This window comes from Ruegeria sp. BF7 (assembly GCF_056538605.1).
Genome location: NZ_JBQFTM010000002.1, coordinates 111,184 through 223,656, shown reverse-complemented (window position 1 = coordinate 223,656; position 112,473 = coordinate 111,184). Strand labels below are relative to the sequence as shown.

109 protein-coding genes and 3 tRNA genes (2 of these 112 cut by a window edge) are annotated in these 112,473 nt (G+C 59.3%); 61 read left to right on the top strand and 51 right to left on the bottom strand.

Translation table 11 applies throughout. The features are described 5' to 3' along the window. From ACR0IK_RS06965 to ACR0IK_RS06945, 5 genes are all read right to left on the bottom strand, one after another. Window positions 1-443 carry the beginning of a Ppx/GppA family phosphatase gene (locus ACR0IK_RS06965; protein WP_480641146.1) on the bottom strand. The gene continues 1,102 nt to the left of window position 1, outside the view, so the window shows 443 of its 1,545 coding nt (coding positions 1-443); it begins with the start codon at window positions 441-443; its stop codon lies beyond the left edge, outside the window. Between the two features lie 49 nt (window positions 444-492). After that, complete coding sequence (locus ACR0IK_RS06960) at window positions 493-1,182, bottom strand: HdaA/DnaA family protein (protein WP_480640936.1); 690 nt, start codon at window positions 1,180-1,182, stop codon at window positions 493-495. Then, a complete protein-coding gene (locus ACR0IK_RS06955) occupies window positions 1,183-2,256 on the bottom strand; it encodes an AI-2E family transporter (protein WP_480640935.1) in 1,074 nt (357 codons plus the stop codon). A 90-nt stretch (window positions 2,257-2,346) separates the two neighbouring features. Continuing rightward, window positions 2,347-3,321 (bottom strand): isopenicillin N synthase family dioxygenase, encoded by a 975-nt coding sequence (locus ACR0IK_RS06950; RefSeq protein ID WP_480640934.1) that lies wholly within the window; start codon window positions 3,319-3,321, stop codon window positions 2,347-2,349. Beyond that, complete coding sequence (locus ACR0IK_RS06945; RefSeq protein ID WP_480640933.1) at window positions 3,321-4,685, bottom strand: FAD-dependent oxidoreductase; 1,365 nt, start codon at window positions 4,683-4,685, stop codon at window positions 3,321-3,323. The genes ACR0IK_RS06950 and ACR0IK_RS06945 overlap by 1 nt, the downstream gene beginning before the upstream one ends. Before the next feature lie 169 nt (window positions 4,686-4,854). Between ACR0IK_RS06945 and proS the strand changes: the two genes are divergently transcribed. Beyond that, on the top strand, window positions 4,855-6,201 hold the full coding sequence (gene proS / locus ACR0IK_RS06940) for a proline--tRNA ligase (RefSeq protein ID WP_480640932.1): 1,347 nt from the start codon (window positions 4,855-4,857) through the stop codon (window positions 6,199-6,201). Window position 6,202: 1 nt separating this feature from the next. Continuing rightward, complete coding sequence (locus ACR0IK_RS06935; protein WP_480640931.1) at window positions 6,203-7,123, top strand: glycosyltransferase family 2 protein; 921 nt, start codon at window positions 6,203-6,205, stop codon at window positions 7,121-7,123. Between the two features lie 110 nt (window positions 7,124-7,233). Here the strand turns inward: ACR0IK_RS06935 and ACR0IK_RS06930 are convergent, their stop codons facing one another. Further along, window positions 7,234-7,593, bottom strand: a complete 360-nt coding sequence (locus ACR0IK_RS06930) for a hypothetical protein (RefSeq protein ID WP_480640930.1) — start codon at window positions 7,591-7,593, stop codon at window positions 7,234-7,236. 386 nt (window positions 7,594-7,979) lie between these two features. On the opposite strand from ACR0IK_RS06930, the gene ACR0IK_RS06925 reads away from it, so the two are divergent. After that, window positions 7,980-9,275 carry a lipoprotein-releasing ABC transporter permease subunit gene (locus ACR0IK_RS06925; RefSeq protein WP_480589974.1) on the top strand — a complete coding sequence of 432 codons (1,296 nt, stop codon included), beginning with the start codon at window positions 7,980-7,982 and terminating at the stop codon, window positions 9,273-9,275. After that, window positions 9,268-9,954 (top strand): ABC transporter ATP-binding protein, encoded by a 687-nt coding sequence (locus tag ACR0IK_RS06920; RefSeq protein WP_480589972.1) that lies wholly within the window; start codon window positions 9,268-9,270, stop codon window positions 9,952-9,954. The genes ACR0IK_RS06925 and ACR0IK_RS06920 overlap by 8 nt, the downstream gene beginning before the upstream one ends. Here ACR0IK_RS06920 and ACR0IK_RS06915 read toward each other — a convergent pair. Then, entirely contained in the window at window positions 9,938-10,375 is a 438-nt protein-coding gene (locus ACR0IK_RS06915) for a DMT family transporter (RefSeq protein ID WP_480589970.1), read from the bottom strand. The genes ACR0IK_RS06920 and ACR0IK_RS06915 overlap by 17 nt on opposite strands. 92 nt (window positions 10,376-10,467) lie before the next feature. Between ACR0IK_RS06915 and ACR0IK_RS06910 the strand changes: the two genes are divergently transcribed. Beyond that, window positions 10,468-10,872 (top strand): c-type cytochrome, encoded by a 405-nt coding sequence (locus ACR0IK_RS06910; protein WP_480589968.1) that lies wholly within the window; start codon window positions 10,468-10,470, stop codon window positions 10,870-10,872. Between the two features lie 3 nt (window positions 10,873-10,875). Here ACR0IK_RS06910 and ACR0IK_RS06905 read toward each other — a convergent pair whose 3' ends face one another. Next, complete coding sequence (locus ACR0IK_RS06905; RefSeq protein ID WP_480640929.1) at window positions 10,876-11,544, bottom strand: hypothetical protein; 669 nt, start codon at window positions 11,542-11,544, stop codon at window positions 10,876-10,878. A gap of 59 nt (window positions 11,545-11,603) precedes the next feature. Next, window positions 11,604-12,266 (bottom strand): DNA-3-methyladenine glycosylase I, encoded by a 663-nt coding sequence (locus ACR0IK_RS06900; RefSeq protein WP_480640928.1) that lies wholly within the window; start codon window positions 12,264-12,266, stop codon window positions 11,604-11,606. A gap of 150 nt (window positions 12,267-12,416) precedes the next feature. Between ACR0IK_RS06900 and ACR0IK_RS06895 the strand changes: the two genes are divergently transcribed. The 4 genes from ACR0IK_RS06895 to ACR0IK_RS06880 all read left to right on the top strand — a co-directional run bounded on the left by ACR0IK_RS06895 (window position 12,417) and on the right by ACR0IK_RS06880 (window position 16,125). Further along, the gene (locus ACR0IK_RS06895; RefSeq protein WP_480640927.1) at window positions 12,417-13,082 is read left to right on the top strand and encodes an NnrU family protein; all 666 of its coding nucleotides are present in this window, start codon (window positions 12,417-12,419) and stop codon (window positions 13,080-13,082) included. A 71-nt stretch (window positions 13,083-13,153) separates the two neighbouring features. Beyond that, window positions 13,154-13,675, top strand: coding sequence for a DUF2478 domain-containing protein (locus tag ACR0IK_RS06890; RefSeq protein WP_480589960.1), 522 nt, complete (start codon window positions 13,154-13,156; stop codon window positions 13,673-13,675). Window positions 13,676-13,762: 87 nt separating this feature from the next. Beyond that, complete coding sequence (locus ACR0IK_RS06885; protein WP_480640926.1) at window positions 13,763-15,010, top strand: D-arabinono-1,4-lactone oxidase; 1,248 nt, start codon at window positions 13,763-13,765, stop codon at window positions 15,008-15,010. Beyond that, on the top strand, window positions 15,007-16,125 hold the full coding sequence (locus ACR0IK_RS06880) for an alanine racemase (RefSeq protein WP_480640924.1): 1,119 nt from the start codon (window positions 15,007-15,009) through the stop codon (window positions 16,123-16,125). Before ACR0IK_RS06885 ends, ACR0IK_RS06880 begins: the two co-directional genes overlap by 4 nt. 34 nt (window positions 16,126-16,159) lie before the next feature. Here the strand turns inward: ACR0IK_RS06880 and ACR0IK_RS06875 are convergent. Further along, window positions 16,160-16,243 (bottom strand) — tRNA-Tyr (locus tag ACR0IK_RS06875). A gap of 116 nt (window positions 16,244-16,359) precedes the next feature. On the opposite strand from ACR0IK_RS06875, the gene rlmB reads away from it, so the two are divergent. From rlmB to ACR0IK_RS06855, 4 genes are all read left to right on the top strand, one after another. Then, window positions 16,360-17,133 carry a 23S rRNA (guanosine(2251)-2'-O)-methyltransferase RlmB gene (rlmB, locus tag ACR0IK_RS06870; RefSeq protein WP_480640923.1) on the top strand — a complete coding sequence of 258 codons (774 nt, stop codon included), beginning with the start codon at window positions 16,360-16,362 and terminating at the stop codon, window positions 17,131-17,133. Further along, complete coding sequence (locus tag ACR0IK_RS06865) at window positions 17,114-17,428, top strand: hypothetical protein (protein WP_480640921.1); 315 nt, start codon at window positions 17,114-17,116, stop codon at window positions 17,426-17,428. Before rlmB ends, ACR0IK_RS06865 begins: the two co-directional genes overlap by 20 nt. Before the next feature lie 178 nt (window positions 17,429-17,606). Beyond that, window positions 17,607-17,987, top strand: a complete 381-nt coding sequence (locus ACR0IK_RS06860; protein WP_480640920.1) for a YHS domain-containing (seleno)protein — start codon at window positions 17,607-17,609, stop codon at window positions 17,985-17,987. A gap of 198 nt (window positions 17,988-18,185) precedes the next feature. Next, window positions 18,186-18,656 (top strand): CoA-binding protein, encoded by a 471-nt coding sequence (locus ACR0IK_RS06855; RefSeq protein WP_480640919.1) that lies wholly within the window; start codon window positions 18,186-18,188, stop codon window positions 18,654-18,656. Here ACR0IK_RS06855 and ACR0IK_RS06850 read toward each other — a convergent pair. The 4 genes from ACR0IK_RS06850 to ACR0IK_RS06835 all read right to left on the bottom strand — a co-directional run bounded on the left by ACR0IK_RS06850 (window position 18,653) and on the right by ACR0IK_RS06835 (window position 22,502). Continuing rightward, on the bottom strand, window positions 18,653-19,219 hold the full coding sequence (locus tag ACR0IK_RS06850; protein ID WP_480589946.1) for a hypothetical protein: 567 nt from the start codon (window positions 19,217-19,219) through the stop codon (window positions 18,653-18,655). The two genes, ACR0IK_RS06855 and ACR0IK_RS06850, sit on opposite strands and share 4 nt — an antisense overlap. Before the next feature lie 72 nt (window positions 19,220-19,291). After that, entirely contained in the window at window positions 19,292-19,609 is a 318-nt protein-coding gene (locus tag ACR0IK_RS06845) for a phosphoribosyl-ATP diphosphatase (protein ID WP_480640918.1), read from the bottom strand. Further along, window positions 19,606-20,367 carry an imidazole glycerol phosphate synthase subunit HisF gene (gene hisF, locus ACR0IK_RS06840; RefSeq protein WP_480641145.1) on the bottom strand — a complete coding sequence of 254 codons (762 nt, stop codon included), beginning with the start codon at window positions 20,365-20,367 and terminating at the stop codon, window positions 19,606-19,608. The genes ACR0IK_RS06845 and hisF overlap by 4 nt, the downstream gene beginning before the upstream one ends. A 92-nt stretch (window positions 20,368-20,459) precedes the next feature. Then, entirely contained in the window at window positions 20,460-22,502 is a 2,043-nt protein-coding gene (locus ACR0IK_RS06835; protein WP_480640917.1) for a fused MFS/spermidine synthase, read from the bottom strand. A 475-nt stretch (window positions 22,503-22,977) separates the two neighbouring features. Between ACR0IK_RS06835 and ACR0IK_RS06830 the strand changes: the two genes are divergently transcribed. Both ACR0IK_RS06830 and ACR0IK_RS06825 read left to right on the top strand, forming a co-directional pair. Next, window positions 22,978-23,370: a DUF302 domain-containing protein gene (locus ACR0IK_RS06830; RefSeq protein WP_480640916.1), complete on the top strand. Its 393-nt coding sequence runs from the start codon at window positions 22,978-22,980 to the stop codon at window positions 23,368-23,370. Between the two features lie 118 nt (window positions 23,371-23,488). Beyond that, window positions 23,489-23,860: a hypothetical protein gene (locus ACR0IK_RS06825; protein ID WP_480640915.1), complete on the top strand. Its 372-nt coding sequence runs from the start codon at window positions 23,489-23,491 to the stop codon at window positions 23,858-23,860. Between the two features lie 17 nt (window positions 23,861-23,877). On the opposite strand, the gene hisA is transcribed toward ACR0IK_RS06825, so the two are convergent. Next, the gene (gene hisA, locus ACR0IK_RS06820) at window positions 23,878-24,600 is read right to left on the bottom strand and encodes a 1-(5-phosphoribosyl)-5-[(5-phosphoribosylamino)methylideneamino]imidazole-4-carboxamide isomerase (RefSeq protein ID WP_480640914.1); all 723 of its coding nucleotides are present in this window, start codon (window positions 24,598-24,600) and stop codon (window positions 23,878-23,880) included. A 134-nt stretch (window positions 24,601-24,734) separates the two neighbouring features. Here hisA and ACR0IK_RS06815 point away from each other — a divergent pair, with 134 nt between their 5' ends. Beyond that, on the top strand, window positions 24,735-25,136 hold the full coding sequence (locus ACR0IK_RS06815) for a DUF2147 domain-containing protein (protein ID WP_480589929.1): 402 nt from the start codon (window positions 24,735-24,737) through the stop codon (window positions 25,134-25,136). A 3-nt stretch (window positions 25,137-25,139) separates the two neighbouring features. Here the strand turns inward: ACR0IK_RS06815 and hisH are convergent, their stop codons facing one another. After that, the gene (hisH, locus tag ACR0IK_RS06810) at window positions 25,140-25,778 is read right to left on the bottom strand and encodes an imidazole glycerol phosphate synthase subunit HisH (RefSeq protein ID WP_480640913.1); all 639 of its coding nucleotides are present in this window, start codon (window positions 25,776-25,778) and stop codon (window positions 25,140-25,142) included. Next, window positions 25,779-26,366 carry an imidazoleglycerol-phosphate dehydratase HisB gene (gene hisB / locus ACR0IK_RS06805; protein WP_480589924.1) on the bottom strand — a complete coding sequence of 196 codons (588 nt, stop codon included), beginning with the start codon at window positions 26,364-26,366 and terminating at the stop codon, window positions 25,779-25,781. It abuts the gene before it with no gap. Between the two features lie 154 nt (window positions 26,367-26,520). Between hisB and ACR0IK_RS06800 the strand changes: the two genes are divergently transcribed. Continuing rightward, window positions 26,521-26,760 carry an Lrp/AsnC family transcriptional regulator gene (locus ACR0IK_RS06800; RefSeq protein ID WP_480640912.1) on the top strand — a complete coding sequence of 80 codons (240 nt, stop codon included), beginning with the start codon at window positions 26,521-26,523 and terminating at the stop codon, window positions 26,758-26,760. Here the strand turns inward: ACR0IK_RS06800 and ACR0IK_RS06795 are convergent. From ACR0IK_RS06795 to ACR0IK_RS06785, 3 genes are all read right to left on the bottom strand, one after another. Continuing rightward, on the bottom strand, window positions 26,757-27,617 hold the full coding sequence (locus ACR0IK_RS06795; RefSeq protein WP_480589922.1) for a GNAT family N-acetyltransferase: 861 nt from the start codon (window positions 27,615-27,617) through the stop codon (window positions 26,757-26,759). The genes ACR0IK_RS06800 and ACR0IK_RS06795 overlap by 4 nt on opposite strands. Window positions 27,618-27,698: 81 nt before the next feature. Next, window positions 27,699-27,773 (bottom strand) — tRNA-Gly (locus tag ACR0IK_RS06790). Window positions 27,774-27,806: 33 nt separating this feature from the next. Next, window positions 27,807-27,881, bottom strand: a tRNA-Gly gene (locus ACR0IK_RS06785). Window positions 27,882-28,029: 148 nt separating this feature from the next. On the opposite strand from ACR0IK_RS06785, the gene ACR0IK_RS06780 reads away from it, so the two are divergent. Beyond that, the gene (locus ACR0IK_RS06780) at window positions 28,030-28,182 is read left to right on the top strand and encodes a hypothetical protein (protein ID WP_480589919.1); all 153 of its coding nucleotides are present in this window, start codon (window positions 28,030-28,032) and stop codon (window positions 28,180-28,182) included. A 15-nt stretch (window positions 28,183-28,197) separates the two neighbouring features. Here the strand turns inward: ACR0IK_RS06780 and ACR0IK_RS06775 are convergent, their stop codons facing one another. The 5 genes from ACR0IK_RS06775 to ACR0IK_RS06755 form a co-directional block, all read right to left on the bottom strand. Continuing rightward, window positions 28,198-28,581 carry an MAPEG family protein gene (locus ACR0IK_RS06775; protein WP_480640911.1) on the bottom strand — a complete coding sequence of 128 codons (384 nt, stop codon included), beginning with the start codon at window positions 28,579-28,581 and terminating at the stop codon, window positions 28,198-28,200. Window positions 28,582-28,659: 78 nt separating this feature from the next. Then, on the bottom strand, window positions 28,660-32,097 hold the full coding sequence (locus tag ACR0IK_RS06770; protein WP_480640910.1) for a pyruvate carboxylase: 3,438 nt from the start codon (window positions 32,095-32,097) through the stop codon (window positions 28,660-28,662). A gap of 124 nt (window positions 32,098-32,221) precedes the next feature. Then, on the bottom strand, window positions 32,222-33,379 hold the full coding sequence (locus ACR0IK_RS06765; protein ID WP_480640908.1) for an alpha-hydroxy acid oxidase: 1,158 nt from the start codon (window positions 33,377-33,379) through the stop codon (window positions 32,222-32,224). Window positions 33,380-33,418: 39 nt separating this feature from the next. Further along, a complete protein-coding gene (locus ACR0IK_RS06760) occupies window positions 33,419-34,783 on the bottom strand; it encodes a sensor domain-containing diguanylate cyclase (RefSeq protein WP_480640907.1) in 1,365 nt (454 codons plus the stop codon). Between the two features lie 146 nt (window positions 34,784-34,929). Then, on the bottom strand, window positions 34,930-35,082 hold the full coding sequence (locus tag ACR0IK_RS06755) for a hypothetical protein (RefSeq protein ID WP_480589908.1): 153 nt from the start codon (window positions 35,080-35,082) through the stop codon (window positions 34,930-34,932). A gap of 309 nt (window positions 35,083-35,391) precedes the next feature. Here ACR0IK_RS06755 and ACR0IK_RS06750 point away from each other — a divergent pair, with 309 nt between their 5' ends. After that, a complete protein-coding gene (locus ACR0IK_RS06750; protein WP_480640906.1) occupies window positions 35,392-37,785 on the top strand; it encodes an ATP-dependent helicase in 2,394 nt (797 codons plus the stop codon). Here the strand turns inward: ACR0IK_RS06750 and ACR0IK_RS06745 are convergent. Both ACR0IK_RS06745 and ACR0IK_RS06740 read right to left on the bottom strand, forming a co-directional pair. Further along, entirely contained in the window at window positions 37,782-38,072 is a 291-nt protein-coding gene (locus ACR0IK_RS06745; protein WP_480640905.1) for a DUF1330 domain-containing protein, read from the bottom strand. The genes ACR0IK_RS06750 and ACR0IK_RS06745 overlap by 4 nt on opposite strands. Before the next feature lie 376 nt (window positions 38,073-38,448). Next, entirely contained in the window at window positions 38,449-38,673 is a 225-nt protein-coding gene (locus tag ACR0IK_RS06740) for a DUF1127 domain-containing protein (protein WP_480640904.1), read from the bottom strand. Between the two features lie 906 nt (window positions 38,674-39,579). On the opposite strand from ACR0IK_RS06740, the gene mraZ reads away from it, so the two are divergent. The 9 genes from mraZ to ACR0IK_RS06695 all read left to right on the top strand — a co-directional run bounded on the left by mraZ (window position 39,580) and on the right by ACR0IK_RS06695 (window position 49,262). Beyond that, a complete protein-coding gene (mraZ, locus tag ACR0IK_RS06735) occupies window positions 39,580-40,083 on the top strand; it encodes a division/cell wall cluster transcriptional repressor MraZ (RefSeq protein ID WP_480589898.1) in 504 nt (167 codons plus the stop codon). A 4-nt stretch (window positions 40,084-40,087) separates the two neighbouring features. After that, a complete protein-coding gene (gene rsmH, locus ACR0IK_RS06730; protein WP_480640903.1) occupies window positions 40,088-41,080 on the top strand; it encodes a 16S rRNA (cytosine(1402)-N(4))-methyltransferase RsmH in 993 nt (330 codons plus the stop codon). Continuing rightward, complete coding sequence (ftsL, locus tag ACR0IK_RS06725; RefSeq protein WP_480589894.1) at window positions 41,077-41,445, top strand: cell division protein FtsL; 369 nt, start codon at window positions 41,077-41,079, stop codon at window positions 41,443-41,445. The genes rsmH and ftsL overlap by 4 nt, the downstream gene beginning before the upstream one ends. Next, the gene (locus tag ACR0IK_RS06720) at window positions 41,442-43,229 is read left to right on the top strand and encodes a peptidoglycan D,D-transpeptidase FtsI family protein (RefSeq protein ID WP_480640902.1); all 1,788 of its coding nucleotides are present in this window, start codon (window positions 41,442-41,444) and stop codon (window positions 43,227-43,229) included. The genes ftsL and ACR0IK_RS06720 overlap by 4 nt, the downstream gene beginning before the upstream one ends. Window positions 43,230-43,251: 22 nt before the next feature. Continuing rightward, on the top strand, window positions 43,252-44,733 hold the full coding sequence (locus ACR0IK_RS06715) for a UDP-N-acetylmuramoyl-L-alanyl-D-glutamate--2,6-diaminopimelate ligase (RefSeq protein ID WP_480640901.1): 1,482 nt from the start codon (window positions 43,252-43,254) through the stop codon (window positions 44,731-44,733). Next, complete coding sequence (locus ACR0IK_RS06710) at window positions 44,730-46,124, top strand: UDP-N-acetylmuramoyl-tripeptide--D-alanyl-D-alanine ligase (protein WP_480640900.1); 1,395 nt, start codon at window positions 44,730-44,732, stop codon at window positions 46,122-46,124. Before ACR0IK_RS06715 ends, ACR0IK_RS06710 begins: the two co-directional genes overlap by 4 nt. Window positions 46,125-46,148: 24 nt before the next feature. Next, window positions 46,149-47,231, top strand: a complete 1,083-nt coding sequence (mraY, locus tag ACR0IK_RS06705) for a phospho-N-acetylmuramoyl-pentapeptide-transferase (protein ID WP_480589885.1) — start codon at window positions 46,149-46,151, stop codon at window positions 47,229-47,231. Window positions 47,232-47,381: 150 nt separating this feature from the next. Beyond that, window positions 47,382-48,782 carry a UDP-N-acetylmuramoyl-L-alanine--D-glutamate ligase gene (gene murD, locus ACR0IK_RS06700; protein WP_480640899.1) on the top strand — a complete coding sequence of 467 codons (1,401 nt, stop codon included), beginning with the start codon at window positions 47,382-47,384 and terminating at the stop codon, window positions 48,780-48,782. Between the two features lie 105 nt (window positions 48,783-48,887). Beyond that, window positions 48,888-49,262: a glycine zipper family protein gene (locus ACR0IK_RS06695; RefSeq protein ID WP_480589880.1), complete on the top strand. Its 375-nt coding sequence runs from the start codon at window positions 48,888-48,890 to the stop codon at window positions 49,260-49,262. Here the strand turns inward: ACR0IK_RS06695 and ACR0IK_RS06690 are convergent. Beyond that, on the bottom strand, window positions 49,259-50,437 hold the full coding sequence (locus ACR0IK_RS06690; RefSeq protein WP_480640898.1) for a BaiN/RdsA family NAD(P)/FAD-dependent oxidoreductase: 1,179 nt from the start codon (window positions 50,435-50,437) through the stop codon (window positions 49,259-49,261). The genes ACR0IK_RS06695 and ACR0IK_RS06690 overlap by 4 nt on opposite strands. Window positions 50,438-50,562: 125 nt before the next feature. On the opposite strand from ACR0IK_RS06690, the gene ACR0IK_RS06685 reads away from it, so the two are divergent. From ACR0IK_RS06685 to ACR0IK_RS06605, 17 genes are all read left to right on the top strand, one after another. Further along, a complete protein-coding gene (locus ACR0IK_RS06685; RefSeq protein WP_480641144.1) occupies window positions 50,563-50,856 on the top strand; it encodes an antibiotic biosynthesis monooxygenase family protein in 294 nt (97 codons plus the stop codon). Window positions 50,857-51,024: 168 nt separating this feature from the next. After that, a complete protein-coding gene (ftsW, locus tag ACR0IK_RS06680) occupies window positions 51,025-52,188 on the top strand; it encodes a putative lipid II flippase FtsW (protein WP_170400396.1) in 1,164 nt (387 codons plus the stop codon). Continuing rightward, window positions 52,188-53,285: a UDP-N-acetylglucosamine--N-acetylmuramyl-(pentapeptide) pyrophosphoryl-undecaprenol N-acetylglucosamine transferase gene (locus tag ACR0IK_RS06675; protein WP_480640897.1), complete on the top strand. Its 1,098-nt coding sequence runs from the start codon at window positions 52,188-52,190 to the stop codon at window positions 53,283-53,285. The genes ftsW and ACR0IK_RS06675 overlap by 1 nt, the downstream gene beginning before the upstream one ends. Further along, a complete protein-coding gene (murC, locus tag ACR0IK_RS06670; protein WP_480592955.1) occupies window positions 53,282-54,691 on the top strand; it encodes a UDP-N-acetylmuramate--L-alanine ligase in 1,410 nt (469 codons plus the stop codon). The genes ACR0IK_RS06675 and murC overlap by 4 nt, the downstream gene beginning before the upstream one ends. A gap of 66 nt (window positions 54,692-54,757) precedes the next feature. Then, window positions 54,758-55,003: a DUF2484 family protein gene (locus ACR0IK_RS06665; protein WP_480592957.1), complete on the top strand. Its 246-nt coding sequence runs from the start codon at window positions 54,758-54,760 to the stop codon at window positions 55,001-55,003. Then, window positions 55,000-55,266 carry a DUF2484 family protein gene (locus tag ACR0IK_RS06660; RefSeq protein WP_480592959.1) on the top strand — a complete coding sequence of 89 codons (267 nt, stop codon included), beginning with the start codon at window positions 55,000-55,002 and terminating at the stop codon, window positions 55,264-55,266. The genes ACR0IK_RS06665 and ACR0IK_RS06660 overlap by 4 nt, the downstream gene beginning before the upstream one ends. Before the next feature lie 22 nt (window positions 55,267-55,288). Continuing rightward, window positions 55,289-55,582, top strand: a complete 294-nt coding sequence (locus ACR0IK_RS06655; RefSeq protein ID WP_480592961.1) for a hypothetical protein — start codon at window positions 55,289-55,291, stop codon at window positions 55,580-55,582. Next, entirely contained in the window at window positions 55,579-56,505 is a 927-nt protein-coding gene (gene murB / locus ACR0IK_RS06650; RefSeq protein ID WP_480592962.1) for a UDP-N-acetylmuramate dehydrogenase, read from the top strand. The genes ACR0IK_RS06655 and murB overlap by 4 nt, the downstream gene beginning before the upstream one ends. 103 nt (window positions 56,506-56,608) lie before the next feature. Further along, a complete protein-coding gene (locus ACR0IK_RS06645; RefSeq protein WP_480640895.1) occupies window positions 56,609-57,532 on the top strand; it encodes a D-alanine--D-alanine ligase in 924 nt (307 codons plus the stop codon). Beyond that, window positions 57,520-58,521, top strand: coding sequence for a cell division protein FtsQ/DivIB (locus tag ACR0IK_RS06640; protein WP_480592965.1), 1,002 nt, complete (start codon window positions 57,520-57,522; stop codon window positions 58,519-58,521). The genes ACR0IK_RS06645 and ACR0IK_RS06640 overlap by 13 nt, the downstream gene beginning before the upstream one ends. Before the next feature lie 8 nt (window positions 58,522-58,529). Further along, on the top strand, window positions 58,530-59,864 hold the full coding sequence (gene ftsA, locus ACR0IK_RS06635; protein WP_480593272.1) for a cell division protein FtsA: 1,335 nt from the start codon (window positions 58,530-58,532) through the stop codon (window positions 59,862-59,864). Beyond that, on the top strand, window positions 59,851-60,267 hold the full coding sequence (locus tag ACR0IK_RS06630) for a hypothetical protein (RefSeq protein ID WP_480592967.1): 417 nt from the start codon (window positions 59,851-59,853) through the stop codon (window positions 60,265-60,267). Before ftsA ends, ACR0IK_RS06630 begins: the two co-directional genes overlap by 14 nt. Window positions 60,268-60,616: 349 nt before the next feature. Continuing rightward, window positions 60,617-62,239, top strand: a complete 1,623-nt coding sequence (ftsZ, locus tag ACR0IK_RS06625) for a cell division protein FtsZ (RefSeq protein WP_480640894.1) — start codon at window positions 60,617-60,619, stop codon at window positions 62,237-62,239. A gap of 213 nt (window positions 62,240-62,452) precedes the next feature. After that, window positions 62,453-63,373 (top strand): UDP-3-O-acyl-N-acetylglucosamine deacetylase, encoded by a 921-nt coding sequence (gene lpxC / locus ACR0IK_RS06620; RefSeq protein ID WP_480592971.1) that lies wholly within the window; start codon window positions 62,453-62,455, stop codon window positions 63,371-63,373. 127 nt (window positions 63,374-63,500) lie between these two features. Then, a complete protein-coding gene (locus ACR0IK_RS06615; RefSeq protein ID WP_480592973.1) occupies window positions 63,501-64,343 on the top strand; it encodes an outer membrane protein assembly factor BamD in 843 nt (280 codons plus the stop codon). Between the two features lie 35 nt (window positions 64,344-64,378). After that, a complete protein-coding gene (recN, locus tag ACR0IK_RS06610) occupies window positions 64,379-66,028 on the top strand; it encodes a DNA repair protein RecN (protein WP_480640893.1) in 1,650 nt (549 codons plus the stop codon). Between the two features lie 100 nt (window positions 66,029-66,128). Continuing rightward, window positions 66,129-67,814 (top strand): chloride channel protein, encoded by a 1,686-nt coding sequence (locus tag ACR0IK_RS06605; protein ID WP_480640892.1) that lies wholly within the window; start codon window positions 66,129-66,131, stop codon window positions 67,812-67,814. Here ACR0IK_RS06605 and ACR0IK_RS06600 read toward each other — a convergent pair. Further along, entirely contained in the window at window positions 67,811-69,175 is a 1,365-nt protein-coding gene (locus tag ACR0IK_RS06600) for a DUF3179 domain-containing protein (protein WP_480640891.1), read from the bottom strand. The two genes, ACR0IK_RS06605 and ACR0IK_RS06600, sit on opposite strands and share 4 nt — an antisense overlap. A 248-nt stretch (window positions 69,176-69,423) precedes the next feature. Here ACR0IK_RS06600 and ACR0IK_RS06595 point away from each other — a divergent pair, with 248 nt between their 5' ends. Continuing rightward, window positions 69,424-71,049, top strand: coding sequence for a PQQ-dependent sugar dehydrogenase (locus ACR0IK_RS06595; RefSeq protein ID WP_480640890.1), 1,626 nt, complete (start codon window positions 69,424-69,426; stop codon window positions 71,047-71,049). A 107-nt stretch (window positions 71,050-71,156) separates the two neighbouring features. Here ACR0IK_RS06595 and ACR0IK_RS06590 read toward each other — a convergent pair whose 3' ends face one another. The 6 genes from ACR0IK_RS06590 to ACR0IK_RS06565 form a co-directional block, all read right to left on the bottom strand. Then, a complete protein-coding gene (locus tag ACR0IK_RS06590; RefSeq protein ID WP_480640889.1) occupies window positions 71,157-71,498 on the bottom strand; it encodes a DUF427 domain-containing protein in 342 nt (113 codons plus the stop codon). 59 nt (window positions 71,499-71,557) lie between these two features. Continuing rightward, entirely contained in the window at window positions 71,558-73,339 is a 1,782-nt protein-coding gene (locus ACR0IK_RS06585) for an aminopeptidase P family protein (protein ID WP_480640888.1), read from the bottom strand. 69 nt (window positions 73,340-73,408) lie between these two features. Further along, window positions 73,409-75,286, bottom strand: coding sequence for a cobaltochelatase subunit CobT (gene cobT / locus ACR0IK_RS06580; RefSeq protein ID WP_480592987.1), 1,878 nt, complete (start codon window positions 75,284-75,286; stop codon window positions 73,409-73,411). 624 nt (window positions 75,287-75,910) lie between these two features. Then, on the bottom strand, window positions 75,911-76,615 hold the full coding sequence (locus tag ACR0IK_RS06575) for a sulfotransferase family 2 domain-containing protein (protein ID WP_480592989.1): 705 nt from the start codon (window positions 76,613-76,615) through the stop codon (window positions 75,911-75,913). A 27-nt stretch (window positions 76,616-76,642) separates the two neighbouring features. Further along, window positions 76,643-77,629 (bottom strand): cobaltochelatase subunit CobS, encoded by a 987-nt coding sequence (gene cobS, locus ACR0IK_RS06570; RefSeq protein WP_480640887.1) that lies wholly within the window; start codon window positions 77,627-77,629, stop codon window positions 76,643-76,645. Window positions 77,630-77,775: 146 nt separating this feature from the next. After that, window positions 77,776-78,150, bottom strand: coding sequence for a methyltransferase family protein (locus ACR0IK_RS06565; protein ID WP_480640886.1), 375 nt, complete (start codon window positions 78,148-78,150; stop codon window positions 77,776-77,778). Between the two features lie 373 nt (window positions 78,151-78,523). Between ACR0IK_RS06565 and ACR0IK_RS06560 the strand changes: the two genes are divergently transcribed. Next, complete coding sequence (locus ACR0IK_RS06560) at window positions 78,524-79,429, top strand: Hint domain-containing protein (RefSeq protein ID WP_480640885.1); 906 nt, start codon at window positions 78,524-78,526, stop codon at window positions 79,427-79,429. A gap of 5 nt (window positions 79,430-79,434) precedes the next feature. Here ACR0IK_RS06560 and ACR0IK_RS06555 read toward each other — a convergent pair whose 3' ends face one another. Beyond that, window positions 79,435-80,061: a J domain-containing protein gene (locus ACR0IK_RS06555; protein ID WP_480592997.1), complete on the bottom strand. Its 627-nt coding sequence runs from the start codon at window positions 80,059-80,061 to the stop codon at window positions 79,435-79,437. A gap of 107 nt (window positions 80,062-80,168) precedes the next feature. Between ACR0IK_RS06555 and ACR0IK_RS06550 the strand changes: the two genes are divergently transcribed. Continuing rightward, window positions 80,169-80,423, top strand: a complete 255-nt coding sequence (locus ACR0IK_RS06550; RefSeq protein WP_480592999.1) for a BolA family protein — start codon at window positions 80,169-80,171, stop codon at window positions 80,421-80,423. Window positions 80,424-80,440: 17 nt separating this feature from the next. Here ACR0IK_RS06550 and ACR0IK_RS06545 read toward each other — a convergent pair whose 3' ends face one another. From ACR0IK_RS06545 to pepN, 6 genes are all read right to left on the bottom strand, one after another. Then, window positions 80,441-81,745: a hypothetical protein gene (locus tag ACR0IK_RS06545; RefSeq protein WP_480640884.1), complete on the bottom strand. Its 1,305-nt coding sequence runs from the start codon at window positions 81,743-81,745 to the stop codon at window positions 80,441-80,443. Between the two features lie 89 nt (window positions 81,746-81,834). Further along, entirely contained in the window at window positions 81,835-82,242 is a 408-nt protein-coding gene (locus ACR0IK_RS06540) for a DUF4177 domain-containing protein (RefSeq protein WP_480640883.1), read from the bottom strand. A 142-nt stretch (window positions 82,243-82,384) separates the two neighbouring features. Then, complete coding sequence (gene gatB, locus ACR0IK_RS06535; protein ID WP_480640882.1) at window positions 82,385-83,896, bottom strand: Asp-tRNA(Asn)/Glu-tRNA(Gln) amidotransferase subunit GatB; 1,512 nt, start codon at window positions 83,894-83,896, stop codon at window positions 82,385-82,387. A 70-nt stretch (window positions 83,897-83,966) separates the two neighbouring features. Further along, the gene (locus tag ACR0IK_RS06530; RefSeq protein ID WP_480640881.1) at window positions 83,967-85,226 is read right to left on the bottom strand and encodes a hypothetical protein; all 1,260 of its coding nucleotides are present in this window, start codon (window positions 85,224-85,226) and stop codon (window positions 83,967-83,969) included. A 131-nt stretch (window positions 85,227-85,357) separates the two neighbouring features. After that, window positions 85,358-85,786 carry a hypothetical protein gene (locus ACR0IK_RS06525; protein ID WP_480640880.1) on the bottom strand — a complete coding sequence of 143 codons (429 nt, stop codon included), beginning with the start codon at window positions 85,784-85,786 and terminating at the stop codon, window positions 85,358-85,360. Beyond that, entirely contained in the window at window positions 85,783-88,335 is a 2,553-nt protein-coding gene (gene pepN, locus ACR0IK_RS06520) for an aminopeptidase N (protein ID WP_480640878.1), read from the bottom strand. The genes ACR0IK_RS06525 and pepN overlap by 4 nt, the downstream gene beginning before the upstream one ends. Window positions 88,336-88,555: 220 nt before the next feature. Here pepN and ACR0IK_RS06515 point away from each other — a divergent pair, with 220 nt between their 5' ends. The 3 genes from ACR0IK_RS06515 to ACR0IK_RS06505 all read left to right on the top strand — a co-directional run bounded on the left by ACR0IK_RS06515 (window position 88,556) and on the right by ACR0IK_RS06505 (window position 92,136). After that, the gene (locus tag ACR0IK_RS06515) at window positions 88,556-90,688 is read left to right on the top strand and encodes a malate synthase G (protein WP_480640876.1); all 2,133 of its coding nucleotides are present in this window, start codon (window positions 88,556-88,558) and stop codon (window positions 90,686-90,688) included. A gap of 22 nt (window positions 90,689-90,710) precedes the next feature. Then, window positions 90,711-91,136: a GlcG/HbpS family heme-binding protein gene (locus ACR0IK_RS06510; RefSeq protein ID WP_480640875.1), complete on the top strand. Its 426-nt coding sequence runs from the start codon at window positions 90,711-90,713 to the stop codon at window positions 91,134-91,136. Window positions 91,137-91,356: 220 nt separating this feature from the next. Then, entirely contained in the window at window positions 91,357-92,136 is a 780-nt protein-coding gene (locus ACR0IK_RS06505; RefSeq protein ID WP_480640874.1) for a gamma-glutamyl-gamma-aminobutyrate hydrolase family protein, read from the top strand. Between the two features lie 46 nt (window positions 92,137-92,182). On the opposite strand, the gene ACR0IK_RS06500 is transcribed toward ACR0IK_RS06505, so the two are convergent. Together ACR0IK_RS06500 and ACR0IK_RS06495 are read right to left on the bottom strand one after the other, a co-directional pair. Beyond that, window positions 92,183-94,423: a xanthine dehydrogenase family protein molybdopterin-binding subunit gene (locus ACR0IK_RS06500; RefSeq protein WP_480640873.1), complete on the bottom strand. Its 2,241-nt coding sequence runs from the start codon at window positions 94,421-94,423 to the stop codon at window positions 92,183-92,185. A gap of 3 nt (window positions 94,424-94,426) precedes the next feature. Beyond that, window positions 94,427-94,891, bottom strand: a complete 465-nt coding sequence (locus ACR0IK_RS06495) for a (2Fe-2S)-binding protein (RefSeq protein WP_480640871.1) — start codon at window positions 94,889-94,891, stop codon at window positions 94,427-94,429. Between the two features lie 99 nt (window positions 94,892-94,990). Here ACR0IK_RS06495 and ACR0IK_RS06490 point away from each other — a divergent pair, with 99 nt between their 5' ends. Beyond that, window positions 94,991-95,569, top strand: coding sequence for a TetR/AcrR family transcriptional regulator (locus ACR0IK_RS06490; RefSeq protein ID WP_480640870.1), 579 nt, complete (start codon window positions 94,991-94,993; stop codon window positions 95,567-95,569). Here the strand turns inward: ACR0IK_RS06490 and kynU are convergent. After that, window positions 95,562-96,755, bottom strand: coding sequence for a kynureninase (gene kynU / locus ACR0IK_RS06485; RefSeq protein WP_480640869.1), 1,194 nt, complete (start codon window positions 96,753-96,755; stop codon window positions 95,562-95,564). The two genes, ACR0IK_RS06490 and kynU, sit on opposite strands and share 8 nt — an antisense overlap. A 172-nt stretch (window positions 96,756-96,927) precedes the next feature. Here kynU and ACR0IK_RS06480 point away from each other — a divergent pair, with 172 nt between their 5' ends. The 7 genes from ACR0IK_RS06480 (at window position 96,928) to ACR0IK_RS06450 (ending at window position 104,871) form a co-directional block, all read left to right on the top strand. After that, complete coding sequence (locus ACR0IK_RS06480) at window positions 96,928-97,377, top strand: methyltransferase family protein (RefSeq protein ID WP_480640868.1); 450 nt, start codon at window positions 96,928-96,930, stop codon at window positions 97,375-97,377. Window positions 97,378-97,506: 129 nt separating this feature from the next. Next, complete coding sequence (locus ACR0IK_RS06475; protein ID WP_480640867.1) at window positions 97,507-99,078, top strand: Re/Si-specific NAD(P)(+) transhydrogenase subunit alpha; 1,572 nt, start codon at window positions 97,507-97,509, stop codon at window positions 99,076-99,078. Between the two features lie 13 nt (window positions 99,079-99,091). Further along, window positions 99,092-100,546: an NAD(P)(+) transhydrogenase (Re/Si-specific) subunit beta gene (locus tag ACR0IK_RS06470; protein WP_170400356.1), complete on the top strand. Its 1,455-nt coding sequence runs from the start codon at window positions 99,092-99,094 to the stop codon at window positions 100,544-100,546. A gap of 288 nt (window positions 100,547-100,834) precedes the next feature. Continuing rightward, window positions 100,835-101,056: a VOC family protein gene (locus ACR0IK_RS06465; RefSeq protein WP_480640865.1), complete on the top strand. Its 222-nt coding sequence runs from the start codon at window positions 100,835-100,837 to the stop codon at window positions 101,054-101,056. A 106-nt stretch (window positions 101,057-101,162) separates the two neighbouring features. Continuing rightward, on the top strand, window positions 101,163-102,440 hold the full coding sequence (locus ACR0IK_RS06460) for a DUF3422 family protein (RefSeq protein WP_480640864.1): 1,278 nt from the start codon (window positions 101,163-101,165) through the stop codon (window positions 102,438-102,440). A gap of 69 nt (window positions 102,441-102,509) precedes the next feature. Next, window positions 102,510-103,652 carry an MFS transporter gene (locus ACR0IK_RS06455; protein ID WP_480593047.1) on the top strand — a complete coding sequence of 381 codons (1,143 nt, stop codon included), beginning with the start codon at window positions 102,510-102,512 and terminating at the stop codon, window positions 103,650-103,652. Window positions 103,653-103,707: 55 nt separating this feature from the next. Then, window positions 103,708-104,871, top strand: a complete 1,164-nt coding sequence (locus ACR0IK_RS06450; RefSeq protein WP_480593050.1) for a M20 aminoacylase family protein — start codon at window positions 103,708-103,710, stop codon at window positions 104,869-104,871. A 39-nt stretch (window positions 104,872-104,910) separates the two neighbouring features. Here ACR0IK_RS06450 and ACR0IK_RS06445 read toward each other — a convergent pair whose 3' ends face one another. Next, window positions 104,911-106,236 (bottom strand): 3-deoxy-D-manno-octulosonic acid transferase, encoded by a 1,326-nt coding sequence (locus ACR0IK_RS06445; RefSeq protein ID WP_480640863.1) that lies wholly within the window; start codon window positions 106,234-106,236, stop codon window positions 104,911-104,913. Between the two features lies 1 nt (window position 106,237). Then, window positions 106,238-107,245, bottom strand: a complete 1,008-nt coding sequence (gene moaA / locus ACR0IK_RS06440) for a GTP 3',8-cyclase MoaA (RefSeq protein ID WP_480640862.1) — start codon at window positions 107,243-107,245, stop codon at window positions 106,238-106,240. 90 nt (window positions 107,246-107,335) lie between these two features. Between moaA and ACR0IK_RS06435 the strand changes: the two genes are divergently transcribed. Continuing rightward, the gene (locus tag ACR0IK_RS06435) at window positions 107,336-107,752 is read left to right on the top strand and encodes a hypothetical protein (RefSeq protein WP_480593062.1); all 417 of its coding nucleotides are present in this window, start codon (window positions 107,336-107,338) and stop codon (window positions 107,750-107,752) included. Here ACR0IK_RS06435 and ACR0IK_RS06430 read toward each other — a convergent pair. Genes ACR0IK_RS06430 through glmU form a run of 4 tightly spaced genes read right to left on the bottom strand, consistent with a single transcriptional unit; the run spans window position 107,740 to window position 112,150 of the window. After that, window positions 107,740-108,426 (bottom strand): DNA alkylation repair protein, encoded by a 687-nt coding sequence (locus ACR0IK_RS06430; RefSeq protein ID WP_480640861.1) that lies wholly within the window; start codon window positions 108,424-108,426, stop codon window positions 107,740-107,742. The genes ACR0IK_RS06435 and ACR0IK_RS06430 overlap by 13 nt on opposite strands. A gap of 4 nt (window positions 108,427-108,430) precedes the next feature. Continuing rightward, window positions 108,431-108,970, bottom strand: coding sequence for a pyridoxamine 5'-phosphate oxidase family protein (locus ACR0IK_RS06425; protein ID WP_480593070.1), 540 nt, complete (start codon window positions 108,968-108,970; stop codon window positions 108,431-108,433). A gap of 3 nt (window positions 108,971-108,973) precedes the next feature. Beyond that, the gene (gene glmS, locus ACR0IK_RS06420; RefSeq protein ID WP_480593074.1) at window positions 108,974-110,794 is read right to left on the bottom strand and encodes a glutamine--fructose-6-phosphate transaminase (isomerizing); all 1,821 of its coding nucleotides are present in this window, start codon (window positions 110,792-110,794) and stop codon (window positions 108,974-108,976) included. Window positions 110,795-110,797: 3 nt separating this feature from the next. Further along, on the bottom strand, window positions 110,798-112,150 hold the full coding sequence (glmU, locus tag ACR0IK_RS06415) for a bifunctional UDP-N-acetylglucosamine diphosphorylase/glucosamine-1-phosphate N-acetyltransferase GlmU (protein ID WP_480593076.1): 1,353 nt from the start codon (window positions 112,148-112,150) through the stop codon (window positions 110,798-110,800). Between the two features lie 134 nt (window positions 112,151-112,284). On the opposite strand from glmU, the gene ACR0IK_RS06410 reads away from it, so the two are divergent. After that, window positions 112,285-112,473 carry the start of an HAD-IA family hydrolase gene (locus ACR0IK_RS06410; protein ID WP_480640860.1) on the top strand. 483 nt of this gene lie beyond the right edge of the window, so only the first 189 of its 672 coding nucleotides appear in the window; it begins with the start codon at window positions 112,285-112,287; its stop codon lies off the right edge, out of view.

Sequence of the window (112,473 nt, the reverse complement as noted above, 5' to 3'; positions counted from 1 at the left end):
AGCACGCCCTGCGCTGACAGCCGCGCCTCTTCCCCACCATCAATGATCGAGACAGTCAGGCCCGTTTCTGATCTGACTTCATCGCAGAAGTCCGGCCCGTCTTTTGCCTCGCGCACGGCGGCGGTGGCGACAACATGTAGACCTGGAAGGCCCAGATCGTCGGACAGACGCCGGAACCGGCGCAGCGCGGCCAGTGCGCGCACCCGTCCGCGGGGATTCAGGCGGCCGGTCTCAGACAGACCCGCGCCCAGTTCGCACATGACTTTTTCGTTGTAGAAATAGGCCGGTGATCGCGCAGCGCCGTCAAAAATCACCATCCGGACAGAGTTTGAACCAACGTCGACCACACCCACACGCGACAGGGCGCGGGCTTCGGGGTTGTCAAACAATGGCTTACCGAAAGACCCCCAGTCTGGAATTTTGGTTTCGACGGTCTGATCCATGTCTTTTCCAAGTGTTCCGGTCACAGTTTGCGAAATCACCGGGTGTGGGTCAATTGTCTGGTTCGACATCGTTTCCGTCCGAATTCAATACTCTGACTGCCAGCGTGCGCGTTATTTCGCGCTTTTCCGAGAGGGCAATTTGATCCAGTCGCGCCACGACCTCGGCGGCGGTTTCAAAGCGACGGTCCATGTGCTTGACCAGATAGGCAATGACCTCGGGCCCCGGGTTAAGCTGTCGGTCGATGAACAGCTTGGCCAGAACAGCCCCCAGCAGCGCGTCGTCGGGCGGGTCGAGCGCCACGTGATGCGCGCCTTCGATACGGCTTTGCAGGTCGGGCAGCGGCAGTTGCCATAGCTTTGGGGTCAGTCGCCCGGTCATCAGCAGGGCGTGCCCCTCGGCCAAAACCAGGTTGTGCAGGTGGAACAGGGTTTTTTGTTGCTCGGGATCGTCCGCGATCATCGGCACGTCTTCGACCGCAACCGGGGTTTGGGCCAAGGCTGGCACGTCGTCATATCGCAGGTCGTGGGCCTGAATGATGCGCCCTCCGGTATCGGCCGCCCAGACATGAGCCAGATGCGTCTTGCCAGCTCCGGCCGGGCCGCTGAGCACCAGTTTGTTGCCTGGCCACGAGGTTGCTGAAATCATCGCAACGGCGAGTGCATTGGCAGGCGAGACAAAGAAATCTTCACGGCCCAGAGCGGTTTTGGCCGGCAGATCAAAGCTCAGTTGTCGGGGCATTTATTCGTCTTCCTGATTCAGCCCTTCAAGGCCGGTGTACAAACGGCTTTCCAGATAGAGCGAGGTCAGGAACCGGGCCACGACACCCAGCGCCGCAGCAACAGGCACAGCAACCAGCATACCCACAAAGCCGAACAATGCGCCGAACACCGACAATGCCAACAGCAGCCAGACAGGGTGCAGACCCACCGAGCTGCCGACCAGTTTGGGGGTCAGGAAATTGCCCTCGGTCACCTGACCCAAGGCAAAAATACCGGCGACCAGCCCGATATGAACCCAATCCCCCCAGAACTGGAAAAGCGCGAGACCAATCGCCAGCGTGCCGCCGATCAGGGCGCCCAGATAAGGGATGAAGGTGACCAATCCGGCAATGAACCCGACGATCAGGCCGAATTGCAGACCAACGATCATCAGCGCTACTGCGTAGTAAGTTCCAAGGATCAGACAGACTGTCCCCATGCCGCGCACGAACGAGGCCAGAACGTCATCGATCTCACCTGCCAGACGTTTGATCGTGGGGGCGTGGTCGCGGGGCAGAAGCTCTCCGATGCGGGCGATCATGCGGTCCCAGTCCATCAACAGGTAAACCGCCACGACAGGCGCGATCACCAGCAGAACGGCTACGTTGATGGCAGAGCCAAGCGATGCGACGACCGATTGCAGCAAATCGCCGGTTTTCGATTGCAGGGTTTCGCCGATTGAGACCAAAGCCTGATGCGAACTGGAATTGCTGTCCAGCAGCGACGGGAATCGTTTCTCGATAAAGCCGCGCAGCTCTTTGAACAGGCTGGGCAGGACCTCGACCAGATCGATCAGCTGGGTGATCAATGCCGGTACCACCATCAGAATCATCAGGACAAAGCCCAAAACGCCGACAATGGTGATGATCCCGGTTGCCGCCATGCGCGACAGACCCAGATTTTCCAGACGGTCTGCAACTGGATCAAGGAAATAGGCGATCGCTCCGCCGATGACGAAGGGCAGCAAAACGTCACCAAGTGCCCACATCAGCAGCACAAATACCGCAGCGGCAACCCCCCAGTACCTGAGCTGATCCTTCACCGGCAAAGCCATGGCTGTCCCCTTGTTGTCGGCTCTTGCAGGTGTTCTTCGCTTATGCAGCGCCTTGATGCAAGCGCTTCATGCCCCTTGGATTTCGGCGTTTCAGTCGCTGAGCGTGCCCAGTTCAGGGGTCGCCTCGTCTGCTTTTTCATCCGGCCAGTTGGTGCGCCAGATTTCCGCCGACCAGTGACCGCAATGCACGGAAGGACGGTCGAAGCCGGGCAGGGAGGACAGCAATGGCGCGACCACCACATCATGACGGGGCACCGCGAAATAGGAAAACGAGTAGCGTTCGTGGCCCGAGCGATTGACGACGCGGTGCGGTGTGGATTTCAGACGACCGCCCGACCACAGCTCCAACATGTCGCCAATGTTGACGACGAAGCCGCCCGGCGGGCAGCTGGGGGTGATCCAGCCACCGTCGCGGGTCTGAACCTCAAGCCCGCCCACGGGATCGGGGGCGATGATGGTCAGCGCGTCGGTGTCCTTGTGCGGGTGGATGCCAAAGCCGCCCTCATCCGGCGCTTGAGGAGGGTAGTGCAGCAGCGTCATGTTGGTCATCGGTTCGTGGAATGCGTCGCGCAGGTGGCGTTCGGGCAAACCCAGCCCCATCTCAAGTGCGCCAAGCAACATGTCCGCCACGCGATCCAGTTGCGTCCAATAGCCAAGGATGACCGGGCCTGCCTCGGGCACTTCGGGCGGCCAGATATTCGGGCCGTAGAGCGTGCATCCCTTGCGAATGGGCGCGTCCGGCGCGGTCTCGTAGTGCAGCTTGTAGCCTTCGTACTTGTCGGCCTTGCCGGACCCGTCGTTGGGCGTGAAGAACCCCATCGGAATAAACCCGCGATAGTTCTCGCGGGTGATCGCCTGATCCCATTTGGCGCTTTCGTCGATGGCAAAGATGGCCTGAACGCAGCTGCGGACCTCGGCGATCGTTTGCTGGGCAATACCTGTACCGGTGATCGACAGAAATCCAATCTCGGTACAGGCGTCCATCACCTGCCGCACGGTTCGATCATAGTCGGCATGGGCGGGATCATGCAGCGGGATGATGTCGATTGTGGGGATATGGTCCATCAATGAATCCTCACACCCTGACGGTCCAGCTCGGCATGGACCGGAGCAAGGTTCAACTCGTGCACATCCTGATTGCTTTTCAGAGACAGTGCCGCAGCGATCCCTGCGCCTTGTCCCATAACGGCGCAGCACGCCATGTTACGGGTGGCGGCATGGGCCACCTTGTCTGCACCGTGCGACCGGCCCGCGACCAGTAGGCCTTTTATCCCCTTGGGAAGCATTGAGCGATAGGGGACCTGCATATACCGCCCAGTGGTCGGCAGGATCAGGATGCCATAGCCGTCGATGAATTCGGGGTAGATGCCGATGGTGTCCTCAAACCGGCCCTGATGGCGGGCGTCGTTCTCGGTCATGTTGTAAACGGCGTCGATCTTGCGGGTGTCGCGGATGCCGATGGTCATACCGAAATTCCGTAACCGCGCATTTTCGCAGCCGGGCATGTATCGACGCAGCGCTTCGATGGCCAGCATTGACTGACGGCGGCCTTCCATCTCACCACGGGTCAAGCTGTCGGGGTCGGTGCCGTCAATCTCGGCCAGATGGATGAGGTTCATATAGGTCAGTTCACCCGTGTCATGCATTGCCCCCCATGTGCCCGCGATGGTGTTCAGATGCGGCGGGATCAGACCCTCTTTGATGGCCTGCTGGAACGGCTTCTTGACGAAGGGCGAGAACATGTCGTCCTCCTTGCCACTGGTTTCGATGTTCCATTCTCCACCGCCGCCCCAGTCTTTGTAGGTCTGTGGATCGGCCTTGACGCCCTCCATGAAGGCGCGCTTGTCGACTCCGGCCAAGTGGAACATGACAGAGGCGGCCATCATCTCTTCACGAGGGGTCTTGAGCGTGGGTGCACCGGCACGATGGGCCACATCGGCATCACCAGTGGCGTCGATCACGACCTTGGCCAGGATCGCCTCGCGTCCGGCCTTGGATTCGGTGATGATGCCGGTGATCTGGTCACCATCCATAATGGGCGCGACGAACTGGCGATGCAGCATCGGGTGCACACCTGCTTCTTCGACCAGCTTGTCGGCAACCAGTTTGAAACCTTCACTGTCTAGCTCATAGCTGAGCGATTGGCTTTCCGGCACTGCCGCGCCCATGTCCTTGGCGCGAGCTTCGAACTCCATACCGATCCCACCGGCCTCAACTGTCTGTTCGTGGCGATACCAGGCGAAGCCCTCGACACCCACGGCGGTGATGTTACCGCCCATGCAGCCGAAGCGGTCGACCAGAGACACCTCGGCCCCGGCACGCGCTGCGGCCAACGCGGCGGCCAGACCAGCGGGGCCGGAGCCAACGACCAGAACATTGGATTGGTGGACTACAGGGATTTGACGGGCGGGTTCCTGAATGGTCTGCATCGGCGCCTCTTGAGTTTTGCATTCCTGTCACAATTGAAAACCCCAACTGGCGGGTCAATCAGAAAACCGACTGACCTCAGGTCGCAAAATCGCCAATGGCCGATTGCCCCTGGCGGGGCTTTGGAATAAGGACCTTTGAAGTCGAATTCACACCTTTAAAGGTTCATCAATGCGCCTCAGCCGTTACTTTCTGCCCGTTCTCAAGGAAAACCCCTCCGAGGCCCAGATCGTCAGCCACCGGCTGATGCTGCGCGCGGGGATGATCAAGCAAGCATCCGCTGGAATTTACTCTTGGTTGCCGCTGGGCTTCAAAGTGCTGCGCAAGCTGGAAAACATCATCCACGAAGAACAGGCGCGCGCGGGCCACATCGCGATCCAGATGCCCATTATCCAATCGGCAGACCTTTGGCGCGAGTCCGGTCGTTACGACGATTACGGTCAGGAAATGCTGCGTATGAAGGACCGCCACGATCGTGACATGCTGTTTACGCCGACTGCCGAAGAACTGGTGACCGATATCTTCCGCGGCCACGTCAACAGCTACAAAGATCTGCCGCTGACGCTCTACCAGATCCAGTGGAAGTTCCGTGACGAGATCCGCCCACGTTTCGGTGTGATGCGGGGCCGCGAGTTCTACATGAAGGACGGCTACAATTTCGACCTGACCAAAGAAGACGCGCTGCACGCTTATAACCGCCATCTGGTCAGCTACCTGCGCACTTACGAACGTATGGGCCTGCAAGCCATCCCGATGCGCGCCGATTCCGGGCCCATCGGCGGTGACGATACGCATGAATTCCTCGTACTGGCCGACACTGGTGAATCCGAGGTCTTTTATGACAGCGCCGTCACCGACCTGACCTTTGGCGACCGTCAGATCGATTTTGACAACCGTGAACAGTGCCAGGCCATTCTGGAAGAGTTCACTTCGAAATACGCCCGCACGGATGAAACCCATGACGAAGCGCTGTTCAACCAAGTGCCCGAAGAGCGTCGCCGCGTGGCCCGCGGGATCGAGGTCGGCCAGATCTTCTATTTCGGCACCAAGTATTCCGAGGCGATGGGCGCGACTGTGCAAGGCCCCGATGGCAAACCGACGCCAGTCCACATGGGAAGCCACGGCATCGGAGTCAGCCGCCTGATCGGTGCGATCATTGAGGCCAGCCATGACGAAAAGGGTATCATCTGGCCCGAAGGCGTGACTCCGTTCCATTGCGGTATCGTCAATCTCAAACAAGGCGACGAAGAAGCGGATGGAGCGTGTGAGAAGCTATACGGTGCCCTGACCGCGCTGGGGCTGGAGCCGCTGTATGACGACCGCAACGAACGGGCAGGGGGCAAGTTCGCCACCATGGACCTGATCGGCCTGCCGTGGCGCATCACCGTCGGTCCGCGCGGCCTGAAGAACGGCGTGGTCGAACTGACCAGCCGCCGCACCGGCGAAAGCGAAGAGCTGAGCCCCGAAGCCGCAGTGACCAAGATCGCTGAAATTTACCAGCTTGCAAACAGCGCCTGATATGGCTGGATCGGACATAGCTCTGCCTACGGTTTCCATCATTACCGTAACGCGCAACCTCATTGATGAGGGACGTGTCGATGCGATACGGGCGGCACTGGAGGCCGCCCAAGATCAAGGCGACGCGATTGTCGAGCATGTCATTTGGGATGGTGCGTCCACCGACGGAACAGTTGCGCTTCTGAAAGAACTGATCGCCGAGATTGAGGCGCGCCCAAGCTTTGTCCCGATCCGCTTTCAAAGTTTGCCGGACAAAAGTCTTTATGACGCCATGAACCGGGGGGTTGAGATTTCCCAGGGCGAGTACGTGGTCTTCCTCAATTCGGATGATCAGCTGGCGTCGCCGGATTGTCTGCAAAAGGCACGTGAAGAGATTGGTTCGGGCCGTCCCGATTTCTGCTTTGGACGAACCATCTTTGTTGAAAAGGATGGAAGCAAGCGGTTGTCGCGAGAGCGCAAGGTCCATTCGATTTTGCAACGCATTCCGTTTTGCCACAATTCCATGCTGATCCGGCGCGACGTGTTTGACCGTTTTGGAGGTCACGATCTGGATCTTCGCATTGTAGCTGACTATGACCTTGTGCTGCGCATGTTGTTTGCAGGATGCGAATACCAGATGCTGTCGGTTCCGATTGCGGTTTTCCATCCCGGAGGCGTCTCGGCGGATCAGATGAAAACGGCGCTGGAAATGACGAAGAGCTGGCGCAAGAACTACGCTCCGTTCTTCGGTGGGCGGACGTATTCCGAAGACGAAATGCTGAATTGGTTCCGGATAGGTCAGTTGCCGCTTGGGTTCTGCGTAAATCTGCTGCGCCAGTCCCGGAACCGGCCGCAATTGCGCAAAGCCGCCCTGCATAGTTTGAAAGTGACTTTGAGGCGCACGCTTCAGCCGTGGCGAACCTGGGATTACTTTTCAGACTGACCACCAGAACTCTGCGTCAATGGCTGCGCGCTAGGCATCAACCTCAATACCGCTTAGCACCCGGGGTTGCTAAAACCCTTGTAACGCTTACTCAAGGTCTGGCCGGGCTTCTATGTTCTTTTCGGTTCAGGGCGTTCGGCCAGAACGTCTCCATCCGCGCTGTTGCCGCGTGGCACAACGATCGGACGACCCAGACGCCTTACCAGTTCCCTGAATTCAAATCCCAGAAAATGCAATCCGCAGACCCTTGCGTCAGTTGCGCGATCCGTGATGCACAACCGCCCCTGACGGAACGCGAGGCGATAACCTTTGTCTTTCAGGATATCGGTCAAACTTGCCCAACTTGCCGCAGTGTCGAAAAGTGGGCGCATCGTAGCGCGCAACAGCGCCGCGGTTTCACAATCCAATTCTGAAGATGCGTTTCGGACCAAAATAGGGTCCAACAATTCCGTATTACTCTTTACAAACATGAGCGACCCCCGCTCTTTAAAATGGTTAATTACTTTCCCCCTAATGCTAGGGTGACAAAGTTTCGCAAAATAAGCAAAGGACGAAATAATATTGCTTAACGAATGTTGCATTTTGAGTTCAGTACCTCACGCAACTGCCGTATTGAATTCATAACTGAAACAATCAGGGTTTGTCTGTGAACGGTATCACAACCAAAGGTGTAGCCCTCGGTTTTACCATCTCCTAATACCAGTGCGGGAGCTTCGGATTCGGAGGTGATTCGTCCCATATCGCACCCCGAACTGATCGCAAGGCCGCTCATCCCAGGGCAGGGCGCGCATAACCAGCTTGACCATCCGGTGAAATGCCGAAAGGGTCGCGCCGAACAAAAAAGCCCGGAGCAGACATGGCCAAGACGCCCCCGCCCTTTGCCCCATTCGAATGGAAAATCGCCTGGCGATACCTGCGCGCGCGCAAGGCCGAAGGCGGCGTCAGCGTGATGACGTGGATTTCGCTGATCGGGATCACACTGGCCGTGTTCGCTCTTATTGCCACGCTGGCCGTGCGGTCGGGTTTCCGGTCAGAGTTCGTGGGCACCATTCTGGGGGCCAATGCGCATGTCACGGTCTACTCGGCAGGAAGCTTGGATGCGCAGGGGCGTCTGGACCGCACAATCGAGGATTTTGACGGTGTGGCCGACCGGGTCGCGCAGGTGCCGGGTGTGGTGCGCGCGGCACCTTTGGTCAAGGGTCAAGTGTTGATCACCAATCGCGAGCGCAGCAGCGGTGTCGAGGTGTTCGGCATTCAGCCTGACGATCTGCTTGACCTGCCGGGTATTGCTGAAAGTGAACAGGCGGCGGGTGATCTCTCCGAGTTTCGCAATGACGAGTTCGTTATCGCCATCGGCTCAGGCGTGGCACGCAGCATTGGGGCCACGGTTGGCGATACGGTCAAGCTGACCTCACCCAACGGGGTGAAGACAGCCTTTGGCACTTCACCGCGCGTCAGTGCCTATCGGGTGGTTTATGTATTTTCGGCTGGACGCTATGACATTGACCGCACGCGCGTCTACATGCCGTTCGAACAGGCGCAGAGCTTTTTCAACCGCGAGGGTGTGGCAGACGAGATCGAAGTGATGGTCGAGCGTCCCGAGGAGCTGACCCCGATCCTGATCCCGATCCTCGAAGCCGCGGGTGAACGCAGCCAGATATGGACATGGCAGGACGCCTCGGGCGGGTTCCTGCGCGCGCTTGAGGTCGAAGACAACGTGATGTTCATCATCCTGTCGATCCTCGTTCTGATCGCAGCTATGAACATCGTCTCGGGTCTGATCATGTTGGTCAAAAACAAAGGCCGGGATATTGGCATCCTGCGTACCATCGGCCTGAGCGAAGGGTCGGTCCTGCGGGTGTTCTTCATCTGCGGTGCGTTCACCGGCATCATAGGCACGGTGATGGGCGTCGTTCTGGGCTGCGTGTTTGCGATCTATATCGATCCGATCTTTTCGTTTGTGAACTTCGTCATGGGCGGCGGCGTCTGGGATCCGTCCATTCGTGGCATCTATGCCCTGCCGGCGGAACTGCACCTGTCGGACGTACTCAAAGCAATTGGATTGTCGCTGGGTCTGTCCTTTTTTGTCACCTATTTTCCCGCCCGCCGCGCGGCGCGGCTAAACCCGGTCGAGGCGCTGCGCTATGAATGATGTGACGTTGCGGTTGAACGGTCTGACCAAGACCTATCTGAAAGACACGCCAGGCGAGGTTCAGGTGCTGCGCGGTGCCGATCTGGACTTGCGCGCGGGTGAGGCGGTGGCGCTGGTTGCGCCGTCCGGCGCGGGCAAGTCGACCTTGTTGCACATAGCTGGTCTGCTGGACACGCCTGATGAGGGCTCGGTCGAGATCGCAGGCCAGAGTGTGACGGGCAAAGGCGACCGTACCCGCACCGCTCTGCGGCGGCGGGATGTGGGGTTTGTTTATCAGTTCCACCATCTGCTGCCTGAATTCACCGCGCTGGAGAATATCACCCTACCGCAACTGGCCAATGGCGTGTCCGAAAAGGCGGCACAAGAAAGGGCGATGGCTCTGCTGGACCGCGTCGGGGTAGCGCCGCGCGCGGATCACCGCCCAGCGGCCTTGTCGGGGGGCGAGCAACAGCGTGTGGCCTTCTGCCGGGCCTTGGCCAATAAACCGCGCGTCCTGCTTGCGGATGAGCCGACAGGCAATCTGGACCCCGAGACCTCGGATCAGGTGTTTGATGCGTTGATGGCACTGGTTCGGGACGAGGGACTCTCGGCGCTGATCGCCACGCACAACATGGACCTTGCAGCGCGGATGGATCGAAAACTGCGGTTGGACGGGGGCGTGCTTAGGCCAGTTGAGTAATGGCAACCCCTGCGGCCATCACGGCGATCCCGCCTGCGCGTACCCATGTGAGCGGGGTCACCTGCGCCCCAAACAGGCCAAAATGGTCGATCGCTGCTGTGCTGATCAGCTGACCCAGAAGAACAAAGAACACCGCGTTTCCGACGCCGAAATGCGGGGCGACATGGGTGATCGACAGCACGTAGAAGGCGATCAGGACGCCAGCCAGCAACAGATGTTTTGGTGCCTGCGCGACTTTGGATAGCGCTCCGAACCCCGGAAACAGCATCATCACGAGAGCGGATGCGCCGAAGGCGATGGCAAACAGGACAACGGCGGCAGTGGTCGGAGAGCCAATCAGCCGACCCAGGGCCGCGTTCAGCGCCGCAAGGATCGGCACGCCAATCCCGGCGGCCAACATGATGGCTACATATTGTGTCATTGCCCGTATCCTCTCGCTGCGTTGATCTGGATCATTGCGGCAAGCTGGCCCTCGGGCAAGCCTGTAAATGTCAATCAGGGCAGGAGGATGCGATGATCGGACCGATACGGAATGCAGTTTCAATAGGCTTGGTGGCACTGGCATCACAAGCTGTCGCTCAAGACGTTGAGACGGGCGCAGAGTTGTATCAGCATTACTGCGCGACGTGTCACGGGATCGACGCAACCGGTCATGGACCGATGGCCGGCGTGCTGGTCATTCAACCGGTCGACCTGACCAAATTGGCCGGGGAAGATGGCGTGTTTCCGACCGCTCGAGTCGTGGCGCGAATTGACGGGCGCGACCCGCTGGTCAGCCATGGTAGTCCGATGCCCGTCTATGGGCCTTATTTCGACGGTCAGGACACATCGATGAAAACGCCCGAGGGTCAACCGATCCTGACCAGCCAGCCGATTGTGGATCTGGTCGCATATCTGCAGACATTGCAGGGGCAGTAGGCGTTAGCGGCAGATTCCGTCGATTTCGGCGCCGCTCCAGGGGATCACGATGTCGCGCTCGCGCGGCTGGCCCGGCAAGGGCGACAGATCGAAATGCGCACCCAGCATGTCGTGCAGGCGCTGGGTGCGGGGGGCCTTTGGGTCCAGCGCCCTGCAGCAGACATATTCTTCGACAATCGCGCCCTGCTGTTCGAACCCGTAAGTCAGAAAATCGGACGAGGTCTCGATATCGAACAGATACGGGTCTTTATTGCCGCCGTGTTCGGCCGCGGCCCGCAGCGGGTGATAGCCGGTGGTTTCCCGGTTCTGCCATTGCCAGACATGAGTCAGTTCATGCGCCAGCAGCATCGCCGCGATCAGATTCATCTGCTCGGGGAAGTCGGACATATAGTCGTCAAGATACCAGTCGCGCGTGAAATAGACTTTGTTGAACAAGGCAACGGCGGCGGGTTTTGCGGTCACGACACCCTCGACCGGTGGTGGAAGGATACGTTCACGGCAGGCGAGACGCGGGCGTTCCTTGCGGTAAAAGGTGATCGGCGCGACAGGGGCACCTTCGACCAGACGCACGTGGTCCAGGTTCAAGGTCTCGCCCTGAACGGTACCGGCAAAGGCGCGCTCCTGATCCGTCAGCGGACGACCGCAGGAGGCGAGCAGGAATAGTAACGTCATCAAAATGCGCCAGGCCATGCTCAAAGCCTAATGTGAAGCGCCTTCGCTGCAACCGGTTTTCACAGGCTCATCGCTAATACGCGGCTTATTTCCGTCAGTGATCGCCCGGATTGGTCCATCCATGTGTTAAAGGCCTGTTGTACAGCCGAGATCGCCTTTTTCGAACTGGGGGCTTTGTCGACCACGCCCTCGGCAATCAACCGTGCGGTAACATCGCGCGACAGGATGAAACTGTCCCGCCCGGCAAAGCGCATGGCGTATTGGGCCGAGGCCCCGCCCAGACGCGACCCGCGTTTGCCCAACATCGCCAGCAGACCCACATAATCGGTCGAGGGCCAGCCGCCCAGAATCTGACCGACCCCGCCTTCCTGCCGCAGTTCCAGCAGAAACGCGGCATTGTCCCGGACGGTAGCGATCTTGGTGCCATTGCGCACAATGCGCGTATCCTGCAGCAGCGAGTCGAATTTCTCGTCATCCATGAAGGCACAGCGGCCAATATCGAACCCGTCAAAAGCGGTCTCGAACCCGTCCCACTTGTTTTCGATGACCTTCCAGTTGAATCCGGCCTGAAAGACGCATTTGGTGATGATCGAAAGCCATCGATCATCCGGCATGGCCGTCAATTCGGCCACGCTTTTGGGTTTGCTCAGCTTGGCCTCCAAGGCGTCGGGCCCGCCGTGGCGGTCGGCGGCCATGGTAAAGATGTCGTCGAAATGGTGCATCAGAGTCCTCCGACGGCAAGGTCGCGTGTTCGCCGCCGGGTTGCAAGTATTGGTTCCGAGCCGAATAGTGCTTGTGCGTTCGACTTGACTTCGGACAAAGACCACCCCTCATTCGGCGCCTAAACCGGGCCGACACTCACGGAGACCACTATGCTGGGCTGGAGCCTTTTCCTTGCTGCGCTGATTACATTCCTGCTGACCCACGCCATACCGGCGCGGCCGGCGATGCGCGGGCGGTTGATCGAGGTGATGGGGCGCAGAGGCTATTTTGTCGCCTATTCTGTTTTATCCCTGCTTGTTCTCGGCTGGCTGATCGTCGCCGCCGCGCAGGCGCCTTACGTCGAGGTGATCCCGCCCCTTGCCGTTCTGCGCTGGGTGCCGCTGCTGGTGATGCCGGTCGTGTGCTGGTTAGCCTTGGCGGGGATGTCGATTCAGAATCCGTTTTCGTTCGGCGGGCTGGGGCACCGCCGGTTCGAGCCGGAAAATCCCGGCATCCTGCGCACAACGCGCCACCCTTTGCTGGCGGCGCTGATGCTGTGGGCGCTGGCGCATCTGCTGGCCAATGGCAGCCTGTCGCATGTCATCCTGTTTGGTTTGTTCGCGGGCTTTGCCGTGCTGGGCATGTCTCTGATCGACCGCCGCAAGGCGCGTGAGATGGGGATCGAATGGACACGCCTGTCCCGCAATACCGCGCGGTTTTCCCTGCGGGCTCCGCGCCCTTGGCCCGGCATTTGGATTGGGTTGGTTTCACTTGCCGTATTTGCGGCACTGCTTCATCTGCACGCACCTGCGATCGGCCTGTCTCCGTTACCGTAACGCGAGGGAGTGGTCGGGCAGGGTCATGCGTGCTATCTGGAATGTCACAGTTTTAATTCGAGGGTCTTTCAATGTACCTGGCCTATGTCACCACCACCGAACGCGGCGCCACCGACCGCCTGCTGAGCGCCGTTGCCGAGCATCTGCAGGCCAAGGGTGCCCATCTTGCCGGTGTGGTTCAAACCAACAGCGAATGCGCGGACAGCAGCAAATGCGACATGGACGTACGTGTCCTGCCGGACGGAGAGGTCATACGAATCTCGCAGTCCTTGGGTGAACACGCGCGCGGCTGCCGGTTGGACCCGGCGGCGCTGGAACAGGCGGTGGGATATGTCACCAACTCGCTTGAAGACGCGCCGCAACTGCTGATCATCAACAAGTTCGGCAAGCACGAGGCTGATGGGCGCGGTTTCCGCCCGGTGATCGCCGAGGCGCTGGCGCAGGATATCCCGGTTTTGGTCGGCGTGAACGGTCTGAACACTGAAAAGTTCCAGGAGTTCACCGGCGACGCGGCTGAACAAATTGAGCCAAGCGTCGAGGCCGTTACTGAATGGTTTGACCGTGTCACAGCGCAACGCGCGGCTGCGGCCTGACGTAAGTTTCGTTGGGTAACGCACTGTAAACCTGACTTGTTTCAACATTCATGTGCTGCAATCCTCTGACCGCGGAGGAGGCAGCACATGTGGACCAACTGGGCCGGAAACCAGAGAGCCGAAACAGCGGTCAGACGCCCTGTCTCGATTGCCGAATTGCGGCAGGCAATAGCGGAAACACCCAGCCTGCGCGTTGTGGGGTCAGGGCATTCATTCACGCCGATCGTTGCGGGCGGGAACCGGATTCTGGACCTGTCTGAACTGGATCTACCGACGCTGGGCGACCGGGACGGTGACCGGATTTGGGTCAACGCAAATGCACGGCTGCGGGATCTGTCACCGGCGCTGGCCGCGCGGGGGCTGGCTTTTCGCAACCTCGGCGATATCAACGCACAATCTCTGGCCGGGGCGGCTTCGACCGCGACACATGGCACCGGGCGGACGCTGCCGTGTCTTGCCGCCGAAATCACCGCCGCGAAACTGGTCAGCGCGGGCGGAGATATCCTGTCCACCGAAGTTATTCCGCTTGAGATGGCGCAAGTCACGCTTGGGATGCTGGGCGTGCTGACCGAAGCGCAAATCTCGGTCGTGCCAAAATACAACCTGCGCCGCCGGGTGCGATTGGCCGATTTGCAGGATAGTCTCGCCGACATGCACCAAAACTGGGCGCAGAACCGGAATTTCGAGTTCTTCTACATTCCCTTCACGGGCAAGGCTGTCGAAATCCGTCACGACCTGACTGACGCGCCCGAGGAGGCGGCGCCGCGTGATCTGGACATGATCGCCGTCAAGGTGCTGAAGCTCGCGCGCAACGCAGGCCGGCTTAGTGGCGGGTTGCGCAGTATGCTGCTGAAGTTGCTGATCTTGGCCCACTCGAACGAAGATTATGTCGGTGAAAGTTGGCGAGTACTGTGCAGCGACCGGCATGTTCGGTTCAACGAGATGGAGTACCACTTACCGCCCGACGTGGCCGGAGACGTGATGAAAGAAGTCATCACTCGTCTGCATCGCGATCACAAGGATATCTACTTCCCGATCGAGGTGCGCCAGACTGCGGGCGACACGGCCTGGCTGTCTCCGTTCCAGGGCGGTCCTCGGATATCGATTGCCGTGCACACGGATGCGAATGAAGGCCATCGCCGATACTTCGACGCGCTGGAGCCTTTGTTTGTCGAGGCAGGCGGACGTCCGCACTGGGGAAAGATACACAGTCTGACCTACAAGGAGCTGTCAGGTATTTACCCGGATTTCGACCGCTTCTGCGCGTTGCGGGAACAATTCGATCCCGGCGGCAAATTCCTGACACCCGCTTTGACCAAACTGTTTCGGCCATGACTGAGTATCTGAAGAATCTGTCCGACACGTTGCGCGCGTATGGTGTCGACAAACCGGTCACGGTGGTCGATCTGGATCGGCTGGAGACGAATTGTACACTTGCCGTCAGAGGTACGGATGCCGTGTTGGACTGCCGTCTGGTCGCTAAGTCTCTGCCCTGTTTGCCACTTCTCGACCACATCCGCGGGCGGATTTCGACCTCGGGCCTGATGACCTTTTCCGAGCCGATGCTGCTGGCGCTGTTGCAAGCCGAGCCCAAGACGGATCATCTGATCGGCAAACCGCTTCCGGTCAGTTCGGCCGCTCGGGTTCTAGCCGCGTGCCCTGACGCCGCGGCGCGCGTTCAGTGGCTGATCGACACGCCGGAACGGTTGCAGGACTATCTGGCGCTTGCAACGGACAAACAATCCGCCTTCCGGTTGTCGCTGGAGGTGGATATCGGTCTGCACCGCGGAGGTTTTCAACCTGAACACATCGCGGATATCGCACAGGAAATCGATGCCAGCCCCAACGCGCGCCCGTCGGGCCTGATGGGGTATGAGGCACATCTGGCCAAACTGCCGGGGTTTTTGAGAAAACGCGCCACCCTTATGAGTGCAGTTGCCTATCGGCAGGCTGTTTCCGGTTTGCCCAATGGCGGAAAAGGGCTGTGCCTGAATACCGGCGGCAGCCTGACCTTTCAGTCCTATGGGGCCGACGGCGATGCGACCGAAGTTGCCGTCGGATCGGTTCTGGTCAAGCCAGGCGATTTCGACCACTCTTCGACGCAAGAGTTTCAGCCTGCGGCGTTCATCGCCACGCCGATTCTCAAGGCGATGCCTGGTAATTCTCTGCCCGGGTTGGATTTTCTAAGGCGAACCAAAACGGATATCGCAGTGTTCGGCGGGCATTTTCTGGCACAACCCGTCTTTCCCAAGGGGTTTCACTATTCCACGATCTTTGGTCGCTCCAGCAATCAGGAGGTCTGGACAGGGCCACGCGCGGCCATGGTTGCGCCCGGAGATATCGCCATACTGCGCCCAACCCAAAGCGAGGCCGTGCTGAACCAGTTCGGAACCATGCTGGCAGTACGGGATAATCAGGTGGTCGCAGAATGGGAATGCCTGTCGAATTAGCAGCCCGTTGCACTTTGTCATCATCTAAGGAAGATGGTGGGCGACCCTGGAATCGAACCAGGCGTGCGTCTCCGCGAGGGAGTTACAGTCCCCTGCCACACCTTGCGGCCTGTCGCCCACTGTCAGGCGTTGCACCTGACGTGGAGGCGTGATTACTAGCGCACCAAAGGAGCGTCAACAGGAAAATACCGCTTTGACGCAGGAAACCGAATTCCCGGCCCGGAGGCCCAAGAAATGAAGAAACCCAAGTGGGTCGTTGAAAAGGAACAGGCGCGCAAAGCGGCTGCTGCGGAAACTGTTTGGCTGTTCGGTCTGCACGCAGTTCGCGATGCGCTGATGAACCCCAAGCGGCAGAAACTGCGCCTGATCGTGACGCGAAATGCGCGTGATAAACTGGCCGAAGCGATTGAATTTGCGGGGATCGAGTCCGAAATGGTTGATCCGCGCAAGTTCTCGGCGCCGATTGATCCGGGGTCTGTTCATCAGGGCGCCGCACTGGAGGTCAAGCCGCTGGACTGGGGCAGTCTGGCCGAGAATTGTATCGGGCGCGAACACCCCCGCGTGATTCTGCTGGATCGAGTGACCGACCCGCACAATGTCGGGGCGATTCTGCGCTCGGCTGAGGTTCTGGGAGCTAGTGCGGTGATCGGCACGCGACACCATTCAGCTCCGGAAACTGGTGCGCTGGCCAAAACGGCAAGCGGCGCGCTGGAACGGCAACCTTATCTGCGGGTTCGCAATCTGGCGGACGCGATCATGGAATTGCAGAACATGGGCTTTTTGGTGCTGGGTCTGGATGGAGAAGCCGGCGACACTGTCGAGTCGGCTCTGGGCGGAAAGCTGGACCAGCCTGTTGCGTTGGTGCTGGGGGCCGAAGGGCCGGGATTGCGACAGAAAACCAAGGAAACCGTGGACCGGCTGGTGAAAATCGACGCAGCTGGCGGATTTGGCTCGCTTAACGTCTCAAATGCTGCCGCAATCGCATTATATGCCTCAAGGCACAGATAAACAGGAGAGACCCATTCCCAGCCCGTCAAAAATCGCCACCTGCTGCTATTGCGGAACCCGCGCTGCGCTGGTTTTGAAAGGAAAGCAACGTCAAGAGCTGAGTTGTTCAAGCTGCGGTGCGCCATTGCATGACCTGAAGATGGTGCCAAAACGCAAATTGAACGAGAACAAGGCAAGACGGGACGCCGTGAACGCAGCCGGTAAAAACAGGAAAAAGAAACAGAAAAAGAAGAATGGTGTCTTTTCACGTGTTCTGGATGAAGCATGGGACGTCATCGAAGATATCTTCGACTGAAATGACGTCTGGGCGACACAGTCGATCACAACCCCGTTAAATGGGGTTCCACTGGGCCGCAAAAATTGCATCTTGAGACCCTGATGTCTGAAGATCTAACACCGTTATGCTAACCCGACGTTTCCTTTTTGGCGTGATAGCCGCCGCTTTGATTGCTCCTGCCGCGACGGCGCAAGAGATGCCCGTATACTATGAGGCCGATGGCGCGGCCCTCGCAGGGTATGATCCGGTTTCTTATTTTGAAAGCGACGCACCCGTGCTGGGTCAGCCGGAATACGCAGTCATGTGGAAAGGGGTGGAATGGCACTTTGCCTCAGATGAAAACCGTGAAGCGTTCGAACGTGATCCGCGCGCCTTTGCGCCTCAGTTCGGTGGGTATTGTGCCTATGCCATGGCCAAGGGGATTCTGGTCGGCACAGACCCAATGGCATGGCAGGTGGTCGACGGTCGTTTGTATCTGACCCACTCACTTGAGATAGAGGAAATGTGGCGCGAAGCGACGGCCGAGTACATCCGCATGGCCGAGGCGCACTGGCCCGTTGTCCTGTACGAGCAATAGGCGGCGGTCCGCTTTTTGTGATATGTCATCACAAAAATGCGCACCCCCTCTTTTTTTCTCTAAACTTATGCCTAAATGTCACAGTGACCGCGGAACGGAACTGCCGCGGGTCATTTCACTGTCCCTCGTTCCAACAACTGGCGCTCAGGTTCGACCTGGGCGCTTTTTTCTTTTTTGCAGCCAGATTAGGGTGGCCGCATGAGCGAGTATTCCGATGCGTTTCTGAAAGACATCCTACAGCGCACCAAGGTGATTGCTGTGGTCGGCGTTTCAATGAATCCGGTCAGGCCCAGTTATTACGTGGCGAGATATCTGTCGTTGAAGGGGTTTACGGTCATTCCAGTCAACCCGGGCCATGCCGGGACTGAGCTGTTTGGTCAGACCGTCCGGGCCTCATTGACCGAGATACCCGAGTCTGTGGATATGGTCGATATCTTCCGCCGGTCCGAGGCCGTACCGCCAATCGTCGATGAGGCGCTGGCCGCCTTCCCGAACCTACGCACGGTCTGGATGCAAATCGGTGTCGAGAACGCAGATGCGGCCGCCAAAGCACAGGCGCGCGGCGTGGATGTGATCATGAACCGCTGTCCTAAGATTGAATATCAGCGCCTGTTTGGAGAGCTGCGCATGGGTGGGTTCGCCACCGGTGTAATCTCGTCCAAAATCTAGCCGCCGACATAGGGCAGCAATTCACCGTATTGTTCCACCCGGCGCTTTTCCAAGACAACGTCGCGCGGCACCCATTCGTATTTCGTGTCTTCGATCAGTGGCGACCAGAACAGCACACCGCCATAGCGCCAAGGGTCCAGCACCACGCCTTCAAACATCGACTCACCCTTGCGGCTGATGATGGCGGTGCTGTGGTCGATTCGGAATGGGTTGTCGGCATTGGCAATGGCGCGGTGCAGCTCAAGCGTCTGGAAGTTCTCTTGCTTCAACCGGCGTTCGATATCTTCGGCCCAGTGCCAGCACAGCCCGCGCGGGCGCAGGCCCTTGTTGACCTTGGCGTTATGGACCAGAGGAGGGTCGGTGATTTCATATTCCTGCACCAGTTGCGCGGTATAGGAATAGGCGACACGGGCGGCGCGGTCGGCCTCTTCCGGGTCGATATCCGGGCCTAGGCTGCGGATTTCGGTCGCCAGCCGCTGCACCTCGTTCCCCGTGGATGGCGGAGGGGCAGAACACGCGCCCAGTGTCACAAGGGCCAGAACAATGGCCAAAGCTCTGATCATTATTTGCCCTTCGATCTGTGGACCGTGAGGTCCGATCATAATGGGTAGGGCGGGGGGATGAAACCCCGCCGATTAGCCCTTGGGGCGGGCGGCTTTTTCAACGATACCACTGGTGCCCTGGCGCCGCGCCAACTCGGCCAGCACGTCATCCAGCGCCACGTCCCGCGAGGCCAGCATTACCAGCAGATGATAGAGCACATCCGCAGCCTCAGCCGTCAGCCCGGCTTTGTCGTTCTTGACGGCTTCGATGATGGCTTCAACGGCCTCTTCTCCGAATTTCTCGGCGCATTTCTCCGGGCCTTTGGCCAGCAGCTTGGCGGTCCAGCTGGAATCGGGATTGGCGTCCTTGCGGGCCTCGATAGTAGCGGCCAGATCGTGCAGAATGCTCATGTCAGCCTCATGGGGATGCCTGCGGCGGCCATGTGTTCCTTGGCCTCGCGGATGGTGTATTCACCAAAATGGAAGATCGAGGCGGCAAGCACCGCGCTGGCCCCGCCCTCGGTCACGCCTTCGACAAGGTGATCGAGATTGCCGACGCCGCCTGAGGCGATCACCGGCACGTCCACCGCGTCCGAGATAGCGCGAGTCAGGGGCAGGTTGAACCCAGCCTTGGTGCCGTCGCGGTCCATAGACGTTAACAGGATTTCTCCGGCGCCTTTGGCGACGACGGTCTTGGCGAATTCCACCGCGTCGATGCCGGTGGGTTTGCGACCGCCATGGGTGAAAATCTCCCACTTTCCGGGGCTGACGGTCTTGGCGTCGATGGCGCAGACGATGCACTGACTGCCGAACTGATCCGCCGATTCCGCGATCACATCCGGGTTCGCCACCGCGGCCGAGTTGAAGCTAACCTTGTCAGCGCCCGCCAGCAACAGGGCACGCACGTCATCCTTGGTGCGAACGCCGCCGCCCACGGTCAGGGGGACAAAACACTGTTCTGCCGTGCGCTGGACGACATCGAACATGGTGCCGCGGTTTTCATGGGTGGCGTGAATGTCCAAAAAACAGATTTCGTCCGCGCCGGCGGCGTCATAGGCCTTTGCCGATTCCACCGGGTCACCTGCATCGCGCAGGCCAATGAAATTCACGCCCTTGACCACGCGGCCATCGGCGACATCCAGACAGGGAATGATGCGGGTTTTCAGCATGTCGGCGTCCTTTGTTGCCGCACCTCTACCGGCAAAGCTCTGCCGATGCCAGACCTGAGAGTTTTGAAGATACCGCGCCGCGAGGCGTTGCATTAATGCGGCCTCAGTATTCTTAGTGCTGACAGAAGGTTACCCTTGTTGTCTGTCCACGGAACCCGACCATCTGTGGTCAGCTTCGTCCACCTGCCGGTGTCGACAAACGTTGCGATGCGGTTTTCGTCACGGCTCAGGATAACGACATGCGTATCTGACGCGCCCTGACTTTTGGCCTGCTCGTCGGCGTTGTACTTCTGGAGCGCGGCATGCAGGTCAAGCGTTGCAGCAGAACGCGCCAATTGCGGAGCAAGGTCATAGTACTGGTTCGAGATGTGAAAGACCAAAGTGCCGCCCTGGTTCAACTGGCTTAGATAGGTCTCGATCGCTTCGCGTGTAATCAGGTGCAGTGGAATTGCATCCGAGCTGTAAGCGTCGAGCACCAAGATATCAAACACGAACTTCTGGTGTTCCAGCACGACTCGCGCATCACCCATATGAGTTTCCGAATCCGGGGCGCATTCGGACATATACGTGAACAGGTTCGGATTGCGGGCAATACGATCGACAGTTTCATCGATTTCAAAGAACTCCCACGTTTGATGGGGTTGCCCGTAGCAGGCCAGCGCACCAGTCCCGAGGCCGACAATGCCAATGCTATCAGTGCTCAAACCGTATTCGGATGTCAGGACTTCCGCCATCGGCCCGTTAGGGTGGTAATACGAAGAAGCAACTGGTCGAGTGCCGGGGTCGGTTGGCGTTTGCCAGCCATGCATGGTGGTGCCGTTCTGGTAGACACGGAAACCGCCGCTATCAAAAACAGCATGGGTTCCAAAAAAGCTTCGGTCGCGGTAGAGCATCTCGTATTTCGGGAGCACGGTTGGCACCAGCAACACTACTAGCACCGTTGCAACGCGGGTCGGCGCGTTCCGGAAGGTCAGCAATACCACGGCGACCAATGCGGCAGTTACGATCGTAGTGAAGGCGTTTGCATCCGCTGCGCGTCCTTCGTTCAATACGCTGATCGCGACTGAAATCGGGGCGGCAACGGCAACCCCGATCAGGGCATGGCGAAGACTGAATGTTCCAGCCTGAAGCAGAAACAAACCTCCTGCTGCAAGAAGTGTCAGGCCAAACTCAATTTCCCGGTTAAACATCGCAGGCGCGATGATCGAGTTGAACAGCCCGCCGCAGGCACCTCCGACCGACAGTGCAAGGTAGAATATTGTGAGATGTTCTGCCGGTGGTCGGAATTCATAGAGAAGCCTGTGAGCGAACAGGGCGACCAAAAACAGCAGCGGAATATACACCAGCATAGCGGCCAAAGGCTGTTGCGAAGAACCGATTTTGGACAACATTGCAATGCCGATCGCTATGACAAGCAAAACCGAAGTCCTTAGGCCGTCCAGAGTATGTCGGCGCCATTTTGCGAAAGCAAGAATGAACGTCAGGATGTAGGTCGCAAGCGGCACGACCCAGATCAGTGGGATGGCGCCAAGGTCGGTGCTGAGCTTGGTTGTCGTGGCCAGCATCAGGGACGAGGGGATGAAGGCAATAAACACCCACGAGGCAATCGTTTTCGCGCTTAACGCTTTACCCACCTTGCGGGGTTCTTCCGGGTTCGCCGTTTCGGCAGGTCCGCGCAAGGCAATCAGGCCGCTGAGTGCCAGAAGGACGCCAAAGACGACAAATCCGGCAGACCAGAACAGGCTGATTTCCCGCGCGCCAAAGAAGGGATCGGCAAGCAGCGGAAAAGACAATAAGGCCATAAGCGATCCAACATTGCTGGCCGCATAGAGGAAATAGGGATCATTGGCCGACGGACCGCCCGATCGCGAATACCAGGCCTGCAGCAATGGCGCGTTGGCAGACAGAACGGCAAATGGAACTCCCACGCCGGCCGCAAATAACAAAAGTGTTTGCAGGGCGATGGATTGCGAGGCCTCGAACCTCCAGCCTTCCTGCGTGGCCAAAGGCAGAAAACTAAGCGCCACCAGCCACAAGGCCAGATGTGTTGCAAGTTGCCAGCGCAGGGTTAACCAGCGGGTCAACATGTGGGCATACAGGTATCCCAGGATCAGCATCAGCTGGAAAAACAGCATGGCGGTGGTCCAGACTGCTGGGGTGCCGCCGATTTTGGGCAATACGAGTTTGGCAAACAGCGGTTGAACAAAGAACAGTAGGCTAGCGCTGACGAAAATTGACGCACAAAAACTGATGACCGGAGCGTAACTGTGCCAATTTGCCGTTGGCTGTGATGCGTTCGAAAAAGACAAGGTGAAACTCCGGCATAAGCTAGCGGTCCAGCCGTATTGGCGAATCTTGACCTTTTTGCGGCTTATCAGTGCAAATTCACTGCGTTTGTGCGGAATTGTTTACGTTTCGAGATCGAAAGGCGCGCTTGGATGGTCTTCAGGTAAGTGTTCCCCGCAACCGGCAAAGCCCCGCCGATGCCGGACTTGTGATTGCCACATCCCTCAAACCTGTGAACACTGTCCCCAAATTCATCAGGAGATCAATGAGATGCGTAAACTCTTTTTGGCAACCGCTTTCGTAATTGGAGGAGCTGTCACAGCAATGGCAGACGATATCGTCAAGGTGAACACCGACAAATCCGTGTCCGAGGCGTTGGATGCGCTTGAGGCGGCTGTTGGCAACGCGGGCGCGACGGTGTTCGCTCGTATTGATCACGCAGCGGGGGCCGAAAAGGTCGGGCTGACCATTCCGGCCAATCAGGTTCTGATTTTCGGCAACCCGGCGCTGGGCACGCCCGCCATGCAGATCGATCCGCGTGCCGGACTTTTTTTGCCGCTGAAAGTGCAGGCCTACGAAGATGAAAACGGCCAAGTCTGGTTGGCTTATGAAGACCCGAAAGAGACCATGGACGAGCTGGACGCTGTCGAAAAATCCCCCGTCATTGAAAAGATGCGCGGTGCGTTGGCTAAGTTGACTGCAGTCGCGGCGCAATAACAAAAAACGGATGTGCCGGAAGAATTGACTGCTGGCACATCTTCCCCTCGGCAATTTGTTTGATTGCCGGGATTATGGTAAATTCCTCCCATTTCAGAAATTTAGGGAGGAGTTTTCCATGAAACTATCATTGCATATGATGTGGATTGCTGGAGCGTTTTTTGTGGCTGTATCAGGTGCCGCGCAGGCCCAGGACTTCATGACACAAAAAGAAATTTTGGCGACCATTCCGGGCTCGACGATTTACGGTATTTCGAACCAGGATAACAAAACCCAATGGGCGCAGGCCTACAGCAAAGGCCGCAAAAAGGGAAAGCTTGCCGGTAACTCTGGTGGCAATAAGTATGAAGGCAAATGGTATGTCGATGGCGACATGTGGTGTGAAGAGACCGGCGATTGGGTGGGGTGCTTTCAATTCGTTCGCATAAGCGAAAAGGAACTGCAGCCGTACAAAGACGGGCAGCCCAGGAACAAATGGAAAATACAGTAACCCGCTGCTGAGCGGCTCTATTTACTCAGAGTGGACAAGGCTTCTTCCAGGTCAATCGCACCGTCATAAAGCGCGCGGCCGGAAATCGCGCCGTTCAGGTCCACACCGCAATCGCGCAGCGCTATCAGGTCGTCCAGTGAGCTGACACCGCCCGAAGCAATCACCGGGATCGACACGGCGCGGGCCAAGTCGGCGGTGGCTTCGATGTTCGGTCCTTGCATCGCGCCGTCGCGATTGATGTCGGTATAGATGATTGCGGCGACGCCAGCGTCTTCGAAACTGCGAGCCAGATCGGTGACCTGCACGTCAGTTTCCTCGGCCCAACCTTTGGTGGCGACCATGCCATTGCGGGCGTCGATACCCACCGCGACCTTGCCGGGGAACTCCCTCGCGGCGTTGCGCACCAGATCAGGGTTTTCGACTGCGACCGTGCCCAGAATCACTCGGGCTAATCCTTTGCCGATCCAGGTCTCGATGGTTGCCATATCGCGAATGCCGCCGCCCAGCTGGGCAGGCACATCACAGGCCTTCAGAATGGCTTCGACCGGGGCTGCGTTGACCGGTTCACCCGCGAAGGCGCCGTTCAGGTCCACAAGGTGCAGCCATTCGCAACCAGCCTCGACAAAGGCACGTGCCTGTGCGGCCGGGTCTTCGTTGAACACGGTTGCCTTGTCCATTTCTCCGCGCAGTAGGCGCACGGCCTGGCCGTCTTTGAGGTCGATGGCGGGGTAAAGGATCATGATCGGCGGCCCTATATCAATGTTACACGCGCGGGATATCGCACAGGCGGGGCAGGGGATGCAACGCGACGCTAAGTCATTCTTGCCCCGGCTGGCGCGGCTCGTCAGACTGGCGGCAAAACAGGGAGGATATGATGAAGAAACTTCTACTCGCAGCAGGATTGGCAGGGCTGGCGACCTCTGCATTTGCCGCCGATCCGGTTGATGGGCTGTGGAAGACCCAGCCGGGCGATACCGGGGGCTATTTGCACGTTTCTATTGGAGAATGCGGCAGCGCGATTTGCGGGACCATCGACAGCGCGTTTGACGGCGAGGGCAACCAGCAACTGGAATATGAAAATCTCGGCAAACAGATCATTTGGGACATGCTGCCCGAGGGCGGTGGCCAATATGACAGTGGCAAGATCTGGGCGCCGGATCGCGACAAGACCTACAACTCGAAAATGACCCTCGACAACCAGAACAAGCTGACTGTCAAAGGCTGTGTCGCGGGTGGTCTGGTTTGCCGTGGGCAGACCTGGACGCGCGTTCAGTAACCTTTACGGAGCCCAGGTCAGGAAATTCCCGATCATACGCAGGCCAACATCCTGGCTTTTCTCGGGGTGGAACTGCATTCCAACCATAGTGTCGCGGCCGATCACGGCCGTGACCTCTTGACCATATTCCACATAAGCTAACCGCTGCGCCGGATTTCTGACGCGGAAATGGTAGGAGTGGACGAAATAGGTGTGGTCACCCGATTTAACCCCGTTGAACACGGGATGCTCGCTTTCCACAACCAGATCGTTCCAGCCCATATGCGGAACTTTCAGCGCGCGGTCCGAAGGTTCGATCCGTACCACATCACCTGCGACCCAGCCCAAACCATCCGTTTCGACGTACTCGTGGCCTTTTGAGGCCATCAATTGCATCCCGACACAGATGCCCAGAAACGGGCGGCCTTTTTGTTCGACCGCCTCGACCATCGCATCATAGATGCCCTTATGCCCGCGCAACTCGGCAGCGCAGGCCGGAAAAGCGCCGTCACCGGGCAAAACCAACCGATCAGCCCGCGCAACAACATCCGCATCCGAGGTCACAACAACCCGGCCGGCGTCCACCTCGCGCGCCATGCGCTGAAACGCCTTCTCGGCCGAGTGCAGGTTGCCGCTCTCGTAGTCAATAATGGCAGTCAGCATTTACAGCGCGCCCTTGGTCGACGGGATCGCATCGGCCTTGCGCGGATCGGTTTCGACCGCCAGCCGCAAGGCGCGGGCGACGGCCTTGAAGGCGGCCTCGGCGATGTGGTGGCTGTTGAACCCGTGCAACTGATCGATATGCAGCGTGATGCCGCCATGTGTGCTGAGCGCCTGAAAGAACTCGCGCACCAACTCGGTGTCGAACGTGCCAATCTTGGGCGTAGGTAGGTCAACATTCCAGATCAGGAACGGACGGCCCGACAGGTCCAGCGCGCAGCGGACTTGTGCGTCGTCCATAGGCAGGTGGCACTCGCCATAGCGGCGGATGCCCTTCTTGTCGCCCAATGCCTGCGTCAGCGCCTGACCCAGCGCGATACCGGTGTCTTCGACCGTGTGGTGGTCGTCGATGTGATAGTCGCCTTTGGCGCGGATTGTCATGTCGATCAGCGAATGGCGCGCCAGCTGGTCCAGCATATGGTCAAAGAAGCCAACACCGGTCTGGTTGTCGTACTGGCCGGTGCCGTCCAGGTTGACCTCGACCGAGATTTCGGTCTCGGCGGTCTGACGGCTGATCTTTGCGCTGCGCATGGGCGAATTCCTTTTGCTACAAGCGCGCTTATAGACGGGGAAGGGCAGGCTTTTCCAGCCCGCCCGTCGCATTCGGCGCAATCTGTTGCAGGGGATTGAACGTGGGCGCGGCGCGTGTAAGCCTGCAGGCAATTCAACTAAAAAGGCCTGGCCCATGTCCACCTGCGTTTTCATTCAAATCCGCTGCAAACCCGGCACCACCTACAAGGTTGCCGAAGAGGTCGCGCTGCGCGAAATTCACTCCGAACTCTATTCGACCAGCGGTGAATATGATCTGCTTCTGAAACTCTACATCCCCGAAACCGAGGATGTGGGCCATTTCATCAACGAAAACCTGCTGGTGATTCCCAATATCGAACGTTCGTTAACCACAATGACGTTCAAGGCGTTTTAACCCAGTTCGAACGTCGTCACGCCAAAAATACGGTTCAGATCGATTTCCGGTTGGTGGCTTGAATACATCCGGGCCGTTTCAAATACTTTCTCCAGCCCAAGCTTCGTCGCCAGTGCAAAAGCAGCTTCATTTGGCTGAGGCATGTCGATGAAGACCTCATGCCCGCCATGCTCGTCTGGTAAAGCTTGCAGCAGACTGATGAGCAGGGATTCGGCTATGTCCGTGCGGTCCGCGAACAGCGGCCCGATCTTGTAACCGATCTGACACGGGCGCAGAGTTGCATAGCCTTTTATTTGGCCGTCCTCACAATGTACGCGGGAAATATGGCTCGGCGCACTGATCCAGCTCTGCAGGAAAGCGTCGCGCGGGGACGGGAACAGCTGACGGTCATACGCCGTCAACTCATTTGAAACTGCGGTCAGAGCTTCGGTACCAGCCGATGGCGTCAACACCCGCTGGATACCCGCCACGGACCCGGTGAAACGGAAATTGTTGTAGGCAAAGGTAAACCCCGATTTGCGATAATTGTGCTGTTGGTCAACGACCCCATCCAACCCGACATTGAGCGCAGTGCTGTTAGACAAAGCGCGCTGCCACAGCTTCAACCCATGTCCAGCGCCACGAAACTCGGGGCGAACGATGTAAAAGCCAAGGAAAGCAAACGTTTCGTCGTAATGTACCACCGAGATTGAGGCGATCATCTCGCCGTCCAAGAAACCTCCCAGAAATCCGTTAGTATCGGTGCTGTGGAAACACGCCGTGTCATGATGGCCTGGGTTCCACCCTTCGCGCCCAGCCCAGTCTACGGCCTGCTGCAACTCGTCAGCGGTGAGGGGGCGGATAACGTATTCAGACATGGGTGAATCCTGTATTGCTCAATGCAACCAGAATGACGCAATGCTTTGCGGAGAACCAGAATGTTCAGAAGACTTGGTATCTGGAGCGGGCGAGGCGATTCGAACGCCCGACCCTAACCTTGGCAAGGTTATGCTCTACCCCTGAGCTACGCCCGCATCAGATACATATTTGGTCCGAAGACCTCTCAATGGAGCGGGCGAGGCGATTCGAACGCCCGACCCTAACCTTGGCAAGGTTATGCTCTACCCCTGAGCTACGCCCGCGCCGTTGAGTGAGGAGGGATGTATAAATTCCCACGCGAGGCTGCAAGCGGAAAAACACAAAAATCGGGAAAAATCTTTCGACGGAATTCTGCGCGCCATGCGTTCAAGATTTAAGACACTACAAAACAAGAGGGTTCGAGGAGAAGAAATGACACGGATTGCAGACTTGAAGATGGCCCTGCTTGCGGCACTAATCGTGCTGACATCGGTGCTTTGTACACCGGATCAGGACAGGCTGGGCGAGGTTGAGCCTGTCCTCAGAGATGCACCGCTGGTCGAAACGCGTGTGCTGGCGGGTTAAGCCCCACCGATCAGATCACAACGCCAATACGATATTCGCGATGGCGGCTACCAGAATCGCAGTGAACGTCAGCAGCATCCCGATCTGGCGCAGAATGACGATCTGCGGGCTGCGTCCAAATCCATAAGCGTGCAACAGACGACCGCTCAGCAAAGTCAGGCCCAGCAGGTTCAGCAACAGGCCGCTCGCTCCCTGCAGTTCGACCATCGCGATCAACAGCAGGGCAAAGGGTGTGTATTCCACAAAGTTGGAATGCGTCCGCATCACCTTGAGCATTGCCGTATTACCGCCGTCACCGTAGGAAATCTTATCGCTGCGCCGCTGACTGATGACCCTGACGCTGAGCGCGACAAAAAAGATTGCCAGCAATGCGGCGTAGACAGGTGTGATGGACAGCATGGGCGTTTATCCTCTTCGGGTCAAAAAAGGCCGCCCGGTTCCCCGAGCGGCCCCTGTTAGCCCAGAAAGTTAAACCGGTTATTCCAGTTCGACCAGCAGGTCCTTTGCGTCAATCTGCCCGCCGGGCTGAACGTGAACAGCTTTGACCGTTGCGTCACGCTCGGCGTGGATGCCGGTTTCCATTTTCATGGCTTCGATGGTCAGCAGCATGTCGCCTTCCTTTACCTCTTGCCCGGCAGTGACGGCCACTGTGGCGACAACGCCCGGCATCGGAGCGCCGACATGATTGGGGTTGCCCGCCTCGGCCTTGGGCCGGGCTTGCGTGGTCGACGTCACCAGGCGGTTGGGCACCCGGATCACCCGGGGCTGGCCGTTGAGTTCAAAGAACACTTTGACCTCGCCCTTTTCGTCGGTCTCACCGACTGCCTGACAACGGATTTCCAGCGTCTTGCCCGGATCGATCTCGGCGGTGATCTCTTCGCCGGGCTCCATCCCGTAAAAAAAGGTGCGCGTGGGCAGGGTGCGGACCGGGCCGTAAGTACGGTGGCGGCCCATGTAGTCCAGGAACACCTTGGGGTACATAAGGTATCCGTTCAGGTCCTCGTCATCGACCTCTTTGCCCTCCAACTGTTTGGATAGCTCGGTGCGGGTGGCTTCCAGATCGACTGCAGGAACATCCTTGCCCGGGCGCTGGGTGTTTGGAACCTCGTCCTTAAGCACCTTCTTGATGATGGTGTCGGGGAAACCGCCCGGAGGCTGGCCAAGGTTGCCACGCATCATGTCGACCACCGAGTCGGGGAAGGCCACATCGGTCGAGGGGCTTTCCACGTCGTCACGGGTCAGGCCCTGGCTGACCATCATCAGCGCCATGTCACCAACGACCTTGGACGACGGTGTCACCTTCACGATGTCACCGAACATCTGGTTCACGTCGGCGTACATCTGAGCAACTTCGTGCCAGCGTTCTTCCAGCCCGAGGCTACGTGCCTGCGCCTTGAGGTTGGTGAACTGACCGCCGGGCATTTCATGCAGATACACTTCCGAGGCCGGAGCCTGCAGGCTGGACTCAAAGGCCGCGTACTGGCCGCGCACCGCCTCGAAATAGTCGCTGATCTCGCGGATCGCCTTGATGTCCAGACCGGTGTCACGTTCGGTATGGCGCAGCGCTTCGACCACAGTGCCCAGCGTTGCTTGTGAGGTGTTGCCCGAGAAGCTGTCCATCGCGCAATCCACCGCGTCCACGCCCGCCTCGGATGCGGCCAGAATAGTGGCGCTGGCGATACCGGCTGTGTCGTGGGTGTGGAAGTGGATCGGCAGGCCGACCTCTTCTTTCAGCGCGCGGATCAGAATCTTGGCCGATGCCGGTTTCAGCAGGCCTGCCATATCCTTCAGGCCCAGAACATGCGCACCTGCGTCGCGCAGTTCTTTGGCCATGCCGACATAGTATTTCAGGTCGTATTTGGCGCGATCCGGATCCAGAATGTCACCGGTGTAACAAACGGTACCTTCACAGATTTTTCCGTTGTCGATCACCGCATCCATAGCCACGCGCATGTTCTCGACCCAGTTCAGCGAGTCGAACACTCGGAACACGTCTACGCCTTTCGCGGCCTGACGGACGAATTCCTGAACCACGTTGTCGGGATAGTTGGTGTAGCCAACCCCATTGGCACCGCGCAGCAGCATCTGGGTCATCAGGTTGGGCATCGCCTCGCGCAGGTCACGCAGACGCTGCCACGGGCATTCCTGGAGGAAGCGATAGGCCACATCGAAGGTCGCACCGCCCCAGCATTCGACCGAGAACAGTTGCGGCAGGTTTGCAGCATAGCTGGGCGCCACCTTGATCATGTCGATCGACCGCATTCGGGTCGCCAGCAGCGACTGGTGACCATCCCGCATGGTGGTGTCGGTGATCAACAACTGTCGCTGCGCCTTCATCCAGTCGGCGACCGCCTGCGGGCCTTTCTGCTCCAGCAGATTGCGGGTGCCCATTTTGGGTTCGCCCTTCAATGCGGGGGGTTTGGCCACTTTCAGGTCGGTGCGCGGTTCCGGACGGTCCTTGGTTTCAGGGTGACCGTTCACGGTGATATCCGCGATATAGGTCAGAACCTTGGTGCCCCGGTCGCGGCGACGCTTGAAGGTGAACAGGTTCGGCGTCGTGTCGATGAACTTGGTGGTGTATTCGTTCGACAGGAAGGTCGGGTGTTTCAGCAGGTTGATAACAAAGTCGATATTGGTGCTGACGCCGCGGATGCGGAATTCGCGCAGTGCCCGGTCCATCCGGCTGATCGCCTTTTCAGGTGTCGGAGCCCAGGCTGTAACCTTGGTCAGCAACGAGTCGTAATACCGCGTGATCACCCCGCCCGCATAGGCTGTGCCGCCGTCCAGACGGATACCCATGCCGGTCGCCGAGCGATAGGCGGTGATGCGGCCGTAATCGGGGATGAAGTTGTTCTGCGGGTCCTCGGTGGTGATCCGGGTCTGCAGGGCGTGGCCGTTCAGATGCACGTCGGCCTGGCTGGCGGCCCCGGTCGCTTCGGCCAGCGTCTTGCCCTCGGCGATCAGAATCTGGGCCTGCACGATGTCGATGCCGGTGACTTCCTCGGTGACGGTGTGTTCAACCTGCACGCGCGGGTTCACCTCGATGAAGTAGAACTTGCCGGTCTCCATATCCATCAGGAATTCAACAGTGCCGGCGCATTCATAGTTCACATGGGCGCAGATTTTGCGGCCCAGCTCACAAATCTCGGCACGCTGTTCTTCGGATAGATACGGGGCAGGGGCGCGTTCCACGACCTTCTGGTTCCGGCGCTGGACCGAGCAGTCGCGTTCGTAGAGGTGATAAATCTCACCGTGCTTGTCGCCGAGGATCTGAACCTCAACGTGGCGGGCACGGATAATCATCTTTTCCAGATAGCCCTCGCCGTTGCCGAAAGCGGCTTCAGCCTCGCGGCGGCCTTCCAGAACTTTTTCTTCCAACTCGTCTTCCGAGTGGATCGGGCGCATACCGCGTCCGCCGCCGCCCCATGAGGCCTTGAGCATCAGCGGGTAGCCAATCTCTTTGGCCTCGGCCCTGATTGCGTCCATGTCATCGCCTAGAACCTCGGTCGCCGGGATCACCGGCACTCCGGCCTCGATGGCCACGCGCCGCGCGCTCGCCTTGTCGCCAAGCGCGCGCATGGTCTCGGCCTTGGGGCCGATGAAGGTGATGCCGTTCTGGACACATGCGTCCACGAAGTCCGGGTTTTCCGACAGCAGGCCGTAACCTGGGTGGATGGCATCCGCGCCGCATTCCTTGGCCACGCGGATGATCTCGTCGATGGAAAGATAAGCCGCGACCGGCCCCATCCCTTCGCCAATACGATATGCCTCGTCAGCCTTGAAGCGATGCAAGCCAAGCTTGTCTTCCTCGGCGAACACAGCGACGGTGCGTTTGCCCATCTCGTTCGCTGCGCGCATCACGCGAATGGCAATCTCGCCGCGATTGGCTATCAGGATCTTGTTGAAGTCGGTCATATCAGGTCCCGGTCTTAGTGGTTTGGCCGTTTTATTAGGCGGACAATACGCGCTCGTATATCAGTCCTTCTGGGTAGAACCGGCATGTTATCGCTCGCAAACGCCGCCTTTTGACGTGATTGTCTTACACACGCTGCGCTGCAGCATCAATGTTCGTGATTGGCGACGGAGTTTCCTGCAGGTTCGGCAGGCCCATTTGACCCATATTCGCGATCAAGTCCTGACGCAGGATGTCTATGACATGCGCAGGTCCTTGTGCGCCCAAGGCGCTGAGACCATACAAAAATCCGCGCCCGAGCATGATAAAGTCCGCGCCCAGAGCCAGTGCGCGCAGGATGTCCAGACCACCTTCGACGCCGCTGTCGAAAATCAGGGGCAGGTTTGTCGCCTCTCGGATCAACGGTAGCACATTGATACTTGCAGGGGCTCCGTCAAACTGACGACCGCCGTGATTCGAGACCCAAAGGGCATCAACACCGGCCTGTTGCAGCCGCTCGGCATCCCCGGCCTGCATTACGCCCTTTACGATAAACGGCCCGTCCCAGGCGTCCCGCAGCCATTTGACATAATCCATGTCGGGTGAAGTGCGCAGCAGGTAACCGACATGGGCGGTCGGCGGCAGAGCACTGTCCCCGTCGATATACTTGTCCAGCGTGCGCATCCGGGGCATTCCATTCTGCGCCATACCCAATGCCCAGGCCGGACGCAGTGCAATCTGTGCCAGTAGGCGCGGGGTCAGTCTGGGGGGATTGGTCAGACCGGATCGCGTTTGCCGTTCACGGCGCGAGGCGACCGGGACATCAACAGTCAGCACAAGGGTCGAGAATCCCGCCGATTTGGCACGATTCAGCATATCTGTGCGAATATCCGGATCTTTCGGAGGGTATAGCTGAAACCAGGCGTTCCGCCCCAGATGAGGGGCCAGATCTTCGGGGCTCTGGCTGGCGACTGTCGAAAGGGTGTAGGGCAGGCCCGTTTCGGCGGCGGCGCACGCCAGCAGCTTTTCTGCGTTCGGCCAGACCAGACCGGCCATCCCGATGGGGGCGATGCCGAAGGGCAGGGGAAAATCCTGCCCCAGAAAACGCGTTCCGGTATCGCATTCGATGGGGCCATGCAGAATCGAGGGCAGAAACTCCACCTGATCCAGAGCGGCCCGGTTGCGGCGCAGCGTGGTCTCGGTTCCTGTGCCGCTTGCCAGATATTCCCAGACGAAAAAAGGAACCCTGCGCTGTGCGCGTCGTTTCAGGTCGGCAATGCCGGGGAATGTGCTGTGCAGGTCCATATGGATTGATCCAACCTGCCGGGCGATTCTGCAAGGTTTTCAGGCGGCTGAGGTCGGTGGCTCGGGTTTGGGCGACCGTTTGTGTTTCGAATCTGCCGCAGTCGAAGTGACCGAGGCTGCATCTTTGGCGACCTGCACCTGATTGCCACCCTTATCTTTGGCCTTGTAAAAAGCATCGTCTGCCGTGCGCATCAGATCCTGCGGCATGGTGCCATGTGCGGGGTAGTGGGCGACACCCACGGAAATCGTGATGCGTGGCAAGGGTTTCTCACCATACCGGACCGAGACAGCCTCAACCGCCTGCCTCAATTGCTCGGCCCGGGTCATGGCATCGTCGGGCGTGTTGTCCGGCAGGATCAACATGAACTCCTCACCTCGGATGCGGCAGGCAACCTCATCCCGGTCACAGCCCTGTTCCAGAGCCGATCCGACCGCGCGCAGCACCATGTCTCCGGCGTCATGCCCATGGGTGCCGTTGAACTTCTTGAAATGGTCGACATCCACGGCAATCAGACTCAGTGATGCGCCGGTCTGCTGGCTGCGGTTTATGGATTTGCGCAACGTTTCGGTCATGTGCCGACGGTTGAACAATCCGGTCAGTGGATCGCGCACTGATTGGTCATGCAACTGATCGCGCATCCGGACATTTGCTATCGCCATGCTGAACTGTTCGGCGCAAAGCTGGGCGAGCTTCTTGCTGGCATGAAACACCTCGTCACTACCCTCATGGGCCCGCAGATGCAAAAGACCCACCGTTTCCCCATGTGCCAGAATGGGAAAGCAGAAAAAGGGGCGCCCGTCATGCGGCTCGGCATGTTCGCAGACAAAGTCGATCTCGGATGCGCCATATTCATAGGTGCGCCCGCGCCGTAGGCCCCAGCACCCTTCCGGGTGGATATGCGCTTTGTGAGCTCCACCATTCCAGCTGGCACAGCCATCCAGCACATCGCGTGAATTGGAATAGACATACACGCTGCCCTCGGCCTCGAGCAGGATATGGGTCATAAAGCGTGAGACCATGTCGAACAACTCATCCAGCGACCGGCTGGATTGCAGCCATTCGTTCAACTCGCCCAGCAATCGGACCTTGCGCGCAAGGCGCAGTTGCTCATCCATTAGCTCTTGCTCTTTTTCGGCGCGGCCCCGCAGGCTGCGCACTTGCCGCCGGTTCGCGCGGAAAATGACCAGTGTCACCGCCGACAAGGCAAGCAAGGCCACGCCGCTGAGCACGGTCAGCAACAGCCGGACCAGGTTGATGAACAGGTTTCGAACCTGCGTAATATCCGAATAAAACCCGATCGCACCGATAAAGCGCCCTTCGCGAAGGACGGGGGTATAGACTTCGGCCACATGGCGGGACCGCGGCCCGCTGACCTCAAGAGGGTCGCGTTCGAAATTGTCCACCTCGGTTAGGGGTTTTCTTCATGTTTATAGACGATGTTGCCTCGGCCCAGAACGTCGCTGAAATAGGCGTCGCTGTTAACCATACCCACATCCGATGGGCGGGTTGACCACAGGACGCGCCCCGCATCGTTGAAAAGCTTGAACCGTTAGATATCCGAGGTCGCGGGCAGCAATTCCAGAAACTCTTCGTCGTGAGTGTCAAGCACGCCGGTACGAAAGGTGGCATCAACATCCTCGAGATGTGAAACCACCTGCCGGTTCATCTGCGTTGCGGCGTGGCGCAGGTCGGATTCCAGCATCCGGTCGACCACCGGAGCCGGAAACGCGAAAACGCCTCAGCCTGACAGGGCGGTTAGCCCTTCCATGTCCAGAACGATGCCAGCAAGTTTCAGGCGGGACGCCGTGCCCGATCCGCCAAGGGTTTTCATGATCCACGCTCCCACAGCTTTGACCTCAGCATCGGATGCAAGCTTTGACAGTGTGTTAACGGGGGCGTAGTGCGTCGAAGCGTATTGGTTAGAATCGGCGGGAAATGCGGTAAAAAAACTGTGCGAACAAGGGGTGAACAAACTCTTTCCCTCGGCGCGTATCCGGCGTAGTTTGGGGGCATGAGCAGTTTCGACGATATGGACGCCTTTGAGGGCGCATCGTTGTCCGCGCGAGCCATGGCCGCGCGGCCTTCGCAGCATCTCGATTGGCTGAACGACGAGCAGCTAAGGGCTGTAAAGGCGCTGGACGGACCAGTACTTGTTCTCGCCGGAGCTGGTACAGGCAAAACCAGAGCGCTTATATCAAGAATTGCTGAGATTCTTCACACAGGGCGGGCAAGGTCCAATGAAATTCTTGCAGTGACTTTTACTAACAAGGCTGCAAAGGAAATGAAGGATCGGGTGCAGCAGTACCCAGTAGACGTCAAGCGCGGTTTGCAATGGATGGGCACGTTCCACGCGATCTGCGTCAAGTTGCTGCGACGCCACGCGGAATTGGTCGATCTGAAATCGAACTTCACCATTCTGGACACGGACGATCAGTTGCGTCTGCTAAAGCAACTGGTTCAGGCCGCCAATATCGACGACAAACGCTGGCCCGCGCGGATGTTGGCCGGGATCATCGATGACTGGAAGAACCGCGCACTGACGCCCGACAAGGTGCCTGCTGCGGATGCCGGGGCTTATAACAACAAGGGTGTTGAACTTTACGCGCAATACCAGACCCGCCTGCGCGAGCTGAACGCGGTGGATTTCGGTGACCTGCTGTTGCACATGGTCACGATTTTCCAGACCCATCAGGACATTCTGGAGCAATACCAACGCTGGTTCCGCTATATTCTGGTGGACGAGTATCAGGATACCAACGTCGCCCAATACCTGTGGCTGCGACTGCTGGCCGGGGCGCACAAGAACATCTGTTGTGTGGGCGATGACGACCAGTCGATCTATGGCTGGCGCGGGGCCGAAGTGGGCAACATCCTGCGGTTCGAAAAGGACTTTCCCGGCGCGTACGTGGTGCGGCTGGAGCAGAACTACCGCTCGACCCCGCATATTCTGGCCGCCGCGTCCAATGTCATCCGGGGTAATGAAAGCCGCTTGGGCAAAGAGCTGTGGACCGACGCGGAAGAGGGCGAAAAGGTTCGCCTTATCGGCCATTGGGATGGCGAGGAAGAGGCCCGTTGGATCGGCGAGGAAATCGACGCGATGCAGGGCGGCACGCGCGGTGTTCGGCCCATAGGGCTGGATGAGATCGCCATTCTGGTCCGTGCCTCCCACCAGATGCGCGCGTTCGAGGACCGGTTCCTGACCATCGGTCTGCCCTACAAGGTGATCGGTGGTCCCCGGTTCTATGAGCGGATGGAGATCCGCGACGCCATGGCCTATTTCCGGCTGGTGGTCAGCCCCGGCGATGATCTAGCGTTTGAGCGGATCGTGAATACGCCGAAGCGGGGCCTTGGCGACAAGGCGCAGCAGACGATTCAGATGACGGCACGAGAGAATGGCGTGTCTCTGATCGATGGGGCCCGGATCGCGGTTGATAATGGGTTGATCAAGGGCAAAGGCGGCAAAGCCCTGCGCGAGTTGATCGACGGGCTGGCCCGGTGGAACGCTATGACGCGCGGACCTCGTATCGAGGTGGAAGACGACTCGGTGATTGATGACGGTGCGCCACTGCGGTTCGGGGAACCCGAAGTGTCGCATATCGAACTGGCGCAGATCATTCTGGACGAATCCGGCTATACCGCCCACTGGCAAAACGAAAAGACACCCGAGGCTCCGGGCCGATTGGAAAACCTTAAGGAACTGGTCAATCAGCTGGACAACTTTGAGAATCTTCAGGGTTTCTTGGAACATGTCAGTCTGGTCATGGATAATGAGCAGGACGGTGATGGAGCCAAGGTGTCGATTATGACGCTGCACGCGGCCAAGGGGCTGGAGTTTCCCGCCGTGTTCCTGCCGGGGTGGGAAGATGGGTTATTCCCTTCACAACGGTCGATGGACGAATCCGGCCTTAAAGGCCTCGAGGAAGAACGGCGGCTGGCCTATGTGGGTATAACCCGCGCGGAAGAGGTCTGTACGATCTCCTTTGCCGCCAACCGGCGGGTGTTCGGGCAGTGGCAGAACGCGATGCCGTCGCGATTCATCGACGAACTGCCCGAGGATCATGTGGAGGTGCTGACGCCTCCGGGCCTCTATGGCGGTGGGCAGCCAACTGCCAGCATCGAAACCCGAGCGGCCGAGGCGAATGTCTACAACTCGCCCGGTTGGAAGCGCATGCAGGCACGGCAGGGGCAATACGGCACGTCACAACCCCGCGAAAGCCGCAATTCGGTGATCGATGCCACTGCGCTGGCCAGTTTCACGCTGGGGGAGCGCGTGTTTCACCAGAAATTCGGCTATGGCGCGGTGATTGGCATTGAGGGCGATAAGGTCGAGGTCAATTTCGACAAGGCGGGCACCAAGAAAGTGGTGTCCCGTTTCTTGTCAGCTAAAGATGACGTGCCGTTCTAGAGTCCTTCGATCAACACCATATTTGTCTTTGCTGTGCGGTGCCGGACTTTTGCCAGTTCGATGTAGTCGGGGTCGTCCTTCCATGCCTTGGCGGCCTCCAGCGATGGAAATTCCATCAGAACGATGCCGTTTTCAGACCAAGTGCCCTCAACTACGTCCACCGGTTTCGATGAGACTGTCAGCAAGCGGCCTCCGTGGCGGTCAAAGATAGGCATGAAGCCTTCAAGATATTCCTGATACCCATCCGGGTCGTGAATAGAAATTTGCGCGATGAAATAGGCGGCCATTGGAAGCTCCTGACAATCCATTCAGGGTTCCATTCTACATCAGCCCTTGAAAAACAAAAAACGGCGGTTTCCAGGGAGGAGGAGAGGAAACCGCCGTTCTTTTCAACATCGGGGCAGGGAGGAGGAGAGCCCCGATGTATGCGAGCCCGGGTTTGATCCGGGTATGAGGAAGACGCGGCGACGTCAGGGAGGAGGACGACGTCACCGCGCACTTTCAACACCGGGAAAGGGAGGAGGAGTACCCGATGTGTCAGTTTCCGGCGTTCAGGGCCGGTATAGGGCGCGGCGACATCAGGGAGGAGGAGAGATGTCGCCGCTGAAATACAGGTCCTAAAGGGAGGAGGAAGGACCTGATCTCGGTTATGTCTTTGCGCGCTTAGTGCGCGACGTGTTCTTCGGCCGCTTGCAGTGCAAGGCGGCGGATCATCGAGCGGTGCAGGCCCAGATCGGCCAACTCGCGGTTCGACAGTTCAGACAGTTCGTTGACCGTCTGGCGGTAGGCGCGATATCGGACGAACCGGGTCTTTACAGCCTCAATCAGCGAAGTCAGCCCGGTTGCCGGTGCGCTTTTTAGCGCGGAATGATGTGTTGCTGCAGCCATCTGCCTTACCCGATTTTTTTTGTTGGTGCCGGTGTGGCCCGGCGTTTGCTTGAGATTGAAAATAGGCGAATGCTGCAATTGCACAATAGCCCGCGTCGTCAATGCTGCTATGCAGCAACTGCATAGATATCAATGAGTTGAACATTCGGGTGATGAAAAGCCTTTAAATAAAGGATTTAGCTATCGTGTTGGCTGGATTCGCATGAGACCGGGCGCCACAAGGTATGAGTGATTGCTTTTTCTTTGTGCGGCTTCTTTTGAAATTTGTGCGTTTTGAAATCGCTGATCGATGGCGAGCCCCGTTAACGGTTGTCTCCAGGCCTATGGGAATTCATGGGTGAATTTTGGCCGGGCTTGGAAACGCGGTTCAACATTGTGTAGCGCGGGGTGATTCGAGGTGGGGAGTTCCACCTGGATAGGTGATTAAGCGCAAGAATCCCTGCTCACTTAAAAATATTGGGAAATCATGGGACAAAGCGGGCATTGAAAATATACACAATATATAGTGTGCGAAGTAAAGATTTTTCGTATTTGTGGTGAATTGTGTGCGATTTTCATTTGTCCTCAGTTTGTCTGTGCTGTGAATCCATCGATGACTTGATGAATTTTCTTGTTGATTTCCATGAATTCCCATGGCATCCCTAGTTTATCCGATGAGGACGAGGCACATGGGGCGCCAAACGACCCCGAACCAATAAAAACAGGTTTCATACAGGCATCTCGCTTTCATCACTCAAGAGATCCGGCGCGCGGGCGAGCAGACATCCCCCCAGGTGGCGCGCGCAGCTGGACATCCCGCAAAGCGGGTCAATGCGGCGGGTTGATCAGTGGCAGCAGATCAACCCGCCGTTTTTCATCCGGGGGACGTGAGATTTAGGTGGGGCGCAAGCGAAAGGGACAATCGTCTTGGCGCGCAGGTTTAGAGGTGAAAGCCACCATAAGGTGGATACGAAGGGCAGGGTGTCGATCCCGGCCTCGTTTCGCCGTGTACTTGAAGCCTCTGATTCCAACTGGCAGCCCGGAGATACGCCTGAACTGGTGATCGTCTATGGGGACCACCGCCGTAAATTCCTTGAATGCTATACTATGCAGGCCATCAACGAGGTCGATGACAAGATCGACGCGCTGCCGCGTGGCTCGATGCAGCGAAAGATGCTGCAACGCATGTTCCATGGTCAGTCCTTCCCAACCACGGTGGACGAGACGGGGCGCTTGGTGCTGCCCGCCAAGCTGCGCACCAAGATCGGGCTTGAAAACGAGGCGTTCTTTATTGCTGCCGGTGACACGTTCCAGATCTGGAAGCCCGAGACCTATGAATCCGAAGAGCTGGCCGCAGCCGAGGATTGGTTGGACGAACAGCCCGAGGACTTTGATCCTCTTGTGTACCTAGACGGCGTCGGGGACGCGTAGCGGCATGGCCGGCGCTGAAACCCCTTCCGATAAACCTCATATCCCTGTCCTGTTGCGCCCCTTACTGGCCGCAGTGGCACCGGTGTCCGGCGTCTGGCTGGACGGGACGTTTGGCGCGGGCGGCTATACGCGCGGGTTGCTGGAGGCTGGGGCGGACAAGGTAATCGGCGTGGACCGTGATCCGCTGGCTTTCGAAATGGCAGCGGACTGGGCAAGTGACTATGGTGATCGGCTGGTGATGCAGCCCGGTGTATTCTCGCGCATGGATGAATATGCGCAGGGCTTGGATGGGGTCGTGCTGGACCTCGGCGTGTCGTCGATGCAGCTGGATCAGGCCGAGCGCGGGTTTTCCTTCATGAAGGACGGCCCGCTGGACATGCGGATGAGTCAGGAAGGCGAAAGTGCTGCTGACCTGGTAAACACGGCGACCGAAACGCAGCTGGCGGACATCCTGTTTCACTATGGTGAAGAACGGGCGAGCCGACGCATCGCCAAAGCCATCGTCAAGGCGCGGGCAGAAGAGCCGATCACCACGACCCTGCGTCTGGTTGAGATCGTCGAATCCTGTTTGCCGCGTCCCAAGCCGGGACAGTCGCACCCTGCGACGCGCAGCTTTCAGGGGCTGCGAATTGCAGTGAATGCCGAATATGAAGAGCTGTTTCAGGGTCTTATGGCAGCCGAGCGGGCGTTGAAGCCCGGGGGGCAACTGGCCGTCGTGACGTTCCATTCCATCGAGGACCGTATGGTCAAACGGTTCTTTCAATCCCGTGCGGGTAAAACCGGGCGCGCCAACCGCTTTGCGCCCGAGATTGAGCAAGGGCAACCGCAGTTCACGCTTAAGACACGCAAAGCTGTAGGGCCGGACGAGCAGGAATTTCAGGAAAACCCACGTGCGCGCTCGGCCAAGCTGCGCGTGGCGGTGCGGACCGAGGCTCCGGCAGGGGAAATTGAGGCCCGCGCCATTGGGATGCCACAAATTGGGGGAAGGGCGAAATGAAGAGTGTTTTGTATGTGTTGACCGCTCTGGCCGTGTTCGGACTGGCGCTTTGGGCGTATCAAGAGAATTACCGCACCCAGCAAGTGGTGAAGGAAACACAGAAGCTGCAGCGCGAGATTGGCATGGCACAGGTGCGGCTGGCCGTGTTGAACGCCGAATGGGCTTATCTGAACCGTCCCGACCGGCTGCGCGAGTTGGCTGACCTGAACTTTGAGCGCCTGGGCCTGTTGCCGCTGCGCGCCGAGCAATTCGGTCGCGCCGATCAGATTTCATACGCCGAGGACCCGGATCTGCCCATCGTTGACCCGATTGAATTGCAGGCGATCACCAACACTCAGGCGCTGGGTGAGGTACAGATCCCATGACCCGCACGCCCCTGCGCCCTTTGGCCCGAATCCTCGACGCCCGCGCCCGGGGCGAAAACCCCAAGGCGATTGAGCGCGAGAATATCCGCCAGCGTCACGAAGATATGAAAGACCGCGCCCGCGCCCGCGCCGAAGGGCGCCTTTTGGTGCTGGGTCTGTTCTTCTTCTGCGCTTTCTCGGTCGTGGGCGTCCGCATGGGCATGTTGGCCACTTCCGAGGCACAAGAACCGCTGGCCAGCGCGCCCGGTGCCGCGATTGCGATGCAACGGGCCAATATCGTGGACCGGGAAGGGCGCATTCTGGCGACCAATCTTGATACCTATTCGGTCTACGCTCAGCCACCTTTGATGATCGACCCGGTCGCCGCTGCTGATCAGTTGGTTGCGATCTTCCCCGATCTGGAAAAAGAGCGCCTGGTCAAGGACTTCACCGGTAACCGTAAGTTCCTCTGGATCAAGAAGCGTATCTCGCCCGAACAGAAACAGGCTGTGCATGACATCGGCGATCCCGGCATCCTGTTCGGCCCGCGTGAGATGAGGCTGTACCCGAATGGCCGTCTTGCCGCGCATATCCTGGGTGGCTCGGGATTTGGTCGCGAGGGTGTGAGCGCCGCCGAGGTTATCGGTGTGGCAGGCGTCGAAAAACAGTTCGACGACTATTTGCGCGATCCGGCGAATGGCAACAAACCGCTGCAACTGTCGCTGGACCTGACCATTCAGGCAGCGGTCGAGCAGGTTCTTTACGGCGGTATGAAGATCATGAATGCCAAAGGCGCCTCGGCCGTTCTGATGAACGCGCATACGGGTGAAGTTGTCTCGGCCGCATCGCTTCCGTCCTTTGATCCGAATGATCGCCCGCGTCCGCCGACCTCGGGGTTTGATCCATCAGACAGCCCCCTGTTCAATCGCTATGTGCAGGGCGTCTACGAATTGGGTTCGGTTTTCAAGATATTCACAGCCGCGCAAGCGGTACAATTGGGTCTGGTGAATTCCGAGACGATCATCGACACCTCGGGTCCGATGAAAATCGGTCGCTTTCCGATTGGTGAATTCAACGGCAAGAACTACGGCAAGATCAGCGTTGCGGACGTGATCGTCCACAGCTCGAACCGGGGCACAGGGCGGCTGGCGCTGCAGATTGGCGCAAAGCGTCAGCAGGATTTCCTGCAATCGCTGGGTATGTTCGATCCGACTCCGTTTGAGATTGTTGAGGCCGCCGGCGGCGCGCCGCTCAAGCCGAAGAAATGGGGCGAGCTGAGCACGGTGACCATTTCCTATGGCCACGGGTTGTCGACCAGCCCGATGCATCTGGCTGCCGGATATGCGGCGATTGCCAATGGCGGGCACTATGTCAGCCCTACCATCCTGCGCAAGAACGGCCCCCAGTACGGCCCGCGCGTGTTGTCGGAAAACGCGGCCAAGCAGGCACAGAACATGCTGCGCAAGGTTGTGACCGACGGCACGGCCAGCTTTGGCGACGTGGCTGGCTATGACGTGGCTGGAAAAACCGGCACTGCAGATAAGCCCAAGCCGCGCGGTGGCTATTACGATGACAAGGTGATCGCGACCTTTGCAACGATCTTTCCGGCCTATGATCCGAAATATGTGCTGATCGTCACGCTGGATGAACCGTCCATCGTGGCCTATGGCGAAAAGCGCCGCACGGCGGGGTGGACGGCGGTTCCTGTGGCCGCAGAACTGATCGGCCGCATTGCCCCGTTGCTGGGCCTGCGTCCCCGGGTTGAGCCTGAGGCCCGCGCTGCTATAACCCTGACCTCAAATTAGGCTGTCCAACAAAAGGTGGGTCATGGGCATAAGGACGAAAACACTCAGCCAACTGGCCCTGACCGCAAGGGGCGGTGCGAATCCCGAGATCACCGGGCTGGCCGTTGATAGCCGCGAGGTCAAGGACGGTTACCTCTTCGCGGCCCTTCCCGGCACCCGTGTTCATGGTGGAGAGTATATTCAGTTCGCTCTACGCATGGGCGCTGCCGCAATTCTGACCGACGCCGAAGGGGCTGAGATTGCCGCCGAGGACTTGGCCGCATCGGACGCTGCGCTGGTGGTGGTCGAAGACCCGCGTCAGGCACTGGCCGGATGTGCCGCGCTGTGGTTCGGCGCTCAACCGCAGACGATTGTGGCCGTGACCGGAACCAACGGAAAGACCTCGGTATCGACCTTTGTGCGCCAGATCTGGATGGAACTTGGTCACGCGGCAGTAAACCTCGGCACCACGGGTGTTGAGGGCGCATGGACAGCGCCGCTGGCACACACCACGCCCGAGCCGATCACTCTGAACCGCTGCCTCGCAGAGGCTGCTGAGAACGGCGTCACACATGCGGCGATGGAGGCGTCCTCGCACGGTCTGGAACAGCGCCGCCTGGATGGCGTGCATTTAGCCGCTGCGGGGTTCTCGAACTTCACTCAGGATCATCTGGACTATCACGAAACGTTCGAGGCTTATTTCGCCGCCAAGGCTGGGCTGTTCGACCGGGTTCTGCCGCAAGACGGGACCGTGGTCATCAATATGAACGATTCCAAGGGCGACGAAATCCGCAAGATCGCCGAAGCGCGCGGTCAGTCAGTTCTGACCGTCGGGTCGGGCGGCGCCGATCTGTGCCTGAAGAACCAGCGCTTCGACTCGACCGGGCAGGACCTGCGCTTTTCATGGCAGGGCAAGGTGTTCCAGACTCGCCTGAACCTGATCGGAGGGTTTCAGGCCGAGAACGTTCTGCTGGCTTGCGGTCTGGTCATTGCCGCTGGTGAGAAACCTGAACGTGTTTTCGAAACTTTGCCGCATCTGACAACTGTTCGGGGCCGTATGCAACTGGCCGCGACGCGAGACAATGGCGCAGCGGTGTTTGTCGACTACGCGCACACCCCGGATGCGGTGGCGACGGCGCTGAGGGCGATGCGCCCGCATGTGATGGGCCGTCTGATCGCTGTCGTTGGCGCGGGCGGGGACCGCGACGCGACCAAGCGCCCGTTGATGGGTCAGGCCGCCGCCGAAAACGCTGACGTCGTCTTCGTTACTGACGACAATCCGCGCAGCGAAGATCCGGCCTCCATCCGCGCCGCTGTTTTGCTGGGCGCGCCGGAGGCCACCGAAGTCGGTGACCGGGCCGAGGCCATATTGCGCGGCATTGATGCTTTGCAACCGGGCGATGTCTTATTGATTGCAGGGAAGGGTCACGAGACCGGCCAGATCGTCGGCGACCAGGTTCTGCCCTTTGACGATGTGGAACAAGCCAGCATCAGCGTCGCCGCGCTGGACGGGAGAGTGGCATGACGCTCTGGACCGCGGCCGAGGCTGCTGAGGCTACCGGTGGGCGCGCCACCAACGATTGGGTGGTGAACGGCGTGTCGATCGACACCAGAACCCTCCAACCCGGAGACCTGTTTGTGGCGCTCAAGGCCGCGCGGGACGGGCATGATTTCGTGGCGCAGGCGCTAGAAAAAGGGGCGGGCGCGGCGTTGGTGTCTCGCATCCCTGAGGGCGTATCTGAAGACGCATCGCTGTTAATCGTCGATGACGTGCAAACCGGACTCGAGGCGCTGGGGCGAGCGGGCCGTGCCCGGACGGACGCGCGTGTCGTGGGGGTAACAGGCAGCGTCGGCAAGACCTCGACCAAGGAAATGCTGGCCACCATTCTGGAAACGCAGGGAAAAACCCATGCCAGTGTGGCCAGTTACAACAACCACTGGGGGGTGCCTCTGACACTGGCACGGATGCCGCGCGACACTGAATTCGCGGTGATCGAGATCGGCATGAACCATCCCGGAGAGATTGCTCCGCTGGCCCGGCAGGCGCGTCCGCATGTGGCATTGGTGACGACCGTGGCGGCAGTGCATCTTGAGGCTTTCGAGTCGGTTGCGGGCATCGCCCATGAAAAGGCCGCGATCTTCGAAGGGCTTGAACACGGCGGCGCGGCCATTGTGAATGCCGATATCGATCACGCGGACATCGTACGCCAGACTGCGCAGGATCAAGGGGCCGGGATCGTGGATTTTGGCCGCAAGGCAGTGGATTACAACCTGACCGACGTGTCGCAAAGCGCCGACTCGGTTCATGCCGGGGCGACCGTCGGCGACTTGGTCATCACCTATGATGTGCAGTCGGCAGGAAAGCATTTTGCCATGAACGCGCTGGGTGCTCTGGCGGCTTGTGTTGAGATGGGCGTAGATCTGGACGCGGCCATCGCCGGATTGCGCCGGTGGTCTCCGGTCAAGGGGCGCGGCGTGCGCGAAACGCTGCCTTTGGCGACAGGTGCGCAGATCGAGTTGTTGGACGACAGCTACAACGCCAATCCCACCTCGATGGCGGCTGCATTGGATGTACTGGCCGCGTCGCAAGGCGCCCGTCGGATCGCGTTTCTGGGCGATATGAAAGAGTTGGGCGGGCAGGAAATTGCCATGCATGCCGGACTGGCCGATGTCGCGGCAATGACGCAGGTTGATCAGGTTCACTGCATAGGCCCGCTGATGAAGGCCTTGCATCAGGCGTTGCCCGACGAAAAGCGCGGGCTCTGGTTCGAGACCAGCGCCGAGATGGCAAGACACCTGCCGGAATTGATCCGCTCAGGGGATACGGTGCTGGCCAAGGGTTCGCTCAGCATGGCGCTGGCTCAGATTGTTGACGGTTTGCGGAAAATGGGGCAAGGGAGCGCGCTTGACCCATGATTGCCGCCTAGGAAAGGTATTGTAATGCTCTATTGGTTGACCGCCCTGTCGGATGGAGGGGATTTCTTTAACCTCTTCCGCTACATCACCTTCCGTGCGGGCGGGGCCTTTCTGACGGCGCTGATCTTTGGATTCATCTTTGGCAAGCCGTTGATCAACGTGTTGCGTCGCAAGCAGGGCAAGGGGCAGCCGATCCGGGATGATGGGCCAGAGGCGCATTTTTCCAAGGCCGGGACGCCGACCATGGGCGGTTTGCTTATCGTTGGGGCACTGGTGACATCGACACTGATCTGGGCGAGGTTGGACAACCCTTATGTCTGGATGGTGCTGTTCGTGACGCTGGCCTATGCGGCGATCGGCTTTGCCGACGATTACGCCAAAGTATCGAAACAGAACACCAAGGGCGTTTCCGGCAGGATGCGGATGGCGTTGGGGGTGATTATTGCGGTTCTGGCCTCGCTCTGGGCAACATTGCACCATCCCGAGGCGCTGCAGAACCAACTGGCCGTGCCGGTCTTCAAGGATACGCTGGTCAATCTGGGTGTGTTCTATATCCCCTTTGCGATTGTTGTCATCGTCGGGGCGGCCAATGCGGTGAACCTGACCGATGGCCTGGACGGGTTGGCGATCATGCCGGCGATGATTGCGGCTTCGACCCTTGGGGTGATTGCCTATGCGGTTGGTCGGGTCGACTTTACCGAGTATCTGGACGTGCATTACGTGCCCGGAACCGGGGAAATCCTGATCTTTACTGCGGCGTTGTTCGGGGGCGGGCTGGGCTTTCTTTGGTACAATGCGCCACCTGCGGCCGTGTTCATGGGCGATACCGGGTCGCTGGCCTTGGGCGGTGCGCTGGGTGCGATTGCAGTGGCCACTAAGCACGAGTTGGTTCTGGCTGTTGTCGGCGGCCTGTTCGTGGTCGAAGCGCTGAGTGTGATCATTCAGGTGCTGTATTTCAAACGCACTGGGCGCCGTGTATTCCTGATGGCGCCGATCCATCACCACTACGAGAAAAAGGGCTGGGCCGAACCGACAATCGTGATCCGGTTCTGGATCATCTCGTTGATCCTGGCGATGATTGGCTTGGCTACGCTGAAAGTCAGGTAGTACTCCCGCCAGGTTCGGCGGACCTGCGGTCCTCCTGCCTCCTGTTGGGTCCGGCTCGCGCTGATGCGCGAGCCTTTTGTCACTCTTGCCTTCGGTGGTCCCATCTGCGCAGTGTGGCGGCCAATTGGACGTCAGAAAAAGGTAGGTGGCATGATCCCGGTCAAAGGGTTTTCAGGGCAGAAAGTTGCGGTTCTGGGGCTTGGCCGATCGGGTCTGGCCACAGCGCGCGCGTTGCGGGCAGGTAAGGCCGAGCCGATCTGCTGGGATGACAATCCAGCCGCCCGCGAAATAGCCGAGGCCGAAGGGTTCGCCTGCCTAGATCTGCACCGTCACGGGGCGTTTGACGACATCGCCTCTTTAATTGTCTCGCCCGGTATCCCGCATCTCTATCCTGAACCGAATCCGGTGGTGGCTGCGGCGCTCGTAGCTGGGGTGCCCGTGGACAATGATATTGGGCTGTTCTTCCGGTCCTTTGCGGGGCCGGAATGGAACAATTATGACACCCCTCCGCGCGTGATCGCGGTGACCGGGTCGAACGGGAAGTCGACCACTGCCGCGCTGATTCACCATATCCTGACTGAAGCCGGGCGCGCGTCGCAACTGGCGGGGAATATCGGGCGTGGTGTGCTGGATATTGATCAGGGCGGGGATGGTTCGGTCGTGGTGCTGGAGTTGAGCAGTTATCAGACCGAATTGGCCCGGTCGCTGACGCCGGATGTGGCAGTGTTCACCAACCTGTCGTCGGACCATCTGGACCGCCACGGCGGGATGGGGGGGTACTTCGCAGCCAAGCGGCGCCTGTTTGCTGAGGGTGGCCCGGACCGTGCGGTGGTCGGGATTGACGAAAACGAAGGCGCGTTTCTGGCGGGACAGCTGGCTGAAGGGCCGGCGGATGACCGGGTGATCCGCGTCTCGGTAGCGCGCAGATTAACAGGGCCGGGCTGGCAAGTCTTTTCGCGCAAGGGGTTCCTGTCGGAATACCGCAAGGGGCGGCAGGCCGGGTCGATTGATCTGCGCCAGATCAAGGGGTTGCCTGGCACGCATAACCATCAGAACGCATGTGCGGCCTATGCCGCCTGTCGCGCGTTGGGGCTTGCGCCGCGCGTGATCGAGGACGCACTGCACAGCTATCCCGGACTGCCTCATCGCAGCCAGATCATCGCCGAAGCTGATGGTGTGACTTATGTGAACGATTCCAAGGCCACCAACGTGGACAGTGCGCTGAAGGCGCTGACGGCGTTCAAGAAGATCCGGTGGATTTGTGGGGGGCTTGAGAAAGAAGGCGGTCTGGCGGCGCTTAACGGTGCAGCGGATCAAGTACTCAAGGCCTATGTGATCGGACGCGAGGCCGCAGGTTTTGCAATGCAGCTTGAGGCCGAGGCGCAGGTCTGTACCACCATGGAAAAGGCTGTCGCGCAGGCCATGGCCGATGCCCAGCCGGGTGAGACTGTGTTGCTAGCTCCGGCGGCGGCCAGTTTCGACCAGTACGACAACTTCGAACAGCGTGGAGACGATTTTGCCGAACAGGTTCTGAGGCGGTTGGCGAACTAGTCATTTGCAATAGACCGCCGGTTGGGCCAAGCTGCGGTGCTATCAGCTTGACGCGCCATGACAATTACGTTTGGCTCCGGGCAAATTCAACACGAGGTCATGACTATGCCATTTCGTAAGTTTTCTCTGATCCTGCCTGCTATTCTGGTTGCGGGTGCCTGCACCAATACAGGCGCCAATTATCAGCCTATCGTTGATGGTCCGATCGGTCCGAATTACAACGTTGATCTGCAGCAATGCCAGCAGCTTGCCGCCTCGCAGGCCAGTGTGGATGGCTCTACCGCCGGAAATGCGGCAATCGGCGCGGCGGGTGCCGCAGCGGTTACTGGGATTGTTCAGGACAGCAGCGACAATCTGGGTCGCGCAGCCATTGCTGGCGCGCTTGTCGGTGCGGGTGCGGATGTGATCAACAAGAACCAGAACAAAGAGGTTCTGGTACGCAACTGTATGCGCGGCCGTGGATACAACGTCGTAGGCTAACGGGCCGCGATTGCGGTTCCGGCGGCGTGGCCCGAGGACCACGCCCACTGGAAATTGTAGCCGCCCAGCCAGCCGGTGACATCTACCGCTTCACCAATTGCATAGAGGCCGGGGACATCCCTGGCCTCCATCGTTTTGGACGACAAGTCATCCGTATCGATCCCGCCCAGTGTGACCTCGGCGGTGCGATACCCTTCGGTGCCCGAGGGCGTGAGCTGCCAGTTGGACAGGGCCGAGATCAACTCGGTCAGCGCGGTGTCGGACTGGTCGGCCAGATTACCCTGCATCGGGAAGTGTTCGCTCAGATAATCCACCAGCCGCGCGGGCAGGTGACGGGCCAGTTCCGTTGTCAGCGCCTTGCGGCCACTGTTTTGCCGTTGTTCGCGCAGCAGGTCGAACAGGGGCAGGTCAGGGATCAGGTTGACGCGGATCGCCTCACCCTCGTGCCAGAAGGAGGACAGTTGCAGCGCCGATGGCCCGCTGAGGCCGCGATGGGTAAACAATAGCGCCTCGTCAAAGCTAATGCGGTCGTTCGACAGGCGCGCGGGTAAGGAGAGCCCCGACAGTTCCTTGAATTTCCCGTCCGAAAACGTGAACGGCACCAGTGCCGCGCGCGTCTCGGTCATCCGCAAGCCGAACTGTTTTGCGATGTCATAGGCCAACCCGGTTGCGCCCATCTTGGGGATCGATTTACCGCCCGTGGCCAGCACCAGATTGGCGCAACTCAGGCTGAGGCGCTGGCCCTCGCGGTCAACCTCCAGCACGAACCCAGACCCGGTCTTTCGCAGGTCCTTCACCTCGGTCCGCACCCACAGCTCGGCCCCGGCACGCTCCATCTCGTCCAGCAGCATCTGGATGATCTGTTTCGACGACCCGTCGCAGAACAACTGCCCCAGCGTTTTCTCGTGCCAGGCGATGCCATGGCGCCCGACAAGATCGACGAAATCCCATTGCGTGTAGCGTGCCAGCGCGGACTTGAAGAAATGGGGGTTCTGCGACAGGAAGTTAGCCGGTCCCGCATACATGTTGGTGAAATTGCAACGCCCACCGCCCGAGATGCGGATCTTCTCGCCCGGCGCCTTGGCGTGGTCGATGACCAGCACGCGGCCACCGCAATGGGCGGCGCACATCATTCCGGCTGCACCGGCGCCAAGGATGATCGCGTCATAGGTCATATGCAGCGCATGGCGTGAATTGGCGGGGATGGCAAGTAGGGCGTGTTTAACGGACGGACGGGCTTTGTGATAAACTCCTGCCGTCAAGGAACCGAAATATGCCCAATGCAAAGGAGGGCACCCCGATGATCATGCGAATTTTCCAAGTCACAGTTCGCCCCGGCAAAGAGGCTGAATTCTCAAAGTTTTTCCACGAAACCGCGATCCCTTTGATGCAAAGCACCGATGGCATTGTTCAGGTTCTGCCGGGCGCTCCGCGGACCGACACGCCGCGTGAGTTCAGCTTCGTGATGGTTTGGAGCAGTTTGGACGCGCTGAAAGCCTTTGTTGGCGACGATTATCAAAGTCCGCACATTGATCCGGCCGAAGCCGAATTGGTCGAGTCCAGAACGATCAAACACTACGATCTTGTTGCCTAGGCGATCCGAAGCTTGGGGCGGAGAGCCTTGAATTCAAGCCGTTGGCCTTAGGGCGCTGATTTCCGCAACCGGCCTGTCATTCTGCTAGCCCAAACGCCAAAATGCCTGTAGAGTCTCAATCAGACCCCGAAAACGGGGCGTTAACGAGGCAGATAGTGGCGGTATCTCATGACTGAGATGGTGTATGGCGCGGTCCAGGACCAGCGCGGCGAACCGATTCTACCAAAGTGGTGGCGGACAATTGATCGCTGGACGATGTCCTGCGTTTTGATCCTGTTTGTCATCGGATTGTTGCTGGGGCTGGCCTCATCACCGCCGCTGGCCGGGCGCAATGGATTCGATCCGTTCCATTATGTCGAACGGCAGGCGCTGTTCGGCGGGCTGGCGTTGATTGCGATGCTGCTGACTTCGATGATGTCGCCGACGCTGGTGCGGCGTCTGGCGGTGCTGGGCTTTCTGGGCGCGTTCGTGGCGCTTGCCTTCCTGCCGGTATTCGGCACCGATTTCGGCAAGGGTGCGGTGCGCTGGTATTCACTGGGGTTTGCCTCGCTGCAGCCCTCCGAATTTCTGAAGCCCGGCTTTGTTGTTGTGGCCGCATGGCTGCTGGCCGCGTCGCAGGAGATCAATGGACCTCCGGGGCGGTTGTGGTCTTTTGCGCTGTGTATGGCCATTGTCGGCATGCTGGTTCTGCAACCCGATTTCGGCCAGGCCTGTTTGATCCTGTTCGGTTGGGGCGTGATGTACTTCGTGGCCGGCGCGCCGATGCTGCTGCTGGTTGGCATGGCCGGCGCGGTGGTGCTGGGCGGTATGCTGGCCTATTCCAATTCGGAACACTTCGCCCGGCGGATTGATGGGTTTCTGAACCAAGAGGTCGATCCGACCACTCAGATCGGTTACGCCACCAACGCAATTCGCGAGGGTGGCCTGTTCGGAGTGGGTGTTGGCGAGGGGCAGGTGAAGTGGTCTCTGCCCGATGCGCACACGGATTTCATCATCGCGGTCGCGGCCGAGGAATTCGGCCTGATCCTGGTGCTGATCATCATCGCGCTGTATTCGATCATCGTGGTGCGCTCTTTGCTGCGGCTGATGAAGGAACGCGACATGTTCATTCGTCTGGCGGGCACCGGTCTGGCCTGCATGTTCGGCGTGCAGGCGATGATCAACATGGGTGTCGCGGTACGCCTGCTACCCGCCAAGGGCATGACGCTGCCGTTTGTCAGCTATGGCGGTTCGTCGCTGATTGCGGGCGGTATTGCAGTCGGGATGCTATTGGCGTTTACCCGCACCCGCCCACAGGGCGAGCTTGGCGATATTCTGCGCGGACGAGGTTGATGACCAAACCCTATCTACTGATTGCGGCGGGCGGCACTGGGGGCCATATGTTCCCGGCGCAGGCCCTGGCCGAGGCGATGTTGCAAAAGGGCTGGCGCGTGCGCTTGTCCACCGACGCGCGCGGCGCGCGTTATACCGGTGGTTTTCCGCACTCGACTGAATTTGCCGAGGCCTCCTCGGCCACCTTCGCCCGGGGCGGTTTGGCTGCGAAAGCACTGGTGGGGCCGAAGATTGCCGCTGGCGTGACCGGCATGGCTGTTCAGTTGATGCGTGACCGGCCGGATGTGGTTGTGGGCTTTGGCGGTTACCCGTCGATTCCGGCGCTGGGCGCGGCGACGATGCTGAAAATCCCGCGCATGATTCACGAACAGAACGGTATACTGGGTCGGGTGAACCAGTTGTTCGCGACCCGCGTGTCACAAGTGGCCTGCGGAATCTGGCCCACTGATCTGCCCGAGGGGGCCAAGGGTATCCATACCGGCAATCCGGTGCGCGCCGCGGTGTTGGAGCGGGCAGCAGCTGGCTATATCCCGCCCGGCGATTACCCGATGTCTGTCTTGGTAATGGGCGGCTCGCAGGGCGCGCGCATCCTCAGCGATGTGGTGCCGGGCGCGATTGCTGCTTTGCCGGACGAACTGCGTAATCATATCCGCGTCGCTCATCAGGCGCGCGACGAAGACGGAGAGCGGGTTACCGCCTTTTACGCCGATCACGGCATCCGAGCCGAGGTTAAACCATTCTTTCAGGATGTCCCCCGACGTATGTCCGACGCTCAGTTGGTCATCAGCCGTTCGGGCGCGTCCAGTGTTGCCGATATCTCGGTGATCGGGCGACCTTCGATCCTGGTCCCGTTTGCTGCGGCCGCAGGCGACCACCAGACCGCCAATGCGCGTGGGCTGGTACAGGCAGGCGGGGCGATCATGATTCCAGAAAACCTGCTTGACGTTTCCGCGCTGACCGAGCAAATCACCGCCGTTCTGACAAACCCCGAAGCCGCACAAAAGATGGCCCATGCCGCCCTTTCGACCGGCGCGCCGGATGCGACCGAGCGTCTGGTGCACCTTGTCGAAGATCTGGCGCAGAAGGAGACCGCATGAATCCAGCAACCAAACTGCCGCAAGACGTAGGGCCGATCCACTTCGTTGGGATCGGAGGGATCGGGATGTCGGGGATTGCCGAGGTGCTGCTGAACTTGGGTTACCGGGTTCAGGGGTCAGACCTGAAAGCCTCGAAGATCACCGATCGTCTGGCAGGTTTGGGGGCCGAGATTTTCGTGGGGCAACGTGCGGAAAATCTGGAAAACGCTGCCGTTGTTGTGGTGTCGACCGCGATTAAACCCGGCAACCCGGAACTGGACGGTGCCCGCGCGCAAGGTCTGCCGGTTGTCCGCCGCGCCGACATGCTGGCCGAGCTGATGCGGCTGAGATCAAACATCGCCATCGCCGGAACCCACGGTAAGACCACCACGACCACGATGATGGCCGAGTTGATGGTGGCGGGTGACTTTGACCCGACCGTGATCAATGGCGGGATCATCCACGCCTACGGCTCGAACGCGCGGATGGGGCAGGGCGAATGGATGGTGGTCGAGGCCGACGAATCCGACGGCTCGTTCAACCGTCTGCCCGCAACCATTGCCATCGTTACCAATATCGACCCCGAGCATATGGAGCACTGGGGCGATTTCGACAAACTGCGCGACGGGTTCTATGAGTTCGTCTCGAACCTGCCTTTTTACGGTTTGGCCGTGTGCTGTACCGACCATGCCGAAGTGCAAACACTGGTGGGCCGCATCACCGACCGCCGCGTGCGCACCTATGGCTTTAACGCTCAGGCTGATGTGCGGGCGGTGAATCTGACCTATAAGGGCGGCGTTGCCCATTTCGACATCCACCTGCAATACGAAGACACGGTGATTGAAGGTTGTACCCTGCCGATGCCGGGCGATCACAACGTCTCGAACGCGCTGTCCGCGGCTGCGGTAGCCCGTCATCTGGGTATGAAAGCCTCAGAGATCCGCGATGCTTTGGCCAATTTCGGCGGTGTGAATCGCCGGTTTACCAAGGTGGGCGAAGTTGATGGTGTCACCATCATCGACGATTACGGCCATCACCCGGTTGAAATAACCGCCGTGCTGAAAGCCGCGCGTCAGGCGACCGAGGGCCGTGTCATCGCGGTGCATCAACCGCACCGCTACTCTCGGCTGTCCAACCTTTTTGACGACTTCTGCACCTGTTTCAATGATGCAGACGTGGTGGCCATCGCCGAAATCTTCGCCGCCGGAGAAGACCCGATTGAAGGCGCATCCCGCGACGATCTGGTCCAAGGTTTGATCCGTCACGGCCACCGCCACGCCCGCGCGCTGTTGGATGAAAGCGATCTGGAACGATTGGTCCGCGAGCAGGCTCGTCCCGGTGACATGGTCGTTTGTCTGGGCGCCGGGACGATCAGTACCTGGGCCCATGGGTTGCCTGCGCGGCTGCAGCAAAAACAAGCAGTTTGACGCAATGGACTTTTGGGTGACGCAACTTTAAAGTGTAGCGTCGCAACGTCCTCGGAGGGGCAGCAGGTGTATTCAGTTGTGTTCGCATCCATGTGGGTCGTGGCCGCGACAATCGTGGCCATGTTGCCGATGCGGTTGCAGTTTCCTCCGGGAATTGTGTTGCTGATCTCTGCGCCTGTCTTAATCGTTTGGCTGGGATACGACTATGGCTGGTTCCTCTCGGTACTGGCCTTCGCCGGCTTTGTGTCCATGTTCCGTAACCCAATCCGGTATTACTGGCGCCGGTGGTCGGGTAGGGAGATCGAGGAATGAACTGGTCCATCGCCCTTGCCGCGCTGTGGGGGATTGCCGCAAATGTGCTGGCGATGCTCCCAAGCAAAGACAATCACTGGACGCGCGCCTATATCCTGGTTGCGGTTGGTATCCCGATATTGGGCTATGTCACTTTGCAGAACGGCCCGTGGGTCGGGCTGCTGGTTCTGGCGATGGGCATGTCGGTGCTGCGCTGGCCGGTTATTTACCTGACCCGTTGGACAAAGGCGAAAATGCAGGGCATGAAGGCGACCAACAAGTAACGACCGCTTTCAGGAGGCCCCCATGGTCGACATCGCCACATTTGCTTATCTGCCACTGATCACGCTGGTCCTTGGGGCCGTGGCAGGCTTTGTTGCGGGGCGCTGGATCGGCCTCAGGGGTCTGTTGTTGCTGATCGGGCTGACTTCTGTCGTTTCGCTGGTTTTGATTGTAATGCTGGCAGGCGTCGGCACTGGCGAAGAGGAACAGGCCTTTGGGCCCTTCATCTGGCTGACCGGAGCGGTCCTGCCCTTCCTTTTGGCGGTCATAGTGGGCGGGGTCGGTGGGCGTAGCCTGGCTGCAAGAGCAAACACATGATCAATTTGACCGAAGTCAGGGGGCGCCTGACGCGGGCCCGATCTCTGAACGACCTGACCTGGCTGCGTGTTGGCGGGCCGGCAGACTACCTGTTTCAGCCCGCGGATATCGAGGACCTGCAGTGTTTCCTGCGTGATCTACCCGCAGAGGCCCCGGTTTTCCCGATGGGCGTCGGATCGAACCTGATCGTGCGGGATGGTGGTCTGCGCGCCGTGGTGATCCGGCTGGGGCGCGGGTTCAACGGTATCACGGTTGAGGGTAACACGGTTACCGCAGGCGCAGCCGCGCTTGATGCGCATGTAGCGCGCAAGGCGGCGGATGGGGGCGTGGACCTGACTTTCCTGCGCACCATTCCCGGCTCGATCGGCGGCGCGGTGCGGATGAACGCCGGTTGTTACGGTAGCTACACCGCTGACGTGCTGCGCAAGGCCACCATCGTCACGCGGCAGGGAGAGTTGGTTGACTTGACCCCTGACGACCTGAACTTTCGCTACCGGCAATCCGACCTGCCCGAAGGGGCGGTATTGGTTTCGGCGACGTTCGAAGGCCCCGCGGGTGACCCGCAGGACCTGCACGACCGCATGACGGCGCAGTTGCAGAAACGCGACGAGACTCAACCCACCAAGGACCGCAGCGCCGGGTCGACGTTCCGAAACCCGGCCGGGTTTTCATCGACCGGGCGGGCGGATGATGTACATGACCTCAAGGCCTGGAAGGTGATCGACGACGCGGGAATGCGCGGAGCGACGCTGGGCGGGGCTCAGATGAGCCCGAAGCACTCGAATTTCCTGATCAATACCGGCACCGCCACAGCCGCCGACCTTGAAGGTCTGGGTGAAGAGGTGCGAAAAAAGGTTTACGAAACAAGCGGCATAACGTTAGAGTGGGAAATCATGCGGGTCGGTGATCCGCTGAAAGAATAAAGCCCCAACCGTCAGACCATAACAGGCAAAATCAGGCGACGGATCAAAGGCATAACGCAGTACGGACCACCCTATAAGGTCCGGGGACATTGAGGCGCACGAAGTGGGACTGTCGAGCAGGACAAACCCCAAAGTGGCGGTATTGATGGGTGGCCCCTCGGCGGAACGCGAGGTGTCTCTCAGCTCTGGGCGCGAATGCGCAGCCGCCCTTGTGGGAGAAGGCTTTGAAGTGGTCGAACTGGACGCAGGTCCCGACCTCTACGCGCGCCTTTCAGAGATCAAGCCGGATGTGGTTTTCAACGCCCTGCATGGCCGCTGGGGCGAGGATGGCTGTGTGCAGGGCCTGCTGGAATGGATGCGCATCCCGTATACGCATTCCGGTGTGCTGGCCTCGGCATTGGCAATGGACAAGCAACGCAGCAAAGAGGTGTTTCAGGTCGAAGGCCTGCCCGTTGTTCTCAGCGTGATCGTGCCCAAGGTCGAAGTAATCAAGGTCCACGTGATGGAACCGCCTTACGTGGCCAAGCCGAACAACGAAGGGTCCAGCGTTGGTATCTATATCGTTCACGAAGGCTCGAACGGTCCGCCGCAGCTGTCGGACGAGATGCCCGAGCATGTGATGGTCGAGAAGTACATTGCTGGCCGCGAGTTGACCGTGACCGTGATGGGTGACCGTGCCCTGACGGTGACCGAGATCATGACCGATGGCGGCTGGTACGACTATGACGCCAAGTACAAGCCCGGTGGCTCGTGGCATGTGCTGCCCGCTGAAATCCCACAGGACATCTTTGACCTCTGCATGGACTACGCGCTGCGCGCCCACAGGGCGCTTGGGTGCAAGGGCGTTTCCCGAACCGATTTCCGCTGGGATGACAGTATGGGGGCCGATGGGTTGTTCCTGTTGGAAACCAACACGCAGCCCGGCATGACGCCGACCTCGCTGGTGCCAGAACAAGCCGAGCATCGCGGCATGACTTTTGGTCAGCTTTGCGCCTGGATGGTGGAGGACGCCTCGTGCAACCGCTGAGAGCCACCCGCGCGCCGGTGATCCATCGCTCGAAACCGCTGGCCGGGCCGGATGCCGATTTCGCGTCAGGTGCCCATCACGATGTCGAGCCGAAACTGCGCCTGCGCGGGGCAAAGCTGTTCGGGCGTAAATCGCAGCGGTTCGATCCGGCCCCGTCGCGTTTGAGCTATCGCCTTCAACGTTGGATGCTGACGCCGGGTGTTAGGCGCGGGCTGAAGGTCGGGCTGCCGATTGCGGCGGTCTGTGCCGCCATCGGGCTGTACTTCAGCGCAGAAGACCGGCGCGAGGCCGTGGTTGCCTATGTCAACGACATCAAGACCTCGATCCAGCAGCGCCCGGAATTCATTGTCAATCTGATGGCCATCGATGGCGCAGGCACCAACCTGTCCGAAGATATCCGCGAGGTTGTGCCGCTGGATTTCCCGATGAGTTCCTGGGATCTGGATGTCGAACAGATCCGCGACACGATCACCGGGTTGGATCCGGTCAAATCCGCCTCGGTCCGCGTCCGCCCTGGCGGCATTCTTCAGGTCGATGTGGTCGAGCGGCAGCCGGTCATCGTCTGGCGTACACGCAGTGGGATCGAATTGCTGGACGAAACCGGCGCGCATGTTGAGCGGATCGCGTCGCGAAAGGATCACTCTGACCTGCCGCTGATCGCGGGCAAGGGGGCGGATGCTCATGTAGGTGAAGCGCTGCAACTGATGACAACCGCACGCAGCCTTGGCACCAGGGTGCGGGGCCTGGTGCGGATCGGCGAGCGCCGCTGGGATCTGGTTCTGGATCGCGGCCAACGCATCATGCTGCCAACCGAGCGCCCCGTGCGCGCGCTAGAGCGCGTGCTGGCGGTGAACGAAGTGCAGGATCTTTTGGAACGTGATGTGGCGGTGGTGGATATGCGCCTTGGGCAGCGTCCGACCATCAGAATGACCAAAGCCGCCAGCGAAGACTGGTGGAATACAAAAGTGACAGTGGGTAACGGGCAGTAACGACCATGATGACCGATCTTTATCAGTCCCAACGGGCCATGCGGCAGATGCGCAGACAGGCGATGCAACGCGGTGTTGTCGCCATTCTGGATGTTGGCAGTTCCAAGATCGCCTGCCTTGTGCTGCGGTTCGACGGTACCGGACGGCTGAGTGAGGATAACAGCATTGGGTCTCTGGCCGGTCAGACCGGGTTCCGGGTGATCGGCGCAGCGACTACGCGGTCGCGCGGCGTACAGTTTGGCGAAGTCACCGCCATGCAGGAGACCGAACGCGCGATCCGGACGGCTCTGCAGGCGGCTCAGAAGATGGCTGATATCCGGGTGGATCACGTGATCGCAAGTTTCTCGGGTGCAAATCCGCGTTCGTACGGTCTGGACGCGCAGGTCGATTTGGAAGGACAAGTGGTTTCCGAGGCCGAGGTCGGCCGCGTGCTGAACGCCTGCGACGTGCCGGACTACGGCGCAGGTCGCGAAGTGCTGCACGCCCAGCCGGTGAATTTCGCGCTCGATAACCGCTCGGGCCTGATCGACCCGCGTGGGCAGATGGGGCAGTCGCTGGCAGTCGACATGCACATGCTGACCGTCGACGCGGTCGCGATCCAAAATATCGTGCGCTGCATCAAACGCTGCGATCTGGAATTGGCGGGGATTGCAAACTCGGCCTATGTGTCGGGCATTTCCGCGCTGGTCGAGGATGAGCAGGAATTGGGCGCGGCCTGTATCGATATGGGTGGTGGTACGACCAGCGTTTCGATCTTCATGAAGAAACACATGATCTATGCTGATTGCGTGCGTATGGGTGGGGATCACGTGACTGCTGATATCTCGATGGGGCTGGGCGTCCCGGCGGCTGTGGCCGAACGGATCAAGACCTTCAACGGTGGCGTTCACGCAACCGGGGCCGATGATCGGGATCTTATTGATATCAGAGGCGATACCGGCGATTGGGAGCATGACCGCCGCACCGTCAGCCGGGCCGAGTTGATCGGAATCATGCGTCCGCGCGTGGAAGAGATCTTGGAAGAAGTGCGCGTGCGTCTGGATGCGGCCGGGTTCGAGCATATGCCCAGCCAGCAGATCGTGCTGACCGGCGGGGGTAGTCAGATCATGGGGCTTGATGGACTTGCGACCCGTATATTGGGCCAGCGTGTCCGACTTGGCCGCCCGTTGCGTGTTCACGGCTTGCCGCAGTCGGCAACCGGGCCGGGGTTCTCATCGGCTGTGGGGCTAAGCCTGTTCGCCGCGCATCCGCAGGACGAATGGTGGGATTTCGAAATCCCGGTCGACACCTATGCCGCGCGGCCCTTCAAGCGTGCAATGCGCTGGTTCCGTGACAATTGGTAATCGGGCAGGGGTCGCGGCGTTGATCGCCCTAGCCCCGTTCGCTGCGCATGCCCAGACCCGCATCACGCCTGAAACCTTCCTGGCTGCGGTCCAAGGCAAGACGGTCACATTCGTCGACTATCCCAGCGGTTTTCTGGTGGGTACCGAGGAATTCCTCAGCCCCACATTGTCCGTTTGGCGGATGGAGGGGCGGGGTTGCGTTTACGGGCAAATCACCACGCCGAACGGCCAGATCTGCTTTTTGTACGATGACGATCCTGATGACGTGCCGGTTTGCTGGTGGCCCTTTCTGCATCAAGACCGCCTGATGGTTCGACTGGCCAGTTTCAGCCGCCGCGAGATTCAAGAGGTGCGCAGCATCACCGAGGACGGGCTGAATTGTCCAAGTGTCCCTATTAGCTAAAGAAATGGGTTGCGGCCCTCAGTTTTATCCCGCAAGATATCCACAAGGCCCGTCAGAGGCCCCGCGGCAGGACCTGAGCAGTTTTCCGCATCTTGAAAATCGGTCGAAACCCTAAGTGACGTGCATGTTGGCTACGACGCATGTGTCGCTTGCGTTGTGGTGGGTTGAGATTATTTCGCAACATCTGGCGTTCAATGCGAAATACCGCTGATTGCCGCCATATTTCCTCCATATTTTGTGGAATTTGGCGATTTTTGGCGTGACCTTTGCGGTTTGGATCGGTAGGATTGTAAGCGGATAGGTAAGAAAAACACCGCTTTGGCGGATCAAAAAAACAGGCGGACAGAGCATGACATTGAATCTTTCGATGCCCGGGCACGACGAACTGAAGCCTCGGATTACAGTATTTGGCGTTGGCGGTGCGGGCGGAAACGCCGTTAACAACATGATTGAAAAACAGCTGGACGGCGTCGAATTCGTTGTCGCCAACACCGACGCGCAAGCGCTGCAGCAAAGCCAGTCGTCTGCGCGGGTGCAATTGGGCGTGAAAGTCACCGAAGGTTTGGGTGCTGGTGCGCGGCCCGCCGTAGGTGCCGCAGCCGCCGAAGAAAGCATCGAACAAATCGTCGATCATCTGGCTGGTGCGCATATGTGCTTTATCACCGCCGGTATGGGCGGTGGTACCGGAACGGGAGCGGCTCCGATCATCGCGCAGGCCGCGCGGGAACTGGGTGTACTGACTGTCGGCGTTGTCACCAAACCTTTCCAGTTTGAGGGTGCCAAGCGGATGCGGCAGGCCGAAGACGGTGTTGAATCGCTGCAAAAGGTCGTTGACACTCTGATCATCATTCCGAACCAGAACCTGTTCCGTCTGGCTAACGAGAAAACCACCTTTACAGAGGCGTTCTCGATGGCGGATGACGTTCTGTATCAGGGCGTTAAGGGCGTGACCGACCTGATGGTGCGTCCCGGCCTGATCAACCTCGACTTTGCCGATGTCCGCGCCGTGATGGACGAGATGGGCAAGGCGATGATGGGTACTGGTGAGGCCACCGGCGAAGATCGCGCGGTTCAGGCGGCCGAGAAGGCGATCGCCAACCCGCTGCTGGACGAAATCAGCCTCAAGGGCGCCAAAGGCGTGTTGATCAACATCACCGGTTCCCATGACCTGACGCTGTTCGAACTGGACGAAGCCGCCAACCGCATCCGCGAGGAAGTGGACCCCGAAGCCAACATCATCGTCGGTTCAACCCTGGATACTGCGATGGAAGGCGGAATGCGTGTTTCGGTTGTGGCCACCGGCATCGACGCCAGCGAGAAAAGCGAAGACGTACCGGTTGCGCGCCGCCCCATGTCGGCTCCGCTGACCCGCACCGTTTCGGCAGAAGAGTCGCGGCAGGACGAGGCCCCCGCGGCAGTGGCTGAAGTGGCCGAGCCTGCGCCGCAGCCTGAAGTCAACCGCGAACCCTCGCTGTTCGAAACTGCCGAGGAACCGGCGCAGCCGCAATTCCAGCCGCGGGCAGAGCAGGACGATGACGGTTTGCCGCCCCCGGCATATCAGCCGCGCGTGGCCGAATTCGAACCGACCCCCGAGCCGGTTGAGCCTGCGCCCGAGAGCTTTGTTGCACCGCAGCCGCAGGCCGCGGCCGGCACACCGTCGCCCGAGGCACTGCAGCGTCTTCAGGCCGCCGTTCAGAATATCCCAGCGGCCGCGCGTGGCCATCCCGCGCCCCGTCCGCAGACCCCGCAACCGGCAGCGACGCCGCAGGCGGATGCACATGATCGTCCCCGGTTCGGCTTTAACCGCCTGATCGACCGGATGACCGGCCACGCCGCCGATACCCCGGCCCAACCGGTGCGCCAGCAGCCTCCGATGCGCCAGGCTGACGCTACGGCACCTGCGCATGACGAGGCCGACCCCGAGCAGGATCGGATCGAAATTCCCGCGTTCCTGCGCCGTCAGGCTAACTGAACCCGGTAACAATGTACCTAAAAAGGGTCGCCGTTTGGCGGCCCTTTTATTTTTAAATACATGGGCTTGTCCGTATGTAAGCAGGGATTTGCCGATCTGTTACATTCATGTTTCATTCAGTTACAAAGAGTGAGTTGAGCCTTTTCCCGACCTTCCTTAGTTGAATGTCCAACACGGGCCAGAAAGGCCGGAAACCACTCACCGAGGTTCACCTTGCAACATACGCTCAAATCTCCGATCACGTTTACAGGCGTTGGGCTGCACAGCGGCAAGCCTGCGACGATGGTCCTGAAGCCGGCAGCTGCCGGTCACGGCATCTGGTTCAAACGGACGGATATCGAGCTGGGCAATGCGTTGATCCCTGCGATCTATGACGTGGTAGAGCGCACGCCACTGTGCACCCGTCTGGTAAATGAAGCAAACGTCTCGGTGTCGACTGTCGAGCATATCATGGCCGCGCTGGCCGGATGTGGCGTTCATAACGCGCTGATCGAGATCGATGGTCCCGAGGTTCCGATCATGGACGGCTCGTCGATCGATTTCGTGCGCGGCATCATGGCCAAGGGTGTCCGCCGTCAGGCCAGCCCGGTTCTGGCCTTCGAAGTTCTCAAGCCGGTAACCGCATCGCGCGAAGGCGCAAGCGCGTCGATTGCACCTGCGGACGGTTTGATCATCGACTTCCATATCGATTTCGAGGACAGCGCGATTGGCAGTCAGACCAAGCGTCTGGACATGCGCAACGGCTCTTTCGCACGTGAACTCAGCGATTGCCGCACCTTCTGCCGCCGTACAGATGTCGAAGCGATGCGTGAAAACGGCCTTGCCCTGGGTGGTACCTTGGAAAACGCCGTCGTCGTACAGGGTAACGAAGTGCTGACCCCGGGCGGTTTCCGCCACGCGGATGAGGCGGTGCGCCACAAGATGCTGGACGCTCTGGGTGACCTCTATCTGGCGGGTGGTCCGATTCTGGGCCACTTCACCGGTGACAAGTCCGGCCATGCCATGACAAACACGCTGCTTCGCAAGCTGTTCGAAACACCCGGTGCGGTACGCCCGGTGCTGTGCACCCCAGAACAGGCCGCGCGCCTGCCGGGGCAGGGCCTTGTCTGGGACGAAATTCCCGAAGTTGCCTGATTAGATCACCTCTGTCGACAATTCCGCCAGCGGGTGTACTAAGGCGTTTTGCCCCGGAATTATATGTGCTAAACCGAAGCCCAATCCGGGGCTTACCCCGATAAGCAATACGACAAGGATAGGCGGAATGGTTGGCACCAAAGCGGCAGTCAGGTTCGCGGGCGCGATTCTTCTGACAGCAGTTTTGACGGCCTGCGGCGACAGTGGCGCAGACCGCAATCAGAACCTGGAAGGCTTTACGCCAGAACAGATTTTCACACGTGGTGAGTTTGAGCTGTCGCAGAATCGCTCGGACGATGCGGCGTGGTATTTCTCGGAAGTGGAGCGTCTGTATCCTTATTCCGACTGGGCCAAACGCGCGTTGATCATGCAGGCGTTTTCGTTCCACACGGACAAGAATTACGAAGAAAGCCGCGCTGCCGCGCAACGCTATATCGACTTTTACCCGACGGACGAAGACGCGGCATATGCGCAGTACCTTCTGGCGCTCAGCTACTATGACCAGATTGATGAGGTCGGGCGCGACCAGGGCTTGACCTTTCAGGCGTTGCAGTCGTTGCGGACGGTGATCGAGGTCTATCCGGACAGCGAATATGCTACCTCGGCCGTGCTGAAGTTCGATCTGGCCTTTGACCACCTGGCTGGCAAAGAGATGGAGATCGGGCGCTATTACCTTCGTCAGGACCATTATACTGCGGCCATCAACCGATTCCGCGTGGTGGTCGAGGATTTCCAGACCACCACCCACACAGCCGAGGCGCTCTATCGTCTGATCGAGGCGTATCTGTCGCTGGGTCTGGTAGATGAGGCGCAGTCGGCTGGGGCTATTCTGGGTTACAACTACCAGTCGTCCGAATGGTACGATGCGGGCTACAAGCTGCTGACCTCGCGCGGGTTGGAGCTGAAGAGCCGCGGCAACAACTGGCTCAGCCAGATCTACCGCCAGACGATCAAAGGTGAGTGGTTGTAATCGCCATGGCTACAGGCGTGGGACGCTGAGACCCGATGCTGCGCGCCCTTGATATCCGCGATATGCTGATCATCGACCGGCTGGAACTGACGTTTCAGCCAGGTTTAAACGCTTTGACCGGGGAAACCGGTGCGGGCAAGTCGATCCTGCTGGATTCGCTGGGTTTCGTGTTGGGCTGGCGTGGGCGGGCCGAACTTGTCCGTCAGGGGGCGGCTCAGGGCGAAGTTGTTGCCGAATTTGAACTCGGCCCAGATCACCCTGCCCATGCGGTTCTGGCCGAAGCTGGCTTCCCCGGAGGTGAGGAGCTGATCCTGCGCCGCATCAACACCGCCGAAGGCCGCAAGACCGCTTGGGTCAATGACCGGCGTTGTTCCGGTGAGGTGCTGCGGGCGCTGTCCGAGACTTTGATCGAACTGCATGGTCAGCATGATGATCGCGGGTTGCTGAACCCGCGCGGGCATCGTGCCATGCTGGATGATTATGCCGGGGCGGGGGATCATCTGACGGCTGTACGTGTCGCGTGGACCGAAAGGTCCCGCATGTGTAAAGCTCTGGCAGAGACCGAGGCGACCCTCGCCGCCATGCGCGCCGAAGAGGAATTCTTACGCCACGCGGTCGCCGAACTGGACAAGCTGGATCCGCAGCCCGGTGAGGATGCCGAACTGGACGCACGTCGCCGGATGATGCAGGGGGCTGAACGAATTCGCGACGACGTGGCTCGTGCTTTTGATCTGCTGGGCGGAGACGGGGCCGAAGGGTCCATGTCCGACGCTGTTCGTTGGTTGGAAGGTGTGTCGGACAATGCGGGCGGGCAGCTTGAGGAGCCCATCGCCGCGCTTGGCCGTGCCCTGATCGAATTGGGTGAGGCGCAGGATGGCGTGAATGCCTGCCTTCAGGCGCTGGATTTCAACCCGGCAGAGCTTGAGGCCGCCGAAGAGCGCCTGTTCGCCATCCGCGCGCTGGCGCGCAAGCATAATGTTACCCCGGACGATCTGGGGGCATTTGCTGATACGCTGCGTGACCGGCTGAACCGTTTGGACGCGGGCGATGCCGATCTGGCCGAACAGCGGGCCGCGGTCGAGGGCGCTCAGGTCGCCTATGACAACGCCGCCGCGGTGCTCAGCGCCACGCGGCAGCAGGCTGCCGGACAGCTGGATGCTGCGGTGATGGCCGAACTCGCACCGCTGAAAATGGAACGCGCGGTGTTTCAGACCGAAATCACTGTCGCTGATCCCGGCCCTGAAGGAACAGATGCAGTGGCATTTACCGTCGCCACCAACCCCGGTGCACCGTCTGGGCCGCTGAACAAGATCGCCTCGGGAGGTGAACTCAGCCGTTTCCTGTTGGCGCTCAAGGTCTGTTTGACGGGTGACGACAGCGCACGCACCATGATCTTTGACGAAATTGACCGAGGCGTCGGCGGGGCGACGGCCGACGCGGTGGGACGGCGTTTGGCGTCGCTGGCGCAGGGGGGGCAGGTGCTGGTGGTGACACACTCGCCGCAGGTCGCCGCACGTGCGGCGCATCATTGGCGGGTGCAAAAGCAGGTCATGGACGGGCAGACTCTGTCCACAGTCATCCCGCTGGCCGATCCCGACCGCGTAGATGAGATCGCCCGCATGGTGGCCGGAGACACCATCACCGACGAGGCCCGCGCCGCAGCCCGTGCCTTGCTGGATGCCTGAGATATTTCTGCCGCTTTCCGATTCTCAAACCGTCGCGATCCCACTTTTATAAGGGCGCCCCGTAGCTTAGTAAGGGATAAGACTTGATCCCCGAGGGCCAATGACCCAATCGACCCGAACCGTCTTGCGCAACCAGCTCAATCAGGCTCTGGCCGCGATGAAGGATGCTTGGCGCGTTATGCGGCGGCGCGGACCCAGCCAGATTCAGTTCTGGTTCATAGCGCTGGCCATCGGGGTCGCCGCCGGGTTCATGGCGCTGGGGTTTCGCAAGGCGATCCGAGCGCTGCAGGCCTATGTCTATGATACCGAGGACATCCTGCTGCTGCACAGCCATGCCGAGAAACTGCCATGGTTTCTGATCCTGATCACCCCCATTATCGGCGGGCTGATCGTGGGGCTGATCCTGCACAAGTTCACCGATGACGGGCGGGTGCGCTCGGTTGCGGACGTTATCGAGGGCGCTGCGCTGACAAATGGCCGGGTCGAGGGTAAGGCGGGGATCGCGTCCTTCCTTGCCTCGCTGATCACACTCAGCACCGGCGGTTCGTCCGGGCGAGAGGGGCCGGTGGTGCACATGGCCGGGGTGATCTCGACCTGGGTCAGCGACCGAATCCACGCCGATGGAATCACCGGGCGTGATCTGCTTGGATGCGCTGTGGCGGCGGCGGTTTCGGCCAGCTTCAATTCGCCCATCGCAGGCGCTTTGTTCGCGCTTGAGGTGGTGCTGCGCCACTTTGCCGTGCACGCCTTTGCGCCCATCGTTATCGCCTCGGTTGCAGGTACAGTGATCAACCGGCTGGAATATGGCGACGTAACTGAATTCGTTCTAGATACCCCCGGGTCATTGCAGTTTTATGTGGAGCTACCCGCTTTCCTGATCCTCGGCCTCATTTGCGGGCTGGTTTCCTTACTGCTGATGCGCTCGATCTTCTTTGCCGAGGATATCGGCACCCATATCCAAAACCGCCTGTCCTTACCACGCTGGCTGCGGCCAGCGGTATCCGGGGCAATGCTGGGCCTTCTGGCAATTTGGTTCCCACATATCATAGGCGTCGGGTACGAGACGACGATCCGCGCCTTGGCGGGCGATCTGACTCTGACTGTCGCAATCCTGTTTGCGGTAATCAAGACAATCGCTTTGGCGATCACCATGGGTGGGCGAATGGGTGGTGGGGTTTTCTCGCCCTCACTGATGATCGGGGCGCTGACCGGGCTGGCCTTTGGCCTCATCGCCACGGGGCTGCTGCCGGATGTATCCGGGACCCATACGCTCTATGCTTTTGCCGGAATGGGGGCCGTGGCCGCCGCCGTGTTGGGCGCACCGATTTCAACCACCATGATCGTCTTTGAACTGACCGGAGATTGGCAGATCGGTCTCGCCGTGATGGTCTCGGTTTCGATGTCCACGGCGCTGGCCTCGCGCCTTGTGGATCGGTCTTTTTTCCTGACCCAGCTGGAACGCCGCGACGTGCATTTGGCCGCAGGACCGCAGGCCTACCTGCTGGCGATGCTGCGCGCCGGGGCGGTGATGCGGCCTATCGGAGATGCGAAGTCAATCACCAGGGACGAGGCGCTGGATCTGATCGAGCAGGGTCTTTGCGTGCAGGCCAGCGCTACGTTGGAGGCGGCGATGCCCTATTTCGATCGCGACGAGATCCCCTGCATTCCGGTTGTGACCCTGGAGGAAGATGGCAGCGAAAACCCGGTGGGTGCGCTCTATCACATCGATGCGCTCAAGGCCTATAACCGAGCGCTGGCGGCGACTGCCGCCGAAGAACACTCCTAGTCGCGATACACCGTCGCCACATCGCCAAGATAATTGTCCCAGGCGAACCAGTACGAGATATGACCCGCGACCCGCAGCAATCGGGTGCCGTCCGGCCCGATCAGGGCCTCTTCGGTCAGAATCCATTTCCGGCCGGTCTGATCCACCAGCCCGCCGTCCGAGGCTTTGAACTGGTGTGATTTCCTCTCATAGGCGCGAACGGTGCGCTTGTCAGCATTACCGATCAGAACCAGAGGGTGTTTGGCAATCGCGTCATTGATCACCCGGGTTCTGCTGAACGCCTCCAGCGGCCAGGCTCGCGCCGCACCGAACTGGCGGATGGCAAAGACGTAGTCCTTTTGCCGATGCGAGGATTGATCGACCAGCGCGGGGAACATCAACTCGGGCGAGGCGAAATACTCACGATACACCACCCCCGAGCCATAGTTGCGCCGATGCCCGGTGTTCAACGAAAGAACGCGAGTGCCGGGATGCGAGGCCTTCCAGCTTTCCCACGTGGTAATCACCACTGGGCGCTGTTTCAGTTCGATCCCGCTGTCGACCAGCGGACCCACGACGGGCTTGCCGGTATACTGGTTCCACAGCGAATGCGTCTCACGGTCAAACATCAGCTTGTTCGAGCGATACAGGAACCCCGACGAGCCGAAGATCAATGGCTTTCGCCGCCCCGAAACCTGCGTTTCGAACAGAATGCCCGAGCCGCACAATGTGCAATAGGCCAGCGCGACAGGCACGCCGCCGATCACCTCATTGAACATTTCGTGCCAGCCCATGATGCGCAGCGGGTAGGCGCGCTCATCTCCGTTGATCGAGATCCCAAAAACCAGATCGTCATCTTTCAGGTAATTGGCCTGCGCGGCTTGTATCAGCGTCGGGTTGTCTAGCGACGGGATACCATCCTTGCTCACGCCGCCCCAGGCGATCTCTTCCAACCGGATTTTCATCTTGTCCCGCTGCAGGTATTCGGGGCGCAGGAAATCGTCGAAGTTCTGGTCGATCCCCAGCAATACTTCGCGCTTGAACGGGATCAATGACGGGTGGGGGACAAGCTGCGGGTTCCGTTCCTGCCACAACATCCAGATGAACCAGTCGGCGCCGATACTTTCCCCGGTCAGGGTTTGTATGACCTTGGCGATCTCGGCGCTGCGCCGTCGGCCATAGCGCATTCCGGTCAGCAGGGCGGGAACTACGTCCGGGTCGCCGCGCTGCACCAGAAAGGCCATGCCCTGCTTGAATTCTGCGTTGCTGCCGTAAAGCGTGGTCCTGACGGCCTCTAGCACAGGATCCTGTTGCGCCCAAAGTGCGTTGGGCAGCGCGACTGCCCCCAACAGTCCAGCAAAACGGCGGCGAGTGATCGACATGGCATCCTCCGGTGGTGAGCACGCGTATTCTGCACGGTCTACCGCTCACATGCACTCAACAGCCGCGTGAACTCGTAAGCTCATTCGCGGTACCTGCCAGTTGCCAAAAGGACCCGTGAACCACATTTGCCGATCTCGGCAGTTGGAAACGGCTAGCCGGGTTGATACTGCCAGGAAATCCAGTTTCTATGTGCTCCAGCAGTACTTTCTCGCACATCGGCCAACGAAAAATAACACGAGGTCAGGGAATGAATTTTGTAAAACGGGTTTTGACTAGCCCAATCGTCATGGTGGCCTTGGCTGTTGCGGTTGTTTTGCTGGTCCTTGAGATTGAAGAATTGCGCAAAAGCCAGGGTGGCGTGGCGCATACCGCGCCAGTCTGGGCCGACGATCAGACCATGCAGGTTGAGACCATTTTCACCGCGCTGAACATGCGCGCGCTGGACGTCCCGGTAGAACGCGCCGGAGGCGGCGGTGCCCTGGCCAGCCTGGGCAACGATCTGCTTTTGATGACGCATGAGGGCGGGTTCTTCGAAGTAAGCGGGGATGAGGCCAGAAAATTGGACCTTGCCCCCCCACCCAACGGGTGGAAGGCCATGCTGGATTTCGAGGCCGCGAATCCAAGCTACAACTTCGCCCACTTTTTCTTTCGCTATAACGATGTTGACGTTGTCGATGGTGTTCTACTCGTTTCGTTTACCGAATGGGTCGAAGGACAAAACTGCTACCGAACTTCGATCGCACGGGCGGATTTGAACGGTACTGCTGCTGCGGATCTATCGATCGGAGCAGATGACTGGAGCCTTGTATTTTCGACAGAGCCCTGCCTTGCGCCAAGCCCGAACGGCCGCGCCATTCAGGGGCACATGGCCGGGGGACGTTTTCGTGTGGACGAAACCGGAACGCTTTATCTGGCGGCCGGTGACTATGCTCAGGATGGGATTTATGCGCCCGTGCCACTGTCTCAGGACCCCGAGCAGATGTATGGCAAAGTGATCGCAATCGATCTGGAAACCGGCGAAAACCATATTGTTAGCCAGGGTCATTCGAACATGCAGGGCATTGCCTTTGATGCCGAGGGCAAGCTATGGGCGGTTGAACATGGTCGGCGCGGTGGAGATGAGCTGAACCTCATTCGTGAAGGCAATGACTACGGCTGGCCGCAGGTCTCGTTGGGGACGCGATATAACCGGTTGCCGCTGCCCGACACACTGGATTACGGGCGCCACCCTGAATTCGAACTACCGGCTTATTCCTGGTTGCCATCCGTCGCTGTTAGCTCGCTGGCACCCATTGAGAATTTTCATCCCGCATGGGACGGCGATCTAATCGCTGGCTCACTGGCTGGCAACAGCCTTTTCCGTATCCGCACGAAAGGCGATAGCATCCTGTTTGATGAGCGCATCCCGCTGGGTTTTCGTATTCGGTATGTCCATCAACACGGTGACGCGATTGTTCTGTGGACGGATCAGAAAAAGGTGCTGCACCTTACTGTCGGCGAGTTTGATCCCAGCTATCAGTTTGCCGTTTCGAAAATCGGAAACCTCGATCTGTCCAAACACAAGGCCGAGGCTGTCGAAACCGCGTTGGAAGGCTGCGCTGAATGCCACGGTTTCGGTGTGCTGCCCAGTGCCAGCGCCCCGTCTCTGGGTGAGGTTTACGGACGCAAGGTCGCAGGCTTGGCGGATTTCGACTACTCGCAATCGCTGTCTGCAGTGGGCGGAGAGTGGGACCGGAGCCAGCTTGTAGCCTTCCTTAGCGATCCGCAATCCGTGGCTGGGGAGACTTCCATGCCGAACCCTGCCTTGGATGATCCCGAAGTGATCGACGCGATCGTGGACATTCTGATCTCCTTGCGTCGACAGGCAGAGTGAGAAAGACCGGGACCAACATCCAGAAACAAAAAGCACTGGCTTGCGGGCCAGTGCTTTTTTAAGAATTGACCGATCTGACCCCAAAATTCCCGGAGGGGCGGGATGGTCTAGATTTGCTCAACCTTTACAGACTCGACCGGATAAAAGGCCACATAGTCCTTGATTTCGGCCATGGTAGGCGACGGATTCTCAAAGCTCCAGGCCGCGTTCTCGGTCACCGAGGATTTGTTGACGATCGAAAAATGCGTCGCGTCGCCTTTATGCGGGCAATGCGTGACCTTGTCGGTCACGTCCAGAAACGCCATCGCGATGTCCGAACGGGGGAAATAGATCACCGGAGTCAGGTCCCCTTCCGACAATTCCAGAGCGCCGGTGCTTTCACCCAGTACGGCGCCGCCCGAACGTACACTCCATTTGCCCGGTAGTTTGCAGATTGTGATCTCAACCATTCCAATTTCCTCGTCTTTCTTGGGCCACTCCTCTGCCCGGTATATGTAACAGTCCGGTGTCAGACCGGCGCGGTTGCGGCATCCAACCACAGTTGGGCGTCGTCGCCCAGCCTTGGCCGGATCTTTTCCGCAACGTCGCGGTGATACGCATTCAGCCAGTCGCGCTCTGCCGTTGTCAGCATGTCGATCACAATCAACCGCCGGTCGATTGGCACATAGGTCAGCGTGCGCCAGTTTAGCATTGCGCGTTCGTCGTCACCGCCGGGCAGGGCCGGAGCCTCTTGCACGACGACAAGGTTTTCGATGCGGATGCCAAACGCACCTTCGCGGTAGTATCCCGGCTCATTCGACAGGATCATGCCCGGTTGCAGCGGTACATGGCTGACCTTTGACAGGCGTTGCGGACCTTCGTGAACGCTCAGGTATGCACCGACCCCATGCCCGACTCCGTGGTTGAAATCCTGTCCTGCAGCCCAAAGCGGTGTGCGGGCGATGCATTCGATATCGCGCCCGGCCAGTCCGACGGGCCAGCGCAGCATGGACAGGTTAATCATGCCCTTTAACACGCGGGTGAAGCAGGACTTTTCCTCGTCACCGACCTTGCCAATCGCAATTGTGCGGGTGATGTCTGTCGTGCCGTCCAGATATTGTCCGCCGCTATCGAGCACCAGAATGTGCCCGTCCTCAAGGCGGCTGTCGGTCTCTTCGGTCACGCGGTAATGCATGATCGCGCCATTGGGTCCGGTGCCTGCAATCGTATCGAATGAAATATCCTGCAGCGCGTTGTCCTTGCGGCGGTTTTCCTCAAGCCGGGTGACCACCTGCGTTTCGGTCAGTGTGCCGGGCGCTTGTGCGTCCATCCAGCACAGAGTTTCGATCACGGCCACCGCGTCGCGCAGATGCGCCTCGGCGCTGCCCGCGATTTCGGCGGCATTCTTGCGGGCCTTGGGCAGGGCGCAGGGATCGCCGCCATCGAGCATTCGGCCCTTCAACACGTCCGCAACCGCCTGAGGCAAAGTACTCAGATCGACCTGAACCTTGCCTTCCAGCGCTTCGACGGCTGCCAGAAACGTGTCCGGTGCGTGGACCCGAACTTGATCACCCATAGCGACCGTCAGTTTTTCTTCGGTCATGAACAGGTCTACCATCCCGTTGGCGTGCAAAATGGCAAAACCATGCGCCACCGGGTTATATCCGATATCCGAGCCGCGAATGTTCAGCAGCCACATGATCGAATCCGGCAATGTGATTGTGGCCGCGGTGCAGTCGGCTTCGCGCAACGCCTCGGCCAGACGAGCGATCTTGTTGTCTGCTGATTCCCCGGCAAATTCGATCGGATGCGTCTTGACCGGATTCATCGGCGGTGCGGGCTGGTTTGCCCACACCCGGTCCACCAGATTGTCACAGCGCAGCAGTTCAATCCCGGTGCCTTCCAGCTCTTTCTGGACGCTGTCGATCTGACCTGCAGCGTGGAGCCAGGGATCAAAGCCCACCTTGCCGCCGTTCGGAAGTTGCTCTTTCAGCCATGCGCTCAGGCTGACTTCGGGCCAAGGTACGGGTGTATACTCCGACGCGACCTGAACCTTCACCTGCGTCCGATAACGGCCATCCACGAACACCCCTGCTATGTCCGCCAAAACGGCGCAAAACCCTGCCGATCCGGTGAATCCAGTCAGCCAGGCCAACCGTTCATCCCGCGGCGCCACGTATTCGCCTTGATGCGCATCCGAACGTGGGATCAGGAACCCGTCCAACCCTTCGCGCGCGATTTCCTTGCGCAGCGCAGCCAACCGTGGCGGCCCCTGTTCCGGACGCGCGGTGACTTCAAAGGACTGAATCATTTCCTACCTCTCCCAAATCGGGCCGACGCCCTTTTTTGGAAATTACTGCCGCCGGAGGCAAGACCAGCCCTAGCTGGCCTTCTTCATTCCCATCACCCGGGCCCGTGCCCGCGGGTCGCTGTCGAAAAGCGCTGCCAATTGCTCGGTCATTGCACCTGCCAGTTGCTCCACATCCGTGATCGTCACCGCTCGATCATAGTAGCGGGTCACGTCGTGGCCGATCCCGATGGCCAGAAGTTCCACCACCTTGCGTTTTTCGACCATGGCGATCACATCGCGCAGGTGTTTTTCCAGATAGTTCGCGGGGTTGACGCTGAGCGTTGAATCATCAACCGGCGCACCATCGGAAATCACCATCAGGATCTTGCGCTGCTCGCGCCTGGCCGACATTCGGCGATGCGCCCATTCGAGCGCCTCGCCGTCAATGTTTTCTTTCAGCAAGCCCTCTTTCATCATCAGACCGAGATTGGGCCGCGCCCGCCGCCACGGCGCATCGGCGCCCTTGTAGATGATGTGCCGCAGATCATTCAGACGCCCCGGCTGTTGCGGGCGACCATCGTTCAGCCATGCTTCTCGCGCTTGACCGCCTTTCCATGCACGGGTGGTAAAGCCCAGAATTTCTACCTTCACGTTGCAGCGCTCCAGCGTCCGCGCGAGAACGTCGGCACAGATCGCAGCGATCGAAATCGGACGTCCGCGCATCGAGCCCGAGTTGTCCAGCAACAGCGTCACCACAGTATCGCGGAACTCGGTGTCCTTCTCGACCTTGAAGCTCAGCGGCGTGGTTGGGTTCGCCACTACCCGTGCCAAACGGCCTGCATCCAGAATGCCTTCTTCGCGGTCGAACTCCCAGCTGCGATTCTGTTGCGCCTGCAGGCGGCGCTGCAATTTGTTGGCCAGTCGGCTGACCGCGCCCTTAAGCGGCTCCAACTGTTGATCCAGATAGGCGCGCAGCCGTTCCAATTCGGCCGGCTCGGCCAGATCCTCGGCGGCGATTTCCTCGTCATAGGTGTTCAGGTACACCTTGTAATCTGGATCGGCCTCGGATGCGGGCGGCGGGGCAGGTGGCTCCAGCGGAGCCTCACCTTCGGGCATCTCCGCCTCATCGCCCATCTCATCCTCGGCCATTTCATCCATCGAGACCTGAGCCTGAGACTGGTCCTGCTGTTCTTCCTGCGTCTGCTCAGGGGTCGCGTCGGCGTCCTGTTCGTCCTGATCGTCCTGCCCGGTACTGTCGGGATCGGGTTGCTCCTCGGCGTTGTCCTCGGCCTGATCTTCCTGTTCGTCGTCCAGTTCATCCGGATCGTCGCCCAGTTGGTCACCATAGCCCAGATCCTTGATCATCTGGCGCGCGAACTTGGCAAATTCGGCCTGATCCGAGAGGATATCATCAAGGTTTTCCAGCGTTCCGCCAGCCTGTTCCTCGATGAACCCGCGCCACAGGTTCATGATGTTTTCGGCCGCCGGTGGCAGGTCGCGCCCGGTGGCCAGATGGCGGATCAAATAACCTGCTGCGACGGCCAGAGGCGCATCCGCAGGCTGTTTGCATTGGTCATAGCCGCGGCGCAGTGCCTCGTGCCCGATCTTGACGTCGATATTGCTGGCCGTGCCGGGCATGTCCCGCGCACCCATCGCTTCGCATCGGGCAACCTCCATCGCTTCATAGAGGTCTCGCGCCATATCGCCCGGAGGTGCATAGCGCGCATGGGTCGCGTCATCGTGATACCGTCGCTGTAACGCCAAGGCGTCCGCCGTCCCGCGCGCCAGTAAAACTTCTTCGCGTGTCATCCGGCGGCTGACCTGCGGCAGGCGCATCGATTCACCCGCCAGTCCTGAAGGATCGACCGTGTAAGAGACGTTCAGTTCCGGGTCGTCTGCCATCACCTTGGTGGCTTCGGCCAAGGCTTTCTTGAACGGATCGGCGGGGTTGTCGTTGGGTTTGCTCATCGGTGGCAGGTCCGGACTTGTTCTGTTCGGGCAACCTAGAGCCATTCCGGGGGCTTGGCCATAGGGCCAAGCCCGTTTTCCCATGAAACCAGAGCGGTGTTCACAGCAAAACCTTGCGGCATTCGGAAACTCGACGCGCAGGCTATCGTTCCACCCTTGCGGCAGCCCGGTCGTCAATGCTGTAGTCCATGTCGGCCAGCAGATAGGCCACCTCGACCCAGCACCGCACGGGCCAGCGCCGGGACAGATTTGCCTCAACCCCTCCAGACAGGCGCCGGGGGGGAGGGGGAATTGTGTCCGGCAAAAGGTCGAATTCCGCTGCGGATCGGTAACCGACGTGGCCTGTTCGTTCATCTGGGTGCATTGGCGTGTGGCCGGTGCCTCGGGCTGTCCGGACCAGATGGCAACCAACGCGACGCGATTTGATGTCCCGGCGGGAAGCGCCTGCAACGGCATTGCAATAGTCAGTGCCACGGCAAAGGCAACTAAAACTACTATGAAAACGACATGCTTCGAATGTCTAACGTGCAATGTTTTTATACAGAAACGCTTGCGTGTAATAACTCAGCCGGTTGTGGGAACACCACATAAAAGGGGTGCCGCGCCGAACAGTCGCGTTTGCGCCTATGCGTACAGGTTGAACCACCTTGAAACGCTGTCCAGCACACCTTTCAGGCCAGTCGCAGGAAAGAATTCCTGATCTTTGCGGTGGTGCGAATCCAGAACGGTTTCCGCCAAACGGTCCATTTGACCGGCATTCAGTGCAATCGGATTGTTGACGGCGCTCGAATTCACCTTATCGGCAGGAATGTCGGATAGATCGAACCCATTTTTCCGCCCGAACCTTTTCAGCCCACTTTGCAGATTTGCAAAATTCAGCAGCGAAACACGTGCTCCGGACGTGTGCAGGGCACTGGTATTGAGCATCAGGCGCGCCGGGATATTCTGGGTGTCGAGCAGATCCGAGATGGAATGATTGGACGACACAAGCGCTTCAAATTCCCGCAAATCGATAGGTTCGTTGCGGGCGTCGAGACCAAAGCCGCCGTCCTCCTGTTCGCGCATCCAGCGGTGGGGAGAATAATACAGTGAGATCATCCGCTCGACCGGAGGCCGGGCAAAGGCATAAGCAGTATAGCCTGAAAAGGCCGGGCCGATCAGGTCACTGTACTCTGCCAGTGTTTGGTGCTTGGACTTGGTCGCCTCGCCATTCAGTTCAAATCGGTCTGTGCCGTCCTGATGCCCACTGGTGACGATCGCGTCGTCGGAAAACCGAAGGAAGCACCGCGTAAAGAAGTTTCCCCCGGTTTTCGGGACGTGAATAAACACGCATTTTTGCTCGGCAAAATGCACGTCTTAGCCCAGGCTTGCGCTTGCTGCACTTTCGGGCAGCTCTTCGTCAAAGCAGCGCTGATAGAACTCGGCAACAGTCTGGCGTTCCAACTCGTCGCATTTGTTCAGGAAGGACAGGCGGAAGGCGTAACCTATGTCGCGGAAAATCTCGGCGTTCTGCGCCCAGTTGATCACGGTTCGAGGGCTCATCACCGTGGACAGGTCGCCGTTCATGAAGGCGGTCCGAGTCAGGTCGGCGACGGTGACCATCTGGCTGACGGTCTTGCGACCCTTCTCGGTGTTATAGTGTGGCGCCTTGGACAGAACGATCATCGTCTCTGCATCGTGGCTGAGATAGTTCAGCGTCGATACCAGCGACCAGCGGTCCATCTGTGCCTGGTTGATCTGTTGCGTGCCGTGATAGAGCCCGGTCGTATCGCCCAGACCCACGGTGTTTGCGGTGGCAAACAGGCGGAAGTTCGGGTTCGGTGTGATAATCTCATTCTGGTCCAGCAGGGTCAGCTTGCCGTCATGCTCCAACACGCGTTGGATCACGAACATCACGTCTGCACGGCCTGCGTCATATTCGTCGAACACGATGGCGACGGGGTTGCGCAGCGCCCAGGGCAAGATGCCTTCGTGGAATTCGGTGACCTGCTTGCCGTCGCGCAGCTTGATGGCGTCCTTACCGATCAGGTCGATCCGGCTGATATGGCTATCCAGGTTCACGCGCACGGCAGGCCAGTTCAGACGGGCAGCGACCTGTTCGATATGGGTCGATTTGCCGGTGCCGTGGTAGCCCTGAATCATCACCCGGCGGTTATGAGTAAAGCCTGCCAGAATCGCCAGCGTGGTCTCGGGGTCGAACTTGTAGGTATGGTCGATCACCGGCACCCGATCGCTGCGCTCGGCAAAGCCCTTGACCGCCATGTCGCTGTCAATGCCAAACACCTCACGGACCGAGATATCCTCGGTGGGTTTTGCGTTGATATCAATCGATCCGTCAGCCATGCGCGTCGTCCTTATCCTTTGGCCCGTATTGCCGGGTTTGAACCCGTGTGTGGTGCAACATATTGCGAGCAAGGGCAAGGGAAAGCCGTGCGTGCCGCGGCTTCGGCAAATCTTTCTTTGAAACTGGCCTTATCCGCGCGCTTTGATCAATCGAGAATCGCGTCCCGCACCCGGATCAGGCTGCGCTCATCGACAAAACGCGGCGTGGATTGCATGTAGTCCCGGAACGCCTGCCCATAGCCCTGCAGCAGCCAGCGTTCCTCGTTCAGGACGAACAGGAAATAGATCACGAACAGCGCAGCCGCCAGCGCCAGAGTCACCCACGATCCGCTGGAGATGCCCAGCCCCACCGTAGCTAGCACCGAGGTCACATATTGCGGGTTGCGCGAATAGGCATACATCCCGCCGGTCACCAACCCGTCGCTCTCGCAATAGGTGTTGTCGAGGCCCAGAAATTGATAACCCCAGAGGGTGATCCCGAAGGACAGCACCATGATGGGAACGCCGATCACATAACGCACCCAATATCCCAGCCGTTGACCCAGGCCTCGCAAAGGGCAAAAACCACCGTCGCGCCGCAAAACAGGCGGAACAATCCAAAGGCCGCATGGTGCCGCCAACCGCTGGCGCTGGGCCACAGGCCCAAGTGGGGCAGATCTCTGGTTGGATATGCGCCAAGGGTTCGGCTTATTAGATAGGGCGTAACGGCAAATTGTAACAGATTGAGCAAACACCCCACCCCAAAGCGACTGAATGCAGACATCGAAAGGGAATGCAGAACATCGCCAATGCATAAAAATCAAATTCTAACATCTAGATGTTAATTTTGAGTTAATGTGCATCTTGTACACTGTGCCAAGTGTTTCTGTTTGTAGTTAGGTTCCAAGGGTTCGCATGTCACTTACGATTTTTGGCCCGTCTTCGATCGCGATTCCCGGTGGATCGACCTCCGTTATGCAGCAGTACACCGCTACGAAAGCCGGGGCTTCATGGACTGTGGTTGTTACGGGGACAGGCGGGTTGGACCCTTCTGATTACACTGTGTCAATTTCTCCGACCGGCGTTTTGACCGTCGAACTTACGCCGGGTGCGGACATACCCCTGAACACGCAGCTCACCGTCGAAATATTCGCATCGACTGGTCCTGGAAACGGTAACAATGACTCGCTCATAGTGACGGTTGACCTTCCTGCCGGAACTGTGCCGTGTTTCGTGAAGGGGACTTTGATAGAGACGGAAAAAGGTGACTGCCCGGTCGAAGAACTGTCTGTGGGGGACAAGGTTCGCGTGTCCAGCGGTGAATTGCTGCCTATTCTGTGGATTGGTGAAAAGACCCTAAGCGCGGAAACGTTGAAGCGAAATTCACACTTGCGGCCAGTTTGCATTCAGAAGGGAGCGATGGGGGACGGCTTACCAACCCGCGATCTATTTGTGTCTCCCCAACACCGGATTGTTATGGAAGGGTGGCGCGCGGAATTGTTGTTTGGAGAGCCGAAGGTCTTCGCCGCAGCAATTCATCTGGTTAATGATAAAACAATTCGTCAGATACAATCCGATGAAACGGTCACATACTACCACATTGCGTGCAGCCGCCACGCGATATTGATGTCGCATGGTTTGCCAACGGAAAGCCTATTTCTAGGCGATATGGCCCTTTTGTCTTTCGATCGTGAAGCTCTCGAAGAGCTTCGTGAGCTTTTTCCCGAACTGCGTGTCCCTGCATCCAATTGGAAACAGACACGTATTCGTTGTTTGAAACGCCCCGAGACCGAGGCGTTAAGTAGTATGCTGACCCAGTAACCCAATTACTTGAAGTTCCGGCTGTCCTTGATCTGATCCCAGGCCCAGACGACCTCCTGCAGCTGTTCTTCCTGCGACCGGTCACCGCCGTTCATGTCAGGGTGCAGCACCTTGATCAGCTTCTTGTAAGCCTTGCGCACCTCGGCCTTGGTCCAGCTGTCCTTGGCCTCAAGGATCTCGATCGCGCGGCGCTCGGTTGGGGGCAGGCGACGGCCACCACCGCCCGCGGTACGGCCAGGATTCTTGGTGGCGTTTGCACCTAGTACCTGATGCGGGTCCTCGATGCCCAGACGTGCCCAGGCGCGCGCCTCGGGATCGCCCATGGGCTTGGTCTCACGCTCCCACACCTTGTCCTTGGATCGCTGCGCGTTCAGCTCGGCTTCGGTGGTGCCGTCGAAGAAATTCCATTTCTGGTTATACTCGCGCACGTGCTGCTGACAGAACCAATAGAAATCATCCAGGACATCCGGCGCTTTGGGCGCGCGAAACTTGCCCGCCTCATTACAGTCGGGATGGTCGCAGATGCGCACCGAGGTCTCAGACGCGCCCGACATCCCCCGACGCCCGCGCGGGTTCTTTTTCTTGGCGCTGGAAACGGACATATCGAATCCGAAAGGGTCTGATTTCGTCATGCTGTGATCCTTAAGAACGCATCTTCTCGACTCGGAGGCAGCAGTTTAATCTAAGCAGCCGAAAGTAGAAGAGGGGGGCGGTAAAATTTTTACCGCTGAGCGAAAAAATGACTGTGACTGACGAAATCCGAACTCGCCTGCAGGCGGCCTTTGATCCGCATGAGCTTGAAGTCATCGACGACAGCGAAAGCCACCGCGGTCACGCGGGTTATCAGGATGGTGGTGAAAGCCATTTCAACGTCCGTATCCGCTCCAGCGCTTTCGAGGGACAATCGCGTGTCGTTAGCCATCGCGCAGTCCACAAGGCGCTGGGCGATATCGTGCCGCGCATCCATGCGCTGGCGCTGGATATCGGGGTCTGAACGGCCAATCGGCCTAGCTACCTGCAGGCTTGCCCGGGATCAAATCCAGGGTCGGGTTCAAAGGCGGTCAGCAATGCTTTGGTTCTTAGGGTGAACATCTTTGCCGCAAATCGGGAAAGATATGCGGCACCGGCGTTTCTCGCACGCAAACGTGTCCGTATCGCCACGTGGTGGTTGATCCAGCGGAGGGATGTAATTTGGCACCCCTCTGCTTTCCCGCAGGCCTCGGTCCAGTCGTCTGAAAGAAAATCCTGAATGGTATTGGTTTTCTTGAACGGCGGGCATGGGAAGGTTTTGGTGATCCTGCAATCGCTGTTCACGTTTTTTTGTCGTTCGAACTCTGGCTGTGGTTCAAAATAGAACACCAGCTCATTCACGCCTTCGACGATCTGCGCATCTGAGGTGCTTTGCCAATCGGCTTCTGGTGTTTTTGACCACGAGCGTACGTCGATTACCGAAATGCTTTTCGCGTCGCGCTGCCGGATATCTACCTTCTCGCCGAAAAGGCGAAAGTTCCGCGTCGCGACGTCGAGGTTCTCCGCAGCCCAGATGTCTGCTTTCTGCTCGGTTGTTGCAACAACGCTTGAATGAGCCGCCGAGGCATTCTGTATGGCGATACCGGGTTGGCCCTTCGCTTTTTCTAGGCTTCGCAAGATGTACTCTATGTGTTGCACGTTCCCGATCCGGGTCCGCATCTCTCCGAGATAAAGCGCTCCGGCCAGATCATCCGCGACTTCCGGGATTTGAAACGAGGCTGGCGTCCAGACGAGGTTGGCGGTCAATCCCCACCTGTTTTGCAAAGGAAGTGTATTTGCCAACAAATCGTCTATCGAAACGGTCTCTTCCGAATCTGTCTTTGTAGACACAGAGTTTTCGGGTTCGGGATGAATTGTTATGTCGATGCCCGCAGCCTCAAGTTCCTCTAGTGTTTCTGCAAACCTCTGCGCAAAGTCCGCGGTTGCTGTTCGCACAGCACTTATGAACTCCGGGTTTGAAATGCTGTATATCGCGCCCAGAATCATCAATCCGGATCGGGCAGCATCGCGCTGTTCTTTGTCAGGTAATTGAAAATTCAGTGTCGTAGTCAGACTGGATTGACCGTTGAGGCAGGTCCAGGAGTACTCGGGCAATGTAAGCCAGTCAGGGTTTGCATTGACAAATTCTTCGTCGCTGCATTCAACCTGATCGGGTCTGTTGATAATGCGGTGCAACCATTGCCAGACCGTCGCGCGGTTTTCCTGCAGTTTGGTTATGCTTTCAGACCATTCAGCTTCAAGGCATTTCAAGTCTGTGACGGGGTTGGCGACGGCTGCGTACGCCATCAAGGTGAACGTCAACACTGACGTTGAAAAGAAAAGGTCAGATCTCACGATAACTAATAAATTCTTGTAAAATGAGGATTGAGAAACGGCTAGGGCGTGTTTTCGTCTTTGGGCGGTTCTGTCACCTTTTCAGTCCCTTTCAAAGAGAGAGGAGGCTCTTTTACTTCTTCCGAAATGGGGGCCGGGGCCTGAACTGTCTCGGGGCCGGGAATAGGCTTTGCCTGTGCGATGCTCTCATCCATCCGCGCCGAAACATGATCAGTTTCGATCTCACGCCGGAACACCAAAACATTACGCCAGTTCACTGTCGAACTTGTCAGGCCCGCGCGTTCTTCACTGGGCAGCAACTCGGCGCGCTGATACTCCCAACCATCTTGGCCCATCTGGTTCAACACTTGTTCAACTGAAGCGGCAAACCGGCCCTCTGCGGTTTTCTGGCCCTTGGCCTTGATGCCTTTTTGAGGGGCGGGGACAACTTTGTATTCGTAGCGCTGCATCGGATCTTCCTGGTGGTCGGTTCCCGGCAATCTAACATGCTGGAGATTTTGGGAAAGTCATCTTCGCGCGGAAACAGGCGGAAAAGAAAAACGGCGGGGTTTTGAGCAAACCCCGCCGTCGGTATTTCGTACCCTAATCGGTTTACGAACCCAGCTTTTGGCTGACCAGTTCGTTGACCGCCTTCGGGTTGGCCTTGCCGCCGGTGGCTTTCATCACCTGACCGACGAACCAGCCGGCCAGTTTCGGGTTTACTTTGGCCTTTTCGACCTGCGCAGGGTTGGCGGCGATAATCTCATCCAATGCAGCCTCGATTGCGCCGGTGTCGGTCACCTGCTTCATGCCGCGCTCTTCGACGATCTGCGCGGGGTCACCGCCTTCGGTATAAACGATCTCGAACAGGTCCTTGGCGATCTTGCCCGAGATGGCATCCGAGGAAATCAGGTCGATGATCCCGCCCAACTGTGCCGGAGACACGGGCGAGTCGATGATGTCGTGGTCTTCTTTTTTCAGACGACCAAACAGTTCGTTGATCACCCAGTTTGCAGCCAGTTTGCCGCTGCGGCCCTTGGCAACTTCTTCGAAATAAGCAGCCGATTCCACTTCGGCGGTTAGAACCGATGCGTCATAGTCGGTCAGCCCGAATTCACTGATAAACCGTGCCTTTTTGTCGTCGGGAAGTTCCGGGAGCTTGGCGGCAATGTCGTCGACCCATGCCTGTTCAATCTCCAGCGGCAGCAGGTCGGGGTCGGGGAAATAGCGATAGTCGTGCGCCTCTTCCTTCGACCGCATGGAGCGAGTCTCACCCTTGTCCGGGTCGTACAGGCGGGTTTCCTGATCGACCTTGCCTCCGGCTTCGACAATGGCAATCTGGCGGCGGGCTTCAACCTCGATCGCCTGTTGGATGAAGCGCATGGAGTTCATGTTCTTGATCTCGCAGCGGGTGCCCAGATGCGAAAAGTCCTGCGTTTCCTGGTACTTTTCGTACGCGCCCGGCAAACAGATCGAGACATTCACGTCCGCCCGCAGGTTGCCGTTTTGCATGTTGCCGTCGCAGGTGCCCAGATAGCGCAGAATCTGGCGCAGTTTGACAATATATGCAGCCGCTTCTTCGGGGCCGCGAATATCCGGGCGCGAGACGATCTCCATCAGGCAGACACCCGTCCGGTTCAGGTCGACAAAGGACATATGCGGGTCCATGTCGTGGATCGATTTACCTGCGTCCTGCTCCATGTGGATGCGCTCGATCCGCACCATACGTGCAGTGCCATCCCCCATCTCAACCAGCACTTCACCTTCGCCCACGATGGGGTGGTAGAGCTGCGAGATCTGATAGCCCTGCGGCAGGTCAGGGTAGAAATAGTTCTTGCGGTCAAAGGCAGATTTCAGGTTGATATCCGCTTTTAAACCCAGGCCGGTTCGAACAGCCTGTTCAACGCAGAACTCGTTGATAACCGGCAGCATGCCCGGCATCGCGGCGTCCACAAAGGCCACGTTCGAGTTCGGCTCGGCTCCGAATTGAGTCGATGCGCCCGAGAACAGTTTGGCATTGGATGAGACCTGAGCGTGCACCTCCATCCCGATCACCAGTTCCCAATCGTGCTTGGCCCCGGCAATGGTTTTGGGTTTGGGCATTTCGTATGTCAGGTCGAGCATGGCGCGCCTCATTTCCGCAGAAGTCTAAGCCTGCGTATTAGGCCCGGTGCGGTCCAGGGGCAAGGGGGAATCAGTTCTCAGACAGGCGCAGGCCCGATGGTGTGAACGTCACATCCATGCCGCTTCGCAACTCGTCGCGGAACAGATCGCCGATGGCGCGCAAGGCTTGGCGTTGACCGCGTGCCGCAAACCGTTCGGCCGAGTTGATGCGAACTGAATTGTTGAAACCGCTCGCAGCATGCGCCCAGATCAGCGGGTGCAATTCAGTCATGTGGTCGCGGATCAGCCAGTTTGCGGCGTCGTGAATTTGCGAACGCACCAGATCGGCCTGTTCGTTCAGGCCCAACCCGTTCTGAATCGTGGTGGCGCAATAGGCCGACAGCATGTTGACTGTCTGCTGATCCGGACGGCGGTGCAGAATGTCATTCAAACCTTCCAGAAAGTACTCGACATCCAGGCGTGCGCAGGCCTCTTCATCCAAGGCGATGGCGTCAAACTGGACCCAGGTATAACCGCCGGCCCCCCAGACGTCGCGGGTGCGGGCCGCATTACGAAGTGCCTGAACCTCAAGCTCTTCGTAGCTGCCGAACCAGCGCGGCAGAAGATGGGTTCCCATTGCCCGCATATGACGCTGGTTATTCGGATCCAGCGTGATCAGACGTTCGTATTCTTCCGCCACGCGAAGGTCGGTTTTCCGCTGACCGGCCAGCAGCGCGCAACGGGCTGCGGCAACCACTGGGCTGTCCGGCGCGGCCGCGCGGCATTTCGGCAATAGCGCTGCGGCCCGGTCGAAATGCGCCGCACAGCGCGACCGGTGCAGCGGAGGCAACGTGGCATCCGTTGCAGTCCCGCGCCACGCCCAAGCCAAGTCAATATGCGTTAGCGCGACCACAAGTGCGATCATCGGATCTTCGGGATGCGCGCGCATTTCGTCTTCCAGCTCGGAGATGCCGCCAAGAAGGTCATATTCGGACAGAGCGGCGCCGTCAGACAGGGCGTGTTCCACCGCCAGAACAACGTCGGAGCGTGCGCCAAAGGCCAGCAAATCCGCAATGGGCATCCCGTCGGGTGCCGTTGTGCGGGTTTCGTCTGCAGCGCGTATTTGTCGGGACAACTCGGCCCAGCGGTCCTGTCTGGCCAGCTTGCGCCCAAGTCTAATGGTTTCATGGCCTATCAGGTCCCCAGCACAGGTCCGTGCCAGCGGAATGTTCAATTGCCCTTTGTCCGGCAGACCAGCTGCCACGGCGCAATCCGCTGCGCGCATGTCCTGCGTGAACTGACGGGAAGGTAAAGAAGAACGGGCCGTACGTGCCCTTAGAAACCGAAACATGGCAAAACTCGAAACCGAAACAAACAGGTAAGCTGACTAGGGATGTTGACTGAAATTCACCTCAAATTCAAGCTTTTTGCAGGGTGTGAGGGGCAGTGCCGGTGGAATGGTCTCCTTTGGGGCACATTGTTTCAGAAAACGTTGAAATGATGCCGCTCAACCCGGAAACCGGCCTTTTGCAGGGCGGTTTCAAGCTCTTTGTGGGGTGGTGTGGATTCGTCTGGCAGCCGAATTCGCTTGCCCGACGCCAGAACCAGCGAGACGCGCACCGAAAAGTCCCAGCGGGTATCGAAGCGAATGTAGTCGATATCGGCCAAAGCTACCTCGGCTTCGCGATTGCCCGAGAACCACCCTATCCGATCGTTATCCAGCGTCATGCCCGCACGTGTTCCATGCACGATGTCCCACAGGGCGGGCAGAGTAGACAGGGCCAGTAGCCCGACCAGCCACCACGCCGCATCGAAAAGGATCCGCAGAACCGCAAGCGCCGCGTAGACACAGGTCAGGATCAGGACCGTGCGCGGTGTCCGGTTGTGGCGCGTGAAGGTGAACGGGGTCATGCGCCGAGGATTCGCGTCACCATTTCCGTGGTATCCCGCGACAGGTCCGGCGTGTCGCCGATGCGGGTCAGCTGAGTTCGGATCAGGGCCTGACGGTCAGTGTCATAGCGTTTCCAAGTCTGGAAAGCCGTACACATCCGCGCCGTTGTCTGCGGGTTTACCGGATCCAGCCGGATCAGCCAGTCCGCCAGCAAGGCATACCCGGCCCCGTCCGCATGATGGAAACCGGCGTGGTTCATGGCCAGCGCCCCCATGACCGCGCGGAAGCGGTTGGGGTTCTTCCAGTTGAAATCTGCGTGCTCGGTCAGTGCCTGAGCGATGCCCGCTGCGGCCTCGGGGTCGGCTGTGGTCACCTGAAGGCCGAACCACTTGTCCATCACCAGCCGATCATGCTGCCACTGATCATAGAATGCAGCCAATTCCTGCTGCCCTGTACCCGCGCGCAACAGGCACGAGAGGGCGGTCAACTGGTGGGTCATGTTGTTGGCGGACGCGTACTCATCGATGGCCTTGGCGCCACCATCCAGCCGCGATGTCAGATACAACACCGCGCCGGCAAGCGCGCGTTTGCCCGCCTGCTCGGCATTGGGCAGGAATGGCGCGTCGACCACGGTCTCACTGTGCAGCCGTGGCAACAGGTCCTGCACATGTTGCGCTGTCGCCTGCCGCAGCGTTTCCACTGCCCTCCAGATCGCCATCGGATCGGGGGTCTCTCCGGCTTCGAACAGCGCGGCGGCCAGTTCGGATTGCGTCGGCAGGCCCAGCATCAGCGAGCGATAGGCCGGGTCCAGATCGCCGTCGCGCAGTACGGCCAGTATGCCGTCCAGATAGTCGGTGCCGGGTACGTTATCTTCGCGGATCATGCGCAGCAGCGTGTCCTCTGCCAGCGACCGTCCGGCCTGCCAGCGGTTGAACGGGTCGGTGTCGTGGGCGAGCAGAAAGGCGCGCTCGGCATCCGTGTGGTCGTGCTCCAGAATAACCGGCGCCGAAAAATCGCGCAGGATCGAGGCTACCGGCTTCGCTGCCAACCCGGGGAACTGAAAGCTCTGTTCGGACTCGGTCAGTTCCAGAATTTCGGTCGCGCGGACCTCATCCCCGTTGGGGCCTAGCAGGCCAACAGCAACCGGGATCACCTGAGGCAGTTTTTCGGCCTGGCCGGGGGTCGGCTCGGTGCGCTGTGACAGGGTCAGGGTGTAGGTGCCGTCCGCGTACTCCTCGGCCACGGCCACGCGCGGCGTACCGGATTGGCTATACCAGCGTTTGAACTGGGACAGATCGCGGCCCGTCGTATCCTCGAACACCTTGATCCAGTCTTCGATGGTGCAGGCCTGCCCGTCATGACGGTCGAAGTATAGGTCCAGCGCCTGCGCGTAGGCCTCATCCCCCACCAGCCGTTTCAGCATCCCGATCACTTCCGCGCCTTTTTCATAAACGGTGGCAGTGTAGAAGTTGTTGATTTCCTGAAAGCTTTCGGGGCGTACTGGGTGCGAAAGCGGTCCGTTATCCTCGGGGAATTGCCGGGCTCGCAGGTCGATGGCGTCTTGGATGCGTTTCACCGGGGCCGAGCGCATGTCAGAGGTGAACTGCGCGTCGCGGAACACCGTCAGGCCCTCTTTCAGGCACAGCTGGAACCAGTCGCGGCAGGTTATGCGGTTGCCGGTCCAGTTGTGGAAATACTCATGCGCGATGATCGCCTCAATCCGTTCGAAATTGGCATCGGTTGACGTTTCGGGGCTGGCCAGAACAGCGGACGAGTTGAATATGTTCAACCCCTTGTTTTCCATCGCGCCCATGTTGAAGTCATCCACGGCCACGATGTTGAACACGTCCAGATCGTATTCGCGGCCGTAGACGTCCTCGTCCCATTTCATCGACTTTTTCAGCGCCTCCATGCCGAAGGCGCATTTGCCCTCGTCGCCCGGGCGCACCCACAGGTTCAATTCCACGTCGCGGCCCGACATGGTGGTGAACTGGTCGGAGTGAGCGGTGAGGTCTCCGGCAACCAGCGCAAACAGGTAGGCGGGTTTGGGCCACGGATCCGTCCATTCGGCCCAGCCTTCGCCCTGGCCCGTGGGGTTGCCGTTGGACAGCTGCACCGGCAGGTCGCCGTTTATGCGCACAGTGAAGGTGGACATCACATCGGGACGGTCGGGGTAATAGGTGATCTTGCGGAAGCCCTCAGCCTCACATTGAGTGCAGTACATGCCGTTCGACATATACAACCCCTCAAGCGCGGTATTGTTGCCAGGGTCGATCTCGACGACAGCCTCCCAGATGAAGGGCGCATCGGGGACATCAGCGGTCAGGCCCTTGTCTGTCACCTCGGGGGTGATCTCGACCCCATCGATGACAGCCCGGATCAGGGCCAAGTCTTCACCATGCAGAAAGAAAGCCCGGTCCGTCGCATCGGGGTTCGGCGTAAATGCGATGCGAGAAGTCACTCGGGTTGCGTGATCGGCAAGATCAAAGGTCAGATGTACACTGTCCACCAGAAACCCAAAGGGCGTGTAATCTTTCAGGTAGATCGTGGTAGGGGCGGCGTCACGCATCGGGGGCCTCGCATCGGTTCGTGTCTGGCGCGACGTTATGGGCTGCGACGACGGGCTGCAAGCGGTGTGAAGCGGCTTGTTCAATCGTCCATCAAATACGTGATGGTTCACACGTGACCCAACGGATCACCTCCGCAACGGGTCAAGACGTGTTGCCTATCGGAAACATCCGACCTAATTGAGGCGCGTATACAGTGGCGTACAAACGAGGATTAGAGGCATGAGCAGCAGGCAAACATGGAGTGGACTTAAGGTCGATACGGTTTTGGCCGAGTTCATAGAGGGGCAGGTGTTGCCGGGAACGGGCGTTTCGTCCGAAGCTTTTTGGAACGGTCTTGCGCAGATGGTCGCCGAATTGGGCCCAAAGAACCGTGCGCTGCTGGCAAAACGGGAAAAGATGCAGGGACAGATTGATTCCTGGCATCTGGATCGCAAAGGGCAGACGCATGACGCCATCGCCTACCGGGACTTTCTGCGCGAGATTGGCTATCTGGTCGAGGAAGGCGATGCCTTCCAGATCGAAACCGCTGATGTTGATCCCGAGATTGCCCTGACCCCCGGTCCGCAACTGGTCGTGCCGATCACCAACGCGCGCTTTGCCTTGAACGCCGCCAATGCCCGCTGGGGCAGCCTGTATGATGCGCTTTACGGTACTGACGCGATGGGCGATTTACCAGCGGGCGGAGGCTATGACGCAGAGCGCGGTGCACGCGTGATTGCCTGGGCCAAGGGATTTCTGGACGAGGCCGTACCTCTGGCCGATGGGTCGTGGGCGGATGCGTCCGAATTGCGTATTGAGAACGGAACACTTATGCCTGCCCTGGCCGACCCGTCGCGCTATGTCGGTTTTGGTGGCGCGCCTGAATGCCCCGAATTTGTGTTGCTGAAGAATAACGGCCTGCACGTCAAAATCGAAATTGACCCGTCCAGTAGAATCGGTGCCTCCGATCCGGCTGGCATTGCAGATGTCCTGCTGGAATCGGCCCTCTCCACCATCATGGACTGTGAGGACTCGGTGGCCTGCGTCGATGCCGAGGACAAGGTCGTGGCTTATGGCAACTGGCTTGGCCTGATGCAGGGCGACCTTGCCGAAGAGGTCACCAAGGACGGCGACACCTTCACCCGCAAACTTGCGGACGACGTCAATTTCACCACGTCCAGCGGTGACCAAGCCACGCTGAAAGGCCGCTCGCTGATGCTGGTGCGCAATGTGGGCCACCTGATGACCAACCCCGCCGTTCTGGACGCTGAGGATAATGAGATTGGTGAGGGCTTGATGGATGCGCTCTGCACCACTCTGATCGCCATGCACGATTTGGCTCGCGAAGGCGGAAACTCGGTCACCGGGTCGGTCTACGTGGTAAAGCCCAAGATGCACGGGCCGGAAGAAGTGGCGTTCTCGGTCGAGATATTCGACATGGTCGAAGACATCCTCGGCCTGCCGCGCAACACCGTTAAGCTGGGCATCATGGATGAGGAACGCCGCACCTCGGCCAACCTCAAGGAATGTATCCGCGCCGCAAAATCGCGCGTGGCCTTCATCAATACCGGTTTCCTGGATCGGACGGGGGATGAGATTCATACCTCGATGGAAGCAGGCCCGATGTTGCCCAAGGGTGACATCAAGAACACGCCGTGGATTGCGTCTTATGAGGATCGCAACGTCGATATCGGTCTGGCCTGCGGTCTGAAGGGCAAGGCGCAGATCGGCAAAGGGATGTGGGCGATGCCCGACCGGATGGGCGACATGCTGGACGCCAAGATCGGCCACCCGCAATCGGGCGCCACCTGCGCTTGGGTGCCTTCACCGACCGCCGCGACCCTGCACGCGACGCATTACCACAAGATCGATGTTCTGGCCCGTCAGGGCGAATTGGCTGCTGACGGCGCGCGGGGTTCGCTTGATGACCTGCTGACCATACCGTTGCTGGGCGGTCGCAACCTTGGTGATGACGAGATCACAAGGGAAATCGAAAACAACGCGCAGGGTATTCTGGGCTATGTGGTGCGCTGGGTCGATCAGGGCGTGGGGTGCTCGAAAGTGCCGGACATCAACGATATCGGTTTGATGGAGGATCGCGCGACCTGCCGGATTTCCAGCCAGGCGCTGGCCAACTGGCTGCATCACGACATTGTCTCGGAGGAACAAGTGATGGCGGCGATGCGCAAGATGGCCACCGTGGTGGATCGTCAGAATGAAAACGACCCGTCGTATTCACCGATGGCACCGGGCTTCGACGGTATCGCCTTTCAGGCAGCGTGCGATCTGGTATTCAAGGGGTGCATCCAGCCCTCGGGTTATACCGAGCCGGTCCTGCACGCGCGTCGTCTTGAGCTGAAAGCCAGCCTTTAATCCCACACAGAGAGGACAGAACATGGCAATTACTTTGCGCAAAGCCCGCACAATCATTCGCAAAACACTGGAAAAAGGCCGCGAGATGGAGCTGAAGCCTCTGTCCGTCGTCGTTCTGGACGCAGGCGGTCACGTGATTTCTTTTGAGCGTGAGGACGGCGCGGCCCCCGGTCGTTTTGCGATTGCTCATGGTAAAGCCTATGGCTCGGTAATGCTGGGCATGGCAGGCACCGCGCAGATGCAGCGGGCCGAGGCACAAGCCTATTTTATGGCCGCTGTGAACGGCGTCTATGGAGGGCAGGTCGTTCCGGTTCCGGGTGGCATACTTCTGCGGGACCGCAAAGGAGAGATTGTCGGTGCGGTGGGCGTGACTGGTGATACCTCGGACAATGATGCGACCGCGGGACTGACCGGAATTGAGGCAGCGGGTTTGCTCGGAGAAATCTGACTTCCAACGGTCTTTACTGCTGACAAATCGGGTTTTCCGGGAAGTTGCCCCGGAGGCGCGTCAAAATTCACAATATCGTTCTGAAAAATTCGCAAAAAACGGAACGATTTGTGCGTGATTGAACACGTCCTTGCGCTGTTTTGCAGGGCGTGTTCTGTTGCACGTTTTCATTGCTGCGGATAGCTTCCCTGTTAATCAATCAAGCAGCAAGGAATGCGGAATGTCTCGACCAATCGTCGGTATCATCGGCAACTCTTACCTCATGAACGATGAATATCCGACGCACGCGGGTGGAACGATGAATTCCGACGCCGTGGCCAATGTATCGCACTGTCTGCCGCTGCTGATTCCCTCCGATCCTCGCTATGTCACGGTCGAGGAATTGCTGGAGGTTTGTGACGGCTTTCTGCTGACCGGCGGGCGCCCGAACGTCCACCCCGAGGAATATGGTGAGGACGCCACCGAAGCACATGGTGAGTTCGATCGGGCGCGGGATGCGATCACCCTGCCTCTGGTCCGGGCCTGCGTGGAACGCGGCCAGCCGTTCATGGGCATTTGCCGAGGATTCCAAGAGGTCAACGTGGCGATGGGCGGGACGCTTTATCCGGAAATTCGCGATCTGCCGGGCCGGATGAATCACCGGATGCCGCCGGACGGGACGCTTGAGGAAAAGTTCGCCCTGCGCCATGTGGTGTCATTGAATGAAGGTGGCGTGTTTCACCAACTGTTCGGCGCGCCCGAGGTCATGACCAATACGCTGCACGGTCAGGGCATCAAAAGAGTCGGACAGCGCGTGGTGATCGACGGACATGCGCCTGACGGTACTCCCGAGGCGATCTATATCAAGGATGCGCCCGGATTTACCCTGTCGGTGCAATGGCACCCCGAGTGGGATGCGATCAACGATCCTGTCTCCCGCCCCCTGTTCGAGGCGTTCGGTGCAGCCGTGCGTGCCTGGGCGACGGGATCGGACGCCGGCCTGATACAGCAAATGGCGTGAGTTTTGCGCCGGTCCGAAAGAGAGGGACCGGACCGGCGCGGCGCGATCAGACCAGCAGGTTGAACTGATTGATCAGCGGTAGGGTGCGGGCGCGTTTTCCGGTCAGGTCGAACAGCGCATTTCCGAGTGCGGGCATCGAGGGAGGCGTGCCGGGCTCACCTGCGCCACCCATATGGCGGTTGGTTTCCAGCACGCGCACTTCGACCTGCGGCGCGGTGTGCATCCGCAGCGCGTCATAGTCGGGGAAGTTGAATTGCTCGACCTCGCCTTCGGCAAAGGTGATCTCGCCGTAGCAGGCCGCGGACAGGCCATACATCATGCCGCCGAACATCTGCGCCTTGACGTTTTCGGGGTCCAGAGCCAGCCCCATGTCGCAGGCGATCCACGCTTTGTTGATGCGGATGGTGCCATCTTCGTCGAGCACTTCGATCACCTGAGCGACCGGAGTGCCGAAGCTGTAGGTAAAGGCAACTCCGCGCCCAACGCCATCCGGTGTTTGGCCCGTCCAGCCTGACATTTCTTTCACTGCTTCCAGGCAACCCGCCGAAGGCGCGTGCTCGGATTTCATCAGTTCCAGCCGGAATTCCAGCGGATCCTGACCGGCGGCATGGGCCATCTCATCCATGAAAGTTTCGTGGAAAAATCCATTGTGGCTGTTGCCGACCGAGCGCCAGAATCCGACGGGGACGTCCAGCTTGGCGATGTGGCCGCTCATCCGGTAATTCGGCACCGCGTAGGGCTGGTTGAAAAAGCCCTCGACCAACACCTTATCCGGTCCTGCGCCGGGCATACCGGTGTAACGCGTCACCGCCTGTTGCGTGCAGGACTGCGCCGCGACCTTGCCGTCGATCAGGACCGCCTTGCCGTCCTGCACCGCTCCGCGCATCCGGGCGATGGCGCCGGGGCGGAAATAGTCGTGGCGCATATCTTCTTCGCGGCTCCACGTGGTCTGAACCGGCGTGCCGGGCATAGCCATGGCAACCTTGGTAGCGATATCGCCAAAGTCGAGTTCACCCCGACGACCAAAGCCGCCGCCCAGATAGGTGGTGTGGATCTGCACGGCCTCGGTATCGAGGCCCGCAGTGTTCGCGACACGAAAACGGATCAGGGTCGGGGCCTGATTGCCGCACCACAGTTCCAACGCATCGACGGTATAAAGCGCAGTCGCGTTCATCGGCTCCATCGTGGCGTGAGCCAGATAGGGCAGGCGATACTCTGCTGTGATCTCTGTCGCGCCCTCGGGCGTCGCGTCGACATCGCCATCATCGCGCATGGTCGAGTTCGGGGCATCGTCAAATGCTTCGGCAATCTTGGCAAAGATACCGTCCGTGTCGGGCGGATAGGGGGCGTCACCCCAATCCACGTCGATGGCCTCAACCGCCTGATTGGCCAGCCATGTGTTAGTGGCAATCACCGCGACTCCGTTGCCCAGATCGACAATCTTCTCGACCCCCGGCATGGATTTCGCGGCGCTGTCGTCGAAACCGTTCATCGCTCCGCCCAGCTTGGGGTTCATGCGGACGGCGGCAAATTTCATGCCGGGAAGGCGGACGTCGATGCCGAACTCAGCCGTCCCGGTCACCTTTTCGACCATGTCCAGACGTGGTTGGGCCTGACCCAGATAGCGCCATTCGGACGGGTCACGCAGAAGTGCCTCGATCGGATCAAGCTTGGCAACGTCGACGGCAAGCTCGGTATAAGCGATCTTGTCTCCGTTTGGGGCAATGACGTGACCCGAGGCCGTTTTCAGTTCGCTGCGATCTACGCCCAACCGGTCCGCCGCGGCCTGTTTCAGCGTCTCGCGGGCGGAGGCTCCGGCCTGACGCATCCGCTCGAACCCGTCTTTCATCGAGGTCGAGCCGCCGGTGACCTGCAGGCTCAGCGCTTTGCCAAGCACGCCCAACGCATCGCCCAGATTGTGCTGGAAGTCCGAGATATCATAGCCCTTGTTGGGCAGGCTTTCCCCCATCAGGGCCGAGTTGTAATAGGCCGCTGCCGCAGGGCCGTGCAGGACATTGATCTGGTCCAGATCTACGTCCAACTCTTCGGCGATCAACGCAGCCCATGTGGTTCTGACGCCCTGTCCCATCTCAGCACGAGGGGCAAAAAGGGTCACCCCGTTCTGGTCAATCAGAACAAACGGGCTCAGCGCCGCCTGACCCTGACCGGGTTTCAGCGGATTTGCGGCGGGGCGGCTCACGTAATAGGCGCCAAACGCCACGCCGCCGACAATCGCGGCGGAGCCGATCAGGAAAGTGCGACGCAGGATTTTTCCAACAGAAGCCATCGGTTACGCCTCCTTCAATTTGCCGGCCGCGTCATGGATCGCGGCGCGGATACGGGGGTAGGTGCCACAACGACAGAGATTACCCTGCATCGCCTCGTCAATCTCGGCGTCCGAGGGGGCGGGGTTTTCCGCCAGCAATGCGGCGGCCTGCATGATCTGGCCCGACTGGCAGTAGCCGCACTGAGCCACCTGATGATCGACCCAGGCCTGTTGGAGCGTGGTCATCGCGTCGGGCGATCCCATCCCCTCGATTGTCGTCACATCGCCCCAGACATCCGACAGCGTCACTTGGCAGGACCGAACGGCCTCGCCATCGATATGCACGGTGCAAGCACCGCAGGCGGCCACGCCGCAGCCAAACTTGGTTCCGGTCAGTCCAGCTTCATCCCGCAGCACCCAAAGCAGGGGGACGTCATCGGGCAGGTCAATCTGATGTTGCTTTCCGTTGATTTTAAGAGCGGTCGCCATGGCGCACCTCATCTAGCTGTGGCTGGTTCTGTGACATAATTGGCTTAAAGTGTCAGTATGTCAATTGACAAAATGAACAAAAAATGTCACGAGTTCAGCATGACGGAAATAATTGACGATTCACGGCAAAAGGCGATCCTGAATTCCGCATTTCAGGCCTTTGCCAGTTATGGATTTCGAAAAACCTCGATGGATGACATAGCGCGCGGGGCGGGAATGTCCCGGCCAGCCGTCTATCTGCATTTCAGGAATAAAGAGGCGATCGTCAGCAAGCTGACCGAGATTTACTATGCCGAGAAAAGCGCGGCAGTCGCTGAGGCTCTGGCATCTTCAGGGTCGGTGCCCGACGTTCTGACCCGCGCGATAAAGGCCCAGACCGAGGGGATGGCGGCGATACTGGCCTCACCTCATGGGCTCGAGATGCTGGACAATACCAAGTCCATGGCGACCGAGATCATCTCGGAAGGTGAGGCCAGACTGGCGGGCCTCTATGCCGATTGGTTGACGCAACAAGCGCAAGCCGGGCGGGTGCGCCTGTTGGCCGATGCGGCCGAGACCGGGCGGACGATCACGGCCACGCTCAAGGGGCTCAAGCTGATTGGGGCCGGGGCCGAAGTCTATGAACAGCAGGTGGCGCAGGTCGCCGCATTGATCGGCACGGGGCTTGAGGTCAGGTAACCCGCTGACGCACCTTGAATTCCGGTGCATCCCATAAACGGTTCTGCATGATGTCGGTCAGAATATCGACCGCGCGCTCCACATCCTGCTCGTCGATATAAAGCGGTGTGAAGCCAAAGCGCATAATGTCCGGGGCCCGGAAATCTCCGATCACGCCGCGGGAGATCAGGGCCTGCATCGCTGCGTACCCGTCATCAAACCGGAAGGAGACCTGACTGCCGCGCTGGTTCGGATCGCGCGGGCTGGCCAGTTCCAACTCGGGACAGGAGGCTTCGACGCGGGCTATGAACAGCTCGGTAAGTTCGATGGATTTGGCGCGCACGTCTGCTATGTCTGCCATGTCCCAGATATCCATCGCAGCCGACAGCGCAGTCATCTGGATGATCGGAGGGGTGCCCACCCGCATCCGCTCGATCCCGCTGCCGGGGCGGTAGTCCAGATCAAAGGCAAAGGGCGCTTCGTGCCCCAGCCAGCCGGACAGGGCGGGGCGCGCACTTTCGGCAAGGCGTGGGGCGACATAGATGAATGCAGGCGCGCCGGGGCCTCCGTTCAGGTATTTGTACGTGCAACCCACCGCGAAATCGGCATTGCAGCCGGACACGTCCACCGGGATCGCCCCGGCGGAATGGGCCAGATCCCACACGGTCACGATCCCATTGGCGTGGGCGAGTTCGGTCAACGCTTTCATTTCGTGCATCCGACCGCTGCGGTAATCGACCTCTGTCAGCATCAGGACGGCGACGTCTTCAGTGATGTGGGTGGCCACGTCCTCAGGCGCGACAATCCGCAATTTGAAATCCGGCCCCAGCGACCGCAACAGGCCATCCACCATATAGAGGTCGGACGGGAAGTTGCCGCTGTCCGACAATACAACCTTGCGATCCGGGCATAATTCAAGGGCCGAGGCCACGGCCTGATACACTTTGATCGACAACGTGTCGCCGGTCACCACCGTGCCGGGCGCCGCGCCGATCAGCCGACCAATGCGGTCGCCCAGCCCGGTCGGCAAAGCCATCCACCCGGCCTTGTTCCAGCCAGTTATCAGCATCTGACCCCATTCTCTGCCCATCATGCCGCTCACTCGGTCTATAGCGGTAAGCGGCAGAGGACCCAGTGAGTTGCCGTCAAGGTAAATAACACCCTCAGGCAGATCGAACATGGCTTTGGTCGCGGAGAAATCGGTCATCAGGGGCTCACCAGTTTGTGTTACGGCTCGGTGGTCTTTTTCGGCCTATCCGATCCGCACATGCCTGTCCATTGATGCGACATACTGAGCTTTTGCCAATCTGTTCCGAAAGCGATAGGAAAGCGCCCAGAAACGACACGCCTTTACGTTTCGTCAATTGTGGGGAATGAACATGCGCCGGATCGACTTACCGCCTGTCTGGCTTGTTGGGTTTGCTTTGCTGGCCTGGCTGCAAGCGCGCCATTTTTCGCTGGGGCTGTCCCTGGACAGCGGACTTACCGGCCTGCTGAGCGGCATCCTGATCGGCGGCGGTGTCCTTTTCGCATTGCTGGCAGTAGTCGAGTTCCGGCGCCACAAGACAACGGTTATACCGCACGAAACGCCTTCGTCGCTGGTGCAATCAGGCATCTATACCCGCAGCCGCAATCCGATCTATGTGGGTGATGTTCTGATCCTGGCCGGGCTAGTTCTGCGGTTTGATGCAGTGTTGTCCCTGGTTTTAATTCCGGTTTTCGTGTGGGTGCTGGAACGCCGCTTCATACTGCCCGAAGAAGACCGCCTGCGTCGTACGTTTCGCGCGGATTTCGCCCGGTATGAGCGCAAGACTCGCCGATGGATTTAGAATGGCCGACGGCATGACATCACGTAACGATTGCTGCGCTTGCGAAATAATGTTGCGCAAGATACATGTGTGCTGAACAAACATAACCGACCACACACTCGAAACGAGCGAGAATTAGGGGGACTGCCAGTGAAGATAGGCACACCAAAGGAAATACTGGACGGTGAGAACCGGGTCGCGATGACCCCGGATTCGGCTGTGCAGTTGCAGAAACTGGGCTATGAATGCGCCATTGAAAAAGGGGCGGGTGCTGCTGCTGGCTTTTCGGATGCGGCGTACGAGGCCGTAGGCGTCGAGATTGTCAAAACCGCCGCTTCGCTGTGGAAATCCTCGGACATCATTGCCAAGGTTCGGGTCCCGACCGAGGCCGAGCTAAAGCGACTGACCAAGGGCAAGACGTTGATTTCCTTCTTCAACCCTGCTGGGAACGAAGAGGGCATGGAACTGGCCAAGTCCAAGGGCGCAAACGTCATAGCCATGGAGATGGTGCCTCGGATCAGCCGCGCGCAGAAGATGGACGCGCTGTCCTCGATGGCGAATATCGCAGGCTACCGTGCCGTGATCGAAGCTGGTAACAGCTTCGGTCGGTTCTTCACCGGTCAGGTGACGGCAGCTGGCAAGGTGCCGCCTGCCAAGGTTCTGATCGTCGGTGCGGGTGTGGCCGGTCTGGCAGCGATCGGAACCTCGACCTCGCTGGGTGCGATCACCTATGCGTTCGACGTGCGCCCCGAAGTGGCTGAGCAGGTCGAATCCATGGGGGCCGAGTTCGTCTATCTGGACTTCGAGGAAGAACAACAGGACGGTGCGGCCACCGGCGGTTATGCCTCGGTCCAGTCCGAGGAATTCCGCAACGCGCAGCTGGCCAAATTCCGTGAGCTGGCGCCGGAGGTGGACATTGTTATCACAACGGCGCTGATCCCCAACCGCCCGGCGCCCAAGCTGTGGTTGGAGGATATGGTCAAGGCGATGAAGCCGGGCTCGGTCATCGTTGACCTTGCGGCCGAACGTGGCGGCAACGTAGAAGGCACTGTGCCGGACGAGAAAGTTGTCACCGACAACGGTGTGACCATTATCGGCTACACCGATTTCCCCAGCCGGATGGCGGCGCAGTCCTCGTCTCTGTACGCGACCAATATCCGTCACATGATGACGGACCTGACGCCCGAGAAGGACGGTCAGATCAACCATGACATGGAAGATGACGTGATCCGCGGCTCGACCGTGACCCATGAGGGCGAGATCACCTTCCCGCCGCCGCCGCCCAAGGTGCAGGCCATCGCGGCGCAGAAAAAGCCCGAGGTCAAGGAACTGACCCCGGAAGAGAAAAAGGCGCAGGAGATCGCGGCCTTCAAGGCGCAGACCAAGCAGCAGTTCACCCTGCTGGGTGTCGGCGGCGCGCTAATGCTGCTGGTGGGGCTGATCGCTCCGGCCAGCTTCATGCAGCACTTCATCGTCTTCGTGCTGGCGATCTTCGTGGGCTTCCAGGTGATCTGGAATGTCTCGCACAGCCTGCACACTCCGCTGATGGCGATCACCAACGCGATCTCGTCGATCATCATCGTCGGTGCCTTGATGCAGATCGGATCGGGCTCGTTCCTGGTCATTCTGCTGGCGGCGCTGTCCGTCTTCATGGCCGGGATCAACATCTTCGGCGGCTTCCTCGTAACCCGGCGCATGCTCGCCATGTTCCAGAAATCTTAAGGAGGCCGGGCACATGGAATTTGGCTTCACTACTGCCGCCTATGTCGTTGCGGCTGTTCTGTTTATCCTTTCGCTCGGCGGTCTGTCGAACCAGGAGAGCGCCAAGCGTGCGGTCTGGTACGGCATCGTCGGTATGGCGCTGGCGGTCTTTGCTACGCTGGTTGGTCCCGGTTCCGGCCTGTGGCTGCTGTCGCTGCTGTTGATCGCTGGTGGCGGTTTCATTGGCCAGTATGTTGCACAGCGCGTGCAGATGACCGAGATGCCGCAGCTGGTGGCCGCGATGCACTCGCTGGTCGGTCTGGCGGCTGTGTTCGTGGGCTTCAACGCGCATTTTGAAGTTCTGAACGTCGCCGAAGTGATGGCGGTTGCGGATGCCTCGAAAGAGGTGCTGTACACCGGTCTCGGAGGGTTCGGGCAGCTGATCGCCAAGAAAACCCCGGCGGAACTGTCGATCCTGCATGTCGAACTGTTCCTGGGCGTCTTCATCGGTGCAATCACGTTCACCGGGTCGGTCGTGGCCTATGGCAAGCTGGCGGGCAAGGTAACGTCTGCAGCGACCAAGCTGCCCGGCGGTCATGCGCTGAACGCGGCGGCGGCGGGGCTCTCGCTGATCTGCCTGATCTGGTACACCGCCTCGGGCGGTTTCTTCCCGCTGTTCCTGATGACTCTGGCGGCGCTGTTCATCGGCTATCACCTGATCATGGGCATCGGCGGCGCCGACATGCCGGTGGTTGTGTCGATGCTGAACAGCTACTCGGGCTGGGCGGCGGCGGCTATCGGCTTCTCGCTGGGCAACGACCTGCTGATCGTGGTTGGTGCGTTGGTGGGCTCGTCCGGTGCGATCCTGTCCTACATCATGTGCAAGGCGATGAACCGTCACTTTGTCAGTGTGATCCTGGGCGGCTTTGGTGGCCCGCAGGGCGAGCAAATGGCAGTGGAAGGTGAGCAGGTGGCCATTGATGCTGATGGTGTCGCAGCCGCGCTGAATGACGCCGACAGCGTGATCATTATCCCCGGCTACGGTATGGCGGTAGCGCAGGCGCAGCAATCGGTCTCGGAACTTGTCCGCAAGCTGCGTGCCAAGGGTAAGGAAGTGCGGTTTGCGATCCACCCTGTTGCGGGTCGTCTGCCGGGCCACATGAACGTGCTTCTGGCCGAGGCGAAGGTGCCTTACGACATCGTGCTGGAGATGGACGAGATCAACGACGACTTCCCGGATACGGATGTGGCCATCGTCATCGGTTCGAACGACATCGTGAACCCTGCGGCGCAGGAAGATCCCAACAGCCCCATCGCCGGCATGCCGGTTTTGGAATGCTGGAAGGCCAAGCAAGTGTTTGTGTCGAAGCGCGGTCAGGGTACCGGGTATTCGGGCATCGAAAACCCGCTGTTCTTCAAAGAGAACACCCGCATGTTCTATGGCGATGCCAAGCAGTCGCTGGACAAGCTGCTGCCGATGATCGATTGATCAACAGGCTTAACCAAATTGCAAAGGGCGCCTGCGGGCGCCCTTTTCTTTTTCTTATGAATGGAGGGCACTGCCCCTCAAAGCCCCCCAAGAAATTTTGGCCAGATTAAGCAGACGGGTACTCTGGGGAAACGCAAATCAGGGAGATCGGTGATGCAAAAAAGTGAATGGTATAGGCGGAGTGTTCTCTCTCGCGCGTGATCCCGAAGCCCTGAGTGCTTGGTATGAAAAGTACCTTGCGTCAATCACTACGAGCCGGTGCCATGAAAGCAGCGCGAAGGCTACACGGTGTTTGCCCCATTCGCGCAGGACACCGAGTTTTCTGGACGGGCCGAGCAACAATGGATGATCCATTTCCGTGTCGATGATCTGGCTACGATGATCTCACAGTTGCAGGCCGCTAGGATTGAGGTTGAAACCCGTGCCGAGTGGGACAGTGAGGTTGGAAAACTCGCCAGTATAAACGACCCCGAGGGCAATCCGATCGAGCTGTGGCAGCCAAATCAATGACATAGCCTATAGTGTATACTGTTGTATCCATGTAAGTATATGAAATAAAAGAGAATTGATGTATTTTTCATGTTCCCTATAGTGCCCGAATGAATCGGAGTCCCAAATGACGCCCATCGACGACCATCCTCTGCGCTATGTTTTGGCGAATGAGCTGCACGCACGCCCTTTTCCGGTCGCGGGTACCCCGTGCACCGTGGTTTTTCTGGCGATTAAAAAGCCGGAAGCCGCTGCAGCGCGGGATCGGGATGAGGATCTGACCCATCTGATCAACCTGTTGGATCGACACGGGGCGCAGCATCCTCAACCTCAGGCCACCCACTATGCAGGGCGGATCGGCCGTCATTGGTTGAAATGGGAACAGCATACCGAATTCGTCACCTACACTGCGATTACACAAAACGTCAGTGACCGTCCCTTCAACCCGGCTGATTTCGAAGTCTTCCCACCCGACTGGTTGATGGCGAGCCCGGGCCAACGGGTTACCTCGGCGATGATCCGGGTGGTCGAGCGGCAAGAGGATGAAGCGGTTCAGGCGGCGCTGGCTGATTGGTTTGAGCCCGAAAGTCTGGCCGTCGCGCGGGTGCTGGACGACGCTGCCATTTGCGCCTGCGATTTCCGTATCGATCCGGCCGGTCACATGCGTTTTGCCCTGTTTGTCGCCGAGGGCACCGGGCGGCGCAGGACTGGTCGTATCATTCAGCGCTTGTGTGAGATCGAGACTTACAAGGCGATGTCGATGCTGGGTTTTGCCCGGGTCAAACAACTGACGTCCCGCATAGGTGAGCTGGACAGCAGACTGACCGGGTTGATGGGGCAGATGACCGACAATTCGGCCCATCCCGACGCATTGCTGCCCGATCTCTTGTCTACCTCGACCGAGCTTGAAACCCTCTCGGCCCGGTGCTCCTTCCGGTTCGGGGCCACGGGTGCATATGAGGCAATCGTGAACCAGCGGATCGAAGTGTTGCGGGAAGAGCGATTCGATGGTCGCCAGAGCTTCGCCGATTTCATGATGCGCCGTTACGATCCTGCCATGCGCACTGTGAAAGCCGCCGAGCGTCGCCTGCAGGCGCTTTCAGACAGGGCCATTCGGGCCGGAGAATTGTTGCGCACGCGGGTGGACGTGGAGCGCAGCGCGCAGAACCAGGCACTGCTGGAAAGCATGGATCGCCGTGCCGATCTGGCCCTGCGTCTGCAGCACACTGTCGAAGGGCTCTCGGTGGTGGCCATCAGCTATTATGCCGTCTCGCTTGTCAGTTATGTGCTGTACCCGCTGACCAAGGCCGGAATGAGCAAGGGAATGCTGACGGCGGCGGTGACGATCCCGGTGGTGCTGGCGGTGTGGTTCTTTATCCGGCAGGTCCGCAAGCGGCTGGAATGAACGGCGTTTGCCAATCCGTCGCGAGCCTGTAGAACGGGGGCGAGTGACGCTGTTTGCGAAGGAAACCCGGTGATCGGACTTGTGGCCGCGTGGCGGGCCGTGGCTGCCATGTTCATCCTGAACGGTGCGCTTTTCGGAATTTGGGCGTCGCGTATCCCCGCTGTGCGCGACCAACTGGACCTGACGCATGAGGCGTTGGGCTACGGCCTTTTGTTCATGGCGGCTGGAGCGGTGTGTTCCTTTCCCGTCACCGGGAGACTGACCGACCGGTTTGGCGCCGTAGCGCTGACGCGGGTCATTGCGGTTCTCTACACGCTGTCTCTGATCCTGCTGGCCATGGCGGGAGGGTTCTGGACGCTGGCAGCGTTCCTGTTCGTATTTGGGGCCTTTCATGGCTCGATGGACGTGGCGATGAACGCCTGGGCGGCCGAAGTGGAACAGGCCTATCGCAAGCCGGTCATGTCCTCGTTTCACGCGATGTGGAGCCTTGGGGCCGGACTGGGTGCGCTCAGTGGGTTTGGCGCGGTACAGATGGGACTGACGGTGATGCAGCATTTTTTGCTGGCTGGTGGCGCGGTCGTGGCCTTGGCGTTGGCATTGTCCTGGGTGCGCTGGTCGTCCCGCAAGGCCGTGTCGCCAGGGGGCGCGGTTTTTGCACTACCCTCCGGTGCGCTGATCCTTGTGGGTTTCACCGCCCTGTGCGGCGCATTGGGTGAAGGTGCCGTGGCGGATTGGAGCGCGATATTCCTGCGCGATGTAACCGGAGCAGCGGAAAGCATCGCGGCCCTTGGGTACGCTGTGTTTTCGGTGACCATGGTGGCCTTCCGGCTGGCCGGGGGCTTCGTGATCGCCCGCTTTGGCCCCGTTGCCATTGCCCGTTTCGGCGGCGTTTGCGCGGCGTTGGGCGTGTTAATTGTGGTCTCGGCAGCAGAGGCAGGGCTGGCGCTGGCAGGCTTTGCGCTGATGGGCGTTGGCTATGCCGTAATCATGCCGCTGGCCTTCAGCCGGGCCGCGAATGATCCGCACGTGCCGCCGGGGCAGGCCATCGCCAGTGTGGCGACGCTGGGGTACGGAGGGTTGTTGATCGGCCCACCGCTTATTGGGTTTCTGGCAGAGATGCTTACATTACGACTGGCGTTCACGGCTTTGCTGCCTTTGGCCATTCTGATTGTCCTGTTATCTGGCGCGCTGCGGCCTGCGCCTTTGGACTGACGCCGCGACTACGCTGGGATGTACCCCGGTCAAAAGAACAAGTTGGGAGATGACTATGCCGATCAAGAACCGCTTCGCCGAACTGCAGAGTGAAATCACCGAGTGGCGCCGCGATATTCATGAAAACCCCGAGATTCTGTTCGAGACTCATCGCACCAGCGCATTGGTCGCGGACAAGCTAAAGGAGTTCGGCTGCGATGAGGTGGTGACCGGCATCGGCCGCACCGGTGTCGTTGGTGTTATCAAGGGCAAGGTTGATACGGGCGGCAAGGTGATTGGCCTGCGGGCGGACATGGATGCGTTGCCAATCCACGAGGCAACGGGGTTGGACTATGCCTCCAAGACCGAAGGGGCGATGCACGCGTGTGGCCATGATGGGCACACGGCGATGTTGCTGGGAGCGGCGAAATACCTGTCGGAAACACGGAACTTCGACGGCACTGTTGTTGTGATCTTTCAGCCGGCGGAAGAGGGCGGCGGAGGCGGCCGCGAGATGTGCGAAGACGGGATGATGGACCGCTGGGGCATTCAGGAGGTTTACGGGATGCACAATTGGCCCGGCCGCCCCGTGGGCAGCTTTGCCATTCGTCCGGGCGCTTTCTTTGCCGCCACCGATCAGTTCGACATCACATTCGAAGGCAAAGGCGGGCACGCAGCCAAGCCGCATGAGACCGTAGATACCACCGTGATGGCCGCGCAAGCGGTGCTGGCCTTGCAGACAGTCGCCGCGCGCAATGCCGATCCGGTGGATCAGGTTGTGATCTCGGTAACATCATTTGAGACCTCGACTACGGCATTCAACGTGATCCCGCAGACGGTGCAATTGAAAGGGACCGTCCGTACGATGAGCCCGCAAATGCGGGATCTGGCAGAAAAGCGCATCAAGGAGATCTGCAACGGTGTGGCCGCAACCTTTGGCGGGACCGTCGAGGTGACCTATTACCGGGGTTATCCGGTGATGGTGAACAGCGACGAGCAGACCGATTTCGCCGCAGATGTCGCGCGATCCATTTCCGGCAGTTGTGATGAGGCGCCGTTGATCATGGGCGGTGAGGATTTTGCCTTTATGCTCGAGGAACGGCCGGGGGCGTATATTCTGGTCGGCAATGGCGATACAGCAGCGGTGCATCATCCCGAATACAATTTCAACGATGAAGCGATTCCTGCCGGATGCAGTTGGTGGGCCGGGATCGTTGAGCAGCGGATGCCTGCGGCTTGATGGGCAGGGCGGGGGCTCGGTCCCCGCACAGCCGGGAAATTAATAGCCCGATGAAGCTGGATCCCGGTCATACAAGCTGAGCTGGGTACAGAGCGTTTCGACGATGGAATCCAGTGCGGATTTTTGGGTGTTCACGCAGGATTTTGCAGCGCTGCGCGCCGTCTCCAGAGCGTCTTGATCCGACAGCAAGGTTGCTACGGCGGCGGCCAGATCGGGGGCGGATTGGACTTGCAGGGCTCCCCCTGTTTCGATCAACGGGGCATAGGTTTCGGCGAAGTTGAAGTAGCCCGGTCCTGTGATCACTGCGGCTCCGGCCTGTGCGGGTTCGAACGGGTTGTGGCCGCCGATTTCTTTCAGTGATCCGCCCAGAAACACAACGGGGCAAAGGGCGTACCATGTGCCGGTCTCACCCAGAGTGTCAGCCACGTAGACCTGCGTTTCTCCGGTGATCTGATCCCCGGCAGACCGGAATGCTGCGGTTTGTCCGGCCTGCTCAATCAGCGCGGCCACGTCATTGCGGCGTTCAGGGTGGCGGGGGATCAGCAACAAAAGCAGATCGGGCCATCGATTGAGCAAATCCGCATGAGCCTCCAGCACGGTTTCCTCTTCGCCCGCATGGGTCGAGCTGGCGATCCAGACGGGGCGATCTCCGACCTGCGCGCGAGTGTCGGACAGTGTGGTTTGCTCCACCGGCAGAGGATCGGACATCGCCTTGAGGTTCGTGCCGGGCTGAACACGGTCTGCGCGCGCGCCCATGCCGATCAGGTTTGCCGCCGTCTTGTCATTCTGAGTCAGGAACAGGCGAAAATGGTCCAGAATGAAGCGCGCCGTGTCGGGGCGTTTCTTCCAACCCTCTACGGATTTGTCCGACAGGCGCGCATTGAGCAGCGCAAGCGGGATACCACGGGTCGCGCCTTCGACAATCAGGCGCGGCCAGATTTCGCTTTCGACAAAGATACCGGCGTCCGGGCGCCAGTGATCCAGAAAGCGCTGGACGGGGCCGGGCATGTCGAGGGGCGGGAATTGGTGGCGCGCGCGCGGCGGCATGCGTTTTTCAATCAGCGCTGCTGAGGTCGGTGTGCCAGAGGTGATCAGAAACTCGGCATCGGGCAGGCGCTCTCCCAACCGCTTAATTAGGCTGATCACCGACAAGGTTTCCCCGACACTGGCCGCGTGGAACCATATAAGGCGGCCGTTGGGGCGGGGCAGGCTGGCGTGGCCCAGTCGTTCTTGTTGTCGTGTTTCGGGAACGTCGGCGGCCCGCAGTTTTTTCCGCACCGTGCGCCAGACCAGCGGGCCTGCAACGGCGGTCAGGCCGCAATACAAGTTGTAGAGCAGCGTCGGCTGGCTCTGCTGATCCGGCATGTCAGCCGCCTGTGTGGCTCATGTGACGGCTCATTTGGCCGTCGACCGCTTGGCGGGAATAGTCGAAATCATGGCCTTTGGGCTTGAGGTTGATCGCGGCGCGGATCGCATCCTCAAGCGGTTGCTCGGTGTCGGGATGGTCACGCAAAGCGCCACGCAGATCGGCCATGTCCTCTTGGCCGAGGCACATGAACAATTCGCCGGTGCAGGTCAGGCGCACGCGATTACAGCTTTCGCAGAAATTATGCGATAGCGGCGTGATGAAGCCGATCTTTTGCCCGGTTTCTTCCAGCCGGACATAGCGCGCGGGTCCGCCGGTGCGTTCGGCCAGATCGGTGACCGAATAGTGGTTTTCGTATTCCTTGCGCACGTCCTTCAGCGACCAATACTGATCCAGCCGATCCTCGTTTCCGATGTCGCCCATCGGCATGACCTCAATCCAGGTCAGGTCCATGTCGCGCTCGGCGCACCATTTCGTGATCGTGGGCAATTCTACTTCGTTGAATCCCTTCAGGGCCACCGCGTTTATCTTGATCCGTAGCCCGGCCTTTTGCGCCGCGTCGATTCCGTTGAGCACCTGTTTCAGGCGGCCCCATCGCGTGATCTGCGCGAATTTGTCCTCGTCGAGCGTGTCCAGCGAGATATTTACGCGCCGCACGCCCGCTGCATAGAGATCATCTGCAAAGCGATGCAACTGCGAACCGTTGGTGGTCAGCGTCAGCTCTTTCAACGCGCCGCTGTCCAGATGGCGGGTCATGCTGTTGAAAAACGTCATGATATTACGGCGCACCAGCGGCTCGCCACCGGTGATGCGCAGCTTTTCCACACCCAACTTCACAAAGGTGGTGCACATGCGGTCCAGCTCTTCCAGCGTCAGCAGGTCTTTCTTCGGCAGGAACTTCATATCCTCGGACATGCAGTACACGCAGCGGAAATCGCAGCGGTCCGTGACGGAGACGCGGAGATAGGTAATCGCACGTGCGAACGGGTCGATAAGCGGAGCAGTCATGCGACATAGGTAAAGCCGGGACCCATCTCCGACAAGGGCGAAATTTCCTTTGCGCTGGTACAGATGCGCACAGGGCGGTAAGCTGGCGGCATGAGATATACGCTTTTGACTTTGTGCGTTCTGGTTGCGGGATGCGACACCGTGCGGTCGACAACAGATCGTGTATTGGGGGCGGGTAGCGCACCCGCCGAGGCGGAAGAGGTCGTGACTGAGGAAACGGTCGAACCGGAACCGGTTGCGGTCGCGCCTGCAAGCTGGGTTGGTGCAAAGACCACCATTGCCGGATTGGGGGACCCGACGACGCCAGGACGGTGGTTGGAAACACCGCTGGTCGATACTGAATTCACCGGTCGCGTGGTAGTGCCGAAAACCGGGTCGCAAGCCTATATCACTCTGGTCCCGGCCCCGGGGCCGGAGAGTGGCGGCAGCCGGTTGTCGCTGGACGCGATGCGGGCTTTATTGTTGCCGTTTGACGAGTTGGTTGAACTTGAGGTCTATTCCAACTGATCTTTCAGGTACTTTCCGGCTTCGCGATGGGCAAAGGACTTCATTGCCTCGCCATGTAAGGCCAGAAAGGCAATCACACGGTCCGGGTCATGTTTCGATAACTCGCGCAGCCACCATGCAATGGCTTTCTGGATGAACCAGTTGCGGTCAGGGACAAAGCCCGCCGCCCAGCCAAGGATGCGGTCGCGACGCGCCAGATCCTCGGGTTTCGGGTGGTTCTGTTTCGTCCAGGGCAGCGTGGCCACCAGCGCTGCGCGCCGAGTCCACATATGATCCGACGTTGTCCAACATTCGACCTGATCCAGCCGGGACGGGTCGGTTGACAGACGTTTCTGCATCGCCATGCAGGCGTGATCGGCCACAGCCCAAGCGTCAAAATCGGGCAGCCAGCTTTGCAGAAGTTCCCAGACAGCCTCGTCAGGGCGAATGCGGGCCTGTGTCAGCAGTTTGGCTGCGGCCAGGCGACCTTCGTGGACGTTGGTTTGCCAGAGCGCATCTGCCAGTTCGACGCGCGCAGGCACGTCCAGTTCCTGACGCCATGCCTTGGTCAGGTCATTCAGTACCGGGTTGCCGACGCCAAGATAAGGACGGTCGGCCTTGTGATAGGCCGCCATCTGCTCGGCACGCTCGGCGTCCGCATGGGCTTTGATCTGATCCAGATAGGTGTCCAGCATCAAATTAGTCGGCGCGGGTCGGTTTGCCGTCGATGGTCTGTTGGTTTTTTTCCATCCAATAGGCGCGGATGTCGTCGTCCGACTTTCCGTCCACCCATTTCTGCATGGTGTCCCGGTCGGACTGATACTCCATGAACGGCACCGCATAGCCGCAGGAGGTCTGAACCAGATCGATATGCAGATCATAGATCTGCCGCGCGCTGCGGTGGTCTGGAAACAGATCGGCCAGTTCGTCCCAGCCAGCGTCGCCTACATGCGACGTGCGCGCAGTCCCATAAGTGCGCAGGATCAGTGGGCGCGTGGTGAAGGAACACCACATCAGTGTCATGCGATTGGTTTCCAGCAAATGCCCAGCGGTTTCATTGCCGCTGCCGGTCAGGTTCATCCAGACAATCCGGTTGGGCCCCAGAATACGCAGCGAGTCCATCCCCTTGGGCGAGATGTTCACCCGCCCGTCAGGTGCCGCCGTGCCGACGAAAAAGATGTGCTGATCTGTGATGAACTTTTGCTGGGCGTCATCCAGTTCAGGGAATTGCTTGGCCATTCTTCACTCCACCGTGACAGATTTCGCCAGGTTGCGCGGTTGGTCCACATCCGTGCCTTTCGCCACAGCCGTATGATAGGCCAGCAGCTGCGCCGGGACGGAATACAGGATCGGGGCTAGGCTGGGGTGTACACGAGGCATACGGATGGTTCTCCAGACGCCGTCTTCCGCCTCGGCAACACCGTCATCGTCCGAGACCAGAATGACTTTACCCTTGCGCGCCATCACTTCTTGCATGTTCGAGACAGTCTTGTCGAACACTGCATCGCGCGGTGCCATGACGACCACCGGCATGTGCTTGTCGATAAGGGCGATGGGGCCGTGTTTCAGTTCACCTGATGCATAACCTTCTGCGTGGATATAGCTGATTTCCTTGAGCTTCAACGCACCTTCCAGTGCCAGCGGATACATCAGGCCGCGCCCCAGAAACAACACGTCGCGCGCTTCGGACAAGCGCTGAGCGGATTTCTTGATGGCCTGGTTCTGGTCCAGCGCGGCGTTGAGTACCGTTGGCAGAGAGCGCAACGCTGCGGCGTGATCGGCTAGTTCTTCGTCGCTCAGCGTTCCCCGATCCGCAGCGGCTTTAAGCGCCAGCATCAGCAATACGCTCAATTGACAGGTAAACGCCTTGGTCGAGGCGACGCCGATCTCGACACCCGCATGGATGGGCAGGGCAATGTCGCTTTCCCGCGCAATCGAGCTTTCGCGGACATTGACCACCGACACGACTTTGTCGGCCTTGCCCTCGCAATAGCGCAGCGCGGCCAGCGTGTCGGCTGTTTCGCCCGACTGGCTGACGAACAGCGCCGCCGTCCGGCCCGGTATCGGCGGCTCGCGATACCGGAACTCGCTGGCGATATCGACCTCGACTGGCATCTTGGCCAATTGTTCGAACCAGTATTTCGCCGTCAGGCAGGCATAGAAAGCGGTGCCGCAGGCGACCATGGTCAGGCGGTCAAGCTTGGTGAAATCCAGATCATCGGGCAGGACGACCTTGTCCCCGCCGGTAGGCATGTACGACCGGATCGCCTCGGCCACCACCACGGGCTGTTCGGCAATCTCCTTGGCCATGAAGTGTTTGTGGCCCGCCTTGTCAGCCCGCGTCTGGTCCAACTTAATGCGGCGGGTTTCGCGGTTGGCCAGTTCTCCGGCCTCGTTGCGGATATCAAGCGAGGTGCGGGTCACCACCGCTCGGTCACCTTCTTCCAGATAGGTGATGCGGTCGGTCAATGGAGCCAGCGCAATTGCGTCAGAGCCCACGTACATCTCGCCGTTTCCATGCCCGATAGCCAGGGGCGAGCCTTTTCGGGCCGCGACTATCAGGTCATCCTGACCGTCGAACAGAAAGGCCAGCGCAAAGGCGCCCTGCAGCTTGTCGATGGTTTGGAAAGCCGCCTCAACCGGGGACAGGCCGGTTTTCAGGAAGTGCTCAGCCATCAGGGCTACGGTTTCGGTGTCGGTTTCGGTAGCGAAACCTACACCGTGCTCGGCCAATTCGGCCCGCAACTCGCGATAGTTTTCGACGATACCGTTGTGCACAACAGCAACAGGGCCTGCCCTGTGTGGGTGGGCGTTAGTGACCGAAGGCGCGCCATGGGTCGCCCAACGGGTGTGTCCAATTCCGGATTTGCCGGGTAGGGGATCATGCACCAACAGATCGCTTAGATTCACGAGCTTTCCGACCGCCCGACGACGCCCCAATGCGCCGTTGTCAACAGTCGCGATGCCAGCACTGTCATATCCGCGATATTCCAGCCGCTTCAAAGCTTCAACAAGAATTGGGGCGGCTTCGTGCTGACCCAAAACACCTACAATACCACACATGAATCAAACTCCTTTGTCGCGACGAGCCTTCTTCGCCTTTAACATATCAAATATTTTGCGAGCGTAGCCGGGTTTGTTGTCTTGCCGAGCACGGGCCACGGCCAGAGCGTCGGGTTCAACATCCCGGGCTACCACAGTACCTGCGGCGGTCATTGCACCATTGCCCAGCGTTACAGGCGCCACGAGCATGGTGTTCGATCCGATAAAGACATTCTCACCTATCGTCGTGCGATGCTTCAAAACTCCGTCGTAGTTACACGTTATCGTGCCCGCGCCAATATTCGAGGTTGCCCCCACCGTGGCGTCTCCGATGTAACTAAGATGATTGACTTTGGTACCTTCAGCGATTTCAGAATTCTTGATTTCAACGAAATTGCCGATGCGGGTGTTTTCAGCCAGTTCTGTACCCGGGCGTAGGCGGGCAAAGGGACCTATGATGGCTCCACGGCTGACATGGCAGCCTTCGAGATGCGAAAACGCACGGATTGTCGCGCCGCTTTCGACAGTTACGCCGGGGCCGAAAACTACGTTTGGCTCAATAACCGCATCTCTGCCAATGATCGTATCGGCGGCCAGATAGACAGTTTCCGGAGCCATCAGAGTTACACCGAGGTCCAGTAGTTCGGCGCGCGCATTGGATTGAAACACGGCATCCGCCGCGGCCAGATCGGCGCGAGAGTTCACACCCAGCGTCTGTGCTTCGCTACAGGCAACGGCCGTAACCTTCAGCCCACGCTCACGGGCTATTTCGACAACGTCGGTCAGATAGAATTCACCCGCGACATTGTCGTTGCCCACTGCTTCGATCAGGTCGAACAACGTCTGCGCGTCACAAGCCAATAGTCCCGAGTTACAAAAGGTTATCGCACGTTCTTCGTCAGATGCGTCCCTGAATTCGACGATCCTCTCCAGACTTTGCCCTTTCATCACCAGGCGGCCATAGCGCCCGGGATCGGCAGCCTCGAATCCCAGAATAACCAGATCGTTTTCCGCCCGCGCTGCAACCATGCGTTCTAGTGTGTCGGGTCTCAGAAACGGAGTGTCTCCGTACAGGACAACGACATCGCCCGAGAACCCTTCTAGTGCGGGGCGCGCTTGGGCAACGGCATGGGCAGTGCCCAATTGCTCTTCTTGAACCGTGATCTGGGCAGTGTCGTCCTCGGCTGTAGCAACCTTGGCCACGGCTTCGGAGTCGTGCCCTGCGACAATCACGGTGCGCTCGGGTGACAAAATTGCCCCGGCGCGCATGGCGTGGACCAGCAAGGGAGTCTGGGCGATTGGATGTAGAACTTTAGGAAGATCCGATTTCATCCTGGTACCTTTTCCGGCGGCAAGGATGACAAGGGCAGTACTCATGAAAATGATTTCTCTTTGTGTTTTGTTGCCTTCCGTTTTATCCGCTGGGGTCAAAGGCGCAAGCGGTTCAGCCATCAAACAAGATTGCCGTTTGCAATACTACACGGCAAAAAACCGCCGAAACAGGAGGCACAATGCGCACCGTTATCTTCGATCTGGACGGAACCCTGGCCGATACGTCCGGCGATCTGCTGGCCGCAGCGAACCACTGTTTTCGCGAGATGGGGCACGGGGATGTGCTGGTGCACGGACAGGACGCAGCGGTTGCATTGCGGGGCGGGCGGATGATGCTGACGCATGGGCTCAAGCGTGTCGGTGCTTAT

Coding starts and splice junctions, on each gene's coding strand:
- hisB (WP_480589924.1), bottom strand. CDS start 26,366: ATGCGCAGCGCAAAGATCAGCCGTCAGACCGCCGAGACCGAAATCTCG.
- ACR0IK_RS06890 (WP_480589960.1), top strand. CDS start 13,154: ATGTACCTGGCCTATGTCACCACCACCGAACGCGGCGCCACCGACCGC.
- pepN (WP_480640878.1), bottom strand. CDS start 88,335: ATGCGTGACGCCGCCCCTACCACGATCTACCTGAAAGATTACACGCCC.
- ACR0IK_RS06855 (WP_480640919.1), top strand. CDS start 18,186: ATGAGCGAGTATTCCGATGCGTTTCTGAAAGACATCCTACAGCGCACC.
- ACR0IK_RS06860 (WP_480640920.1), top strand. CDS start 17,607: ATGCCCGTATACTATGAGGCCGATGGCGCGGCCCTCGCAGGGTATGAT.
- ftsZ (WP_480640894.1), top strand. CDS start 60,617: ATGACATTGAATCTTTCGATGCCCGGGCACGACGAACTGAAGCCTCGG.
- hisF (WP_480641145.1), bottom strand. CDS start 20,367: ATGCTGAAAACCCGCATCATTCCCTGTCTGGATGTCGCCGATGGCCGC.
- ACR0IK_RS06445 (WP_480640863.1), bottom strand. CDS start 106,236: ATGCCGGATCAGCAGAGCCAGCCGACGCTGCTCTACAACTTGTATTGC.
- ACR0IK_RS06560 (WP_480640885.1), top strand. CDS start 78,524: ATGTCACTTACGATTTTTGGCCCGTCTTCGATCGCGATTCCCGGTGGA.
- ACR0IK_RS06765 (WP_480640908.1), bottom strand. CDS start 33,379: ATGGACCTGCACAGCACATTCCCCGGCATTGCCGACCTGAAACGACGC.
- ACR0IK_RS06600 (WP_480640891.1), bottom strand. CDS start 69,175: ATGTCGATCACTCGCCGCCGTTTTGCTGGACTGTTGGGGGCAGTCGCG.
- ACR0IK_RS06720 (WP_480640902.1), top strand. CDS start 41,442: ATGACCCGCACGCCCCTGCGCCCTTTGGCCCGAATCCTCGACGCCCGC.
- murB (WP_480592962.1), top strand. CDS start 55,579: ATGATCAATTTGACCGAAGTCAGGGGGCGCCTGACGCGGGCCCGATCT.
- ACR0IK_RS06775 (WP_480640911.1), bottom strand. CDS start 28,581: ATGCTGTCCATCACACCTGTCTACGCCGCATTGCTGGCAATCTTTTTT.
- ACR0IK_RS06515 (WP_480640876.1), top strand. CDS start 88,556: ATGAGCAGCAGGCAAACATGGAGTGGACTTAAGGTCGATACGGTTTTG.
- ACR0IK_RS06905 (WP_480640929.1), bottom strand. CDS start 11,544: ATGACGTTACTATTCCTGCTCGCCTCCTGCGGTCGTCCGCTGACGGAT.
- recN (WP_480640893.1), top strand. CDS start 64,379: ATGCTGCGCGCCCTTGATATCCGCGATATGCTGATCATCGACCGGCTG.
- ACR0IK_RS06540 (WP_480640883.1), bottom strand. CDS start 82,242: ATGCAGCGCTACGAATACAAAGTTGTCCCCGCCCCTCAAAAAGGCATC.
- ACR0IK_RS06955 (WP_480640935.1), bottom strand. CDS start 2,256: ATGGCTTTGCCGGTGAAGGATCAGCTCAGGTACTGGGGGGTTGCCGCT.
- ACR0IK_RS06745 (WP_480640905.1), bottom strand. CDS start 38,072: ATGGCCGCCTATTTCATCGCGCAAATTTCTATTCACGACCCGGATGGG.
- ACR0IK_RS06435 (WP_480593062.1), top strand. CDS start 107,336: ATGAGATATACGCTTTTGACTTTGTGCGTTCTGGTTGCGGGATGCGAC.
- glmU (WP_480593076.1), bottom strand. CDS start 112,150: ATGAGTACTGCCCTTGTCATCCTTGCCGCCGGAAAAGGTACCAGGATG.
- ACR0IK_RS06755 (WP_480589908.1), bottom strand. CDS start 35,082: ATGCTGGAATCCGACCTGCGCCACGCCGCAACGCAGATGAACCGGCAG.
- ACR0IK_RS06895 (WP_480640927.1), top strand. CDS start 12,417: ATGCTGGGCTGGAGCCTTTTCCTTGCTGCGCTGATTACATTCCTGCTG.
- ACR0IK_RS06920 (WP_480589972.1), top strand. CDS start 9,268: ATGAATGATGTGACGTTGCGGTTGAACGGTCTGACCAAGACCTATCTG.
- hisA (WP_480640914.1), bottom strand. CDS start 24,600: ATGATCCTTTACCCCGCCATCGACCTCAAAGACGGCCAGGCCGTGCGC.
- ACR0IK_RS06695 (WP_480589880.1), top strand. CDS start 48,888: ATGCCATTTCGTAAGTTTTCTCTGATCCTGCCTGCTATTCTGGTTGCG.
- ACR0IK_RS06585 (WP_480640888.1), bottom strand. CDS start 73,339: ATGATTCAGTCCTTTGAAGTCACCGCGCGTCCGGAACAGGGGCCGCCA.
- cobS (WP_480640887.1), bottom strand. CDS start 77,629: ATGGCTGACGGATCGATTGATATCAACGCAAAACCCACCGAGGATATC.
- glmS (WP_480593074.1), bottom strand. CDS start 110,794: ATGTGTGGTATTGTAGGTGTTTTGGGTCAGCACGAAGCCGCCCCAATT.
- proS (WP_480640932.1), top strand. CDS start 4,855: ATGCGCCTCAGCCGTTACTTTCTGCCCGTTCTCAAGGAAAACCCCTCC.
- ACR0IK_RS06935 (WP_480640931.1), top strand. CDS start 6,203: ATGGCTGGATCGGACATAGCTCTGCCTACGGTTTCCATCATTACCGTA.
- ACR0IK_RS06500 (WP_480640873.1), bottom strand. CDS start 94,423: ATGGCTTCTGTTGGAAAAATCCTGCGTCGCACTTTCCTGATCGGCTCC.
- ACR0IK_RS06555 (WP_480592997.1), bottom strand. CDS start 80,061: ATGACGAAATCAGACCCTTTCGGATTCGATATGTCCGTTTCCAGCGCC.
- ACR0IK_RS06950 (WP_480640934.1), bottom strand. CDS start 3,321: ATGGACCATATCCCCACAATCGACATCATCCCGCTGCATGATCCCGCC.
- ACR0IK_RS06960 (WP_480640936.1), bottom strand. CDS start 1,182: ATGCCCCGACAACTGAGCTTTGATCTGCCGGCCAAAACCGCTCTGGGC.
- ACR0IK_RS06490 (WP_480640870.1), top strand. CDS start 94,991: ATGACGGAAATAATTGACGATTCACGGCAAAAGGCGATCCTGAATTCC.
- ACR0IK_RS06770 (WP_480640910.1), bottom strand. CDS start 32,097: ATGACCGACTTCAACAAGATCCTGATAGCCAATCGCGGCGAGATTGCC.
- kynU (WP_480640869.1), bottom strand. CDS start 96,755: ATGACCGATTTCTCCGCGACCAAAGCCATGTTCGATCTGCCTGAGGGT.
- gatB (WP_480640882.1), bottom strand. CDS start 83,896: ATGCTCGACCTGACATACGAAATGCCCAAACCCAAAACCATTGCCGGG.
- ACR0IK_RS06510 (WP_480640875.1), top strand. CDS start 90,711: ATGGCAATTACTTTGCGCAAAGCCCGCACAATCATTCGCAAAACACTG.
- ACR0IK_RS06750 (WP_480640906.1), top strand. CDS start 35,392: ATGAGCAGTTTCGACGATATGGACGCCTTTGAGGGCGCATCGTTGTCC.
- hisH (WP_480640913.1), bottom strand. CDS start 25,778: ATGCTGACTGCCATTATTGACTACGAGAGCGGCAACCTGCACTCGGCC.
- ACR0IK_RS06815 (WP_480589929.1), top strand. CDS start 24,735: ATGAAGAAACTTCTACTCGCAGCAGGATTGGCAGGGCTGGCGACCTCT.
- ACR0IK_RS06800 (WP_480640912.1), top strand. CDS start 26,521: ATGTCCACCTGCGTTTTCATTCAAATCCGCTGCAAACCCGGCACCACC.
- ACR0IK_RS06450 (WP_480593050.1), top strand. CDS start 103,708: ATGCCGATCAAGAACCGCTTCGCCGAACTGCAGAGTGAAATCACCGAG.
- ACR0IK_RS06595 (WP_480640890.1), top strand. CDS start 69,424: ATGAATTTTGTAAAACGGGTTTTGACTAGCCCAATCGTCATGGTGGCC.
- ACR0IK_RS06880 (WP_480640924.1), top strand. CDS start 15,007: ATGACTGAGTATCTGAAGAATCTGTCCGACACGTTGCGCGCGTATGGT.
- ACR0IK_RS06850 (WP_480589946.1), bottom strand. CDS start 19,219: ATGATCAGAGCTTTGGCCATTGTTCTGGCCCTTGTGACACTGGGCGCG.
- rlmB (WP_480640923.1), top strand. CDS start 16,360: ATGAAGAAACCCAAGTGGGTCGTTGAAAAGGAACAGGCGCGCAAAGCG.
- ACR0IK_RS06715 (WP_480640901.1), top strand. CDS start 43,252: ATGGGCATAAGGACGAAAACACTCAGCCAACTGGCCCTGACCGCAAGG.
- ACR0IK_RS06605 (WP_480640892.1), top strand. CDS start 66,129: ATGACCCAATCGACCCGAACCGTCTTGCGCAACCAGCTCAATCAGGCT.
- ACR0IK_RS06915 (WP_480589970.1), bottom strand. CDS start 10,375: ATGACACAATATGTAGCCATCATGTTGGCCGCCGGGATTGGCGTGCCG.
- ACR0IK_RS06495 (WP_480640871.1), bottom strand. CDS start 94,891: ATGGCGACCGCTCTTAAAATCAACGGAAAGCAACATCAGATTGACCTG.
- ACR0IK_RS06830 (WP_480640916.1), top strand. CDS start 22,978: ATGGCAGACGATATCGTCAAGGTGAACACCGACAAATCCGTGTCCGAG.
- ACR0IK_RS06660 (WP_480592959.1), top strand. CDS start 55,000: ATGAACTGGTCCATCGCCCTTGCCGCGCTGTGGGGGATTGCCGCAAAT.
- ACR0IK_RS06425 (WP_480593070.1), bottom strand. CDS start 108,970: ATGGCCAAGCAATTCCCTGAACTGGATGACGCCCAGCAAAAGTTCATC.
- ACR0IK_RS06530 (WP_480640881.1), bottom strand. CDS start 85,226: ATGTTTCGGTTTCTAAGGGCACGTACGGCCCGTTCTTCTTTACCTTCC.
- ACR0IK_RS06505 (WP_480640874.1), top strand. CDS start 91,357: ATGTCTCGACCAATCGTCGGTATCATCGGCAACTCTTACCTCATGAAC.
- ftsL (WP_480589894.1), top strand. CDS start 41,077: ATGAAGAGTGTTTTGTATGTGTTGACCGCTCTGGCCGTGTTCGGACTG.
- ACR0IK_RS06945 (WP_480640933.1), bottom strand. CDS start 4,685: ATGCAGACCATTCAGGAACCCGCCCGTCAAATCCCTGTAGTCCACCAA.
- ACR0IK_RS06925 (WP_480589974.1), top strand. CDS start 7,980: ATGGCCAAGACGCCCCCGCCCTTTGCCCCATTCGAATGGAAAATCGCC.
- ACR0IK_RS06655 (WP_480592961.1), top strand. CDS start 55,289: ATGGTCGACATCGCCACATTTGCTTATCTGCCACTGATCACGCTGGTC.
- ACR0IK_RS06690 (WP_480640898.1), bottom strand. CDS start 50,437: ATGACCTATGACGCGATCATCCTTGGCGCCGGTGCAGCCGGAATGATG.
- ACR0IK_RS06590 (WP_480640889.1), bottom strand. CDS start 71,498: ATGGTTGAGATCACAATCTGCAAACTACCGGGCAAATGGAGTGTACGT.
- rsmH (WP_480640903.1), top strand. CDS start 40,088: ATGGCCGGCGCTGAAACCCCTTCCGATAAACCTCATATCCCTGTCCTG.
- ACR0IK_RS06865 (WP_480640921.1), top strand. CDS start 17,114: ATGCCTCAAGGCACAGATAAACAGGAGAGACCCATTCCCAGCCCGTCA.
- ACR0IK_RS06675 (WP_480640897.1), top strand. CDS start 52,188: ATGACCAAACCCTATCTACTGATTGCGGCGGGCGGCACTGGGGGCCAT.
- ACR0IK_RS06825 (WP_480640915.1), top strand. CDS start 23,489: ATGAAACTATCATTGCATATGATGTGGATTGCTGGAGCGTTTTTTGTG.
- ACR0IK_RS06460 (WP_480640864.1), top strand. CDS start 101,163: ATGACGCCCATCGACGACCATCCTCTGCGCTATGTTTTGGCGAATGAG.
- ACR0IK_RS06780 (WP_480589919.1), top strand. CDS start 28,030: ATGACACGGATTGCAGACTTGAAGATGGCCCTGCTTGCGGCACTAATC.
- mraY (WP_480589885.1), top strand. CDS start 46,149: ATGCTCTATTGGTTGACCGCCCTGTCGGATGGAGGGGATTTCTTTAAC.
- ACR0IK_RS06900 (WP_480640928.1), bottom strand. CDS start 12,266: ATGCACCATTTCGACGACATCTTTACCATGGCCGCCGACCGCCACGGC.
- ftsA (WP_480593272.1), top strand. CDS start 58,530: ATGACCGATCTTTATCAGTCCCAACGGGCCATGCGGCAGATGCGCAGA.
- ACR0IK_RS06480 (WP_480640868.1), top strand. CDS start 96,928: ATGCGCCGGATCGACTTACCGCCTGTCTGGCTTGTTGGGTTTGCTTTG.
- ACR0IK_RS06615 (WP_480592973.1), top strand. CDS start 63,501: ATGGTTGGCACCAAAGCGGCAGTCAGGTTCGCGGGCGCGATTCTTCTG.
- ACR0IK_RS06430 (WP_480640861.1), bottom strand. CDS start 108,426: ATGCTGGACACCTATCTGGATCAGATCAAAGCCCATGCGGACGCCGAG.
- murD (WP_480640899.1), top strand. CDS start 47,382: ATGATCCCGGTCAAAGGGTTTTCAGGGCAGAAAGTTGCGGTTCTGGGG.
- ACR0IK_RS06930 (WP_480640930.1), bottom strand. CDS start 7,593: ATGTTTGTAAAGAGTAATACGGAATTGTTGGACCCTATTTTGGTCCGA.
- cobT (WP_480592987.1), bottom strand. CDS start 75,286: ATGAGCAAACCCAACGACAACCCCGCCGATCCGTTCAAGAAAGCCTTG.
- ACR0IK_RS06795 (WP_480589922.1), bottom strand. CDS start 27,617: ATGTCTGAATACGTTATCCGCCCCCTCACCGCTGACGAGTTGCAGCAG.
- ACR0IK_RS06545 (WP_480640884.1), bottom strand. CDS start 81,745: ATGGCGTACGCAGCCGTCGCCAACCCCGTCACAGACTTGAAATGCCTT.
- ACR0IK_RS06685 (WP_480641144.1), top strand. CDS start 50,563: ATGATCATGCGAATTTTCCAAGTCACAGTTCGCCCCGGCAAAGAGGCT.
- ACR0IK_RS06525 (WP_480640880.1), bottom strand. CDS start 85,786: ATGACCCCGTTCACCTTCACGCGCCACAACCGGACACCGCGCACGGTC.
- ftsW (WP_170400396.1), top strand. CDS start 51,025: ATGACTGAGATGGTGTATGGCGCGGTCCAGGACCAGCGCGGCGAACCG.
- ACR0IK_RS06740 (WP_480640904.1), bottom strand. CDS start 38,673: ATGGCTGCAGCAACACATCATTCCGCGCTAAAAAGCGCACCGGCAACC.
- ACR0IK_RS06835 (WP_480640917.1), bottom strand. CDS start 22,502: ATGCTGTTTTTCCAGCTGATGCTGATCCTGGGATACCTGTATGCCCAC.
- ACR0IK_RS06550 (WP_480592999.1), top strand. CDS start 80,169: ATGACTGTGACTGACGAAATCCGAACTCGCCTGCAGGCGGCCTTTGAT.
- ACR0IK_RS06910 (WP_480589968.1), top strand. CDS start 10,468: ATGATCGGACCGATACGGAATGCAGTTTCAATAGGCTTGGTGGCACTG.
- ACR0IK_RS06885 (WP_480640926.1), top strand. CDS start 13,763: ATGTGGACCAACTGGGCCGGAAACCAGAGAGCCGAAACAGCGGTCAGA.
- murC (WP_480592955.1), top strand. CDS start 53,282: ATGAATCCAGCAACCAAACTGCCGCAAGACGTAGGGCCGATCCACTTC.
- ACR0IK_RS06470 (WP_170400356.1), top strand. CDS start 99,092: ATGGAATTTGGCTTCACTACTGCCGCCTATGTCGTTGCGGCTGTTCTG.
- ACR0IK_RS06710 (WP_480640900.1), top strand. CDS start 44,730: ATGACGCTCTGGACCGCGGCCGAGGCTGCTGAGGCTACCGGTGGGCGC.
- ACR0IK_RS06845 (WP_480640918.1), bottom strand. CDS start 19,609: ATGAGCATTCTGCACGATCTGGCCGCTACTATCGAGGCCCGCAAGGAC.
- moaA (WP_480640862.1), bottom strand. CDS start 107,245: ATGACTGCTCCGCTTATCGACCCGTTCGCACGTGCGATTACCTATCTC.